The organism is Microbacterium sp. LWO12-1.2 (assembly GCF_040675875.1).
Taxonomy (GTDB): domain Bacteria; phylum Actinomycetota; class Actinomycetes; order Actinomycetales; family Microbacteriaceae; genus Microbacterium.
In genome coordinates, this window is sequence record NZ_JBEGII010000001.1 from 452072 (window position 1) to 567148 (window position 115077).

At 69.0% G+C, this 115077-nt stretch carries 100 protein-coding genes and 1 riboswitch (2 of these 101 only partly in view); of the genes, 45 read left to right on the forward strand and 55 right to left on the reverse strand.

Features of this window, described 5'->3' with window-relative positions:
- On the reverse strand, positions 1–637 hold the 5' end (the start) of the coding sequence (locus MRBLWO12_RS02130; protein WP_363552232.1) for an ATP-dependent DNA ligase. Its footprint begins 887 nt before the window's first position; 637 of the gene's 1524 nt are visible here — the first part of the coding sequence; the start codon lies at positions 635–637; its stop codon lies beyond the left edge, outside the window.
- A 98-nt stretch (positions 638–735) separates the two neighbouring features.
- Between MRBLWO12_RS02130 and MRBLWO12_RS02135 the strand changes: the two genes are divergently transcribed.
- The 3 genes from MRBLWO12_RS02135 (at position 736) to MRBLWO12_RS02145 (ending at position 6652) form a co-directional block, all read left to right on the forward strand.
- The gene (locus MRBLWO12_RS02135; protein ID WP_363552234.1) at positions 736–1392 is read left to right on the forward strand and encodes a uridine kinase; all 657 of its coding nucleotides are present in this window, start codon (positions 736–738) and stop codon (positions 1390–1392) included.
- Between the two features lie 77 nt (positions 1393–1469).
- Positions 1470–1874, forward strand: coding sequence for a hypothetical protein (locus MRBLWO12_RS02140; protein ID WP_363552236.1), 405 nt, complete (start codon positions 1470–1472; stop codon positions 1872–1874).
- A gap of 2 nt (positions 1875–1876) precedes the next feature.
- Positions 1877–6652 (forward strand): DUF5724 domain-containing protein, encoded by a 4776-nt coding sequence (locus tag MRBLWO12_RS02145; protein WP_363552238.1) that lies wholly within the window; start codon positions 1877–1879, stop codon positions 6650–6652.
- Between the two features lie 9 nt (positions 6653–6661).
- Here the strand turns inward: MRBLWO12_RS02145 and MRBLWO12_RS02150 are convergent, their stop codons facing one another.
- From MRBLWO12_RS02150 to MRBLWO12_RS02180, 7 genes are all read right to left on the reverse strand, one after another.
- A complete protein-coding gene (locus tag MRBLWO12_RS02150; protein WP_363552240.1) occupies positions 6662–7432 on the reverse strand; it encodes an enoyl-CoA hydratase/isomerase family protein in 771 nt (256 codons plus the stop codon).
- Positions 7433–7482: 50 nt separating this feature from the next.
- Positions 7483–8646: a 1,2-phenylacetyl-CoA epoxidase subunit PaaE gene (paaE, locus tag MRBLWO12_RS02155; RefSeq protein WP_363552242.1), complete on the reverse strand. Its 1164-nt coding sequence runs from the start codon at positions 8644–8646 to the stop codon at positions 7483–7485.
- Between the two features lies 1 nt (position 8647).
- Positions 8648–9169, reverse strand: coding sequence for a 1,2-phenylacetyl-CoA epoxidase subunit PaaD (gene paaD / locus MRBLWO12_RS02160; RefSeq protein WP_363552244.1), 522 nt, complete (start codon positions 9167–9169; stop codon positions 8648–8650).
- A 5-nt stretch (positions 9170–9174) separates the two neighbouring features.
- Complete coding sequence (gene paaC, locus MRBLWO12_RS02165; RefSeq protein WP_363552245.1) at positions 9175–10026, reverse strand: 1,2-phenylacetyl-CoA epoxidase subunit PaaC; 852 nt, start codon at positions 10024–10026, stop codon at positions 9175–9177.
- Entirely contained in the window at positions 10023–10328 is a 306-nt protein-coding gene (gene paaB, locus MRBLWO12_RS02170; RefSeq protein WP_363558493.1) for a 1,2-phenylacetyl-CoA epoxidase subunit PaaB, read from the reverse strand. Before paaB ends, paaC begins: the two co-directional genes overlap by 4 nt.
- Complete coding sequence (paaA, locus tag MRBLWO12_RS02175) at positions 10328–11347, reverse strand: 1,2-phenylacetyl-CoA epoxidase subunit PaaA (protein WP_363552246.1); 1020 nt, start codon at positions 11345–11347, stop codon at positions 10328–10330. Before paaA ends, paaB begins: the two co-directional genes overlap by 1 nt.
- Before the next feature lie 83 nt (positions 11348–11430).
- Entirely contained in the window at positions 11431–11850 is a 420-nt protein-coding gene (locus tag MRBLWO12_RS02180; RefSeq protein WP_363552247.1) for a pilus assembly protein CpaE, read from the reverse strand.
- A 93-nt stretch (positions 11851–11943) separates the two neighbouring features.
- Here MRBLWO12_RS02180 and MRBLWO12_RS02185 point away from each other — a divergent pair, with 93 nt between their 5' ends.
- Positions 11944–14082 (forward strand): RecQ family ATP-dependent DNA helicase, encoded by a 2139-nt coding sequence (locus MRBLWO12_RS02185; protein ID WP_363552249.1) that lies wholly within the window; start codon positions 11944–11946, stop codon positions 14080–14082.
- Between the two features lie 19 nt (positions 14083–14101).
- Here MRBLWO12_RS02185 and MRBLWO12_RS02190 read toward each other — a convergent pair whose 3' ends face one another.
- The 3 genes from MRBLWO12_RS02190 to MRBLWO12_RS02200 form a co-directional block, all read right to left on the reverse strand.
- Positions 14102–14950 carry a hypothetical protein gene (locus tag MRBLWO12_RS02190; protein ID WP_363552251.1) on the reverse strand — a complete coding sequence of 283 codons (849 nt, stop codon included), beginning with the start codon at positions 14948–14950 and terminating at the stop codon, positions 14102–14104.
- On the reverse strand, positions 14950–16056 hold the full coding sequence (locus MRBLWO12_RS02195; protein ID WP_363552253.1) for a DNA adenine methylase: 1107 nt from the start codon (positions 16054–16056) through the stop codon (positions 14950–14952). The genes MRBLWO12_RS02190 and MRBLWO12_RS02195 overlap by 1 nt, the downstream gene beginning before the upstream one ends.
- A 140-nt stretch (positions 16057–16196) precedes the next feature.
- Complete coding sequence (locus MRBLWO12_RS02200; RefSeq protein WP_363552255.1) at positions 16197–17495, reverse strand: AMP-binding protein; 1299 nt, start codon at positions 17493–17495, stop codon at positions 16197–16199.
- Between the two features lie 225 nt (positions 17496–17720).
- Here MRBLWO12_RS02200 and MRBLWO12_RS02205 point away from each other — a divergent pair, with 225 nt between their 5' ends.
- Complete coding sequence (locus tag MRBLWO12_RS02205; protein ID WP_363552257.1) at positions 17721–19130, forward strand: aldehyde dehydrogenase family protein; 1410 nt, start codon at positions 17721–17723, stop codon at positions 19128–19130.
- A gap of 73 nt (positions 19131–19203) precedes the next feature.
- On the opposite strand, the gene paaI is transcribed toward MRBLWO12_RS02205, so the two are convergent.
- From paaI to MRBLWO12_RS02230, 5 genes are read right to left on the reverse strand one after another with little or no spacing between them, the layout of a single operon-like run.
- On the reverse strand, positions 19204–19587 hold the full coding sequence (gene paaI, locus MRBLWO12_RS02210) for a hydroxyphenylacetyl-CoA thioesterase PaaI (protein WP_363552259.1): 384 nt from the start codon (positions 19585–19587) through the stop codon (positions 19204–19206).
- Between the two features lie 11 nt (positions 19588–19598).
- Positions 19599–21692, reverse strand: a complete 2094-nt coding sequence (gene paaZ, locus MRBLWO12_RS02215; RefSeq protein WP_363552261.1) for a phenylacetic acid degradation bifunctional protein PaaZ — start codon at positions 21690–21692, stop codon at positions 19599–19601.
- Positions 21689–22546, reverse strand: a complete 858-nt coding sequence (locus tag MRBLWO12_RS02220) for a 3-hydroxyacyl-CoA dehydrogenase family protein (protein ID WP_363552263.1) — start codon at positions 22544–22546, stop codon at positions 21689–21691. The genes paaZ and MRBLWO12_RS02220 overlap by 4 nt, the downstream gene beginning before the upstream one ends.
- A complete protein-coding gene (locus tag MRBLWO12_RS02225; protein ID WP_363552265.1) occupies positions 22543–23304 on the reverse strand; it encodes an enoyl-CoA hydratase/isomerase family protein in 762 nt (253 codons plus the stop codon). The genes MRBLWO12_RS02220 and MRBLWO12_RS02225 overlap by 4 nt, the downstream gene beginning before the upstream one ends.
- Positions 23297–24487, reverse strand: a complete 1191-nt coding sequence (locus MRBLWO12_RS02230; RefSeq protein WP_363552267.1) for a thiolase family protein — start codon at positions 24485–24487, stop codon at positions 23297–23299. The genes MRBLWO12_RS02225 and MRBLWO12_RS02230 overlap by 8 nt, the downstream gene beginning before the upstream one ends.
- A gap of 120 nt (positions 24488–24607) precedes the next feature.
- On the opposite strand from MRBLWO12_RS02230, the gene MRBLWO12_RS02235 reads away from it, so the two are divergent.
- The 3 genes from MRBLWO12_RS02235 to MRBLWO12_RS02245 all read left to right on the forward strand — a co-directional run bounded on the left by MRBLWO12_RS02235 (position 24608) and on the right by MRBLWO12_RS02245 (position 27964).
- Positions 24608–25219 carry a TetR/AcrR family transcriptional regulator gene (locus tag MRBLWO12_RS02235; protein WP_363552269.1) on the forward strand — a complete coding sequence of 204 codons (612 nt, stop codon included), beginning with the start codon at positions 24608–24610 and terminating at the stop codon, positions 25217–25219.
- An 84-nt stretch (positions 25220–25303) separates the two neighbouring features.
- Positions 25304–26305 (forward strand): helix-turn-helix domain-containing protein, encoded by a 1002-nt coding sequence (locus MRBLWO12_RS02240; protein ID WP_363552271.1) that lies wholly within the window; start codon positions 25304–25306, stop codon positions 26303–26305.
- Positions 26306–26431: 126 nt separating this feature from the next.
- Positions 26432–27964, forward strand: a complete 1533-nt coding sequence (locus MRBLWO12_RS02245) for a GMC family oxidoreductase (protein ID WP_363552273.1) — start codon at positions 26432–26434, stop codon at positions 27962–27964.
- A 54-nt stretch (positions 27965–28018) separates the two neighbouring features.
- Here the strand turns inward: MRBLWO12_RS02245 and MRBLWO12_RS02250 are convergent, their stop codons facing one another.
- On the reverse strand, positions 28019–28786 hold the full coding sequence (locus MRBLWO12_RS02250; RefSeq protein WP_363552275.1) for an IclR family transcriptional regulator: 768 nt from the start codon (positions 28784–28786) through the stop codon (positions 28019–28021).
- Positions 28787–28934: 148 nt separating this feature from the next.
- On the opposite strand from MRBLWO12_RS02250, the gene dhaK reads away from it, so the two are divergent.
- The 4 genes from dhaK (at position 28935) to MRBLWO12_RS02270 (ending at position 34596) form a co-directional block, all read left to right on the forward strand.
- Complete coding sequence (dhaK, locus tag MRBLWO12_RS02255) at positions 28935–29927, forward strand: dihydroxyacetone kinase subunit DhaK (RefSeq protein ID WP_363552277.1); 993 nt, start codon at positions 28935–28937, stop codon at positions 29925–29927.
- Between the two features lie 99 nt (positions 29928–30026).
- The gene (dhaL, locus tag MRBLWO12_RS02260; protein WP_363552279.1) at positions 30027–30671 is read left to right on the forward strand and encodes a dihydroxyacetone kinase subunit DhaL; all 645 of its coding nucleotides are present in this window, start codon (positions 30027–30029) and stop codon (positions 30669–30671) included.
- A complete protein-coding gene (gene ptsP, locus MRBLWO12_RS02265) occupies positions 30671–33145 on the forward strand; it encodes a phosphoenolpyruvate--protein phosphotransferase (RefSeq protein WP_363552281.1) in 2475 nt (824 codons plus the stop codon). The genes dhaL and ptsP overlap by 1 nt, the downstream gene beginning before the upstream one ends.
- A 164-nt stretch (positions 33146–33309) precedes the next feature.
- The gene (locus MRBLWO12_RS02270) at positions 33310–34596 is read left to right on the forward strand and encodes a sensor domain-containing protein (protein ID WP_363552283.1); all 1287 of its coding nucleotides are present in this window, start codon (positions 33310–33312) and stop codon (positions 34594–34596) included.
- A gap of 21 nt (positions 34597–34617) precedes the next feature.
- Here MRBLWO12_RS02270 and MRBLWO12_RS02275 read toward each other — a convergent pair whose 3' ends face one another.
- Genes MRBLWO12_RS02275 through pdhA form a run of 3 tightly spaced genes read right to left on the reverse strand, consistent with a single transcriptional unit; the run spans position 34618 to position 38158 of the window.
- Positions 34618–36009: a dihydrolipoamide acetyltransferase family protein gene (locus MRBLWO12_RS02275; RefSeq protein WP_363552285.1), complete on the reverse strand. Its 1392-nt coding sequence runs from the start codon at positions 36007–36009 to the stop codon at positions 34618–34620.
- A complete protein-coding gene (locus tag MRBLWO12_RS02280; protein ID WP_363552287.1) occupies positions 36006–37037 on the reverse strand; it encodes an alpha-ketoacid dehydrogenase subunit beta in 1032 nt (343 codons plus the stop codon). The genes MRBLWO12_RS02275 and MRBLWO12_RS02280 overlap by 4 nt, the downstream gene beginning before the upstream one ends.
- Complete coding sequence (gene pdhA / locus MRBLWO12_RS02285) at positions 37034–38158, reverse strand: pyruvate dehydrogenase (acetyl-transferring) E1 component subunit alpha (RefSeq protein ID WP_363552289.1); 1125 nt, start codon at positions 38156–38158, stop codon at positions 37034–37036. Before pdhA ends, MRBLWO12_RS02280 begins: the two co-directional genes overlap by 4 nt.
- Before the next feature lie 152 nt (positions 38159–38310).
- Here pdhA and MRBLWO12_RS02290 point away from each other — a divergent pair, with 152 nt between their 5' ends.
- The 4 genes from MRBLWO12_RS02290 (at position 38311) to MRBLWO12_RS02305 (ending at position 43901) form a co-directional block, all read left to right on the forward strand.
- Positions 38311–38748, forward strand: coding sequence for an Lrp/AsnC family transcriptional regulator (locus tag MRBLWO12_RS02290; protein ID WP_363552291.1), 438 nt, complete (start codon positions 38311–38313; stop codon positions 38746–38748).
- A 439-nt stretch (positions 38749–39187) separates the two neighbouring features.
- The gene (locus MRBLWO12_RS02295; RefSeq protein WP_363552293.1) at positions 39188–40768 is read left to right on the forward strand and encodes an HNH endonuclease signature motif containing protein; all 1581 of its coding nucleotides are present in this window, start codon (positions 39188–39190) and stop codon (positions 40766–40768) included.
- A 226-nt stretch (positions 40769–40994) separates the two neighbouring features.
- Positions 40995–42434 carry an aldehyde dehydrogenase family protein gene (locus MRBLWO12_RS02300; RefSeq protein ID WP_363552295.1) on the forward strand — a complete coding sequence of 480 codons (1440 nt, stop codon included), beginning with the start codon at positions 40995–40997 and terminating at the stop codon, positions 42432–42434.
- Positions 42435–42437: 3 nt separating this feature from the next.
- Positions 42438–43901: a GMC family oxidoreductase gene (locus tag MRBLWO12_RS02305; RefSeq protein ID WP_363552297.1), complete on the forward strand. Its 1464-nt coding sequence runs from the start codon at positions 42438–42440 to the stop codon at positions 43899–43901.
- Between the two features lie 66 nt (positions 43902–43967).
- Here the strand turns inward: MRBLWO12_RS02305 and MRBLWO12_RS02310 are convergent, their stop codons facing one another.
- The 3 genes from MRBLWO12_RS02310 to MRBLWO12_RS02320 are packed head-to-tail and all read right to left on the reverse strand — an operon-like array spanning position 43968 to position 47945.
- Positions 43968–45611, reverse strand: coding sequence for an amidohydrolase (locus MRBLWO12_RS02310; protein WP_363552299.1), 1644 nt, complete (start codon positions 45609–45611; stop codon positions 43968–43970).
- A 1-nt stretch (position 45612) separates the two neighbouring features.
- Positions 45613–46452: a molybdenum cofactor biosynthesis F family protein gene (locus MRBLWO12_RS02315; protein ID WP_363552301.1), complete on the reverse strand. Its 840-nt coding sequence runs from the start codon at positions 46450–46452 to the stop codon at positions 45613–45615.
- Positions 46453–46490: 38 nt separating this feature from the next.
- Positions 46491–47945, reverse strand: a complete 1455-nt coding sequence (locus tag MRBLWO12_RS02320; RefSeq protein ID WP_363552303.1) for an APC family permease — start codon at positions 47943–47945, stop codon at positions 46491–46493.
- Between the two features lie 177 nt (positions 47946–48122).
- Between MRBLWO12_RS02320 and MRBLWO12_RS02325 the strand changes: the two genes are divergently transcribed.
- Together MRBLWO12_RS02325 and MRBLWO12_RS02330 are read left to right on the forward strand one after the other, a co-directional pair.
- Positions 48123–48953, forward strand: a complete 831-nt coding sequence (locus MRBLWO12_RS02325; protein ID WP_363552305.1) for an SDR family NAD(P)-dependent oxidoreductase — start codon at positions 48123–48125, stop codon at positions 48951–48953.
- Between the two features lie 60 nt (positions 48954–49013).
- Positions 49014–49829, forward strand: coding sequence for an SDR family NAD(P)-dependent oxidoreductase (locus tag MRBLWO12_RS02330; protein WP_363552307.1), 816 nt, complete (start codon positions 49014–49016; stop codon positions 49827–49829).
- A 109-nt stretch (positions 49830–49938) separates the two neighbouring features.
- On the opposite strand, the gene MRBLWO12_RS02335 is transcribed toward MRBLWO12_RS02330, so the two are convergent.
- The 8 genes from MRBLWO12_RS02335 to MRBLWO12_RS02370 all read right to left on the reverse strand — a co-directional run bounded on the left by MRBLWO12_RS02335 (position 49939) and on the right by MRBLWO12_RS02370 (position 58332).
- Positions 49939–50589, reverse strand: coding sequence for an HAD-IA family hydrolase (locus tag MRBLWO12_RS02335; RefSeq protein WP_363552309.1), 651 nt, complete (start codon positions 50587–50589; stop codon positions 49939–49941).
- A 355-nt stretch (positions 50590–50944) separates the two neighbouring features.
- A complete protein-coding gene (locus tag MRBLWO12_RS02340; RefSeq protein ID WP_363552311.1) occupies positions 50945–51637 on the reverse strand; it encodes an ABC transporter ATP-binding protein in 693 nt (230 codons plus the stop codon).
- A complete protein-coding gene (locus tag MRBLWO12_RS02345; RefSeq protein WP_363552313.1) occupies positions 51634–53424 on the reverse strand; it encodes an ABC transporter permease subunit in 1791 nt (596 codons plus the stop codon). Before MRBLWO12_RS02345 ends, MRBLWO12_RS02340 begins: the two co-directional genes overlap by 4 nt.
- Complete coding sequence (locus MRBLWO12_RS02350) at positions 53411–54271, reverse strand: branched-chain amino acid ABC transporter permease (RefSeq protein WP_363552315.1); 861 nt, start codon at positions 54269–54271, stop codon at positions 53411–53413. Before MRBLWO12_RS02350 ends, MRBLWO12_RS02345 begins: the two co-directional genes overlap by 14 nt.
- A 174-nt stretch (positions 54272–54445) precedes the next feature.
- Positions 54446–55615, reverse strand: coding sequence for an ABC transporter substrate-binding protein (locus tag MRBLWO12_RS02355; protein ID WP_363552317.1), 1170 nt, complete (start codon positions 55613–55615; stop codon positions 54446–54448).
- A 50-nt stretch (positions 55616–55665) separates the two neighbouring features.
- On the reverse strand, positions 55666–56127 hold the full coding sequence (locus MRBLWO12_RS02360; RefSeq protein WP_363552319.1) for a nuclear transport factor 2 family protein: 462 nt from the start codon (positions 56125–56127) through the stop codon (positions 55666–55668).
- 23 nt (positions 56128–56150) lie between these two features.
- Positions 56151–56939, reverse strand: coding sequence for a MoaF C-terminal domain-containing protein (locus MRBLWO12_RS02365; RefSeq protein WP_363552321.1), 789 nt, complete (start codon positions 56937–56939; stop codon positions 56151–56153).
- Between the two features lie 436 nt (positions 56940–57375).
- The gene (locus MRBLWO12_RS02370; RefSeq protein WP_141872725.1) at positions 57376–58332 is read right to left on the reverse strand and encodes a helix-turn-helix domain-containing protein; all 957 of its coding nucleotides are present in this window, start codon (positions 58330–58332) and stop codon (positions 57376–57378) included.
- A gap of 116 nt (positions 58333–58448) precedes the next feature.
- Here MRBLWO12_RS02370 and MRBLWO12_RS02375 point away from each other — a divergent pair, with 116 nt between their 5' ends.
- Complete coding sequence (locus tag MRBLWO12_RS02375) at positions 58449–59564, forward strand: DUF998 domain-containing protein (protein ID WP_363552323.1); 1116 nt, start codon at positions 58449–58451, stop codon at positions 59562–59564.
- Between the two features lie 28 nt (positions 59565–59592).
- On the opposite strand, the gene MRBLWO12_RS02380 is transcribed toward MRBLWO12_RS02375, so the two are convergent.
- A complete protein-coding gene (locus MRBLWO12_RS02380) occupies positions 59593–60453 on the reverse strand; it encodes a MurR/RpiR family transcriptional regulator (RefSeq protein WP_363552325.1) in 861 nt (286 codons plus the stop codon).
- Between the two features lie 130 nt (positions 60454–60583).
- Between MRBLWO12_RS02380 and MRBLWO12_RS02385 the strand changes: the two genes are divergently transcribed.
- Positions 60584–61474, forward strand: coding sequence for an N-acetylglucosamine kinase (locus MRBLWO12_RS02385; RefSeq protein WP_363552327.1), 891 nt, complete (start codon positions 60584–60586; stop codon positions 61472–61474).
- Positions 61464–62429, forward strand: a complete 966-nt coding sequence (gene murQ, locus MRBLWO12_RS02390; RefSeq protein WP_363552329.1) for an N-acetylmuramic acid 6-phosphate etherase — start codon at positions 61464–61466, stop codon at positions 62427–62429. Before MRBLWO12_RS02385 ends, murQ begins: the two co-directional genes overlap by 11 nt.
- Positions 62430–62500: 71 nt before the next feature.
- Here murQ and MRBLWO12_RS02395 read toward each other — a convergent pair whose 3' ends face one another.
- Together MRBLWO12_RS02395 and MRBLWO12_RS02400 are read right to left on the reverse strand one after the other, a co-directional pair.
- Positions 62501–64486 (reverse strand): primary-amine oxidase, encoded by a 1986-nt coding sequence (locus MRBLWO12_RS02395; RefSeq protein WP_363552331.1) that lies wholly within the window; start codon positions 64484–64486, stop codon positions 62501–62503.
- 102 nt (positions 64487–64588) lie between these two features.
- Positions 64589–65173, reverse strand: a complete 585-nt coding sequence (locus MRBLWO12_RS02400; protein ID WP_363552332.1) for a TetR/AcrR family transcriptional regulator — start codon at positions 65171–65173, stop codon at positions 64589–64591.
- Between the two features lie 89 nt (positions 65174–65262).
- Between MRBLWO12_RS02400 and MRBLWO12_RS02405 the strand changes: the two genes are divergently transcribed.
- Both MRBLWO12_RS02405 and MRBLWO12_RS02410 read left to right on the forward strand, forming a co-directional pair.
- Complete coding sequence (locus tag MRBLWO12_RS02405; RefSeq protein ID WP_363552334.1) at positions 65263–65787, forward strand: hypothetical protein; 525 nt, start codon at positions 65263–65265, stop codon at positions 65785–65787.
- Between the two features lie 43 nt (positions 65788–65830).
- The gene (locus tag MRBLWO12_RS02410) at positions 65831–66496 is read left to right on the forward strand and encodes an SDR family oxidoreductase (protein WP_363552336.1); all 666 of its coding nucleotides are present in this window, start codon (positions 65831–65833) and stop codon (positions 66494–66496) included.
- A 13-nt stretch (positions 66497–66509) separates the two neighbouring features.
- On the opposite strand, the gene MRBLWO12_RS02415 is transcribed toward MRBLWO12_RS02410, so the two are convergent.
- Positions 66510–66833, reverse strand: coding sequence for a DMT family transporter (locus MRBLWO12_RS02415; RefSeq protein WP_363552338.1), 324 nt, complete (start codon positions 66831–66833; stop codon positions 66510–66512).
- A complete protein-coding gene (locus MRBLWO12_RS02420; RefSeq protein ID WP_363552340.1) occupies positions 66830–67213 on the reverse strand; it encodes a DMT family transporter in 384 nt (127 codons plus the stop codon). The genes MRBLWO12_RS02415 and MRBLWO12_RS02420 overlap by 4 nt, the downstream gene beginning before the upstream one ends.
- 179 nt (positions 67214–67392) lie before the next feature.
- On the opposite strand from MRBLWO12_RS02420, the gene MRBLWO12_RS02425 reads away from it, so the two are divergent.
- The 4 genes from MRBLWO12_RS02425 to MRBLWO12_RS02440 all read left to right on the forward strand — a co-directional run bounded on the left by MRBLWO12_RS02425 (position 67393) and on the right by MRBLWO12_RS02440 (position 70778).
- On the forward strand, positions 67393–67599 hold the full coding sequence (locus tag MRBLWO12_RS02425) for a hypothetical protein (protein ID WP_363552342.1): 207 nt from the start codon (positions 67393–67395) through the stop codon (positions 67597–67599).
- 110 nt (positions 67600–67709) lie between these two features.
- Complete coding sequence (locus MRBLWO12_RS02430; protein ID WP_363552344.1) at positions 67710–67964, forward strand: HNH endonuclease; 255 nt, start codon at positions 67710–67712, stop codon at positions 67962–67964.
- A gap of 186 nt (positions 67965–68150) precedes the next feature.
- The gene (locus tag MRBLWO12_RS02435; RefSeq protein ID WP_363552346.1) at positions 68151–69599 is read left to right on the forward strand and encodes a glyceraldehyde-3-phosphate dehydrogenase; all 1449 of its coding nucleotides are present in this window, start codon (positions 68151–68153) and stop codon (positions 69597–69599) included.
- 132 nt (positions 69600–69731) lie between these two features.
- Positions 69732–70778: a winged helix DNA-binding domain-containing protein gene (locus MRBLWO12_RS02440; protein WP_363552348.1), complete on the forward strand. Its 1047-nt coding sequence runs from the start codon at positions 69732–69734 to the stop codon at positions 70776–70778.
- A 9-nt stretch (positions 70779–70787) separates the two neighbouring features.
- Here the strand turns inward: MRBLWO12_RS02440 and MRBLWO12_RS02445 are convergent, their stop codons facing one another.
- Positions 70788–72230: a helix-turn-helix domain-containing protein gene (locus MRBLWO12_RS02445; RefSeq protein WP_363552350.1), complete on the reverse strand. Its 1443-nt coding sequence runs from the start codon at positions 72228–72230 to the stop codon at positions 70788–70790.
- Positions 72231–72339: 109 nt separating this feature from the next.
- Here MRBLWO12_RS02445 and MRBLWO12_RS02450 point away from each other — a divergent pair, with 109 nt between their 5' ends.
- Positions 72340–74202 carry a phosphoenolpyruvate carboxykinase (GTP) gene (locus MRBLWO12_RS02450; RefSeq protein ID WP_363552352.1) on the forward strand — a complete coding sequence of 621 codons (1863 nt, stop codon included), beginning with the start codon at positions 72340–72342 and terminating at the stop codon, positions 74200–74202.
- A 149-nt stretch (positions 74203–74351) separates the two neighbouring features.
- The gene (locus MRBLWO12_RS02455) at positions 74352–75536 is read left to right on the forward strand and encodes a DUF4232 domain-containing protein (protein ID WP_363552354.1); all 1185 of its coding nucleotides are present in this window, start codon (positions 74352–74354) and stop codon (positions 75534–75536) included.
- 17 nt (positions 75537–75553) lie between these two features.
- On the opposite strand, the gene MRBLWO12_RS02460 is transcribed toward MRBLWO12_RS02455, so the two are convergent.
- The 4 genes from MRBLWO12_RS02460 to MRBLWO12_RS02475 all read right to left on the reverse strand — a co-directional run bounded on the left by MRBLWO12_RS02460 (position 75554) and on the right by MRBLWO12_RS02475 (position 79110).
- Positions 75554–77443 carry an ABC transporter ATP-binding protein gene (locus MRBLWO12_RS02460; RefSeq protein ID WP_363552356.1) on the reverse strand — a complete coding sequence of 630 codons (1890 nt, stop codon included), beginning with the start codon at positions 77441–77443 and terminating at the stop codon, positions 75554–75556.
- 129 nt (positions 77444–77572) lie between these two features.
- Entirely contained in the window at positions 77573–77779 is a 207-nt protein-coding gene (locus MRBLWO12_RS02465; RefSeq protein WP_363552358.1) for an AsnC family protein, read from the reverse strand.
- 108 nt (positions 77780–77887) lie between these two features.
- The gene (locus MRBLWO12_RS02470; protein ID WP_363552360.1) at positions 77888–78580 is read right to left on the reverse strand and encodes a hypothetical protein; all 693 of its coding nucleotides are present in this window, start codon (positions 78578–78580) and stop codon (positions 77888–77890) included.
- Between the two features lie 23 nt (positions 78581–78603).
- Complete coding sequence (locus MRBLWO12_RS02475) at positions 78604–79110, reverse strand: hypothetical protein (protein ID WP_363552362.1); 507 nt, start codon at positions 79108–79110, stop codon at positions 78604–78606.
- Positions 79111–79416: 306 nt separating this feature from the next.
- On the opposite strand from MRBLWO12_RS02475, the gene MRBLWO12_RS02480 reads away from it, so the two are divergent.
- Complete coding sequence (locus MRBLWO12_RS02480) at positions 79417–80448, forward strand: S66 family peptidase (RefSeq protein ID WP_363552364.1); 1032 nt, start codon at positions 79417–79419, stop codon at positions 80446–80448.
- Between the two features lie 21 nt (positions 80449–80469).
- Here MRBLWO12_RS02480 and MRBLWO12_RS02485 read toward each other — a convergent pair whose 3' ends face one another.
- The 4 genes from MRBLWO12_RS02485 to MRBLWO12_RS02500 all read right to left on the reverse strand — a co-directional run bounded on the left by MRBLWO12_RS02485 (position 80470) and on the right by MRBLWO12_RS02500 (position 85524).
- Positions 80470–82209 carry a glycoside hydrolase family 35 protein gene (locus tag MRBLWO12_RS02485; protein WP_363552366.1) on the reverse strand — a complete coding sequence of 580 codons (1740 nt, stop codon included), beginning with the start codon at positions 82207–82209 and terminating at the stop codon, positions 80470–80472.
- Between the two features lie 83 nt (positions 82210–82292).
- Positions 82293–83654 (reverse strand): ABC transporter substrate-binding protein, encoded by a 1362-nt coding sequence (locus tag MRBLWO12_RS02490; protein WP_363552368.1) that lies wholly within the window; start codon positions 83652–83654, stop codon positions 82293–82295.
- 60 nt (positions 83655–83714) lie between these two features.
- Entirely contained in the window at positions 83715–84560 is an 846-nt protein-coding gene (locus tag MRBLWO12_RS02495; RefSeq protein ID WP_141873240.1) for a carbohydrate ABC transporter permease, read from the reverse strand.
- 46 nt (positions 84561–84606) lie between these two features.
- A complete protein-coding gene (locus tag MRBLWO12_RS02500; protein ID WP_363552370.1) occupies positions 84607–85524 on the reverse strand; it encodes a carbohydrate ABC transporter permease in 918 nt (305 codons plus the stop codon).
- A 159-nt stretch (positions 85525–85683) separates the two neighbouring features.
- On the opposite strand from MRBLWO12_RS02500, the gene MRBLWO12_RS02505 reads away from it, so the two are divergent.
- Positions 85684–86670: a LacI family DNA-binding transcriptional regulator gene (locus tag MRBLWO12_RS02505; RefSeq protein WP_363558496.1), complete on the forward strand. Its 987-nt coding sequence runs from the start codon at positions 85684–85686 to the stop codon at positions 86668–86670.
- 96 nt (positions 86671–86766) lie between these two features.
- Here the strand turns inward: MRBLWO12_RS02505 and MRBLWO12_RS02510 are convergent, their stop codons facing one another.
- Complete coding sequence (locus tag MRBLWO12_RS02510) at positions 86767–87627, reverse strand: IclR family transcriptional regulator (protein WP_363552372.1); 861 nt, start codon at positions 87625–87627, stop codon at positions 86767–86769.
- Between the two features lie 115 nt (positions 87628–87742).
- Here MRBLWO12_RS02510 and MRBLWO12_RS02515 point away from each other — a divergent pair, with 115 nt between their 5' ends.
- Genes MRBLWO12_RS02515 through MRBLWO12_RS02560 form a run of 10 tightly spaced genes read left to right on the forward strand, consistent with a single transcriptional unit; the run spans position 87743 to position 97879 of the window.
- Positions 87743–88408 (forward strand): ABC transporter permease, encoded by a 666-nt coding sequence (locus tag MRBLWO12_RS02515; protein WP_363552374.1) that lies wholly within the window; start codon positions 87743–87745, stop codon positions 88406–88408.
- Positions 88401–89432 (forward strand): ABC transporter ATP-binding protein, encoded by a 1032-nt coding sequence (locus MRBLWO12_RS02520; RefSeq protein WP_363552376.1) that lies wholly within the window; start codon positions 88401–88403, stop codon positions 89430–89432. The genes MRBLWO12_RS02515 and MRBLWO12_RS02520 overlap by 8 nt, the downstream gene beginning before the upstream one ends.
- A gap of 2 nt (positions 89433–89434) precedes the next feature.
- Positions 89435–90226: an ABC transporter permease gene (locus MRBLWO12_RS02525; RefSeq protein ID WP_363558498.1), complete on the forward strand. Its 792-nt coding sequence runs from the start codon at positions 89435–89437 to the stop codon at positions 90224–90226.
- 39 nt (positions 90227–90265) lie between these two features.
- Entirely contained in the window at positions 90266–91207 is a 942-nt protein-coding gene (locus MRBLWO12_RS02530; RefSeq protein WP_363552378.1) for a glycine betaine ABC transporter substrate-binding protein, read from the forward strand.
- Positions 91207–91731, forward strand: a complete 525-nt coding sequence (gene fae / locus MRBLWO12_RS02535) for a formaldehyde-activating enzyme (protein WP_363552380.1) — start codon at positions 91207–91209, stop codon at positions 91729–91731. The genes MRBLWO12_RS02530 and fae overlap by 1 nt, the downstream gene beginning before the upstream one ends.
- Positions 91732–91736: 5 nt before the next feature.
- Complete coding sequence (locus MRBLWO12_RS02540; RefSeq protein WP_363552382.1) at positions 91737–92678, forward strand: NAD(P)-dependent oxidoreductase; 942 nt, start codon at positions 91737–91739, stop codon at positions 92676–92678.
- Positions 92675–94147 (forward strand): NAD-dependent succinate-semialdehyde dehydrogenase, encoded by a 1473-nt coding sequence (locus tag MRBLWO12_RS02545; protein WP_363552384.1) that lies wholly within the window; start codon positions 92675–92677, stop codon positions 94145–94147. Before MRBLWO12_RS02540 ends, MRBLWO12_RS02545 begins: the two co-directional genes overlap by 4 nt.
- A gap of 27 nt (positions 94148–94174) precedes the next feature.
- Positions 94175–94951: an SDR family oxidoreductase gene (locus tag MRBLWO12_RS02550; protein WP_363552386.1), complete on the forward strand. Its 777-nt coding sequence runs from the start codon at positions 94175–94177 to the stop codon at positions 94949–94951.
- Between the two features lie 43 nt (positions 94952–94994).
- The gene (locus MRBLWO12_RS02555) at positions 94995–96479 is read left to right on the forward strand and encodes an FAD-binding oxidoreductase (protein ID WP_363552388.1); all 1485 of its coding nucleotides are present in this window, start codon (positions 94995–94997) and stop codon (positions 96477–96479) included.
- Positions 96476–97879 carry an FGGY-family carbohydrate kinase gene (locus MRBLWO12_RS02560; RefSeq protein WP_363552390.1) on the forward strand — a complete coding sequence of 468 codons (1404 nt, stop codon included), beginning with the start codon at positions 96476–96478 and terminating at the stop codon, positions 97877–97879. The genes MRBLWO12_RS02555 and MRBLWO12_RS02560 overlap by 4 nt, the downstream gene beginning before the upstream one ends.
- Positions 97880–98000: 121 nt before the next feature.
- On the opposite strand, the gene MRBLWO12_RS02565 is transcribed toward MRBLWO12_RS02560, so the two are convergent.
- The 7 genes from MRBLWO12_RS02565 to MRBLWO12_RS02595 all read right to left on the reverse strand — a co-directional run bounded on the left by MRBLWO12_RS02565 (position 98001) and on the right by MRBLWO12_RS02595 (position 103630).
- Entirely contained in the window at positions 98001–98354 is a 354-nt protein-coding gene (locus MRBLWO12_RS02565) for a Fe-S protein (RefSeq protein WP_363552392.1), read from the reverse strand.
- Positions 98355–98425: 71 nt separating this feature from the next.
- Positions 98426–98899, reverse strand: a complete 474-nt coding sequence (ribH, locus tag MRBLWO12_RS02570) for a 6,7-dimethyl-8-ribityllumazine synthase (protein ID WP_363552394.1) — start codon at positions 98897–98899, stop codon at positions 98426–98428.
- On the reverse strand, positions 98896–100161 hold the full coding sequence (gene ribA / locus MRBLWO12_RS02575) for a GTP cyclohydrolase II (protein WP_363552396.1): 1266 nt from the start codon (positions 100159–100161) through the stop codon (positions 98896–98898). The genes ribH and ribA overlap by 4 nt, the downstream gene beginning before the upstream one ends.
- Positions 100158–100826 carry a riboflavin synthase gene (locus MRBLWO12_RS02580; RefSeq protein ID WP_363552398.1) on the reverse strand — a complete coding sequence of 223 codons (669 nt, stop codon included), beginning with the start codon at positions 100824–100826 and terminating at the stop codon, positions 100158–100160. The genes ribA and MRBLWO12_RS02580 overlap by 4 nt, the downstream gene beginning before the upstream one ends.
- Positions 100826–101857 (reverse strand): bifunctional diaminohydroxyphosphoribosylaminopyrimidine deaminase/5-amino-6-(5-phosphoribosylamino)uracil reductase RibD, encoded by a 1032-nt coding sequence (ribD, locus tag MRBLWO12_RS02585; protein ID WP_363552400.1) that lies wholly within the window; start codon positions 101855–101857, stop codon positions 100826–100828. Before ribD ends, MRBLWO12_RS02580 begins: the two co-directional genes overlap by 1 nt.
- Before the next feature lie 53 nt (positions 101858–101910).
- Positions 101911–102055: riboswitch (FMN riboswitch) on the reverse strand.
- A 90-nt stretch (positions 102056–102145) separates the two neighbouring features.
- Positions 102146–103009 (reverse strand): Fpg/Nei family DNA glycosylase, encoded by an 864-nt coding sequence (locus tag MRBLWO12_RS02590; RefSeq protein ID WP_363552402.1) that lies wholly within the window; start codon positions 103007–103009, stop codon positions 102146–102148.
- Positions 103010–103066: 57 nt separating this feature from the next.
- Entirely contained in the window at positions 103067–103630 is a 564-nt protein-coding gene (locus MRBLWO12_RS02595) for a GNAT family N-acetyltransferase (protein ID WP_363552404.1), read from the reverse strand.
- A gap of 74 nt (positions 103631–103704) precedes the next feature.
- On the opposite strand from MRBLWO12_RS02595, the gene mfd reads away from it, so the two are divergent.
- The 4 genes from mfd (at position 103705) to MRBLWO12_RS02615 (ending at position 112525) form a co-directional block, all read left to right on the forward strand.
- Complete coding sequence (gene mfd / locus MRBLWO12_RS02600; protein ID WP_363552406.1) at positions 103705–107280, forward strand: transcription-repair coupling factor; 3576 nt, start codon at positions 103705–103707, stop codon at positions 107278–107280.
- A gap of 68 nt (positions 107281–107348) precedes the next feature.
- Complete coding sequence (locus tag MRBLWO12_RS02605; protein WP_363552408.1) at positions 107349–107966, forward strand: gamma carbonic anhydrase family protein; 618 nt, start codon at positions 107349–107351, stop codon at positions 107964–107966.
- Positions 107947–110937: an aminotransferase gene (locus MRBLWO12_RS02610; protein ID WP_363552410.1), complete on the forward strand. Its 2991-nt coding sequence runs from the start codon at positions 107947–107949 to the stop codon at positions 110935–110937. Before MRBLWO12_RS02605 ends, MRBLWO12_RS02610 begins: the two co-directional genes overlap by 20 nt.
- Positions 110938–111097: 160 nt before the next feature.
- Positions 111098–112525, forward strand: a complete 1428-nt coding sequence (locus tag MRBLWO12_RS02615) for an APC family permease (RefSeq protein ID WP_363552412.1) — start codon at positions 111098–111100, stop codon at positions 112523–112525.
- Between the two features lie 73 nt (positions 112526–112598).
- Here MRBLWO12_RS02615 and gdhA read toward each other — a convergent pair whose 3' ends face one another.
- Entirely contained in the window at positions 112599–113966 is a 1368-nt protein-coding gene (gdhA, locus tag MRBLWO12_RS02620) for an NADP-specific glutamate dehydrogenase (RefSeq protein ID WP_363552414.1), read from the reverse strand.
- Between the two features lie 125 nt (positions 113967–114091).
- A protein-coding gene (locus tag MRBLWO12_RS02625; RefSeq protein ID WP_363552416.1) for a phosphoenolpyruvate carboxylase crosses the window boundary here: on the reverse strand, positions 114092–115077 show its end. The gene runs 1750 nt beyond the window's last position; only the last 986 of its 2736 coding nucleotides appear in the window; its start codon lies beyond the right edge, outside the window; its stop codon occupies positions 114092–114094.

The following is a 115077-nucleotide window of genomic DNA, read 5'->3' on the forward strand; positions in this document are numbered from 1 at the left end:
CGAGCTTGAACTCGACCGATGACTCGCCCGCGAGCTCCAGAGCGGCGGTCGGGGTCGCAGCGGTACCGGCGAGCATCGGCAGCACCGGACGCCCGACCTGCAGACCGACGGCCTCGAGTTCCGCGGCGGTGCCGGTGAGGGCGAGGTGCGCGGTCGTGCCGAGATCTCCCGAGAGCATGGCCGCGCGACGGACGACGGCCGGCGTGCGACCGGAGGCTCGTGCGATCGCGTCGAGCAGCACGCCGCCGAGCGCGCCGGTGCGCAGTTCGCCCAGGATCGCCCTGGTCAGGAAGTCCCATTCGCCGGCCGTGGTGCGTGCGGCCAGAGCGCCGAGGATGCTGCTCCGCGCGGCGTTCGCCCCGGTGCCGGATGCCGCGGCCAGCGCGTCGAGCGCGTGATCGACGTCGGCGATGCGCAGCGTCGATGCCTCGGCATGGTGCACGTCGAGGGCGGCGATCCCTCGCCAGCCGACCCCGAGGCGCCCCTGCCGCGGTGCCGCGAGCAGCAGGCCGACGAGCGGCGCGATCTCGGACGGTTCCGCGCGCGCGAGCAACCGGGCCAGCGCGTCGATCTTCGCGAGGCGTGATGAGGTCGCAGCGACCTCTTCTGTCGTGGTGACGAGCTCCGAGAGCATCATCCCCGCATTCTGCCACCGGGGTCGGACACCGGGGTCCTCGCAGGCAGCTGCCGTCCCATATGACAGGATCTGTCATCGACGACAGGAACGAGGCAGAGGTGGACGACGTACGGAGCGAGTTCTTCTCGGCGCTGACCGGAGCCCTCACGATGCCGGCCGCCGACGGGCCGAATCTCATCGTCGGGATCGATGGCGTCGATGGCGCGGGCAAGACCCGCCTCGCCGACGACTGGGCGTCGTTCCTACGCGAGCGCTGCCCTGTCGTGAGGGTCTCGATCGACGGGTTCCATCACGTGCGTGCGCATCGATACCAGCGGGGTCGGACGTCGCCTGACGGTTTCTGGCTCGACTCGTACGACTACCAGGCGTTCCGCCGCGAGGTGATCGCCCCCTTCCGGCAGGGGAGCGGGACGTACCTGCCCAGACACCATGACGTGCAGACCGACGAAATCGTGGTCGGTCCTCGTCTGCCCGTTCCCCGAGGAGCTGTGCTCCTGGTCGACGGGATCTTCCTGCACCGGCCCGAGCTCGATGGCGTGTGGGATCACACCGTCTTCCTCGGCGTGCCGTTCGAAGAATCCATGCGACGAATGGCGTTGCGCGACGGTTCCTCGTCGGATCCGGAGGCGGCGGAGAACGTGCGGTACGTGGATGGTCAGCGTCGCTATCTTGCGGAGTGCCGACCGGAGGAGCGTGCCTCCGTGCTCGTCGACTATCGCGATCTCGCGCACCCTGTCATCCTCCGGGGCGCATAGACGCTGTTCCCCGGCCAACGTGGCCGGCAGGAACGACATCCGGATGCGCTGTCTGCGGGTCATGCCAGACTGGCTGCATGATCGTGGAGACGGCCCAACTCGGTGCCCGCGCAGGGGATGTTCGGACCGAGATTCCCGATATCGAGGGGGAGTTCCGGCTGCGGGACCTTCTGTGCATCCTGATCGAACGTGAGGTCGCGGCGTACTCGGCGCATCGTGCCGCGTCGGAGATGCTGCGCGTTCTGACGCCCTCCGACATCGCGATCGGCTTCGACACCGGGAGCTTCGCTCGTGAGACGCGGTCGATTCCTGCGGCTCCGACGGTCGCGCGGGCGCACGCGCGCGCCGAGGAGGCTTTCGGCGACGGGCTGTTCTTCGCGTTCGTCGACGACGTCCGGATCGAAGATCTCGATCAGATCGTGGCGCTCGGCCCGCTGTCCCGTATCCGTCTCGTGCGCCTTGTCGCACTGACGGGGCGTTGAGCGTGCTCGACCGGGAACAGGCGCACGCGCGGCTCAGCACCTTCAGTACCGTCCACGAGTGGACGCGACCGACGATCAAGGCCAGGGGACTGATGGCCCCGCAGCTCGCGCAGCGCATCGCCCGTGCGATCAGCGCTCGTCAGAAACACGAGCATCTCGACTCAGCGGAGATCGAGTCGATCATCGGCGAGCTCGACGAGATGCCGACGAGAACCCGCACCAAGGTATTCAAGGGCCTGGCCGCGCCGATCAGCGAAGAGCTCTCACAGTGGTGGGCCTGGGCGATCTCCATGCCCTATCAACGCGGATGGACACGTCGCGCCTACCGCACGAGCGATCCCCGCCCTACGCGCACGTCTCGGTGGAATGATCTGTGCGCGTTGATCGAGCACGCGGCACGGTATCCGCAGCCCATCGAGTGGCATGCGACCTGGCTGGCCTATGTCTCGGAGAATGTGCCTCTGGGCCCACTGCTCGCCTCATCGGTCGATGCGGGTGACGCCGAGGTCCGACGGATACTCTGCGAGAGCGTGGAAGGGACACACCCGGTCGGGGCGCCGTCACGGGAGGGGTATATCGCCCTACTGGCGTGTGCAGATCCTTCGGCGTGGAACCTCGTCGTGCAGATGCTTCTCGAGGCGGAGCGCGAGGAAGGCCGGCGCCAGACGATCCTCGATGCGGCCGATGTCGGGCACGTGGGTGCTCTCGCGTTCGTGCTCCAGGCTATCGTCGACCACGGGCTCATCCGATTCTCGAGCACGGTGCGCGCCTTCGGCGTCTGGGTGGGCGAGCCGACGATGATGTCGCACGCCGAAGATGCCGAGATCGCCATCAGGATGCTCGCAAGGTTCCTGGCGCAGCCGCCGACCGTGAGCCAGCTGCAGAGCGCAGACGCCGTCGAGGTGTTCCTCGGCCTGTGGGCTCTCGCGGTGCGGGATGTCGGCACGGCGATAGATGCGGCCGAGGCGCTTCTCGGTGATGCTGATGAGAAGCGCCGCCTGGCAGCGGTGCGCATCCTGGTCGACCTGGCGATCGACGATACCCACGGCGCTCTCGCCGTCGCTGTCGACGACCCGAGTCTTCCGGTGCTCGCCGCCGCACTCGCCGAGTGGCCGACCGGTCACGCCGGCAAGCTGAGAGACGTCGATCTCCCCGAGGCCGTCAGGGCGCGGCTGCGCCGTCGGGTGACGGACCTCGGGCCGCAGCGGACCGTCGACATCGGAATCCTTGTCCCCATGAACAGGGAGGTCGGGATCGCCACGGTCGCCGACATCCTCTTGGCGTACTCGCTCGACGAGCTGGATCCTGAGCTGCTCCTGAGTTCGACACCGCACGGGCGGTGGCTGGCCGCGCGACACCTCGCGCGGGACGCTGCGCGTCACCGGGCGCCGTTGTTCACTCTGCTGCTGGACTCGTCGTCATCGGTGCGACGTGAGGCCCGCGCCATCATGGACGTCATCGACACGCCGACGCCGGAAGAGACGGCGGCGCTGGAGACCGCGCTGACCCGCAAGCCGGCGGACGTGCGCAAGACCGCACTCCGACTGCTGGGGCGGCAGGCTCCTCCGCATATCTCGGAGTCGGTCGGCCGGTTGCGTGCGGGCACGGCCGAGCAGCGCCGCGCGGCAGACGAGCTCGCAGACCTCGCGGGGCCGGCGGAGCCGACCGCTGACGAGCTGCTCCCCGTGCTGCGATACGCCCCCGATGCGCGCACGTCGGCGACGCGGCCGACGCCATCCGCCTCGGTCGATTGGACGCAGTACCACGCCGGCGCCCGGCACATCTGGCGGTCGTTGGGTGCGTGGCTGGATGAGCATGCCGACACGGAGGTGCAGCGATCCAGCGGCGTGTCTCTCCTGGCCAACGTGGAGTGGCTCCCCGAGATCACGCCCGATGGGTCGATGCCGCTCGCCGAGATCATCGATCCATGGTGGGAGCGGATCCGGCACGGTCTTGTCGACGGCGGGGTCGAGGTCGCACTGCTCGCGCTCCGGAGCAGCAGCCAGGAACGGTGGGCTTCGCGAGTCGACGCTGCCGTCCTGGGGCAGTTCGCAGACGAGAAGCGAAGGCGCACCCATACCGAGAACCTGCGTGACACGATCCTCCGGCATCTCGCGCAACGCGAATGGCGTGCTTCCTGGACGGCGCCCGTGATCGACATGCTCGAGCTGGCGGCGGCTGCCGTGCCCGTCAAGGAGCTGACCGGTCCGAGGAGACTGCCGCACGGGCCCGATGGTACGCAGGTGCGGTGGGATCCGCGCGAGCTCTTCGAGCAGTTGTTCTCCGGCGCTCCGCGCTACCTCGATCCCGGAGTGCTCGACGACGGGCAGCTGGCAAGACTCTGGAACGCGGTCAGGTTCCTGGATGAGCCGGAGGGAGCGGTCGACCGCTGGAACGGCGAGATGATCGACTTCGACGACGGGCGCTACCGCAAGACGACGCACCGCGTGCCCGACCAGCCGTTCCGGTTCCCACCGATGACGCGCGTCGTGGTGGAGGCGTTCGAACGTGGACGGGCGACCGAGGCCGACCTCATCGACCACCTCTTCCTCGGACCGTCGGCGCGTGGGCTGCCGCAGCGCCGTGAAGGTGTGCCGCTCGGCATCCTCTCGAGACCGGCGCCGGCGGAGTGGGCATCGCGATCCGCCACGCAGCGAGTGGTCGAGCGGGTCCGCCGAGACGTGATCACTGTCGAGATGGCCCGTGGTGAGATGGCGACGCCGTACTCGGAGATGGTCAGGTCGCTGGCGAGCGTGCGCGGCGCGAAGGGACTGGTGACTGTGCTCAGCGCGATCGGACGACGCCCGTTCGTGCGCAGCCAGATGTGGGATGAGACACGGGAAAGCGCGTTCTCCTACCTGGTGCAGATCCATTACCCCGCTCCCGATGACACGGCGGAGACGCTCCGTCGCCTGTTCGCGGAGGCGAAGATCCCGGAGAGTCGTATCGCGGAGACGGCGATGTACGCCCCGCAATGGGCGCCGCTGATCGAAGAGGTGCTCGGCTGGCCGGGGCTGGAGTCCGCGGTGTGGTGGTTCCACGCCCACACCAAGGAAGACGGCTGGTCGAATGACCGGTCATATCGCGATGTCTGGGCGACGGAGATCAGTCGGCGCACGCCGCTCGACAGCGTGGACCTGGAACGCGGAGCGGTCGACGTCGAGTGGTTCCGACATGTGCGAGACGAACTGGGAGATGAGCGGCTCGACAGTGTCGTCAAGGCCGCCAGATTCTCTTCCCAGGCAGGGGGTCATAAGCGCGCGGAGTTGTTCTCCGATGCGCTGCGTGGCCGGATCGACGAAGAGGCGCTGATCGCGCGGGCCGTCGAGAAGCGCCAGCAGGATCCGGTGCGGGCGATCGGTCTGCTCGCGCTCCCGGAGGGCGAGGAGCAGCTTCTCGCCAGGTACACGTTCCTCCGCGGGTACGTCGCCGGGGGGAAGTCGTCGGGGTCGGCGAGGCGAGCCTCCGAGACGGCGGCTGTGCACATCGCCCTGGAGAACCTGGCGCGCACGGCGGGCTATCGCGACCCGCAGCGCTTGACCTGGGCCATGGAGGCGCGCTCCGCCGCGGACCTCGCCGACGGAGCGGTCACGGCGACGGATGGCGACCTCGAGGTCAGCCTGACGATCGATGAGGAGGGGCAACCGCGCATCGAGGCCACCCGAGCGGGTGAGCGCCTGTCCGCCGTGCCGGCGAAGAGCCGCAAGCTCCCGCAGATCGCCGCGCTCGTCGAGCGGTCCAAGGAGTTGCGGAAGCAGGTGTCGCGCATGCGCAAGTCGCTCGAGGAGGCGTGCGTCCTGGGAGACGTGTTCGAGTCCGACGAGCTGGAGACGCTGCGCACCCACCCGATGCTCGGCCGGATGCTCGCGGAGCTCATCCTGGTCGATGCGGAGGGGCGGGTCGGGTTCCTGAGAGAGGCCGGCTCGGAGCTGATCGCTGCCGATGGCGTCCCGTTCGCGCTCATCAACGGAGTGCGTATCGCGCATCCCCACGATCTCCTCGCCAGTGGAGACTGGCCGGAACTTCAACACGAGGTCATGCTCCGTGGGCGGGCGCAACCGTTCAAGCAGGCGTTCCGTGAGCTGTACATCCTCAACCAGAATGAGCAGGGCGAGAAGGGCATGTTCTCGCGGAGGTACGCGGGTCATCAGCTCAACGAGCATCGAGCGTCCGGACTGTTCTCCGCCAGAGGGTGGGTCGTTGACGTCGGGAACGGGTACACACGCACCTTCCACCACGAGAAGATCACCGCATTCTGCGATGTGATGAACGGGTGGGGGACGGCGGCCGCCGTCGAGAGCGCGGCGATCGAGGATGTCACTTTCTACCGCTCGGGGACCTGGAGTCCGCTTCCGCTGGCGGATGTTCCCGCACGGGTCTTCTCGGAGACGATGCGAGACCTCGACCTCGTCGTCTCCGTCGCGCATGCGAGTGGCGTCGACCCGGAGGCGTCGGAGTCCTCTGTCGAGGTGCGCAGGCGCATCGTCGATGAGACCGCCCAGCTCCTGGATCTGAACAACGTCGAGGTCGGCGGGCATCATGTGCGGATCAAGGGATCGCTCGGCACCTACTCCGTGCACCTCGGATCCGGGGTGGTGCACCTGATCCCCGGGAACGCGCTGTTCGTCATCCCGGTCGGAGCGCAGCACCGCGGCCGCATCTTCCTGCCGTTCGTGGATGACGATCCTCGAACGGCCGAGATCGTATCGAAGGTGGTGCTGCTCGCCCGCGATCAGCAGATCAAGGATCCGACGATCCTGAGTCAGCTGGTGCGCTGACCGGCTCGCTCAGCGTCCCCGGAAGACCGGCTTCCGCTTCTCCTGGAACGCCGCGAAGCCCTCGCGGTAGTCGTCGGTGTCGCACAGCGCGGCCTGAGCGGCGTTCTCGATCCCGACGGCATCCCAGAGCGCGAGACGCTCGTCGCGGATACGGGCGATGAGCTGCTTGCTCGCGAGGAAGGCGGCGGTGGCGCCCCGGGCTGCGGTGGTCGCGGCATCCGTCGTCGCCTCGACGACCTGGTCGTCGGGGAACACCCGTGAGAACAGGCCAGAGGTCACCGCCTCCTCTCCGGTCATCAGCCGTCCCGTGTAGATCAGATCGAGGGTCTTGTGCGCGCCCAGCCGGTCGAGGAACAGTGCATGCCCGCCCGAGTCGAGCGTCGCCCCGAGCGCGGCGAACGGAGAGCCGATCTTCGCGGACTCGGCGACGTACACGACGTCGGTGGCGATCAACAGGCCGAGCCCGACACCCAGGCACGCGCCGTGCGCGACGGCGAATGTCGGAGCCGGAAAGCGCGACATGCGCTGCAGCAGCGGAGTCACGAGGCCGCCGAGGTAGCCGATCACGTCGTCGTCGCGCGGGTCGACGCCGGAGATGTCGCGACCGGCGCAGAACGCGCGCCCCTCGCCGCGGAGCACCAGGGCGCGGACTCCGGCCTGCTCTGCCTCGTCGTAGGCCGCGCCGAGATCTCGGAGCGCCTGTTCGTCGAGGGAGTTCAGCTTCGCCGGGGCGTTCAGGGTGATGTGCGCGACGTCGTCGGCGATGGTCAGGTCGATCATGCGTGTGTCCTTCCGGCGGGCCCTTCGGCGGGCTCAGATACCCAGGCTGTTCAGACGTCGTAGTCGACGACCACGCGGTCGCTGGTCGGGTGGGACTGGCAGGTGAGCACGAAGCCGCGCTCGAGCTCGTCGGGTTCCAGGGCGTAGTTCTCGGTCATGGTCACGCTGCCCTCAACGACCCGCGCCCGACAGGTGCCGCACACACCGCCCGCGCAGGCGAACGGGGCATCGGGCCGCACGCGCAGCGCGGCGTTCAACACCGACTCGTGCGCGTCGACCGGGCTCTCCACCGTCGACGACACGCCGTCGAGCGTGACCTCGATGCGCACGGTCTTCTGCCCTGCGCGCACCTCCACCGGCCTGGCAGCACGAGCGGGCTCGTCGCCGGTCGTGAACAGCTCGAAGCGGATGTGCGAGCGATCGACGCCGAGATCGGCGAGCACCTCGCGGCACAGGTCGACCAGGGCCAACGGCCCGCACAGGAACCACTCGTCGACGGTCGACGGCAGGATCAGCGTGCCGAGGATCGTCCGCAGCTTCTCCTCGTCGATCCGACCGGACAGCACGGGGGCCGTGCGCTGCTCGCGCGAGAGCACGTGGTGCAGCACGAGTCGCGTGGGGTAGCGGTCCTTGAGATCGGCGAGGTCCTCGAGGAACATCACGTCGAGCGTCGCCCTGTTCGTGTAGAGCAGCGTGAACCGCGAGGTCTCGGACCGCGTCAGCACCGTGTGCGCCAGCGCCATCAGCGGTGTGATGCCGGAGCCTGCCGCGATGCCGACGATGTGCCGGTGGTCGAGGTCGTCGAGTGCCGAGGTGAACGTGCCCTGGGGGCTCATCACGTCGATCTCGAATCCGGCGTGCAGCCCGGTCTGCGCCCACGTGGAGAACAGCCCGCCTTCGTCGCGCTTCACGGCCACGCTCAGGCGCGTGTCACTGCCGTCGACGCGGTGCTCGGGCGCGCGGCATAGCGAGTACGAGCGCCGCACCTCGACGCCGTCGAGCGTGGTGCGCAGGGCGACGTACTGACCGGGAAGGTGGTCGTACTCGTCGGCCAGTGCGGCCGGCACCGTGAACGTGACCTCGACGGCGTCGTCGGTGAGGGGTCGCACGTCCTCGACGGTGAGGGTATGGAAGCGGGCACGTTTTCGCGGCGCGGCATCGCGGGGCGTGGTCGCGCGAGCGACGGCGGCCGGCGCAGAGGAGAAGAGCGACATGTCAGTGCACCTTGAAGTGATCGAAGGGCTCGAGGCACGCGCGGCACTCGAACAGAGCCTTGCAGGAGGTCGAGCCGAATCGCGAGACCTCGTGGGTATCGAGGGATCCGCAGCGCGGGCAGCGCACGCTCAGCGCCACGCGGATGGGTCCGGCGCCCCTCGACGAGCTCAGAGACCCCACGGCAGCACGACCCGAGGGTGGTGCGATGCCGTACTCGGCGAGTTTGGTCTTGCCGGCATCCGTCATCCAGTCCGTCGTCCAGGCGGGGGAGAGCACGAGGCGCACGTCGACCTCGTCGTATCCGGCAGCGGTGAGCGCGAGGATGACGTCGTCGCGGATCGTGTCCATCGCGGGGCATCCGCTGTAGGTCGGGGTGATGTCGACCTGCACGCGCGAGCCGTCGACCGTGACAGCCCGCAGCACGCCGAGGTCCTCGATCGTGAGCACGGGCACTTCGGGGTCGGGCACGGCAGCGGCGATGCGCCAGGCATCCTGTGTCGGCGTCGTGTCGGGGGTGCGCATCGAGGTCACCATGTCGCCCCCGGATGCCGTCGGGCGAGCACCTGCATCTCGGCGAGGATGTGGCCGAGCGGGGTGGCGTGTGCGCCGTGACGGCCACCGGCGGACGAAGCGGCGACCGCGGGCACCGTCAGCTCGGCTTCGCCGAAGACCGTGTCGACGACCGCGTCGAAGCCCGGGCGCAGACTCGACGGTCGCACCGCGGCGCCGCCGAGGCGTTCGATCAGTTCGTCGTCGCGGAACAGCTCATCCACGTACGGCCAGACGTCGGTGTTCGCGCGGATGATCCGGGCCCGTGACTCCGCGGTGCCTCCGGCCAGGCGCAGCATCCACTGCACGGCGTGGTCGCGGTGGTAGTCGACCTCTTTGAGCGACTTCTCGGCGATCGCCGCGAAGGTCTCGTCACTGCTCGTCCGCAACGCGGAGTACAGCTCGAACATGTAGGTCGCGACCACGAACTGCCGCGCGATGGTCTGGGCGAAGTCGCCGTTCGGCTGCTGCACGATCCACGCGCAGCGGAACTCCGGCTCATCGCGGAAGAAGGCCAGATCGTCTTCGCTACGGCCATCGAACGAGCCGGCGTAGTGCAGGAACGAGCGGGCATGACCGAGAAGGTCGAGGGCGATGTTGCCCAGCGCGACGTCCTCCTCCAGCTCGGGCGCCCGCGAGATCCATTCGCCCAGCTGCTGCGACAGGATCAGCGCATCGTCGCCGAGGCGCAGCGCGTACTCGGCGATGTCGGCGGATGCGGCGACGGCGCCGGTACCGGACAGCTCCTGAGACAGCTGGAGCTCATCGACCGAGACATCGCCGTGCACGTCGGCATCCGGGATGGGTCCCTGAGCTTGTCGAAGGGTCACAGGTGCGGCACCCCCTCGGACGCCGTGTAGTACACGGCGTGACGGTAGTTCTTGCCGGCGGGGCTCTCGAAGTACGCGCCCTTGGCATCGGGGTCGCTCGTGGTGATGGCATCCGCGGGGGCGACCCAGATCGAGACGCCCTCACCGCGACGCGTGTAGAGGTCGCGCGCGTTGCGGATCGCCATCTCGGCGTCCGGCGCGTGCAGCGACCCGACGTGCACATGGCTCAGACCACGGTTCGCGCGCACGAAGACCTCCCACAGCGGCCACGGTTCGCGCTGGTCGGCGCCCGGGGTCGCCATCACGCCACCGCCCCTTCGACAGGCCCTTCGACAGGCTCAGGACAGGCCCCAGGGGCCCAGGGGCGGGCCTGCTTGCGGGCATACTCGGCCGCGGCCTCGCGCACCCACGCGCCCTCCTCGTGCGCCGTGCGGCGGCGCTCCAGGCGCTCGGCGTTGCAGGGGCCGTTGCCGCGCAGCACCTCGAAGAACTCGTCCCAGTCGATCTCGCCGATCACGTACTGACCGGTCTCGTCGTCGAACCGCAGATCGGGATCGGGCAGCGTGACCCCGAGGATCTCGGCCTGCGGCACCAGCATCCCGACGAAACGCTGGCGCAGGTCGTCGTTCGAGAAGCGCTTGATCTTCCACTTCATCGACTGCGCGGAGTTCGGCGACTGCTCATCCGGCGGTCCGAACATCGCCAGGCTCGGCCAGTACCAGCGGTTCACGGCATCCTGTGCCATCTGCCGCTGCTCCTCGGAGCCCTGCATGAGGCTGAGCAGGATCTCGAACCCCTGGCGCTGGTGGAACGACTCCTCCTTGCACACCCGCACCATCGCGCGGCCGTACGGCCCGTACGACGCCCGGCACAGCGGCACCTGGTTGACGATCGCGGCGCCGTCGACGAGCCAGCCGATCGCACCCATGTCGGCCCAGGTCGGGGTGGGGTAGTTGAAGATCGAGGAGTACTTGGCCTTGCCGCTGATGAGCTGGTCCATCATCTCGTCGCGGGTGATGCCAAGGGTCTGTGCGGCGGAGTAGAGGTAGAGCCCGTGGCCGGCCTCGTCCTGCACCTTCGCCATCAGGATCGCCTTGCGCTTGAGGCTGGGTGCGCGCGTGATCCAGTTGCCTTCCGGCTGCATCCCGATGATCTCGGAGTGCGCGTGCTGGGAGATCTGGCGGATCAGAGTCTTGCGGTACGCGTCGGGCATCCAGTCGCGGGGCTCGATGCGCTGTTCATTCGCGATGAGCTCGTCGAACATGCGCTCCTCGTCGGAGATCTCGCCCGACACGAGGCTGAGGTCTGCGGGGCTGGTCATCATCGACTCCTCGTCTCCGATCTTTACTGACCGGTCGTTGGGTAATTCTGACATGACGATGCGCGACATGCAAGGCGGGTCGGTCAACGCGAGCGGGAGACCAGCTCGAGCAGGGCCCTACCGTAGGCCTCGGACGGATCTGGATGCTCGAACCGGAGCGTCTCGCCGGCGAGCTCGATCTCCACCAGGAACGTGTCGGTCAACCGGGACAGGCGGCGGAAGGTCCCGCGCAGGAGATCGCGAAGCTGATCCTCCCGCGGCAGCCAGACGGCATCGGCGAGTGTGACCGCGTCGAGCGCCCACTCGGTGGTTCCGTTGAACGCCAGGTCGGTCCCGCTCGGCGTCTGCCGTGCCTCGATGGTCATCGCGCTGACCGTGAATACGTCGGCCTCGGCGTCGAGTTCGATCTCCTCCGGCAGGTCGAGCTGGAACCGATCGCCGTCGGCCGGATGCCACACGAGACCCGCATCACGCAGGGCGACGGCGAGTTCTCGGGTGATCACAGCTCCACGCTAGACGACCACGTGTGCGCGAGGGCCCCGTCAGGCATGTCGGTGGAGTGATGCATGTCGGTAGGGGTGAGGCAGAGTGTGGGCATGGCCTCCACTGCTCCGTCCGACACCCGCGAGGGCGACACCCGAGGAGCCGCACTCGCCGCGCTGCGCGAACTCGTCGGTCGTCCCGATGCCGATTTCCATGACGGGCAGTACGAGGCGATCGAGGCGCTGGTCGCCGGGAGGCGCCGGGCGCTCGTGGTGCAGCGCACCGGATGGGGCAAGTCGGCGGTGTACTTCGTCGCCACCCTGCTGCTGCGGCGCCAGGGGGCTGGGCCTACCGTGCTGGTCTCGCCGCTGCTGGCGCTCATGCGCGACCAGATCTCGGCGGCCGAACGCGCCGGCGTACGCGCGGTCGCGATCAACTCCACGAACGCCCATGACTGGAGCGATGTGCTGGCGCGCCTCGATCGCGACGAGGTCGACGTGCTGCTGGTCTCTCCCGAGCGCCTGAACAACCCGTCCTTCCGTGAGGAACAGCTGCCGGCGCTCGTCCGCCGCATCGGCATGCTGGTCGTCGACGAGGCGCACTGCATCAGCGACTGGGGCCACGACTTCCGTCCCGACTACCGGCGGCTGCGCGACCTGATCGCGCAGATGCCGGCCGATGTGCCGGTGCTCGCGACGACGGCGACCGCGAACAGCCGCGTCGTGGCCGATGTCGCGGAGCAACTGGACAGCCTGCACGGTGGCGGCGGGGCAGGAGCGGCCGAGGTGCTCACGATCCGCGGCCCGCTCGCCCGTACCTCGCTGCGTCTGGGTGTGCTGCGGCTGCGCGACTCGGCGAGTCGGCTCGCCTGGTTGCTCAGTCATCTCGACGACCTGCCCGGCTCCGGCATCATCTACACGCTGACCGTCGCTGCCGCCGTCGACACCGCGAGGTTGCTCCGCGAGCACGGCCACGATGTCCGTGCCTACACGGGGCAGACCGACACCGACGAGCGCGCCGAGTCCGAGGGGATGCTGAAGCGCAACGAGGTCAAGGCGCTCGTCGCGACCAGCGCCCTCGGCATGGGGTTCGACAAGCCCGATCTCGGGTTCGTGCTGCACCTGGGCGCACCGTCGTCTCCCGTCGCCTACTACCAGCAGGTCGGACGCGCCGGCCGTGCCAGCGAGAGCGCCGACGTGCTGCTCCTCCCCGGCGTGGAGGATCGCGACATCTGGCACTACTTCGCGACCGCGTCGATGCCAGACCGGGAGCGTGCCGAGCGAGTCATCGCCGCGCTCGGCGACGCCCCGATCTCGACACCGGCGCTCGAAGCCATGGTCGACATCCGGCGCACACCGCTCGAGTTGCTGCTGAAGGTGCTCGACGTCGACGGCGCCGTGCGAAGGGTGCAGGGCGGGTGGGTCGCCACGGGCGAGCCCTGGGTCTACGACGCCGAGCGCTACGAGCGCATCGCGGCCGAGCGCGTCGCCGAGCAGCAGCACATGCTCGACTACGAGCAGACCGAGGGGTGCCGGATGGAGTTCCTGCAACGCTCACTCGACGACGAGACCGCGGCGCCGTGCGGTCGCTGCGACAACTGCGCCGGCGGATGGTTCCCCCGCGAGATCGGTGCGGCGGCGACCACCCAGGCGTCGGAGTCGCTCGACCGGGTCGGTGTGCCGATCGAGCCGCGTCGGGCCTGGCCGACCGGTGCCGATCGCCTCGACGTGCCGGTGCGTGGTCGTATCGCGCCCGACGAGCAGGCGGGCGAGGGCAGAGCGCTCGCCCGCCTCACGGACCTCGGTTGGGGAGGCGCGCTGCGCGAGATCTTCGCGGCGGGCACTCCGGATGCCCCGGTGTCGCCGCAACTGCTCGCCGCCTGCGTCCGCGTGCTCGCCGGGTGGAAGTGGGAACAGCGCCCTGTGGCCGTGATCGCGATGCCGTCGCGATCGCATCCGCAGCTCGTGGACTCGCTCGCCCGCGGTCTCGCCGAGGTAGGGCGGCTGCCGTACCTCGGCGCGCTCGAACCCACGGGTGGCGGCCCGAGCGGTCAGCCCGGCGGCAACAGCGTGTTCCGACTCGCGGGCCTCTGGGATCGACTGAGTGCAGAGCACCTCGACGTTCCTCCGGGACCCGTGCTGCTCATCGACGACCTGGTCGACAGCCGGTGGACCGTGACGGTCGCGGCACGCACGCTCCGTCGGGCGGGCGCGACCGAGGTGCTGCCCTTCACCCTCGCTCTGCGCGGCTGAAGGGCAGCACCGCCGCAGGTCAGAGCAGACCGCGCAGCTGCGCAGCTTCCTTCATATTGCTACGGAACGAGCCGAGCGTCGCCAAGGTATACATGCCATCGATCTCGTCGGCGGCCCAGAGATCGTGGATGCGACGAAGGTCGGCGATTCGTGACTTCCATCCGATTCCATCGATCACGGCCATGACGAATTGGTTCGGCTTTCGGATCGCGGCCATCTCCTGAATCTCGCGCACTGCGTCGGTCAACTTCGAGCCGGTCGAGTCGAAGCCTTTTGCTGCCACAACAATCTTGGCGTCGGTCGTGTCCGGGACGACGAGATCGCACGGCGCGGTCGAGCCGTTTCGACCCGTGAACCGGGTTCGCGTTTGGTACGGCAACCCTAGACTCTCGGCGATCGCCTCAATCTCGTCTTCAACCTTCCGCCCGGACACGCCCGCCCGGGTAGCAGTAGCGCGTGTGCCCGCGCGAGCGATAAGGATGTCCCCGAAGTCGTAGGTCTTCAACCGCTGAGTCTCTAGGGCCGCAATCAGGTCGAACTCCGTGTCGAACCAGTCGACGAGCTCAGGGCCACGGGTGCGTGCGAGAGTTGTCCAACCGCTGGAGTCGAAGCGGTTGCGTAGAACGTTCTTCAGTCGCTCCCTGCTGAGCCCTACCGTCAGGCCAAGAACGGGCACCCACGTCGGGTGCGCCTCAATCCATGCGGTGATTGCTTCGGCACTCAGCTCATCGGCTGGAATCTCGCTCAAGGAGCGTGAAGCAAGCTTTATGGCCGCAGACTCGGCGGTTACCGCCGTTGGATCTACGTGCGGCGTCAACTGGCCGAGAGAAAGCACGTACTCCTCGAACGACGGGACGGGGGCCGGCATCAGTCACGTCCGACGAAGATGTACTCGGACGCTGACCGCCTGGTAGCAGCAGCGTGCGTGCCGAAGGAATACTTGTGATCGATTGCTTGCACCTCGACATGCGGCTTGACCTCGCGCAGGAGTTCGGTGATGCGCTCAGGTCCGGGCAGCGCGTTGGAACCGTAGCTCATGACTATTGCACCCGCGTCGGAGAATTTCTCGAAGGTGCGCATGAGCGCATCCTCGACGGTTCTCTTGTAGGCGAATGGGGTAAACCTCTTTGCGATCTTCTGCGTCTTGGTGTGGGCCATGATCTCCACTCCACGCCAATAGACGCTGAGTCCTTCGAGGAAGTGGTATCGCTTCATGTAGTCCGTGTCGTCACGCGGCGGGGCGTATGGCGGATCGAGGTACGCGATGTCCGGAGTTTGGACATCGAGCTCGAACACGTCTCCGGTCACTGCGCGGTTCGAGGTACCCATGTCGAAGACCGTGGCGTTGTACTCGGCGACTCGTTCGCGAAAGTGCTCGGCCATTGAGAGCTGAAGATCGCGCCGTCCATCCACATAGCGAGTGCCGACGTATGAGAAAACCCCTCTGGGCTGCTTGCGCGCCGCGGAGAGAATCAGCGCGGAGATCGCGATATCCCTTTGGTACCCATCGAGCAGATCGATGTGTGACCAGGCCGAGTCGAGGAAATTCAGGTCCTCGCGATTGAAGAAGATGCCCGAAAAGGTTCGCTGAATGAAGTCTCGATCATCCGCTGCGGGGCCACAGATCTTGTCGACGAGGTCGAGGCCGAGTCGCTGCTGTGAGTTCTCCGTCGTCGCACGCGCCACCGTCGAAGAAAACGCCATGAAGTCGTTGGAAGTAGTGCTGAAGCCCTGTGCCTTAAGGAGATAGCTCACAACACCGGACCCGGAGAAAGCATCGACCGCGGTTGCGCCACCCACTGCGGCAAACGTTCTCTCGAGATGGGGCAGCAAAGCCCACTTCGATCCCATGTATCGCATGCGTGGGTACTGCTGGGCGCGAGCAAGAACGTCTGCCGTCGTCGCGTTTCGCCTGGTCGGCCGCCGGCCTGAGTCCGTCAGAGCAAAGGCGGTGGAGACTGTACGGGTCGGCATGGGTACAGTTTGCCAGCCCCCTCGGACACTCGAGTGGCGGCGCGCTCGTCATCGAACCACATCGGCTTTCCGGTGTCGCACGGTTCCCTCACCGCCTGCGTCCGCACGATCGCTCTGCGCGGCTGAGGTACTCCGGGACCTCAGCGCAGGTCGTAGACGCGCTTGTACTTGCCCTCGCTGCGCGGCAGGGCTCCCGGTTCCTCCAGGTGCACGTCGACGGTCGTGCCGATGTGCACCTTGATGCGCTGCTGCAGCACGGCGGCCGCAGCCTCGCACACGGAGCGGTCGAGCTGCGGATGCCGTTCGATGCGCACGGTCATCGAGTCCATCCGGCCCTCGCGGCGCAGCTCCAGCACGAAGTGAGGCGTCAGCGTCTCGATCCCCATCACGAGCTCCTCGATCTGCGTCGGGAACAGGTTCACTCCGCGGAGGATGATCATGTCATCGTTGCGCCCCGTGATCTTCTCGATCCGCCGCGCGGCCGGGAAGGTCGTACCGGGGAGAAGGCGGGTGAGGTCGCGTGTGCGGTAGCGGATCACGGGGAACGCCTCCTTCGTGAGCGAGGTGAAGACGAGCTCCCCGAGTTCGCCGTCGCCCACGGGATCACCCGAGTCGGCGTCGATCGTCTCCGGGAGGAAGTGGTCCTCCCACACGTGCGGGCCGTCCGTGGTGAGCACGCTCTCGCTCGCCACACCCGGCCCCATCACCTCGCTGAGCCCGTAGATGTCGACCGCGTCGAGGTCCATCCGTCGCTCGATCTCGCGGCGCATCTCGTTCGTCCAGGGTTCTGCGCCGAGCACCGCGATGCGCAGCGAGGTCGAGCGCGGGTCCACGCCCGCCTCCTCCAGGGCATCGGCGATCGTCAGCAGATAGCTCGGGGTGCACAGGATCGCATCCGGCTCGAAGTCGCAGATCATCTGCACCTGGCGCGCGGTCTGTCCGCCCGACATCGGGATCACGGTCGCGCCGAGCCGTTCGATCCCCGCGTGCGCGCCGAGACCTCCCGTGAACAGGCCGTAGCCGTAGGCGTTGTGCACGCGCATGCCCGGACGGATGCCGGCGGCGTGGAGCGAACGGGCGACGAGGTCGGCCCAGCGGTCGAGGTCCCCCTGCGTGTAGGCCACGACGGTCGGTCGTCCGGTGGTGCCCGATGACGCGTGCACGCGCCGCACATCCTCCATCGGAACCGCGACCATGCCGAACGGATACGTCTCGCGCAGATCCGCCTTGGTCGTGAAGGGCAACAGGCGGATATCGTTGAGCGTGCGGATGTCGTCGGGGGTGACGCCGTGCTCCGTGAAGCGACGGTGGTAGTGCGGCACGTTCTCGTACGCGTGGCGCACGGTCCACTGCAGGCGGCGGAGCTGGAGCTCTTCGAGTTCCGGACGCGAGTGCAGCACGGATTCGCCGGCACCGGTCAGCAGTTCGATCGTCGTCATCGTGACTCCTTCATCACTTCTCCCGGCCCGCGGCGGTGCGGGCACAGGACCGTTCATCGTCATCTCATCAATCCCTCAGCGGCCCCGGTCCGCGGCGTGCGTACGAGCCTGTGCGCCACGCGCACGATGGCCTGATTCCGACGCCGGCGCTCTGTACGCATCGCCGACGGCGCTCCTAGGCTCCGAACAACCGGACAGAGCGGTCCGCGGAATGAGGAGGATGCTGTGACCACGACAACGACGATCCTGGAAGCCGTCGGCGTGCCCGAGAGCGTGGGCCGCGCGATCCCGGATGCCGCCACGAGAGAGACCATCGGCTACGCGCCGGTCCACACGGTCGCCGACCTGGACGACGCGGTCGCGGCTGCGCGTGCGGCGCAGCCGGCCTGGGCGGCGCTCGGTCATGCGGAGCGCAGCCGCATCCTGAACGCGATCGCGGACGACATCGAGGCGAACAGCGAGGAACTCGCGGTGCTGCTGTCGCGGGAGCAGGGGAAGCCGCTGAACGGACCCAACGCCCGCTTCGAGGTGGGCGCGTGCGCACTCTGGACCCGCACGGCCGCCGACACCCCGATCGAACCGGAGGTCGTGTTCGAGGCGGGGGAGTCCCGTGCCGAGGTGCACTACGACCCTCTGGGCGTGGTCGGCGCGATCGGGCCCTGGAACTGGCCCATGATGATCACCGTCTGGCAGATCGCCCCCTCGCTGCGGATGGGCAACACCGTGGTGGTGAAGCCCAGCGAGTACACGCCGCTGTCGGTGCTCGCGCTCGCCGAGATCTACAACCGGCACCTGCCGGAGGGTGTGCTCGCCGTGATATCGGGCGATCGCGAGGTCGGAGCGGCCATCGCGGCGCATCCCGATCTCGACAAGATCATGTTCACCGGCTCGACGGCCACCGGCCGCCGCATCGTCGAGGCCTCGGCCGGGAGCCTCGCGCGGCTCACGCTCGAACTCGGTGGCAACGACGCGGGGATCATCCTGCCCGGCACCGACATCGACGCCATCGCCGAGAACCTGTTCTGGGGCATCTTCATCAACACCGGCCAGACCTGTGCCGCGCTCAAGCGCCTCTACGTGCACGAGTCGCAGTACGAGCAGGTCGTCGACACGCTCGCCCGGCTGGCGCGCACCATGCCGCTCGGCAACGGCCTCGACGAGGGCAATGTGCTGGGACCGCTGCAGAACGAGAAGCAGTTCGACATCGTCAGCGCACTCGTCGACGACGCCAGGGCGAACGGCGCACGCATCGTCGCGGGTGGCGCCGCGGCCCCCGAGCACGGTCCGCTGTTCTATCAGACCACGGTGGTCGCCGACATCTCCGACGGTGCGCGCCTGGTCGACGAGGAGCAGTTCGGCCCGGTCATCCCGGTCATCCGCTACTCGGACGTCGACGATGCCGTGCGTCGGGCCAACGCCTCCACGCAGGGGCTCGGCGGATCGGTGTGGTCCCAGGACGTCGACACCGCGACCGAGGTCGCCCGGCGGGTGCAGGCCGGCACCGTGTGGATCAACCAGCACGGCGCGATCAACCCGCACGTGCCGTTCGGCGGCATCAAGGCGTCGGGCTACGGGCAGGAGTTCGGAGTCGCAGGGCTGAAGGCGGTGTCGGCGCCGAAGGTCATCCAGCGCTGAGGAGCGGAGGCGCGAGAGGGCGGAGGGATCACTCCCTCCACCCTCTCGCTGCACCCGCGCGATCCGCACAGGATCACTCCGCGGGGCGACGGTCCGTCGTGAGCGAGCGGCCGCGCACCTCGGCGACCACGTCGCCCGCGTCATCCGTGACCGTGATGTCGTAGACCCCGGTGCGGCCGACGACCGTGCGGCGGCGGGCGTGCGCGGTCAGGCGCTGTCCCGCGGTCGTCGACTTCACGAACACGATGTCGGCGCCGGCGGCGACCGTGACCCGTTCGTCTTCGTTGCAGGCGATCGCGAAGGCCGTGTCGGCGAGCGTGAACACCAAGCCGCCGTGCGTGATGGCGTGGCCGTTGAGCATGTCGTCGCGCACCTCCATCGAGACGACGGCCTCGCCGGGCTCGTCCTTCTCGACGGTCATGCCGAGCAGCGCAGAGGCGCGGTCCCGCTGCATCATCGGGCGCATGGTCAGGCCGCCGCGTCGGTCGACAGCGGGGCATCCGCGGATGCGAGCTCCTTGGCGACGAGGGTGAGCACGTCGTACTCGGCCACCACCTCATCGCGCTCGTTGCGGATCACGGCATCCCACCGCACCTCGCCGTACTCGTCGGTCTCGCGCGGCGTGATCTGCTTCGCCGTCAGCGCCACCCGGATGCGGTCGCCCGGCGACACCGGGGTGATGAAGCGCAGGTTCTCGAGGCCGGAGTTGGCGAGCACGGGGCCGGGAGCCGGATCGACGAAGAGCCCTGCCGCCCATGACACCAGCAGGTAGCCGTGTGCCACCCGACCGGGGAAGAGCGGGTTGGCGGCCGCTGCGGCCTCGTCCATGTGGGCGTAGAACGTGTCGCCGGTGAAGTGCGCGAAGGTCTCGATGTCGTCGAGGGTGACCTCGCGCTCGGCGGAGTCGACGCGGTCGCCGATCCGCAGCTCCGCGAGCGACTTGCGGAACGGGTGCGTGCCCGTTGCATCCGCAGCTGCTCCCGCGTGCCACACCCCGGTGATCGCGGTCAGCATGCGCGGGGAGCCCTGCACAGCGGTGCGCTGCATGTAGTGCAGCACGGCCCGGATTCCGCCCAGCTCCTCGCCGCCGCCCGCGCGGCCGGGGCCGCCGTGCACCAGGTGCGGCACCGGGGCGCCATGGCCGGTCGAGCTGCGGGCGTCGTCGCGGTCGAGGAACAGCACGCGGCCGTTGAACGCGCCGATGCGGGTGATCAGCTCGGCGGCGGTCTGGGGATCGTGCGTCGCGACACTGGTCACGAGCGACCCGCCGCCGCGTCCGACCAGCTCGGCCGCTTCGGCGAGCGAGGAGTACGTGAGCACGCTCGTGACCGGTCCGAACGCCTCCACCTCATGCGCCGCATCGGGGGCGACGCCGTCGAAGCCGATCACGAGAGGAGAGAGGAAGGCGCCGTCGTCTGCGGTGCCCACGGTGCCGTCGGCCCGCGTGACCTCGGGGCGCTCCGTCGAACCGATCAGCAGGGTGCCGCCGGCATCCTGCAGCACGCCGACCTGGTGCAGCACCTCATCGCGCTGAGCGACCGAGACCAGCGGCCCGAGCGTGACGCCTTCGGCGCGAGGGTCGCCGATCACGACGCGCGAGGCGATGCTCGCCCGCAGCGCGGAGACCAGGTCGTCGCGGGACCCCGCCGGCACGATCGCGCGACGGATCGCCGTGCACTTCTGGCCGGCCTTGGTCGTGAGCTCGACCATCAGCTGACGCACGTAGGCGTCGAACTCGGGGGTGCCGGCGACGGCATCAGGCGCGAGCACCGAGGCGTTGATCGAGTCGGTCTCGCTCGTGAACCGCACAGCAGGGTCGACCTGGCCGCGCAGCCGCGCGGCCGTGGTCGCGCTGCCGGTGAAGCCGACCGTGTCGCCGAGGCCGAGCCGGCCCAGCAGATCGTGCACACCGCCGCTGATCAGCTGCAGAGAACCGGCGGGCAGCAGTCCGGAGTCGACCAGGATGCGCACCCAGGCCTCGGCCACGTACGCCGTGGGCGTCGCGGGCTTCACGATCGACGGCACACCGGCGAGGAAGGCCGGAGCGAACTTCTCCAGCGCCCCCCACATCGGGAAGTTGAACGCGTTGATCTGCACCGCGGCGCCGGGCAGACGCGTGTAGATGTGGCGGCCGAGGAACGAGCCGTCCTTCGACAGCGGCTCGATCGCGCCGTCGAGGTACACCTGGGAGTTCGGCATCTCCCGCCGGCCCTTCGAGGAGTAGGTGAACAGCACCCCGATGCCGCCGTCGATGTCGTTGAGCGAGTCGCGTCTGGTCGATCCGGAGCGCGCCGACAGCTCGTACAGCTCTTCCTTGTGCGACGTGAGCTCGATCGCGAACTGCTTGAGCAGCACGGCGCGCTGGTGGAACGTCAGCGCGCCGAGGCTCTGCTGTCCGACCGTGCGCGCGTGCTGCAGCACCGCCTCGACATCGAGACCACGGGTGCTGACGGCGGCTACAGCCTCGCCGGTCGACGCATCGCGGACGACCGCGGCATCCGGGTCTGTCTCGGGCGCCCACCAGGCATCGCCGACATAGCTGGGCAGGATCGCAGCAGTCATCTCTCGTCACTCCAGTCGTAGAAACCTCGGCCGCTCTTGCGGCCCAGCTGTCCGTCGTCCACCATGCGGCGCAGCAGTGCGGGCGGAGCGAAGCGCTCGCCGAAGGCGCGCTCCAACTCCTCCGCGATGCCGAGCCGTACGTCGAGCCCGACGATGTCGGTGGTGCGCAGCGGGCCGGTCGGATGCCGGTACCCGAGCTCCATGGCCGCGTCGATGTCTGCGGCCGAGGCGACGCCTTCCTCGAGCATCCGGATCGCCTCCAGCGCGAGCATCACGCCGAGGCGGCTGGAGGCGAAGCCGGGGGAGTCGCGCACGACGACCGCGGTCTTGCCGAGCTCGGCCACCCAGCCGCGCAGCGTGTCGACGAGGGAGGACAGGGTCTGCGCGCCGATCACGACCTCGATCAGCGTCGATGAGGGCACCGGGTTGAAGAAATGCATGCCGAGGAAGCGCTCGGGGAAGGCGAGGCCGCCGGCGAGATCGGTGATCGAGATCGAGGAGGTGTTCGTGGCGAGCACGGCGTCGCCCGCGACGACCGCCTCGATGCGTGACAACGCCTCCGCCTTGAGTTCGCGATCCTCCGGCACGGCCTCGACCACCAGGCCCGCCTGGGCGAAGTCGCCCACCGAGGTCCCGACCGTGAGCGCGGAGGCGAGTTCGTCGAGCGAGAGGGCTTCAGCGCCGCGGGCGACTGAACGTTCGAGGCTCGCCTCGATGCGCTGGCGCGCGGCATCCGCCGAATCCTCATCGCGCTCCACGACGTGCACCCGCGCGCCGGCGAGCAGGAACGCGTGAGCGATCCCGGCGCCCATACGACCCCCGCCCAGCACTCCGACGTTCTGCGGAAGGCTCATCGGTTCTTCTTCCTCTCCAGGAACGCGGTCATCCTCTCGTGCTTCTCTGCGCTGTCGAACAGCTCAGCCTGCACGTCGCCCACGATCCCGAGATGTTCGTCGGGCGGCGTGAGCAGCATGTGTTTGGTGAGCTCCGTGGCGCGGGCTCCATTCGCCGCGATGCGGTCGGCCAGGGCGTGCGCGGCGGGGAGCAGATCGTCGGCGCCGTGTACGGAGGAGATCAGTCCCCAGCGCTGCGCCTCTGCGGCGTCGATCACCCGACCGGTCAGCAGCAGCTCGCTCGCGCGGGCATGGCCGACGATCTCAGGCAGACGCCAGGTCGCACCGGCCGCCGCGATGATGCCCAGCCCCGTCTCCGGATTGCCGAAGCGCACGCGGTCGGAGCCGATGCGGATGTCGGCGGCGTATGCCAGTTCGGCGCCCCCACCCAGGGCGTATCCGTCGACCGCGGCGATCACCGGCATCGGAAGGCGTCGGACGCGATCGAACACGGTCGCGTTGATGCTCTTGCGGGCATCGGCGGCGGTACGGTCGCGCAGCTGCGCGATATCGGCGCCCGAGGCGAACACGCCCCCGGCTCCGGTGAGGATCAGGATGCGCGGGGACTGTTCGAGCATCTCGCACAGCGCGTGCAGCTCGTCCACCATCGCCTGGTCGATCGCGTTGCGCACCTCGGGGCGGTCGAGCGTCGCGATCACGCGGTCGTACTGTTCCTCGACGCGCACGGCCTGTTTCTCGATTCCCCGGGCGTCAGGCATCGAGCCGCTCCACGATCATCGCCGTACCCTGGCCGACGCCGACGCACATGGTCGCGAGGCCGTAGCGCGCGTTCTCGCGGGCGAGGCGTCCGAGCAGCGTCACGATCAGGCGCGAGCCGCTCGAGCCGAGCGGGTGGCCGAGCGCGATCGCCCCGCCGTCGGCGTTCACGATGGCGGGATCCAGGCCGAGGCGGCGGATGCTGGCCAGCGACTGCGACGCGAATGCCTCGTTCAGCTCGACCGCGCCGATGTCGCCGATCGTCAGCCCGCTCTTGGCGAGGGCCTTCTCGGATGCAGGTACAGGGCCCAGCCCCATGATCTCGGGGGCGAGGGCGGCGGTCGCGGCCGAGACGATCCGGGCGAGGGGGCGAAGCCCGTGGCGCTCGACGGCCTCCGCGCTGGCGACGACGACCGCCGATGCGCCGTCGTTGAGGGAACTGGAGTTCCCCGCGGTCACCACCTGGCCGCCGGCGACCACGGGACGCAGGCCCGCGAGCGCGTCGAGAGAGGTCTCGCGCCGCGGTCCCTCGTCGGTGTCGACCCGGCCACGAGCCGTCTCCACCGCCACGATCTCCTCCGCGAAACGTCCGGCATCGATCGCGGAGAGTGCTCGGCGGTGGCTCTCCAGCGCGAAGGCGTCGGCATCCTCGCGGGTGATCCCGTCGAGACGGGCGACCTCCTCCGCGGTCTCCGGCATCGAGAAGGTGGCCTTGTCGCGGGCGGTCAGTCGCGGGTTCGCGAAGCGCCACCCGATCGAGGTGTCGAACGTGGCCCCGGGCTTGGCCCAGGCGCGCTCCGGTTTCGCCTGCACCCAGGGCGCCCTGGTCATCGACTCGACGCCGCCGGCGACGAGCAGATCTGCGTCGCCCGCGCGCACCGCGGTGGCGGCCAGCGCGATCGCCGACATCCCGGAGGCACAGAGGCGGTTGACGGTGAGGCCGGGCACGGAGTCGGGGAGACCGGCGAGCAGCAAGGCCATGCGGGCGACGTTGCGGTTGTCCTCGCCGGCCTGGTTGGCGGCACCGAGGATCACCTCGTCCACCGCGTCACCGGGGATTCCCGCTCTGGCGACGGCGTCGGCCACGACGAGCGCGGCGAGATCATCGGGCCGGACACCGGCCAGTGCGCCGCCGTAGCGCCCCACCGGGGTGCGTGTGCCGGCGACGAGGTAAGCCTCGGACATCGTCATCCTCTCGTCCGCCCACATCGGCGGGTCTTTGCAGACCGATCGTTCAGGAATGATCGCAGATCGCGCCGCGCTTGGCAACCCGGCCCGGTACGCGCCCGATGCCAGACTGGGGGCATGGCTGCATACGACGACCCGCCCACGCCCGCACGACGCGGGCGGCCGGGGTACGACCGCGATCAGGTGCTCACGGTCGCCGTCACGGTGTTCAACGAGCAGGGGTACGACGCCACATCGATCGCGGATCTCGCCGCGAAGCTCGGGCTGACCAAGTCCGCGCTCTATCACCACTTCGAGTCCAAGTCGGCGATCCTCGCCCTTGCGCTGGATGACGCGCTCGACGCGCTGGAGGCCGTGGTCGACGAGGCCGAGGCTGCGCACAGCGAGGCATCGGAACGGGTGCGGTCGATCGTGCGAGGCGCGGTGCGTGTGCTGACGGCGAAGCTCCCCTCGGTCACGCTGCTGCTGCGAGTGCGCGGCAACAGTGACGTCGAGCTGGCCGCGTTGGCCCGCCGTCGTGTGTTCGACCAGCGGGTGACCGCGATCGTGCGCGAGGCGCAGCGCGAGGGGCTCATCCGCGACGACATCTCGGCCGCTGTCGCCACCAGGCTCCTGTTCGGAATGATCAACTCGGTCGTCGAGTGGTACCGCCCCGGTGGTGCGGTGGACCCGGCGGAGCTCGGCGAAGACATCCTGCGCGTCACACTCGACGGGCTGCAGTCGCGGTGACGCTGCGCGAGACGTGACCCGGTCGTTCTGACCCCCACAAGTGGGGCGTATGCTGTCCGTCACGCGATGAGGCGAGGAGGACGCATGCACGACACGACGGGTTCAGCCCTGGCCGATCGCGTCGTCATCGACACCAGCGCCGTCGCGTCGACCGAGCGGTTCGAGATGTGGACGGATGCCGTCAACCGCAGTTTCGTGCCGCTGCGCGCCTGGTCGGCCGACCCCGAGACGAGGGCCCTGTTCGACGGCCGCCTGATCGCCCAGACCCTCGGGCCGATGTCGGTCAGCAGCGTCGCCGGATCGGCCGTGCGCGTGAGCAGGACCCGCTCGGAGATCGCCCGCGACGACCCCGGACACATCAAGCTCGGCGTGCAGCTGCGCGGGCACAGCACGATCATCCAGGACGGGCGGGATGCGGTGCTCGCGCCAGGGGACTTCGCGCTGTACGACACCACGCGCCCGTACTCGCTCGATTTCGACTCGTCCTTCCGCATGCTCGTCGTGATGTTCCCGATCGAGGCGTTGCGCATCGATCGCGGCAGGCTCCGGGGTCTGACGGCCTCCCGATTCTCCGGGCAGAGCGGCTCTGGCGCGATCGCGTCGGCGCTGCTCCGCGCATTCGACGGCGCGCTCGCTGACGGCACCCTGCAGAACCGGCTGCCGCTTTCAGACGCCGTGTTCGACATGGTCGCCGCCGCGTTGGGCGAGCGACTCGACAGTGAGGGCGGTGTCGGCGAGGAGGCGCGGCGGCGTTCCCTGCTCGCCCGGGTCGAGCTCTACATCGCGGATCACCTCGGAGATGCCGAGCTCAGCGTCTCGGGGGTCGCTGCCGCGCACCATGTCTCGGTGCGCTACCTGCAGAAGCTGTTCGAGGAGAACAGCGACACCGTCAGCGGCTGGATCCGCGCGCGTCGTCTGGACGCCGCACGTCGTGACCTCGGCAACGTCACCCAGAACGAGCAGCAGATCTCCGCGATCGGTGCGCGCTGGGGCTTCACAGACGCCGCGTCCTTCGCCCGTGCGTTCCGCCAGCAGTTCGGCGTCTCGCCGAGCGAGTTCCGCGCCCATTCCGCCCCGGAGCACTGACCGCCGGCATCCGTGCACGTGCGGCACACCGCCGTGCGCGCTGGAGCGGCCCCGTGCGCCTTACTCCGCGGGATGCTGGCCTCGTCAGCGGGCGAATCCGACGCCTGCCGTTCGAGGAGGAACGAGATGACTGAGCTCACAGAGGTCGCCGACTACGTGGTCGTCGGCGCAGGTTCGGCCGGCAGCGCGATCGCGCGCCGGCTGGTGGATGCGGGCCGCACGGTCCACGTGATCGAGGCGGGCGCGCCGGATGTCGACCCGAACATCCACTCGCCGCAGGGATGGCCCGCGCTGCTGATGTCCGGCGACGACTGGGCGGTGATGACCACCCCGCAGCAGCATCTGGGAGGGCGGGTGCTGTACTGGCCCCGCGGCAAGACGCTGGGCGGATCGAGCTCGCTCAACGGCATGATCTACATGCGGGGCGACCGCACCGACTACGACGGCTGGGTCGAGGCCGGCGCCGAGGGCTGGTCGTGGGACGAGGTGCAGCCGTACTTCCGCAAGTCAGAGGATCATGCCGACGGCGCCGATGAGCACCACGGCGCTGGTGGACCGCTGCACGTCGAGCGCATCCCCGAGGATCACCGCAACCCGGTCGCCGCAGCGTTCGTGGAGGCCGCGATCGCGAGCGGCATCCCCGCCACCGACGACTTCAATCGTGACACCCTCGACGGTGCCGGGTTCAACCACACCACCACCAAGGACGGCAAGCGCGCCTCCGCCTGGCAGGCGTTCGTGGCCCCGATCCTCGGGAACCCCGCGCTCGCCGTCACCACCGGCGCCCTCGTGCATCGCGTGCTCGTCGAGGACGGCGTCGCCGTCGGGGTGGAGTACTCGCTGGACGGCGTCGTGCATGTGGCCAGGGCGAACGCCGAGATCGTGCTGAGCGCGGGTGCGATCGGCTCCCCGGCCGTGCTGCTGCGCTCGGGCATCGGACCGCGGGCGCATCTCGACGAGCTCGGTATCGCTGTCGTCGCCGACCTGCCAGGGGTGGGGGAGAACCTGCACGACCATCTGCTGGTGAGCGTGATGTACGAGTCGATCGACCCGGTGCCGGCCGGCCGCTGGAACCTGCTGGAGAGCCAGCTCTACGCGCGCTCCTCGCAGGTCGAGGGGTCGGCGCCCGACCTGCAGCCGCTCTTCATCCACGTGCCGTACCCCACGGACGGCGGTGCCGCTCCGGCGCAGGGTTACACGATCGCCGCGGGGATCGTGCGTCCGTACTCGCGCGGCACGATCCGTCTCGCCTCGCCGGACGCCGCTGTGCCGCCGTTGACCGATCCGAACGTGTTCGCCGATGAGCGCGACCTCGAGGCCATGGTCGATGCGATCGAGCTGGTGCGCGGGGTGGGCGCGCAGGAGGCGTTCGCGCCGTTCCGCAAGGCGGAGTTCGCGCCGGGTTCCGCGGTGACGACGCGTGATGAGCTGCGCGACTTCGCGCGGCGCACGGTCGGCACCTATCACCACCAGGTCGGCACATGCCGGATGGGTGTCGACGAGCAGGCGGTGGTCGATCCGCAGCTGCGCGTGCGCGAGGTGCGCGGACTCCGTGTCGCCGATGCGTCGGTGATGCCGTTCGTGCCGAGCGCCAACACGAACGCGCCGTCGATCATGATCGGCGAGCGAGCGGCGGATTTCCTGCTCGCCGCGGTCTGATCCAGCGCGGTCCGCTCCGGGCCTGCTGACCGGCCCGCGCCCGTCGGGGACGATTCAGTCCTCGGCGGGCGCCACGCGTGGCGGCCACGATGTCGCCCCGAGTTCGCGGGAGATGTTGCGCGCCGTCTCGCGCAGCGCGTTGAGCACAGCATCCGACGCGGGGGCGTGCGACGTCGGCATCACCACGGCGACCGCGGCGACGATGTCGTTCGAGGCATCCGCGACGGGAGCGGCGACCGAGGACTCGCCCAGCACGGCCTCGTCCATCTCGCTCGCGCTGCCGCGTTCGGCGATCGCCGGCAGTTCCAGGATGAGTCGTGCGACGTCGGTGATGGTGTCGCCGGTGAGGCTGCGCAGCGGCTGTTCGAACACGCTCCGCTGGAAGTCCTGGTCGTAGGCGAGCAGCACCTTGCCCATCGCCGAGGCGTGTGCGGGGATCGCGACGCCGGTCTCCAGCATCTGCTGGCTGTCGTCGGGGCGCAGGTCGTGATGGATCACGAGCACCTCGTGGAAGTGCGGTGCGCCGAGTCGTACCGGCAGGCTGGTGCGTCGCGCGAGCTCCTGCGTCCAGCGCATCGCCCTCGCGCGCACGTCGAGCGTGTCTAGGTAGACGTTGCTGAGCCGCAGCAGCGTGGGGCCGAGCATGTACCGCTGCCCACCGCGCTCCTTGGCGACGAGCCCGTGCGCGCGGAGCGACTTGACGATGCCGTGCACGGTCGACGGCGGAAGGCTCAGCGCGGCCGCGAGATCGGTGATGCCGAGGTGGCGGGCGCCCTGCAGCAGTTCGAGCACCTTCGCGGCGCGGTCGATGGCCTGGATCACTCGGCCGTCCTCTCTTCCGGTTCCTCGTCGAGCCGGCGTCTGCGTCGGGCTTCCGGATTGATCTTGACAAGCCGACTGGCTCCGAGCATATTCGACATTAACGAATTGCTTTCCGATTTTCGCGAAAGAGATCAAAGGAGATCGCACGATGAAGAAGCTCATCAACGCCCCGGAAGACGTGCTGGTCGAATCGCTGAAAGGCACAGCGCTCGCCCATCCCGAACTCTCGGTGGATCTCGAGACCCACGTGATCACCCGCGCCGTGCCCAAGGCGCAGGGCAAGGTCGCCGTGGTCTCCGGCGGAGGATCAGGCCACGAGCCGCTGCACGGCGGATTCGTCGGCCCCGGCATGCTGGACGCCGCCGTCGCCGGTGAAGTGTTCACCTCGCCGACCCCCGACCGTGTGCAGGCCGCCACCAAGGCTGTCGACCGCGGGGCCGGCGTGCTGCACATCGTCAAGAACTACACCGGAGACGTGCTCAACTTCGAGATGGCCGCCGAGCTCGCCCAGATGGAGGGCATCGAGGTGGGCACTGTCGTGGTCGATGACGACGTCGCCGTGCAGGACTCGCTCTACACGGCCGGTCGTCGCGGTGTCGGTCTCACCGTGCTGCTCGAGAAGCTCGTCGGTGCGGCCGCCGAAGAAGGACAGGATCTCGCCTCCGTCGTCGCCCTCGCGCAGCGGATCAACGGCCAGGGGCGGTCGATGGGTATGGCGCTCACCAGCTGCACAGTGCCGGCGGCGGGCAAGCCCACGTTCGACCTGCCGGATGACCAGATGGAGATCGGCATCGGCATCCACGGCGAGCCGGGGCGTCACCGCGAGCCACTTGCACCGGCATCCGAGATCGCCCGCCAGCTCGTCGAGCCGATCCTGGGCGACCTGGACTTCACGGGACCCGCGATCGTGATGGTCAACGGCATGGGCGCGACCCCGCAGATCGAGCTGTACCTCATGTACGGCGAGGTCGCAGCTCTTCTCGAGCAGGCCGGTGTGCAGATCGTGCGCAACCTGGTCGGCAACTACATCACCTCGCTCGACATGGCCGGATGCTCGGTGACGGTGCTGAAGGCGGATGACGAACTCCTGCGTCTGTGGGACGCGCCCGTGAACACCCCCGGACTTCGCTGGGGCGCCTGAGCAGACCTCGTTGAGCAGCTCCGGTCGCGGGAAGGCACCGGTTCGGCTTCATGAGCATCATCTTCCGCGCCCCGGAACCGACAGAAGGATAGAACCTGCATGACTGACACCATCGGAACCACCACCCTGCTCGACTGGATCACTCGCTTCCGTGACGCGGTGGTCGAGAAGCGGGACTGGCTCACCGAGCTCGACTCCGCGATCGGCGACGCGGACCACGGCTCGAACATGGCGCGCGGCATGACCGCCGTCGTCGAGAAGCTGGATGCGGGTGCGCCCGCCACCGCGGACGAACTGCTCAAAGGCGTCGGCATGACGCTAGTCAGCTCGGTCGGCGGCGCGAGCGGTCCGCTCTACGGCACGCTCTTCCTGCGGATGGGGATGACGGCGGGCGCGGTGAGTGAACTGGATGCGGCGGGCCTCGCCGGCGCGCTGCGGGCGGGGCTCGAGGGCATCGTCGCGCGCGGCAAGGCGGAAGCCGGGGACAAGACGATGTTCGACGCGATGTCTCCCGCGGTCGATGCCTTCGACGCTGCGATCGCCGGGGGAGCGGATCTCGCATCCGCTTCTCGCAGCGCTGCCGACGCCGCGGCGGCAGGGCGCGATGCGACCCTCCCGCTGGTCGCCCGCAAGGGCCGCGCCAGCTACTTGGGTGAGCGGAGCGCCGGCCACCTCGACCCGGGGGCGGCATCGACCGCGATCCTGTTCGACACGCTCGCCGCCGCGATCGCCGGCAGTTCCTGATGATCGGCATCGTCGCCGTCTCCCACAGCGCACGGCTCGGGGAGGCGGCTCTCGAGCTTGCCCTCCAGATGGTGCAGGGCGCAGGGGTGCGCGTGCAGGTGGCTGCCGGGGCGGGGACGGATGCCGATGGCACGCCGATCCTCGGAACGGATGCCGTCGCGGTCGCTGCCGCGATCGATGAGCTGGCCGGAGACTGCGACGGGGTGCTGGTGCTGATGGACCTCGGCTCCGCGGTGCTCAGCGCAGAGCTCGCACTGGAGCTGCGCATGAGCGACGTGCCCGTGCGCCTGGCGCCGGCGCCGTTCGTCGAGGGACTGCTCGCCGCCGTGGTGTCGGCCGCAGCGGGAGGTTCCCTCGATGCGGTCGCCGCCGAGGCCTCAGCGGCACTCGGGGCGAAGACGGGGCAGCTCGGGGAAGAGGCCCCGGTGCCCACCTCCGCGGATACGCGGCCCGCCTCGGGCGAGGCGCAGACGCTCCGCGTGCGGGTGCGCAATCCGCTCGGCATCCATGCACGGCCCGCGGCACTGATCGCCGAGGCGTCCGCCGGTGCGGATGTGCGGCTGCGTCGTCTGCCCGACGGTCCTGAGGCTTCGGCGGCGAGCCTGTCGCGCCTGCTCGTGCTGGGCGCGCGGCAGGGTGACGAACTCGAGCTCTCGGCGCACGGCCCCGCAGCGGCGGCTGCCCTCGAGCGACTCGCGACCCTGTTCGACGACGGATTCGGTGAGGGGACGGCGGTCGCGTCTGCTCCTGCCGGGGCGGTGTCGGTCTCGGAGCCAGTGGTGGCGCCGGTGCCGCACGAGCCGATCGCTTCCGGAACGGTGCTCCGAGGGCGCGGAGTGAGCCCTGGCAGCGTCGCCGCGCCGGTGCGGCATCTCGCTCCCGCGCTTCCGGAACCCGATGCCGCCGTGACCATCCCGGCGGATGAGCGCGAGACCGAGGCCTCGGCGATCGAATGGGCCGCCGTGGCCGTCGCCGATCAGCTGCGATCTCGCACTGCGCAGGCGACTGGCGAGACGAGGGCGATCCTCGACGCGTCCCGCCTGCTGGCCTCGGACCCCGAGCTGGTGTCGGAGGCGACCGCGCTCGTGCGCGGCAAGGGCCGGAGCGCTGCCAGAGCCGTCTGGGAGACGGCCGGTGCGCACGAGAAGAGCATCGCTGCACTCGGCGGACGGATGGCGGAGCGCGTCGCCGACATCCGCGACGTCCGCGACCGGATCATCGCCGAGATCCTCGAGGTCGACATGCCCGGAGTGCCCGAGAGCGATGAGCCCTTCGTGCTCGTGGCAGCAGATCTCGCTCCCGCCGACACCGCCGCCCTGGAGGGCGGCCAGTGCGTGGCGCTCGTCACCGAACAGGGCGGTCCGACGTCGCACACCGCGATCATCGCCCGATCGCTCGGGTTGCCCGCCATCGTCGGCGTCTCCGGCGCGACAGTGATCCTCGACGCGGCCGTGGTGCTGGTGGACGGCGATCGAGGCACGGTCGAGGTGGACCCGGCGGAGTCGAGTATCGCGGCGGCCATGGCCGCCGCGACCGTCGTGCCTTTCGACGGTGAGGGAGCACTCGCAGACGGACGCCGTGTGGCGCTGCTCGCGAACGTCGGTGGCGCGACGGATGCCGTGAACGCCGCAGCGGCGAACGCCGAGGGCGTCGGCCTGTTCCGCACCGAGTTCTGCTTTCTCGACCGTGTGGATGCCCCGACCGTCGATGAGCAGGTCGCTGCCTACCGCGGCGTGCTCGCCGCGTTCCCCGGCCGTAAGGTCGTCGTCCGCACTCTCGACGCCGGCAGCGACAAGCCCCTCCCGTTCGCGAACGCAGATCATGAGGACAACCCGGCGCTCGGCGTGCGTGGCCTGCGCATCGCGCGACGCACCCCCGCCCTGCTCGACGATCAGCTCCGCGCGCTCGCGCAGGCGGCCGAAGCGGAATCCGCGCTGGTCGAGGTGATGGCCCCCATGGTCGCGACTGTGGATGAGGCGAGAGAGTTCGCCGACCGTGCGCGCGCGGTCGGCCTCACCCGCGTCGGCATCATGATCGAGACGCCCTCCGCCGCTCTGCTGGCCGCCGAGCTGTTCGAGGTCGTCGACTTCGTCAGTCTGGGCACCAACGACCTGGCGCAGTACACGCTCGCGGCGGATCGGCTGCTCAGCGACCTCGGTGATCTGAACGATCCGTGGCAGCCGGCCGTGCTCCGTCTGATCGGCATGGTCGGGGAGGCGGGGCGTGCGGCCGGGAAGCCGGTCGGTGTCTGCGGAGAGGCAGGGGGAGACCCCGCACTGGCGGCGGTGCTCATCGGGCTCGGCGTCACGTCCCTGTCGATGACTCCGCGCTCGCTCGGACGCGTGGCCGCAGCGCTCGCCGCAGTGACCGAAGACGTCTGCCGGACGGCCGCAGAGGCGGTGTTGGAGGCGGCTACAGCGGATGATGCCAGGGCTGCGACGTCCGCCGTTCTCGCCGGCTCAGACCGCCCCTGACGGCATCACACCGACCGCTCGCGGCACTATATACGTCGCGCGGCATGGGATCCGTATCGTTGTGATCGCGACACTCCTGAAAGCATGCGCTTCGCCGTGCGCGACCCCTAAGCTCGGAGCCATACGCGCCCAGGAGCGCGACTCGAGAAGCCGGGGGGCTCCGCATGACACGGTCCACATCCATCCGCACGATCGGGGTCATCGGAGCCGTTCTGGCTGCCGCGGCTCTGGGGCTCGCGGCTTGCGCCCCGGAACCCGTGCCCGCGACCTCGCCGTCTCCTTCCGCGTCCACGAGTCCGGAACCGTACAACGGGCCAGCGGTCTTCGTCGGGGACGAGCTCGACCTGCTGCTGCTCACGCCTGAGGAGATCGCGCGGGTGCTGCCAGGGGCCACCGAGATCAGCGACCCGTCATCGACTCTGGAACAGATCTCGGATGGAGGAGGACCGGAACCGGCACCCGCGATCTGCTTCGCGTTGTTCGCCGAGCAGTCGCTGCGGAGCGTCGGTTCGCGCACGGTGTCGTGGGACGTCCCCGCAGACCCGGAGGTGGGCATCGGGCGACTGCACGTCCTCCAGTTCGCGGACGAGGCCCAAGCACAGGCCCGGATGGACCAGCTCGTGGCCGCGGCGGAGCAATGCGCGAGGTTCGACTACAACGGGCCGGCGATCTTCGACTCCGTCACAGCTGAACCCGGTGACAACGCTCGCGCCTTCGCAGGCACTCTCAGCATCGACGAGATCGAGGGCGGAGGGAGCATGTTCCATGCCTTCGCTGCCGTCGGCAACGTGATCGTGCAGCTGTGGCACCCCACACTTCCAGAGAGCCCGGCCGATGCGCAGGCGACCGCCGACCTTCTCCGCGACCGCGCGGAGGAAGCGCGCGCGGCGCTCTTCGAAGATCTGACGGCGAACCCGCCCACGCCCGAGCAGCCGCCCACGACAGACGCCGCGGCGCCGTGGGGCGAATGGCCCATCACAGCGGACGGCGTGGGACCGATCCTCCTCTCGGACACCGTCGACGTAGCACTCGCCGCTGTCGAAGGCGCTCAGGTCCAGGAGCCGACGTATGACGGCGGCCCGTGGACGCTCACCAACGCCGACGGATCCGCGTCGATGCAGATCGACGTGCAGGAGGAGGACGACACCAAGATCTCCTCGATCACTGTCGGCAACTCGCGCACGCACGACGAGGCCGTCCAGGACGGAACCGTGCTCCCGTCGCGCGGCGATGTGCGGGTCGGAGCTCTCGTCGCCGACGCCGTCGCCGCCTATCCCGGCGGCACTTCGGTGAGCGTCGTGTCGTCCGGCGACGAATGGTATGACGCGTCCACACGGGACGGGCATGTGTTCCGCTTCCGCACCGATCGGGCTGCATCGGATCCTGCTGCTGTCATCGTCGGGATCACGGTCGCGGATGCGACAATGTGGCCGACGCCCGACTTCAGGTGACCCTGCGGCGTCGGCTTCGCCTCAGATCCGCCCGAACACGCGGAGCGGATGCTCGATGAGGTCTGTCACGCGGCGGAGGAACCCCGCCGCGTAACCGCCGTCACAGACCCGGTGGTCGAACACCAGTGAGAGCTGGGCGATGCGTCGGGCGACGATCGCACCGTCGACCACCCACGGGCGTTCGATGATGCGACCGATCCCGAGGATCGCGACGTCGGGATGATTGATGATCGCTGCCGAGCCGTCGACTCCGAGCCCACCGTAGTTGTTGAGCGTGAAGGTCGATCCGCGCAGTCGATCGGGCGGCATCGACCCCGAGCGCGCTGTCGCGGCGAGCTCGCGCAGACTCACGTCGAGCTGCTCGATCGTGAGGGTGTGCGCGCTCGGGATCACCGGCACCATGAGTCCGCGCTCTGTGTCGGCGGCGACCCCGAGATTGACACCGTCGAACGAGATGAGCTCTTCGCCGTCGTCGCTGAGGCGCGAGGCGAGAACCGGGTACTCCTCGAGGGCGAGCAGCACGAAGCGGGCGATCAGTGCCGTGACTGACGGGGCTTTTCCGTCGACCGGCGCCATCTGCGCGCGCAGGGTCCACAGCTCGGTGGCATCCACATCGACCCAGACCGTGGCCTCGGGGATCTCGCTCCGGCTGCGGCTGAGCTTCGCGCTCACTGCCCGCCGCAGTGGCGACATCCGCTCTCGTGCGTGCACGGTGAGCCCATCGAGTGTGTCGCCGGGGGGTGGCAGAGTGCGCGCCGCGGCGTCGCGCTGATGCGCGGCGGCGCCGTCCACGGCATTGTCGACCGCGGCCCGCAGCACGTCGGCGCGAGTGATGGCGCCGTCGGCACCGGTGGCGGCGATCAGGTGCACGTCGAGGCCGAGATCGCGCGCCAGGCGCCGGACGAGAGGAGAGCGCACGGCCACGGGGCGTCGATCCGCTGCGAGAGTTCGATCAGCTGCAGGTTCCGTCGGAGCGGCCGGGACCGGCGCCGACGGGGTCGCGCCGGAGCGGATACCCGCGGCAGCCGGTCGACGACGACGTCCCTTCGACCGGCTCTCCGTGGTGCCGTAGCCGATCAGGACGTTGCCGGACCCGGCGCGCTCCTCTTCGCGATAGGCCTCATGCTCCACCTCGTTCTGCGCCGTGGAGGTCGGTGCGGCATCCGCCACCTCGAGCACAGGCGCACCGACATCGATCGTGTCACCGGCCTCTCCGTGCAGCGCCGTCACGATGCCAGCAAAGGGGGAGGGGAGCTCGACGACGCTCTTGGCGGTCTCGACCTCGGCGATCGGCTGGTCGGTCGCGATGGTGTCGCCGACCGCCACGAGCCATTGCACGAGTCCGGCCTCGGTCAGTCCCTCTCCGAGGTCGGGCAGGCGGAAGACATGGGTGGTGGTGCTCGGCGCGCTCATGCGTCCTCATCCCAGTGCAGAGTGTCGATCGCGTCGAGAACGCGGTCGACATCGGGCAGATACCAGTGCTCGAGCTTCGGGGGCGCATAGGGCACATCGAAACCGGTGACCTTTCGGACCGGCGCGGCGAGGAACTCGAAACAGCGCTCGAAGACGCGCGCCTGGATCTCGGAGGCGACCGAGGCGTACCCCGGGGCTTCGGCGATCACGACGGCCCTTCCCGTGGATCTCACGGCCGCCGTCACGGTCGCGTCGTCGAAGGGCGAGAGCGAGCGCACGTCGACCACCTGCACGCTGCGCCCCTCTGCGGCGGCAGCATCCGCGACTTCCAGTGCCAAGGCGACGGACGCGCCATAGGCGAGCAGCGTGACATCGGTGCCATCGCGGGCGATGCGGGCGGAGCCGAGCGCGGCCGTGACCGTGGTGTCGACCTCGCCCTTGGTCCAGTAGAGCTTCTTCGGCTCCAGGAAGATCACGGGGTCTGGCGAGGCGATCGCCGCTCGGAGCAGCGAGTACGCATCCTGCGGAGTGGACGGGCTGACCACCGTGAGCCCTGGCGTGTGCGCGTAGTACGCCTCGGAGGAGTCGCAGTGGTGCTCGACCCCGCCGATGCCTCCGCCGAACGGGATGCGGATCACCATCGGCATCCGCATCCCGCCCCGCGTGCGGTTGCCGAGCTTGGCGACATGACTGACGACCTGCTCGAAGGCGGGGAGCGCGAACGCATCGAACTGCAGTTCGACCACGGGGCGCATGCCGTTCATTGCCATCCCTACGGCGGTGCCGACGATGCCGGACTCCGCGAGGGGAGTGTCGAAGCAGCGGTCTTCACCGAAGCGCGCGGTGAGTCCGTCGGTGATGCGGAACACCCCGCCGAGTGCGCCGACGTCCTCGCCGAAAACCACCACGTCGGGGTCGTGCTCGATCGCGTCGGCCAGGGCCAGGTTCAGGGCCGCCGCCATGCTGAGGGTGGCCACTTCGCGCTCCGATCGGTCGGTGAGGCGGATGTCGTCGTGTGCGATGGTCATCGGTGGCCTCCGGTCGCTATCGGTGCAGTCTGTGTGGCATCGAGCTGTCCGCGCTCGATCTCTCCGCGCAGCAGGGTCCATTGCTCCTCGAGCTGCGGTGAGCGCGTCTCGGTGACGAAGCGGAACAGGTCCTCAGGGTCGAGGTCGGTGTCGGTGTTCAGCGCTGCGCGCATCGCGGCGGCGATGGTCTCGGCGCCGGCAGCGAACTGCGCGTCAACCTCGTCATCGAGTGCGCCGATGCCGGTGAGGTGGGCGCGCAGACGCACCAGCGGATCCCGCGCCACCCATGCCTGCACCTCTTCGCGCTCGCGGTAGCGGGTGTCGTCGTCGGCGTTGGTGTGCGCCTGCATCCGGTAGGTGTGCGCTTCGACGAGCGAGGGACCTCCGCCGCTGCGGGCACGGTCGACGGCCGCGCCGAGCACGGCCAGCACGGCGGCGACGTCGTTGCCGTCGACCCGCTGGCCTGGCATCCCGTAGCCGATCGCCTTGTGTGCCAGCGACGGCGCCGCCGTCTGCCGGGACAGGGGCACCGAGATCGCGAACTCGTTGTTCTGCACGAAGAAGACGACCGGCACGTGGAACACTGCCGCGAAGTTCATGGCCTCGTGGAAGTCGCCCTCGCTCGTCGCGCCGTCGCCGCAGAGCGCGAGCACGACCGTGTCCTCTCCACGATGCTTCGCGGCCTGGGCGAACCCGACCGCATGCAGCAGCTGGGTCGCGAGGGGGGTGGTCTGCGGAGCGACGCGGTGCGCGCGGACGTCGTAGCCGGAGTGCCAGTCGCCCTTGAGGAGCACCAGCGCATCGGCTGGCTCGACGCCGCGGGCGATCACGGCGACCGAATCGCGGTAGGTCGGGAACAGCCAGTCCGCGTCACCGATCGCCATCGACGCTCCCACCTGGCAGGCCTCCTGGCCGTGCGATGAGGGGTAGACCGCGAGGCGACCCTGGCGCACGAGAGCGCCGGCCTGATCGTTGATGCGGCGGCCCTCGACCAGGCCGCGGTAGGCACGCACCAGGGTGTCGGTGTCGGGTAGTGCGTAGTGCGCATCCGCGACGACGGTGCCGTTCTCGTCGATCAGACGCACCGTGGTGTCTCGCGGGAGCAGGTCAGCGTGCAGCATCCGTTCGCCCTCCTTGCCGAACTCGATGGGGCAAGCTTGCCTCTTTCGCGACAGTCGTCCAAGACAAGGCTCGGAATACTGGATGAACGACCGGTAATTGCCGTTTCCCGTGCCGAAGTGTCAGAATTCGGTGACAGAACGAGGGGGTTCCCATGGCCGTGCTGGACGAGGTCGACCACGCGATCCTCGAGGAGTTGCGCCGCGACGCACGCGCCTCGATGACGGCGATCGCGGATGCCGTGCACATCTCGCGTGCCGGCGCACACGCGCGCATCAAACGGCTCACGGATGCTGGAGTGATCACCGGGTACTCGGTGCGCACGGATCCGGTGCTGCTCGGGCACCACGCCAGCGCCTACGTGACCCTCGCGATCGAGCAGGCGACGTGGCAGGACGTGAGCGCCCGGCTGCGCGCGATCCCCGAGATCGAGCACATGGCACTGGTCGGCGGAGACTACGACGTCATCCTGCTGGTACGCGCCAGCGACGCCCGTGACCTGCGCCGCATCGTGCTGGAGGACATCCAGGCGATCCCGTCGATCCGCTCGACCCGCACGATCCTGATCTTCGAGGACTTCACCCGGGTGTGAGGGTGGGGTTCTGTGGTCACTCGTCGCCCGTAGGTTGTGGCCTGTCGCCGGGTAGGCGGGCTGTTCGCGAGTGGACGGGGTGTTCGCGAGTGCACGGGGTGTTCGCGAGTGTACGGGGTGTTCGCGAGTGTACGGGGTGTTCGCGAGTGGACGGGGTGTTCGCGAGTGGACGGGCTGTTCGCGAGTGGACGGGGTGTTCGCGAGTGCACGGGAAGCCTGCGCGAAGAGGTCGTGCACTCGACGGGATGCCGTGCAGTCGGCGACTGCCGCTGGATCGAGTGCGCGGGTGTCCGGGCGAAGACTGTGGAGAGGTCGCTTTTCGGGGTCGCTGTGCAGGGTGAGTGGGTCGGCATCGTGTTCCGGAATACTAGCCTGACCTGGGCTGTTTTCGGGTGAATCTGGGGTGGGAATGTCGGTGGTCTCGGGTTGACTTGGGGGTATGAACCACCCCGTGGATGTGCTCGACCAGGTCGTCAGCGACCTCGACGGGGTGGTGCGTGCGGGGTCGGTGGCGGGGTCGTCGGATGCCGAGAAGTTCGCGGTGCTGCGCGCGGCGGGTGAGGTGGTGCGGCGGGCGGAAGCGTTGATCGTGGAGACGGTGGCCTCGGTACCGGCACGACCGGCGGGGTCGGGGGATGCGGCGTTCTGTGGACAGTTCGGGTGCCGCAGCATGAGCGAACTGCTGCAACGGGTGCTGCGCACGGACGCGGCGGGGGCGGGACGGGTGATCAAGGCCGCACGACTGGTGCGGCGGGACGTGGACATCAGTTCCGGAGGCTGGCTGCCGGCGTTGTGGCCGCAGTTGCGGGCGGCGCTGGTGGACGGGGCGGTCGGGATCACCGGGTTGTTGGCGGCGACCGGGCCGATCGAACAGGCGCGCGGGCGTGTCGGTGCGGTGGACCGGCTGCGGGCGGACGCGGAACTGGCGGCATGGGCGCGCGGGCGGGACATCGCCGAGGACATCGAGGCTGATGTTGATGTTGATGTTGATGTTGACGTTGATGTTGATGCGGATGCGGATGCGGATGCGGATGCGGATGTCGACGGTGGGCACGCCGGGCCGGCGGCGACGCCGGAGGATCTGCGGATCCTCGCGCAACGCATCGTGATGTTCCTCGACCCCGACGGGGCCGAGCCGGCGGAGGAGATCGCGATGCGGGGTCGCGGGGTGATCCTGGGGCGGGCGAAGAACGGACTCATCCCCATCCACGGGGACCTGTTGCCGGAGACCGCGGGACAGTTGCAGCGGATCTGGGACGCGTATCTGAACCCGAAAGTCGACGGGCCCCCGATGCCGGGTGTGCAGTTCGCACCCTCCGACGACGGTGACGCGCGGGATGCGCAGGATGCGCAGGATCGTGCGGATCGTGCCAGTGACGTGTTGCCGTCCGGGGATCCGGGCGGGCAGGTCGACCCGCGCACCCGGGCGCAGAAGCAGCACGATGCGTTGGCGGCGGTGCTGGGGATCGCCGCCCGCCATGACGAGACACCGAAACTCGGTGGGGCGGCACCGACACTGATCGTGTCCGTGACCGCGGAAGACTACGCGACCGGGCACGGGTGGGCGTCGGTGGACGGGATCGACACCCCGACCACGATCACCGCCGCCCGACACACCGCGTGTGGCGGCACCATCCAACGGGTGTTGTTCGACCCGGACGGCCGCATCGTCGGCATCGGGAGCACGGACCGCATCTTCACCACACCTCAACGCCGAGCGATCGCCCTCCGCGACACGGAATGCCTGATCCCCGGATGCCATGTCCCCGCCTCCTGGTGCGAGATCCACCACGTGCAAGAACATGCCCGCGGCGGGCCGACCCATACCGACAACGGTGTTGCGTTGTGTTGGCACCACCACCGCACCCTCGACACGTCGGGGTGGGAGATCCGCATGGACAACGGTCTCCCCACCGTTCGCGGGCCCGCCTGGTGGGACCCCACACGACGATGGCGCACACCACGACCCCCGTCGCCCCTCACGCGTGTGACCCGGCAGCGCACCGTGCTCAGACGGTAGGGGTGCAGCGAGTGGGCAAGCCTCAGACCCTGGGGGAGTGCGGCGTCCCGACCACCGCGGACCGTGAGTTGCCGCGCGCTCGAGCATCCCTTCGCACTGGAGCATCCCTTCGCACTGGGACATCTGCGGCGCGCTCCTCGACAAGTGCGGGAGAAGGGGGCGATCGAGAATGAGAAGACGACCAGTCTCTTCACGCTGGCCGCATCCCGCTCGAAGGAGAGTCCCGATGTCCGAATCCGCCGCCTCCGCAGCTGCTGCGCTGCTCGACCGCATCCAGGCGCCGCAGGGCGCAGGACGTGAAATCCCGGATGCCGCGACGCGAGAGATCATCGGTCGCGCGCCGGTGCACTCCGTCGCCGAGCTCGACGACGCGATCGCGCGCGCGAAGGCCGCGCAGCCCGCTTGGGAGGCGCTCGGGCATGAGAAGCGCATCGAACTGCTGCTCGCCGCCGCCGATGCGATCGACGCGAACGCCGAGGGGCTCGCCTACCTCCTCTCGCGCGAACAGGGCAAGCCGCTCAACGGTCCGAACGCGCGGTTCGAACTCGGCGCCTGCTCCGCCTGGCTGCGCACCAACGCCGCGACCGTGCTGGAATCGCAGGTGCTCGTCGATGACGAGACCCTGCACGCCGAGCTCGTCTACAAGGCCGCCGGCGTCGTCGGCGCGATCGGCCCGTGGAACTGGCCGCTCATGATCACCATCTGGCAGATCGGGCCGTCGCTGCGCATGGGCAACACGGTCGTTGCCAAGCCCAGCGAGTACACGCCGTTGAGCGTGCTGGCGATGCTCGCTGTGATGAACGAACACCTGCCGGCCGATGTGCTGATCGGCGTCTCGGGCGACCGCGAGGTCGGCGCCCGCTTGGCCTCGCACCCCGACATCGACAAGATCATGTTCACCGGATCGACCGCCACCGGCCGGCGCATCATCGAGAGCTCCGCAGGCAACCTCGCCCGCCTCACACTGGAGCTCGGCGGCAACGATGCCGGCATCGTGCTTCCGGATACGGATGTGGCCGGCATCGCTCAGGACCTGTTCTGGGGGGCCTTCATCAACACCGGGCAGACCTGTGCCGCGCTCAAGCGCCTCTACGTGCACGACTCCGTGTACGACGAGGTCGTCGACGCGCTCGCGGAGATCGCGGCATCCGTCCCGATCGGCAACGGGCTCGACGAGGACAACGTGCTCGGCCCGCTGCAGAACCGCGCACAGTTCGACATCGTGAGCCGCCTGGTCGACGACGCCAAGAGCCGCGGCGCGCGCATCGCGACCGGCGGCGAGGCCGCTCCCGAGCTCGGCGAGCTGTTCTACCGCCCCACGATCGTCGCCGACATCGACAATGACGCGGCCCTGGTGCAGGAGGAGCAGTTCGGTCCCGCGCTCCCCGTGATCCGCTACAGCGACGTCGATGAGGCGTTCGCGCTCGCGAACGCGGTCGATGTGGGCCTCGGAGCCTCGGTCTGGTCGAGCGATCCCGAGGCGGCACGCGCTGCGGCATCGCGCATGCAGTCCGGCACGGTGTGGATCAACTCACATGGCGGGCTGCACCCGATGGTGCCGTTCGGCGGTGTGAAGAGCTCGGGCTACGGGCTGGAGTTCGGCGTCGAGGGGCTCAAGTCCGTCGCGGTCACCCAGGTCGTCTCCGGCCCCGGTCGGAAGGCCTGACCCGTGGGGTCCGTCATCATCGTCGGCGCGGGAACCTCGGGTGCGATCGTCGCGCGGCGTCTGGTGGACGCCGGGGTCGACGTCACGCTCATCGAGGCGGGAAACTACGACACCAACCCGGCCATCCACGACCCCTCACGCGCAGGAGAGCTGTGGCACTCCGCTGACGACTGGGACTTCTTCACCGTGCCGCAGAAGCACGCGGCCGACCGCCGACTGCACTTGCCGCGCGGCAAGGTCACGGGCGGATCGCACGCGCTCAACGCCATGATCTGGGTGCGCGGCGCCGCCTCCGACTACGACGGCTGGGAGCGCGGCGGGGCCACAGGCTGGGGGTGGTCCGAGGTCGAGCCGGTGTTCACCGCGATCGAGAACGACCTGCTTCCTGTCACCGACGACTACCCGCTCTCTCCGATCCAGGCGTCCATCATCGACGCCGCGGTGCAGGAGGGCCTGCCGCGCAATCCGAACTACAACGGCGGAACGCTCGACGGCATCTCGCAGGAGCAGGTGACGATGCGCGACGGCCGCCGGGCGAACACCTGGACGACATACGCGCAACCCGTCGCCGACAGGCTGACCATCCTCACCGGCCGCGAGGTGCACTCCGTGATCGTCGAGGATGGCCGTGCGGTCGGCGTGCGACTGGGGGAGGGCGAGGCGGCGGAGGAGGTGCGTGCCGACGACGTCATCCTGTCGGCGGGCGCCATCGGCACGCCCGTGATCCTGCTGCGCTCGGGCATCGGCCCCGCAGCCGAGCTCGAGGCGCTGGGCATCCCGGTCGTGCAGGACTCGCCGGGCGTGGGCAAGAACCTCCACGACCACCTCCTGTCGCCCGTGATCTTCACCACGGAGAAGCCGGTCGGGCCGCCGCAGCCGGGCGTCTCGGTCACGCAGACGCACCTGTTCTGGCGCAGCCGCGACGACCTCGCCGAGCCCGACACGCAGCCGATCCTGTTCTCGGTACCGATGTGGGGTGAGCTCGAGCCGCGCGGCGACGACGGGTTCTCGCTGATGGCGGGGCTCGTCACGCCGCACAGCCGCGGTGCTCTGACGCTGTCGGGGCCAGGGCTCGCCGACCCGCCGCTCATCGACCTCGCCGCACTCGCGGACGACCGCGATGTGGCGTCGCTCGCCGCGTCGGTGCGCCAGTGCCGGCGGATCGGTGCGCGCCCGGCCCTCGCGGAGGAGTGGGGAGCGGTTGAGGTGTATCCGGGCCCGGACGTCGCGGATGCGGATGTCGAGGACTGGGTGCGCCGCACCGCCATCACCTACCACCACCAGGTCGGCACGTGTCGGATGGGGACCGACGCGGAGTCCGTGGTCGACCCGCAGCTGCGCGTGCACGGCATCCAGGGTCTGCGTGTGATCGACGCCTCGGTCATCCCCACGGTGCCCACCGGCAATACGAACGCCCCCGCCGCGATGATCGGCGAACGCGGCGCTCGATTCGTGCTGGAGGGCTGAGCCGAGCAGAGAAGAGCCCCCGCCTGCGAACAGACGGGGGTTCTTCTCTGCACCGGGAGCGCGTCCTCAGCGCGTGTAGACCTCACGGCCGGCGAACCATGTCGAGATGACCTCGGTGTGCACGATCTCGTCGGCAGGACCGGCGATCGCGTCGCGTGCGAGCACCACGAAGTCCGCAGACTTGCCCACAGCCAGAGAACCGGTCTCGGCGGCGAGGCCCATGGCGGTCGCCGCGTTGATCGTGAAGACCTCCAGTGCCTCCTCGGCGGTGATGGCCTGCTCGGGCCACAGCACGCCGGGCGCCCGGCCGAGCGGATCGGCCCTGGTCACCAGCCCCTGCAGACCTTCGAGGGTGTTCGGGGACTCGCTCACCGGCCAGTCCGAACCACCGGCGACGAGGGCGCCCGCGTCGATCAACGCCCGGTTCGGCTGCGAGTGCTCGGCGCGTTCGCCCAGCACATCGGCCAGCGCCTGGGGGATGACTCCGGGGTACCAGATGAAGGGCGAGATGTCGGCCGAGACGTCGAGTGCGTGCAGACGCGGGATGTCGGAGTCGGCGAGGAACTGTCCATGCGCGATCTGGATCGGCGTGGTGATCCCTTCAGCTCGCAGCGCCTCGGCGACATCGAGCACCAGCCGAGCCGAGCCGTCTCCGGTGCAGTGCACCTTGGCGCCGAGCCCGCGGGCGGCGACCGCGCGCAGCCATCCGGCGAGCTCGTCGAAGGTCATGGTCGTCTCGCCGTGGAAGTGCGCGCCGTGCGCGGCATCCGCCGGGTACGGCTCCAGGAACGAGGCGGTCCGCGCCGGCGGCACCCCGTCGAGGAAGATCTTCACGAAGTCCGGGCGGTGGTGCGCGGTGCGGAACTCCTCGCCACGGGCGATAAGTGGCTCGCCGATCGGGTCGACGCCGAAGATCTCGTCGTTGATCAGCAGCGAGGAGACGACCCACGCGTGGAGCTCGTCTGCGCGGTCCAGGTCGGCCAGTGCCTGCAGGATGTCGATCGAGACTCCGGCGTCCTGGAACGTGGTGATGCCGAACGAGTTCAGCAGCTCGACGCCACGGCGGGAGGCCGCCGCGTGCTGCGCTGGCGTGAGTCCGCCGCTGCGGTCGTAGGCCTCCTGCACCGGGATGCCGGCCGCTTCGAGCAGCACGCCGGTCGGGGTGCCGTCGTCGGGGTCGAGCATCGTCACTCCGGACGAGGGGATGCTCCCGGCGGTGATGCCCGCCAGTTCCAGCGCCCGGGTGTTCGCCCAGCGGTTGTGGCGCGAGTCCTCGACCAGCACGACGGGGCGCCCGCCTGCGGCCTCGTCCAGCCGCAGACGCGAAGACGTGTTCGCGAGGTCGGGCAGCAGCGTGGTCGGCACGGCGCCGCCGACGATCCAGGCGTCCTCCGGAAGGGTGGTCGCCTTCTCCCGCACGCGGTCGAGGATCTCGTCGAGCGTCAGCGACGGCGGCAGCGAGAGCTCGAACAGATCGGTGCGACCGGCGAGCGCGTGGTGGTTGTGCACATCGACGAACCCGGGGTACACGGCGGCGTCGCCGACCTCGAGCATCCGGGTGCGCCGCCCGCGGAAACGCTCGATGTCGGCCGGAGAGCCGACCGCGAGGATTCTGCCGTCGCGCACGGCGAACGCCTCGACCACCGGATTCGTCCGATCCGCGGTGCGGATCATGGAACCGGTGACGATGAGGTCGGCGACCTCCGTCATCTCAGGCGTCTCCGAACGTGGCGGGCTCGAGCTCTGGCGTGTGCAGGGTCGTCGACAGCAGGCGTCCGTGCGCACCGAATGTGAAGTGCGTGGGCACCTCGCCGGTCTCGTCGAGCCCGAACAGCACACCGTGCGAGCGGATCGCGTTGACGTCGCGGTGGTCGGCGATCGTCACAGAGGCGCAGGGGATGACCTTCTCACGCCACGCGAAGATGTAGATGCCGGGGCGCACCTCCCACACGCTGTTCTCATCGGTGTCGGCGAGGCCGCGCTCGGGGCCGGCCAGGCACTGCCACGAGTACCAGCGCGGAGACAGGTACACGTGCTCGTAGGCGTGCTCGGTGCTGTACACCCACTCGACGCGTCGCCCGATGAGCGTCGTGGTGGGCGCCGCCTCGGCGCCGGACACCTCGACGCCTTCGATCACGCTGGGCGCGAAGACGTGCTGCACGCGGGTGCGGCCCTTCTCGGGCGCGGGCAGGATGATCGAGATGATCGCGAGCGCGCGGCCCTGCCGCAGATCGAGCACGAGCGAGACGGCCTCGTTCGGCAGGTAGCGGTGGTGGAACTGCACGAAGTACAGGTCGTCATCGACCTCGAAGGCCTCGTAGTCGTCCGTGTCCGCGGCGGCCGCCGTCGGGTCCTCGGTGCCGGGCTGGTACTCCCAGGCGACCGTGGTGTCGGAGAAGCGGTGCACGATCCGTGTGCCTCTGGCGTCGACGACCGCGATCTCGCGACCGCTGAGCGCTGTGCTGTGCGGCGCCTTGTTCGCGTCGAAGCCGGGGGCGAGGCCCTCGAGCGGGAGCCAGGTGGACGTGTCGGCGGGGTTCAACGTGGTCATGCGTGTTCCTTCTCTCGGAGGGGCGGATGCGGGGAGCGTCAGCGGTTGCTGAACTGCTCCAGGTCGGAGGAGAGGCCTTCGTACACGGCGGGCTTCGCGCGCTTCAGGTAGACGCCGTAGACGATGCCGCCGATGACGGCCAGCACGAGGAGCAGGGGCATCAGCCGGATCGCGAGCTCTTCGGACCCGGCGACGATGTTGAAGTTCACGATCGCGAGCACCGAGATCGCGGCGATGCCGAGGAAGCCGATCCCGGGGGCGATGAAGGTGCTCCACCAGCGGGGGTCACGACCGCGGCGGAAGTACACCACGATCGAGATGGCGGCGAGGCCCTGCAGGATCAGCACGCTCAGGGTGCCGAAGCCGAGCATGGCGGGCACCAGGGTGACGATCGGGTCGGCCCCGGCGATCGCGAAGATGATCGCGACGATGCCGGCGAAGGACGCCTGCACGATGCCGGCGAGCTGCGGGGCGCCGTTCGCACGGGTGCGGGCGAGAGCCTGCGGCAGGATCCGCGCCCGTCCGAGCGAGTAGAGGTATCGGGTGGCGGAGTTGTGGAATGCCAGCATCGCGGCGAACAGGCTCACCAGGAGCAGCACCATCATCACGGTCGTGAGCGGTCCGCCCAGGTACTGCTGCGAGAGCGTGAAGATCAGGTCGCCCGTGGGCAGGTGCTCGAGCGCGGTCGCCTGCGCCTGCGCCACGCCGGTCGCGCTCACCACGGCCCAGGTCGTGACACCGAGGATGATGCCGATCGCGATGATCGAGGTGTAGGTCGCCCGCGGGATCGTGCGCAGCGGCTGCTTGGCCTCTTCGCTGAACAGCGCGGTCGCCTCGAACCCCAGGAAGCCGGTCGCCGCGAGCAGCAGGCCGATGGGGAGAGAGCCGGAGAACACGGCCTCCGGGCTGAACGCGGCCAGGTCGTAGCCGGTCTGCACCAGCACCGAGACGTCGAACACGACCAGCATGAGCACCTCGAGCACCAGACACACGCCCAGCACCTTCGAGCTGAAGTCCACCCCGATGCGTGCGAGCACGAAGCACACCACGATCGACAGCAGTCCCCAGACGAGCCAGTGCACGTCGAGACCGGTGAGGTCGCGGATGATCGTCTGCATGAAGAAGCCGCTGGTGCCGATCGTGCCCACCACGAAGAAGTTGTAGCCGATCGTGGCGATGAGCCCGGCGATCAGCCCGCCGGTGCGGCCGAGACCCTTCACGACGAAGGCGTAGAACCCTCCGGCGTTGACCAGCTGCTTCGACATCTGCGCGTAGCCGACCGCGAACAGCAGCAGGATCGCCGCGACCAGGAAGAACGACATCGGGGTGCCGCCGCCGTTGCCGAGCGCGATAGCGAGCGACGCCACGACGACGATGCCCGTCAACGGCGCGACGGCCGCCAGCACGAGGAAGACGATGCCGGCGACGCCGAGGGCGCCCGGTCGGAGGGAAGTGTGGTTCTGCGTCGTGGACGCAGATGTCGGGTCTGCCACGTCGGCTCCTTTGCTCGGTGACGGCCGTGCGTGCACGGCATCGACGACGAGGGGGATCGTCGATAGAGCGAGTCTGCTCGCGCGGCGGCGACCGCGCTTGACCCTGAGCGAAAGACGATGGTGTCAGCGTGCACAGCCCGCACCCACCCGTTCGCCCTGGCGAGAGCGAGGGCCAGGATGACGGAGAAGACACCGCCGTCCTCCTCACGCGCCACTCCGGCGCAGGCGCCGCGGTCGAAGGACACGATGGACCTCCACCTGACCGGCACGACCGCCCTCATCACGGGCGCCGCCAGCGGCATCGGCCGGGCGACCGCGCTCGCGCTCGCCGCAGAGGGGGTGCGCGTCGCACTGCTGGATCGTGACGCGACGGCGCTGGAGGCGACCGCCGCAGCCGTGCGCGCCCAGTGCCGTGCTGACGCGTTGCTGTTCGTCGCCGACCTCACCGACGAGGCGCAGGTCCAGCGCGCCGTCGATGCCGCGATCGCCGAGCTCGGGTATCTGGACGCGGTGGTGTGCTGCGCGGGGATCTCCGGACCGGTCGGTCGGGGGATCGAACAGACGTCACTCGCCGAGTGGAACGCCGTGTTCGCGGTGAACGTCACCGGGGCGTTCCTCGTGCTCCGGCAGGCGCTTCCGGCCCTGCGCGCGGCAGCTTCGGCATCCGTCGTCCTGCTCTCCAGCGACTCCGCGATCGTCGCCTCACCGGGCATGGTGCCCTACGCCGCATCGAAGGCCGCGCTGGTGCAGTTCGCCCGTGCGCTGTCCGTCGACCTCGCGGGTACCGGCATCCGGGTGAACACGGTGGCGCCGTCGATCGTCGACACCCCGATGAGCCGTGGAGACCTGGGGGCCGCCGCGTTCGACGCTCCGGAGTTCCCCGTGCAGTCGGCGGCCGAGGTCGCCGCCCACGTGGCCTACCTGGTCTCGCCACGCAGCCGGGCGGTCTCCGGCACCACCCTCCTCAGCGACTTCGGATTCAGCGCGCGTTCCGGCTTTCCCGCCTAGCGCGACATCGCCCCTCGACATCCCGCGCACACGCGCCAGAACACACAACAAGGAGCAGACATGGGACTTGCGGTCGGATCGACGGTCTCCGGACGCGTCGTCGTCATCACGGGAGGCGGCACCGGCATCGGCGCCGCCATCGCGGAGCGCTACGCGGCAGAGGGCGCGCACGTCGTGGTCGTCGGTCGTCGACCGGAGCCGTTGCAGGCCGTGGAGCGTGCCGTGGGCGCGCACCCGGTCGTGGCGGATGCCGCCGACACGGCGTCAGCGAAGGCCGCAGTCGCCGACGTGCTGGCGAAGTTCGGGCGCATCGACGTGCTCGTCGCCAACGCCGGAGGGCACGGCTTCTCACCGGTCGCCGACACCGACGACGCGGGGTGGGATGCGGCGATCCGCGCCAATCTCACCACGGCCTTCGTCATGGCCAGGGAAGCGCTGCCGGCGCTGCTCGAATCCAAGGGGCAGATCGTGATCGTGTCGTCGCTCGCCGGGCTGTTCGCCGGCCCGTCGGTCGCGGGATACACGGTCGGCAAGCACGCCCTGATCGGACTCACCCGCACACTCGCACGCGACTACGGTCGGCACGGGGTACGCGTGAACGCGGTGTGCCCCGGGTGGGTGCAGACGCCGATGGCCGACGAGGAGATGGACGAGTTCGCCTCGCACGCGGGCCTGGAGTCGCGGGAGGAGGCCTACGCCACGGTCACGGCCGACGTGCCGCTGCGGCGTCCAGCACGCCCGGCCGAGATCGCCTCGGTGGTGCGCTTCCTGGGGTCAGGGGAGTCGTCGTACATCACCGGCTCGGTCATCGTCGCGGACGGCGGATCGCACGTGGTGGACGTGCCGACCATCGCCTTCGACCACGCCGGGATGTAGCTCGCCCCTGAGTCACCCTGACCCCGCCTGAGGTGACACCTGTGGTCGGAGACGGCGGCCGATTGCGACGTGGGGTGGAAAGTCGACGGGGGCGAGGCGCCCGGGCGGCTCAGCTCAGGGTCAACGCGAAGCCGTCGGACGTGGGCACCACCGCGACCTGCGTGAGGTCGTCCACACGGTAGGTCGGGTGGTGCGCACCGGCGTGCGGTCCGACCCCGAGCACGCGCATGCCCGCGGCGAGGCCGGCCTGGATGCCGGCGCCGGAGTCCTCGAACACGATGCAGTCGGCAGGGTCGACGCCGAGCAGCTGCGCGCCGAGCAGGAACCCCTCCGGGTCGGGCTTCGACGCCGACACGTTCTCGGCAGTGACGGTGATGGCGGGGACCGTGAGGCCGGCTGCCTGCATCCGTGCAGTCATCAGTGCCACGTTCGCCGAGGTGACGATCGCGTGGGGGTACGGGAGCAGCGACTCGAGCACCGCGCCGGCGCCGGGGATCGTCACGACGCCGTCCACATCACTCGCCTCGGTGGCGAGCATGACGTCGTTCTCGTGCAGGTTGATGGCGTGATCGCGCTCAGGGAGCATGATCGCCATGCTCTGATGCCCCTGTCGTCCGTGGATCACGCTCAGCACGGTCGCCGGGTCGATCCCGTGCGGCTCCGCCCACGCCAACCAGAGCCGCTCCACGACGGCGGTCGAGTCGACGAGGGTGCCGTCCATGTCGAGCAGGACGGCGCGGGCGCTGATGGTCTGGGTCACCCCCTCAGGCTAACCGCAGCGGATACCGTCGGCCGACGTCGCCGGCCGGCCCTGCCCCGCACCTGGCCCTGTACCCGCCCCGCCCCGCACCTGTACCCGCCCCGCACCTGGCCCCGCCCCGGCGCCGTCTGAAGGACCGATCGCCGTCTGAAGGACCGATCGCCGTCTGCAGGACCGATCGCCGGGGAACGGTCCTGCAGACGGCCGTTTCTCCTGCATTCCGCGCGCCCCTACCGACGGCGCCCCGACCGACGGCGCCCCGACCGACGGCGTTCCGACCGACGGCGCCTCGACCGGATTCGGCGCCCGGACCGGATTCGGTGCCCGGACCGGATGCGCGCCCGACCGCACGCCGTCAGCCGCCCAGATACGCACGGTGCAGCAGCTCAGGGTCACCCGTGAGCGCCTCCGAAGTGCCCTGGAACGATACCTGCCCGCCGGCGACCACGACGGCGTCGCGCGCGAGACCGAGCGCGAGCTGGGTGAACTGCTCGACCAGCAGCACGCCCACCCCCGACTGGGCGATCGACTGCACGATCGGCATCAGCCGCAGGAACACCACCGGAGCGAGTCCCAACGACATCTCGTCGATCAGCAGGATGCGCGGTTTCGCGGCGAATGCGCGGGCGAGCACGACCATCTGCTGCTCGCCACCGGAGAGCAGCGCGGTGGGGGAGTCGATGCGCTTCTCCAGCTCGGGGAACTGCGCCAGCGCGGCATCCAGCTCGGCCGGTGTGCGGGCGGTCAACGAGATGTTCTCCCGCACCGTGAGGGAGGGGAAGACCGCCCGCCCCTGCTCGATGTGCACGATGCCCCGCCGCGCGCGTGCGACGCGGGACAGCTTGTCGATCGGCTCCCCGTCGAGCGTGATGGTGCCGGCGGAGTGCGGGGTCACGCCCGAGATCGATTCGATCAGGCTCGTCTTGCCGGCGCCGTTCGGGCCGACCAGTGCAAGCACCTCCCCGCCGTTCACGCGCAACGAGACGTCGGAGATCACGGGACCAGCCCCACGGCTGACCGTCACGGCGTCCAGTACGAGTTCGCTCATTTCAGCAGCTCCGTCTCTCCCATGTACGCTTTGACGACCGCGGGGTTCGCGAGCACATCGGCCTGCGGTCCGCTCGCGAGCACCCGACCGAAGTCGAGCACCGTGAGTGTGGGGCACACCGAGCGCACCAGGTCGAGGTCGTGCTCGATGATGATGAGCGCGACGCCGTAGCGCGCGGGAAGTTCACGCAACCGTGCCGCGAGGGCCAGGTGCTCCTCATGCGACAGGCCGGCGGCCGGTTCGTCGAGGATCAGCAGCCGTGGGCGGGCCACCACGTTCGCGGCCACCTCCACCAGCCGGCGCGTGCCGACGTCGACGCTCGACAGCCGTGCGCGTGAGGGCGGGCAGCCGAAGAACGCCAGCACCTCCTCGATGTCGGCGGTCGCGAGCCGTCGCCGTGCGACGAACCGCACGTAGGCGCCGATCGTGAGGGAGGGCGGCACCCGGTCCTGCTGGAACGTGCGCCGCAGTCCGAGCCGGGCGCGCCGGGTCGGCGAGAGGCGGGCGAGGTCGCGGTCGCCGAGCAGCACGCGTCCGGTGTGCTGGGGCAGGAACCCGCTGATGGCATCCACGAAGGTCGACTTCCCGGCGCCGTTCGGGCCGATCAAGCCCATGATCGACGCCGCAGGCACCTGGAACGACACATCGTCGAGGGCCTTGAGCGCGCCGAACTGCACCGTGAGGCCGTCGACGGTCAGCACCGGCGCCCCGTCGAGCACGGAATCGTCGACCGTCGCCGTGGTGGTCGTGGTGATGACCGCGGCATCCGGCTCGGCATCCACCGGCAGCGCGGTGAGCTGCGCCTGCGCCGCCCTCCGATCCGCACGGCGGTAGAAGAGGTTGCGGATGCCCTGGCCGAGGTTCGTGCCGCTGGTGAGCGCCTGCACGCCCAGCACGCCGAACACCACGAAGCCCCAGTCCTGCGGGATGCCCCAGCGCTTGAGCAGCTCTGGCACCAGCACCCAGAGGATGCCGCCGAAGATGGCCATGTCGATCAGATGTGCACCCGACATGACCGCCAGCACGTACAGCGCGAGCGACTGCAGTGGCGTGAAGCTCGAGGCGAAGGGGAGCTGCACCTGTCCGGCGAGCAGTCCGCCCGCGATGCCGCCGAGCGCGGCCGAGACGGCGAACGCCGTGAGCTTGGCGATCTGCACGCTCTGGCCCGCGGCCGCGGTGCCTCGTTCGGAGAACGCGACGGCCTTCCAGCTCGAGCCCCAGCGGCTGCGTTGCAGGAAGAACACCGCGAGCGCGCACAGGGCGAGCACGACGATCGACAGGAAGAAGAACTGCCGATCGTTGGAGAACATCGCGGGGCGCTCGATCGCGGTGCCGTCGGCCGAGCCGGGGAACTGGATCTGCACGAGCGTGACATCGGCTGCGGCGGCGAAGCCGAGAGTGACCACGGCGAGGTTCACTCCGCGCAGGCGCAGAGCGGGCAGCCCGACCAGCACGCCAACGAGACCGGCAGCGATTCCGCCCAGCACCAGCCAGACGACGAAGCCGCCCGGAGCCTGCATCACGTTCAGCAGCGACACGATCCAGGCGCCGACAGCGGCGAAGGTGAGCTGGCACAGCGCGATCATCCCGGCGGATCCGGTCACGATGCCGAGGCCGAGGATCGCGATGGAGGCGATGACAGCGCTGATCGCGAGGAAGACGAAGTACCCGGGCAGCGCCGCGCTCAGGATCGCACCGACACCGATCGCGGCGAGGGCGACCGCGAACGGCCAGGAGACCCGGAACGTCCGGCTCTCGGTGAAACGGGGGCGGTCAGCGAGCGGCATCCCACACCTCCTTGCGTTGCGTCCACAGCAGCAGGACGACGATGAACAGGAACGGGAGGAAGTTGCGCACCAGGGCGACCTCGTCGATCTGCGCGACGAGACCGCCCAGTACGCCGAGCACGACGCCGCCGACCACGGCGAGGTCGAGACGTCGGAAGCCGCCGAGCAACGCGGCTGCTGCTGCGGGGACGATCAGCATCGCCAGGCTCGTCGCGTCGTTCGACTGCGACGGAGCGACGATCATGATCGCGATCGCACTGATGACGCCCGTGACGAACCAGACGGCGATCGAGAGCGGACGGGAGCGGATGCCGAGGAGCTCGGCGGTGGTCGGTCGCTCCGAGAGCGCCCGCAGCTGCGTGCCGACGCGGGTGCGTCGCAGCACGATCCGCACCACGATCGCGGTCACGATCGCCATCGCCACGGTCGCGACCGTCACCTGGCTGATCACGACACCGCCGAACGAGAAGGCGGGACCGGCGATGATCGGGGTGAACGGCTGCGGCTTGTTGCCGAACAGGATGAACGACATCGAGATCAGCAACAGCAGTGGCCCGACCGTCATGGCGGAGCGTGTGGTGGTCGAGGCCTCCGACAGCCAGGTCGCGGCGATGAAACCGATGGCCGCGGCCAGCAGTCCGGCGACGAGAACGCCGAGCACGGATCCGAGCCAGATCGGCAGCCTGATCTCCCGGACGAACCATACGGCGGTGAACGCTCCGAACATGCCCGTCGCGGCCTGCGCGAAGTTGACCACCCGCACGAGCCGCGACATGAGCGTGAGGCATACGCCGAGGACGGCGTAGAGGCCGCCGGCAGCGAGACCGGCGATGGCGCCTTGCAGCATCAGGCGTCCTTTCTGATTGAGGGGGATGGGCCCTTCGACAGGCTCAGGGACCCAGCACCCGTGGGTCGCGGGACCCCGAAGCGGGTCGGGACCCGAAGTGGGTCGCTGGACCCGAAGCGGGTCGCGGGACCCCGAAGTGGGTCGCTGAGCCTGTCGAAGCGCAGACGGAGGCGCCTATTCGCCGATGCGGAGCCAGTCGTCTGCGACCTTCTCCCAGGCGTTGGTGCCGGACTTCAGGATGATCGGCCATCCCGCGGTGTTCTGCGTGCCGAACGCGTAGGGCGTTCCGACCATTGGGTTCTCGATCGGCTCCATGCTCTTGAGTGCCTCCGAGACGCTCTCGCGTGTGATGTCGCCATCGATGCCCTCGAGCACCTCGATGAAGTACTTCGCGGCGAGGTATCCGCCCTGGCTGAACGAGGTGAGCGGAATGTCGTTCGCCTCCATGAGCTCACGCCAGTCGGCATTGATCTCGTCGTCATCCGTGAAGGGGTAGAACTCGGCTGGCACGTAGATGCCGGCGCCGGCGTTGTCGATCGCATCGGCGAAGTTCTCGCTGTAGACGCTCGTCAGGTACAGCCAGGTCACGTCATCCCACCCCTGGGCGTTCGCGGCCTTGACCTGCCCGATCGCGTCGGGCTCCACCGGGTTGATCGCCAGTGCCTTGCAGCCCTGGTCCCGTGCCTTGACGATGTACGGCGTGTAGTCGGATGCGCCGTACGGCACGGTGTCATCGACGTACTTGGGCTCCTTGCCGGTGATCTCGGTCCACTTGTCGATCGCCGCCTGATAGGTGGGGCGGGTGGAGCCGGCGATCTCGAGCAGGATGCAGATGTCGTCCAGACCGAGCACCTCGGAGCCGTACTGCAACGTGAGGGTCATGTCGTTGAACGGGCCGACGTTCGCGGGCGAGATGTTGTCGCTCGCGAAGCACCCGGTGTCGACACCGATTCCGGGCATCGACAGGATGCCCTCCTGTTCGTAGTACTTGGCGTTGATCTCGCATTCGATCAGGCTCGCGGAGCCGACCAGTGCGACGGCGCCGTCGCTGCCGACCAGCTCGCGGGCCGAGGCGGTCGCCGTGGCGGGGTCGCCCTTGTCGTCGAGCGTCTTGTAGTCGATCGTGCGTCCGTCCAGGCCGCCGGCCTCGTTGAACGCGTCGAAGACCGCCGCCGCGGCGAGCGAGGCCTCGGGGAAGGTCGCCGGTCCGCTGATCGTGTTGACGGAGCCGACCACGATGGGGGCGCCGTCGCCTCCGGATCCCGCGTCTCCGCCGGTGCAGCCGGCGAGGGTGAGGGCTGCCACGGCGATGAGTGCCGCGGTGCCGGATGCTCGTCTGTTCATGTGCTTCCTGCCTCTCGTGTGTGCGTGTGGTGCTGTGTGTGAGTTGCTGCTCATGCCTGGGTCCCTGAGCCTGTCGTCCCCTGGGTCCCTGAGCCTGTCGTCCCCTGGGTCCCTGAGCCTGTCGAAGGGCGCAGCGCGCGGTTGACCATCTCTGTGTCGGTGAACTGCTCGAACGCGACGACCCGTCCGTCGACCAGGCGCCAGACGTGCGCGACCCTGGCCGCGAAGAAGCGGCCGGTGCGGGTGTAGGTGCCGGAGTATGTGCCGATCCCGATCACGGTGTCGCCGCCGTCCACGACCTCGTCGATCGCGACCGTGTAGTCGTCCCACTCGTCCTGGATGCGGGCGAAGACGTTCGCCGCGACGGCATCCGGTCCGACGTAGGTGCCCGCATACGGGAAGCCGGCGGCCTCCGTCCAGCGCACGTCGGGGGCGAGCGGCGCCAGCATGCCGTCGATGTCGCCGCGGTCGCTGGCGGCGTAATGCTCGCGGATGATGTCTGCGTTGCTCATGAGTCGTCTCCTCGATCCGCGGGTCAGACGGGCTGGGCGTCGGGGTAGGTCACGGAACCCAGGGGGTAGATGTGGCCGCCTCCGCGCGAGTGCTCGGCCTGGCCGTCGCCGTTCAGGCCGAGGAAGATCCCCGTGGTCATCAGCTGGTAGCCGAGGTCGTGCAGCCACACGCTCGCGACCGCGATGCGGAACTCGCGGAAGCAGAACAGGTAGAGCCCGTCGGCGAACTTCCACACGGTCGACAGGTCCATGTCGCCGTGACCCCGCTGCACGCCCTCCAGGCACTGCCAGGCGTAGCGCTGGCTCGACACGTACACGTGCTCGTACAGGTGGTGCGGGCTGTAGCGGTAGATGTTGCGCTTGCCGATCAGGTCGCGGCTCGGCCCGGGGATCTCGCCGGTCGCGGTGCCGGCGTCGGTGGTCGCGGCCCAGAAGTCCTGGCCGACCTGCGGCACGCCCTCCACCGCCTCGGCGGCGATGCGGGAGCGGATGACGGTGGCGCGATGCGTCGTGGAGGAGAACACCACCGTGAGCGCTTCACGTTCGCGGCTCTCGAGCGGGATGTTGACGAACACCACGTCGTCGCGCACCCGCACCGCGTCGTAGGGGTCGGTCCCTGATGCGTCCAGTCCGCTCCAAGTCACGGCATCCGCGTCGAAGCGGAGCGACAGGGTGGTGTCATCATCGAGCGTGAGCGTCACGGCGGTGCCGGCCAGCTGCGTGTTCGGCAGGCGGAACGTGTCGATGCCGGCGGCGAACTCGTCGTAGGTGCGCCATTCATCGAGCGCCGGGTCGGTGGAGATGTCGGTCATGGAGGTCCAGACGTCGCACGTGGCGGAGCCTCTTCGCTCCGGGCGCCGCCTCATCGCGGTGCGCTTGCCTCATGCTCGGTCCGGGCCCGTCATCCCCTCAAGGGTGCGGCTGCCATCGCGCGCCGAGAGTCAACCGGCGTGCCCTCCCGGGCAAGGATCCGGGGTCGCCGTCTCACTCCGGTGCGACCTGCAGGACCGTTCGCCGTCTGCAGGATCGTCTGCCGGGCAACGGTCCTGCAGGTGGCGGTCTCTCCTGCATTCGGCGCGCGATGCCGAGCGCACGTCGGACACCGAGGGCATGTCGGATGCCGAGGGCATGTCGGATGCCGAGCGCACGTCGGATGCCGAGCGCACGTCGGACACCGAGCGCACGTCGGACACCGAGGGCATGCCGTCGGCGACGCATCCGGCCGGCAGCGTACCCGGCGCGGCGACGTCAGCGGGCTGCGCGGTACTCGCTGGGGGAGACCCCGAACGCCGACTTGAATGCGCGGCTGAAGTGCGCGGCGTCGACGAATCCCCAGCGCGCGGCGATCGCCGCCACCGGGCGATCGGCGAGCATCGGGTCGAGCAGATCGCGGCGGCACTGCTCCAGTCGCCGCGTGCGGATCCAGGTCGACACCGTCACACCCTGCTCCTGGAAGAGGCCGTGCAGGTGCCTGGTCGAGATGAAGTGCGCGGAGGCGATCGACGCGGGACCGAGATCGGTCGACGCGAGGTTGCGGTCGATGTACGAGCGGATGCGCTGCACGAGAGCGCGATGCGGATCGGCCGAGACCTCGTCGAGCCCGAGCTCGCGGGTGAACACGGTCGTCACCAGGTCGAGCGCGCTGTGGGCGAGGCGGGCGCCGGTGGTGCCGGCGAGCTGGTCGAGGTTGCCCGCCAGCTGCGTCAGATACGGCACGACCATGCCGCCGAGGCCCTCGTGACCCGAGATGCGCACGGCGGTGAGTTGGCCGATCATGTCGGAGGGCAGGCTGATCAGGTGCTTCGGGAACATCACGACCATCGTGCGGAAGTCCTCGTCGAACACGAGGGAGTACGGGCGGTCGGTGTCGTACACGGCAAGGTCGCCGGCCTGCAGCACGGCTTCGCGGTCGTCCTGGATCAGCATCCCGGTGCCGGCGAGCATCAGGCTCACCTTGAAGTACGAGCGGTCACCACGGGCGATGAGCTCGGGTGTGCGCTCCACGACGTGCGAGGTGGCGCGCACCTCGGTGACATGGACCTCGTCGACCGATGCTCCGCGGATCACTCCACGGAAGTGGTCGGGGCCGCCGCTGGAGACCTGCAGCGGCACGAAGGACTCGGAGACGGCGGCGCGGAACTCACTGATGTTGCGCGCGACAAGAGTGGACACCGATTCGGCGGGGGCAGCGGGTGCACCGTTCATGACTGATCACCTCGGGATGGTGGAACGACGACGTTGTATACGATCCGTTCCGCGATGGTATCACCGGCGACGCCCGAGCGGGGCGACTTCTAGGATGTGGATCGGAAGGGTGCGCCATGAGAGCTTTCGGGGAGTGGGTCCGGCAGGTGCTGAGGCAGCTGCGCGGGCCGGAGACAGCGGATGCCGTGTTCGAGGCGACCGCGCTGATCGTGGGCGCCGCCTTCCTGGTTCTCGGCTTCGCGATCGGATGGCCGGTGTTCTGGGGCCACGAGCTGGCGATCAGCGGCACCGGTTCCATCGGTGCGTTCGCGGCATACGGGGGAGCGGCCACCGCCGCCATCGCGTTCGTGCTCGGACGGCTGGTCGTGCGACCGGAAGAGCGGAGTCCCGACGCCATCCGCGACGGGTTCAGTGTGCCGGGCGACAGACTGCGCTGGTACGACCTCGCGGCGATCGCCTTCGCCCACGCCGCGATCGCGTACCTCGGATGGCTCGGCATCGCCAAGCTCCTGGAGAGCAGCTTCACCGATGCGCCGGTGTACCCCTTTCCCGGTGCGCTGCTGGTCGGCGTGGCCTTCGCGCTCACGGCATACGTCTCGTTCCTCAGCAGCGTCGCGCTCACACCGATGGTGCTCTCGCTCGTGCTCGCGGTGTTCCTCGTGGTCGGTGCCTTCGCCAGCATGCTCGCCTCGAACGACCCGCACTGGTGGCGCGACAACCTGTCGGCGCTCGGCATGAGCTCGAACAGTGCGTCGCTCGCCTTCAACGCCACGCTCGTCATCGCAGGCGTGATGGTGACGACGATCGCGCGCTATGCCACGGCGGGACTTCCCGCGACAGCCCCGGACGACCGCCGAGGGCGCTTCATCGTGCGCGGCGGTCTGATCCTGATGGGCATCTTCCTCGCCTGCGTCGGCATCTTCCCCGTGGACGAGTTCTTCCTGCTGCACAACACGGTCGCCACCGGGATGACCGTGGTGTTCGCGGTGGTCGTGATCGGCCTGCCCTGGTTCGTGCGCACGATCCCTCGGGTCTTCGTGGCGTTCGGGTGGGCGTACGTGCTGGTCATCATCCTGCTCGCCGCCTTCTTCGCGGTCGGCTACTACAACCTCACCGCGGTGGAGCTGATCGCGGCGGTGCTGATCTTCAGCTGGATCATCGTGTTCCTGCGCACCGCGGGGTCGGTGACGGGGCAGCCGGTGGTGGAGCGCGAGGAGAAGGCGATCGCCTGAGCGGGAGACGGCGACACCGCGCGACGACTCAGTCGCGTCGGAGTGCCTGCGCGGCGTCGGCCGTGCGCTGGAGCGCGTGCACGGTGTGCGCATGACGCCGCTGCGCGACCCCGACGAAGAGGCAGTCGACGAGGGCGAGCTGTGCGATCCGGCTCACCATGGCGCCGGCACGGAAGCGCGATTCGCGCGCGTGGGTGAACAGCACATGGTCGGCGACCGCTGCGAGTGCGGAATCCGCGGCGCTCGTGACACCGATCGTGGTCGTGCCCGCCGCCCGCGCTGTCTGCAGGAACTGCAGGGTCTCGGTGGTCGTCCCCGAGTTCGAGAAGCCGATCGCCACCGTCTTCTTGGCGCCGAGCGCGGCGGCCGCACTGGCCTCGTGCGCGTCGGAGAGCACGATCGCGGTGCGTCCGATCCTGAGCAGCTTGTGACCCAGATCGTCGGCCACCAGCCGGCTCGCGCCGACACCGAACAGCAGGATCCGGTTCGCGTGATCGATGGCCTCGACCGCGGTGGCGAGCACGCCGTAGTCGAGGTTGGCGACGGTCTCCTCGATCGCGAGCAGCTCGAGGGCCGCGACCTTGCCGACTGCTTCCCTGAGTGAGTCGCCCACCGCGATCTCTGAACCGAACCCGGACGGCGCACTGAACTGCACGGATTCGCGACCGAGTTCGGTGGCGAGGGCCATGCGCAGCGCCGCATACCCGCGCAGGCCGATCGCGCGGCAGAAGCGCACGACCGAAGCGACCGAGGTGTCGCACCGAGCGGCCAGCTCGGAGATGGTGCTCTCGACCGCGGTCGTCGGGTTGTCACGGATCACCCGGGCGATCCGTGCGAGCGAAGGGGGGAGAGTCTCGGCTGCGTTCGCTATGGTCGTCTGAACGCTCATACCTCTCCTCGTGATCTCGTGCGGGGTGTTTTGTGTTCCGCATCTGTGCGCGCTTCCAGTGGGCGCGCGCGAGGCGCGTGCTCGATGGACAATTGTTTCATGGATGCGCGGCAATGCGTAGACTATTTTCATGAGTTCTCCGCACCGGGTCGTCGCAATCGACCTCGGCAAATCCCGCTGCCGCGTCGCCGTCGACGGTGCGCGTCACGACGGTCTCGGTGCGCCCGGCCTGGCGGCGACCGAGGGGGTCGCTGCGGCGCTCGCGGCTATCCGCCCCCTGCTCGACCGCATCGACGGTGACGTCGCACTGCTCGGTGTCGGCGCCGCCGGTGCCTGGGCGGCGCCGTCCGCGGCACAGGATCTCGCCTCGGCGCTCGCCGCGGCGACCGGTGCCCGTGTCGCCGTGGCATCCGATGTCGTGACGGCGCATGCCGGTGCGCTCGGCGGCGGCGAAGGCGTGCTGCTCATCGCCGGCACCGGAGCAGCGGCTCTCGGCATCGACGCCGACGGCGCGCGACTGGTAGACGGCTGGGGTCCGGAGCTCGGCGACTTCGGCAGCGGGTCGTGGCTCGGGCGGGAGGCGTTGCGCGCTGTGCTGCGCCACTCCGCTGGCCTGTCTTCGGATACCGCGCTCACCGCGGCCATCGCGGACCGCATCGGCACCGCAGCCGAGGTCCCCGCCTGGCTCGCGCAGTCCGACCCCCTTCCTCGCCGTCTCGCGACCCTCGCGCCGCTGGTGCTGGATGCGGCAGCCGATGGCGACCTGGTCGCCGGTGAGATCGCGGTGGAAGCCGTGCGACTGCTCACCGCCTCCGCCGTCGCCGCGTCGTCCCGCACCCTCGACGTGACGCTGCACGGCGGACTCACCGACCACGCCTGGTTCCACTCCGCCCTCGTCGCCGCACTGCACGCGGCGGGGCGACGCAGCGTGCCCGCTGCGGGTGATGCGCTGGAGGGCGCGTCACTCCTCGCGCGCCGCACCGATCTCCCCCACGAAAGGTTCGTGCACCGTGCCGAATGAAGATGCGCCGAATGAGAATGCGCTGAACGAAGACACCCGACTGACCGCCCTCCTCTCGGTGCTCGAAGGCCTCGGCACGGAGGCGTCGACCACAGAGCGCGGCGACCTCGATCTGCTCGACACCGTCGAGCTGGTGCAGCGGATGAACGCCGAAGACACGCGGGTGCCGGCGGCTGTCGCCGAGCGCACCGCCGAGATCGCGACGGCGGTCGACGGCATCACCGAGCGCTTCCGCCGGGGTGGGCGGCTGATCTACATCGGTGCCGGTACCGCGGGGCGCGTCGGCGTGCTCGACGCGAGCGAGTGCCCTCCGACTTTCGGCACGGACCCCTCGATGGTCGTCGGACTGATCGCCGGGGGCGAGACCGCCATCCGCTCGGCCGTCGAGAACGCCGAAGACGACGCGGCGGCCGCCGAGACCTCGCTGCGCGAACTCCTGCTCTCCGAGAACGACACGGTCGTGGGGATCTCGGCATCCGGCCGCACGCCCTACGTCATCGGTGGACTCGAGTACGCCCGCGGTGTCGGTGCCCTGACGGTCGCGATCGCCTCGAACGCCGACTCCGCGATCGGTGCCGCGGCCGAGATCGCGATCGAGGTCGTCACCGGCCCCGAGTTCATCTCCGGGTCGACCCGCTTGAAGTCCGGCACCGCGCAGAAGCTCGTCGTCAACATGCTGACCACGCTCTCGATGATCAAGCTCGGCAAGACGTACCGCGGTGTGATGGTCGACCTGCAGGCCACGAATGAGAAACTCCATGCCCGTTCGATCCGCACGGTCTCCCAGCTCGCTGGTGTCGGGGTCGATGAAGCCACGACCGCGCTGGCATCCGCTCAGGGGTCGGTCAAGCTCGCCGTGCTGATGCTCGCGACCGGCGCATCCGCGGACGCGTCGACATCAGCGCTCGCTGCCGCCGACGGCATCCTGCGCGACGCGATCACGGCGCTGTCCTGAGTCGTCGGCGGATGCGATGGCGACACCTGTCGTCGGTGTCTTGGCCTGATTCCGTCGCGAGGTGTCCGGGGTCAGTGGGCGCAGGCGCAGGAGCTTCCTCCGCCGCAGCATTCGTCCGGGGTCGAGGCGTGCGCCTGTGACGACTCCGGCACGTCCATCGCGGGGTTCTGGTCGAGGAAGCCGTAGGGCTTGAACCAGAAGCCGGCGTAGTCGACGGGCATGATGGGCCAGTCCTCCGGCCGGGGGAAGTGCGTCAGGCCGAACGTGTGCCACAGCACGATGTCCTCACCGTCGATCGACCGGTCGCCCGCGGTGTACTCGGGCAGGCCTGCGCCGCCCTGGTGGGCGTTGGGGTAGCGACCGGCCGGCCAGATTTGGCCCTGTTCGTGCTTCGTCGCCCAGAGGTGCTTGGTGGCGAACGCGGCGCGGGCGGCGACAGAGGAGGCGGGGTCGGCCATGAGCAGCGCGGTCGGCTCCGGCACCAGGTGATAGGCGGTCGGGCGGCCGACTCGGTTCGTGCGTGAGGCGCTCTGCACCTCCCAGACGCGGGCGACCGAGCTGTCCGCGTCGCGCTGCGCCTCCGACTCGGTCGCGAGGGTGGTCTCGGACCAGGTGAACGCGTTGCCGAAGGGGTTGTCCGGCCCCATCGGCACCCGCTGGGCGTCGACCTCGACCAGGCGGTTGTCCTCGCCGTCGATCGCCACGTCGAGACGCGCGCAGAAGAGGTGCTGGTGCACGGGGGCGAAGACGCCGGGGGCGAGTTCGGTCGCGTGCTTCTGGCGCACGCCGGGCTCTCCTGCGGCGGCGAACACGATTCCGGTCGCCTTCGCGACCACCTCGATCGATCCGTCCAGGTAGAAGTGCCAGTAGAAGCCGTAGTCGTAGTTGCCGATCGTGGAGAAGTACGACACCACGAAGCGGCGCGAGCGGCGCACGTCGGCGCGTCCGGCCAGATCGGTGTGCTTCCAGAGGATGCCGTAGTCCTCCTCGTGCATGCAGATCACGTTCGGAATGCGCACCGGGTGGCCGTGGTCGTCGGCGACGTAGCCGTCGAGGTAGCGGATGACGCCCAGGCAGTCGCAGCCGAGTTCCAGGTGGTTGGCGTTCTTGCCCAGCAGGTACTCGCCGGCGTCGAAGTAGCTGATCCAGAAGCGGCCGGGGGCGGTGTCGCCGTAGGGCACCACCATCTCGGGCACGCTCGCACGGCTCAGCACCGAGCGTCCGCCGAACGAGACGTCGTGCAGCACCAGGCCCTCGCGGGCGTTGAAGTCGACGCGCATCGACCAGCCCTCCCACTCCACGAGCGAACCGGTGACGGCGAAGCTCGGGCCTTCGGGCTGGGTGATCTCGATGGGCTTGAGAGTGGTGCGTGCCGCGCCCTGGGTCTCGGGGTAGTAGTTGCCGTGGCCCGCGGGAACCGGCACGTCGCCGTGGTCCTCGACGCGGATCACAGCGTTCGCGGTGAGGTCGATGTGCACGATCAGACCCTCGACCGGGTGCGCCCACGGGGAGTCGGCTTCGTCGTACTTCAGGAACGTGAGCGAGCGGATGACACGCCGCCCCACCTCATCGGCGCGACCCGTGTAGCCGGGGGCGAGGGGGCCGCAGAACGCGAGCGCCATGTGCTCTTCGAGTCCGCGCCGCCGCATCGCGGCCTGCCATTCGGGCGAGGCCTTCGCGATGATCTCGGCGCGCTCGTACTCCTCGAACAGGTACTGCGGCTGTCCGTACGGAGGGGCATCGTTGGGCACGCGCTCGGTGCGGACGACCTCACCGCGCGTGATCGAGACGATGACCTCGGTCGCGACGCCCGTCGCCGTGTCGAGCAGGGTCGCGTCGATGCGGCGGTCGATCGGGGAGCCCGGCTGCCATGCGGCGAGCTCGTCTTTCGTGGGCTCGTCGGGGAGCAGCATCGGCACGCGCACGGTCTCGGTGAGCAGGCCGGCGGCATCCAGCACGGCACGGGCGGCGGCGATCTCGGCGCCGGTGAGTGGGTCGAGCGGGTGCGGGACCGCGATCTTCTCGATCGAGACCGGCTGCGGGGAGTGGTGGGACATCGTCGACCTCACTATTTTCGAGCGACTGCTCAATAAACTTGGTTGGCACGATGGTACGACGGAACGAGCGGCGTCACAAGAGCCGGATCGGACGCGGGGGAGTCAGGCGCGCCAGGGAGCGAGGATGCTGTCGAGCACGGCGAGATGCGCGGCCTCGGACTGCGGCTCGGTGACCTCGACCACCTGCTGGCCGTAGGTGATCGAACGCAGCAGCGCCATCACGGCGTCCTGCGGAGTGTCGGAGCGGAGCTCGCCGTCGGCGACGGCCTCCTCGAGGGCGTCGCGGATGCTGTCCTGCCAGGTGGCGAGGGTCGGAGCGCCGGCGTCCGGCGTGGAGGCGAGGGTGGCGACGCGGCCCCAGAATCCGACCACGACGCGGGCTTCGGAGCGGGTGCGCTCATCGACGGGCAGGACTTCGCGCATGAGCGCGTGCAGGCGGGGGAGCCCACGCAGGCCGTCGGTGGCGTCGGCGATGCGGGCGTCCGTGCGGCGGGTGACCTCGGCGGCGGCGGCGCGCACCACGTCGTCGAACCCGTCGAAGTAGTGCCACAGCGAGCCGGTCGCCACGCCGAGTTCCTTGGCGACCGCACGCGACGACACGCTCTCGTGCCCGTCGCGGGCGGCGACGGTCAGCAGCGCCTCGGCGATCTGCCGGCGCCGCTCATCATGGTCGACGATGCGGGGCATCTGCCCATCTTGTCGCATCCGTTCGCTGCAGTCGGTGCTTTCGATCGATGTCTGGCTATTTTGAGCGATTGATCAATATAATCCGAGCCATGGGTGAACCCGCAGCGATGGTGCTGATGGTCGTGAGCGCGATCATCACGGTCGTGTGCTGCCTCGCGGCCGGCCGTTCGGTGCCGTGGCAGGGGCGCCAAGCGGTGCTCGTCATGGCGCTCGCGATGATCGGCATGGTCGTTGCGGCCGGTGATCCGCGCGTCTCACTGCTGGCGGGCGTCGCCCTCCTGGCCTCTGCCATGCTCGGTACGGCCGGGCTGCGCGGTGCGACCGCTGTGCGGGCGTGCTGCCACCGCGCGCTGGGGTCGCTCGTGATGGCGGTGTGCGCGTTCGCGGGGGTGGCGCACGGGGCGGTCCCTGGCGCGGATGTGATGGCCGGACACGGCGCGCATCTCGGGGTCGACGCCGTGGCCGTGGCGGCGACTGCCGGGGTGGTGCTGCTACTGGCCTGGACCGTGGCCGACCGGTTCCGCCCGCACCCGACCGGCACCGCGTCACGCCTGCTCGCCGTCGAGTCATGGGCGATGACGGCGGGTGTGGTGGTGATGTGGGCGGCGCACTGACCCGGATCCGGATCCTGATTCCCGTCTCCGGTACCGTGGCCGGATGCCCCTCGCTCTGATCACCGGCGCCGCGCGCGCCGACAGCATCGCCGCCGGCATCGTCCCCCGCCTGCGGGCGGCCGGCTGGACCGTCGTCACCAGTGACCTGCGCGACGCCGACCACCCGGCCGACCTCTCGACCCCAGACGGCCCGGAGGAGCTGATCGCCGCGGTGAACCGGGAGCACGGCACGATCTCCGCGCTCATCCTGAGTCACGCGCACGATGTGGAGTCCGGCATCCTCGACACCACGGCCGAGAGCTTCGACCTGCACGTCGCGGTGAATGCCCGCGCGAGCCTGCTGCTGATCGCGGCCTTCGCGCGTCAGGCAGGAGACGACGGCGGCGCGATCCTGGCGCTCACCAGCGACCATGTCACGGGCAACCTCCCGTACGGCGCCTCCAAGGGGGCGCTCGACCGGCTCGTGATCTCGGCGGCGCGCGAGCTCGGCCCTCGGGGCATCTCGGCGAACGTGCTCAACCCCGGTCCGATCGACACCGGCTGGATGGACGACGAGACGCGCACCAGCCTCGGCGACATGACCCCGCTCGGCCGACTCGGCCGCCCCGCCGACGTGGCCGCGGTGGTGGAGTTCCTGGTGTCCGACGAGGGCCGATGGATCTCGGGTCAGCTGCGCAAGAGCGACGGCGCGTTCTCGGCGCAGTTCTGAGGGTCGAGGGGCGTCAGTGCATGCCGCCGAACTCGATCATTGCGACACCGACTGCGATGAGGGCGACGCCGACGGCCATCATCGCCGAGAAGTGGTCCTTGAAGATCACGCGTCCCAGCACGGCGGTGACCGCGACGCCGGCGGCGGCCCAGATGCCGTAGGCGACGCCCACAGGCATCCCCATCGCCAGGATCGTGCCGAGCAGGGTGAATGCGGCGAGGTAGCCGACGACGATCACCGGGATCCAGCGCTTGCGTCGGAATCCCTTCGACGCGCGCAGGCTCAGTGTCGCGGTGACCTCGCTCGCGATCGCGAGGGCGAGCAGCAGCCAGGTCATGAGGCGACCTCCGGGCTTCCGGGCTGAGCGGTCTCGCGCGTGTGCGAACCGAGCTCGACCAGCAGTACGCCCACCACGATCACGGCGACACCGATGATCTGCACGGGTCCCAGCAACTCGCCGAAGAGCACGGTGCCCAGCACTGCTGTCAGCACGACGCCGATCGCCGACCAGATGCCGTAAGCGACGCCGACCGGCATGCCCCTGTCGAGCACGATCGAGAGCAACCAGAGCGAACCGCTGTAACCGATCGCCACGAGGATCAGCCACAGGGGATGCGTGAATCCCTCGGCGGCGCGCAGCGAGAGGGTCGCCATGACCTCCAGGCCGATGGCGATCAGGAGTGGCGGCCACGCCGAGCGTCGGGGGTGGTCTGTCATCGAGTGGCCCTTCAGAACGCGTCCGTGGAGAGAACGCGTCGGATGCTCGCAGGATTCCCTGTCCGGCGAGTGAACACGGGACGGTGGTACGCGCGGAATCGCGCCTGTTCTAGCCGGCATGCCGGCATTTGTTCGAGTTTATGTTCGATACTCGGGAGTGGCTCGAAGTAAAATCATGTATGTCGAAACTGGTCGGGTTGCACGAGGCGCGGGGGCGTCTTGAGGCGGCCTGGGCGGGGAAGGGCGATGCGCAGGATCTCTCGCGGGAGCAGTTGGTCGCCGTCAATGACGCGATCGGGGTGTTGGAGCGGTGCCGCGTCGCGGCGGGTGCGGTCAGGGTCGCCGACGCGGAGCGGCCAGACGGATGGCTGCCGGTGGTGGCGTGATCCCTTGGGTGATGGGCTCAGACAGCGAGATCCTCGACGGGGGCAGAGAGAAACGCCTCTTCACCCGGGCGCAACGGTTGGCATTAGTGGAACGTGATGGTGGGTGTGCGATGTGCGGGCTGCCGCCGGAGATGACGAGAGCGCACCACATCCGGTGGTGGCAGCGGGATGCAGGGCCGACGGACCTGTCGAACGGGGTGCTGTTGTGTGAGACGTGTCACCACCGCATCCATGACAACGACTGGGAGATCCGCATCGACGGCACCGGTCTCACCGCCCGGGTCTGGTTCACCCCACCCCGCTACGTCGACCCCGCCCGCACACCACGCCTCGGCGGCAGAACCCGCTTCGACATCGCCGCCTGAGCACCCGCCCTCATGCACGTGTGGCGCGAACTCCGCGCATGTCTGGCGATGGATCACAGGCGATGCATGACAGCCGATTCGGGGCACTCGCCCCCGGCCGCGTACGCTGGGAGGCATCCCCCGAAGCTCACCCGGCAACTTGCGCGCCGGCGATCTCGGTGCGCGCTCACACATGCAAGGACGCAGATGAACGATTCCGCCGCGTACGGCGACGACTGGATGACGAGAGAAGAGCTGGCGGAGCGGATGATCCCGCTCATCGGCTCACTCAAGCGCGAGCACGACGTGGTCACGTCGCTGCACGGCCATCGGCTGCTGGGCCTGTCGGCCACCGCCCTGGTCGAAGTGCACGAGCGGGTCGCCCAGCTCGGACACGAGGCCCTCCCGTTGGACGACACGCTCGCCGTGCTCGAAGCGATCCACGCGCTCGCGCCAGGGGCATCGTCGCTCGACGTGGCCCGTCTGGTCGAAGGTCATGCGTCGAGCGACCTCCCGCTCGACGCCTACCTCGCCGAGGCGCTCGCGCCCGCGATCGGCGCCGTGGTGGCCGCGCCCACCGATGTCGTGCTCTACGGCTTCGGTCGCATCGGCCGGCTGCTCGCACGTATCCTGATCGCCCACACGGGTGGCGGCAGCGGCCTGCGACTGCGGGCGATCGTCGTGCGCCGCGGCTCTGAGAACGACCTCGTCAAGCGCGCGTCGCTCCTGCTGCGCGACTCGGTGCACGGCCGCTTCGCCGGTTCCGTCACTGTCGATGAGGAAGCCGAGCAGATCATCGCCAACGGCACCCGCATCCAGGTGATCTACTCGGGGGACCCGGCATCCGTCGACTACACCGCCTACGGCATCCACGACGCGATCGTCGTCGACAACACCGGGCGCTGGCGCGATGAGGAGGGTCTCGGCCGGCACCTCGAGGCGAAGGGCGTCGCCCGTGTGCTGCTCACCGCCCCGGGCAAGGGTGCGCTCAAGAACATCGTGCACGGCATCAACGACGACACGATCGAGCCCGACGACCGCATCATCACGGCGGCGTCGTGCACCACGAACGCGATCACCCCTGTGCTCAAGGCGATCGACGAGGCCTACGGCATCGTGCGCGGCCACGTCGAGACGGTGCACTCGTTCACGAACGATCAGAACCTGATCGACAACTTCCACAGCGGAGACCGCCGCGGCCGATCGGCCGTGCTCAACATGGTCATCGCCGAGACCGGGGCCGCGAAGGCCGTCGCCAGGGCTCTCCCCGAACTCGCCGGCAAGCTCACCGGCTCCGCGATCCGCGTGCCCACGCCGGACGTCTCGCTCGCCGTGCTGCACCTGAGCCTGGAACGGCCGGCCGAGAAGGACCAGCTCAACGACTACCTGCGCCGGGTATCGCTGCACTCGAAGCTGCGTCAGCAGATCGACTACGTCGAGAGCCCTGAGGTCGTCTCCACCGACTTCGTCGGCTCGCATCGGGCGGGCATCGTCGACGGTCTCGCGACCATCGCGAACGATCGCGACGTCGTGCTCTACGTCTGGTACGACAACGAGTACGGCTACTCCTGCCAGGTCATCCGCGTGCTCGAGGTCATGGCCGGCTCCCACCCTGTCGTGCTCCCCGCCCGTCGCGAGGTCACGCTGGACAGCTGACGCGTCGGCTGTGCGCTGGAAAACGCAGAGCGGATGTCGTCGGCACGGCGTGCCGCGCTGCGCCGCGCCGGTGTTGGGCTGATCGGTCTCTGTTTTCGACCTCAAGAGGGATGCTCCGTGCATGATGGGGGCATGAAGAGCGCGACACTGCTGTCCGAGCGGCTCCGGTCGCACCGCCTCACGGCGCCGGCGCGCACCGTGACCGATGCGGCAGGGCACATGCTCGCCGTGCAGAGCCAGGACTTCACCGCCGGCCGGTGGGCCCTGGCCGTGCGCACGCGCGGGGAGCCGGGGCTGCGTGCGGTCGACCGCGCCTTCGACCGCGGCGACCTGGTGCGGGGCTGGACCATGCGCGGCACGTTGCACACGGTCGCGGCCCGTGACCTGGGGTGGATCCTGGAGGTCACGGCGGGCAGGCAGCGCCAGCAGGCGGCGTCGCGACACCGCGACCTCGGGATCGACGACGAGATGGTCGCGGCGACCGTGCGCGTGCTGACGCCAGCGCTCCGCGGCGGGGGTCTGACCCGATCAGAGGTGTTCACGCTGCTGGAGGGCATCGGCATCGATCCCACCGGGCAGCGGGGCATCCATCTGCTGTTCACGCTCACGATCGACGGGCTCATCTGCCAGGGGCCGGTCGTGTCACGCGATGGCGTGGCCAGGGGGCAGCGCTTCGTGCTGGTCGACGAGCACATCCGCGAGCACGCGCACCCCGACGACCCGCTCGCCGAACTCTTCGTGCGCTACGTCGCCGGCCACGGCCCCGCCGGCGTCGTGGACTTCGCCTGGTGGTCGGGGCTCACGCTCGGTGTCTCGCGTGAGGCGGCCGCGCGGGCAGCGCATCGCGTGGTCGAGATCGAGACCGGACTGTTCGTGGCCGAGACGCGCCCACGCCGAGCTGCGGACGCCCCGACGGTGCACGCCCTCGGCGCCTTCGACGAGTACTACATCTCCTATGCCGATCGCACGGCGGTATCCGCGCCGGAGCATCTGGCGACCATCGGCCCCGGCAAGAACGGCATGGTGCGTCCGATCCTCGTGGCACAGGGCCGGGTGATCGGATGCTGGACCCATGCGAGCGCATCGCTCGGTGCTCCGCCGGAGTTGTTCGATGGCGGGGTCGATGCGGAGGCCGTCTCCGTTGCGCTGGAGCGTTTCAGGAGTTTTCTCGAGACCTGAACCTCCCGGTCACTCGCTGGCATGCCGTCCGAGGAAGTTGTAGACCTCGTTGTCGTCGACCCCGGGGAACGCGCCGCGGGGGAGCGGCGAGAACATGTGCGTGTGCACGCGGGCGCTCGGCCACGCCTTGCCGCTCCAGCGGTCCGCGAGTTCTGTCGAAGGGCGTCGGCAGCACGATTCGTCGGGGCAGGTCGACACGGCGCGGTCGGCGGTCTCGCGGCCGCGCCACCAGCGGGCGTCGTCGAAGGGGACGCCGACCGTGACCGAGAACTCGCCGTCGCTGGAGGAGCCGGTCTGTGTCGAGCACCAGAACGTGCCGGAAGGGGTGTCGGTGTACTGGTGATGCTCGGTCGTGCGGTTCTGCTGAGTGAAGGCGCCGCGCGCCTGGAACTTGCGGCAGACGCGCTGGCCCTCCACGGCGCCGGTGACGTCCATCGGCAGCGGCAGGTCGTCGTTCTCGTAGACCCGGGTGATCGCGCCGGTGGCATCCACGCGCAGGAAGTGGAGCGACATGCCCAGGTGCTCGGTGAGCAGGTTGGTCATACGCATGCCCGCTGCCTCGTGCGTCACGCCGAACGCGTCGCGGAAGTCCTCGACCGCGAGGTTGCGATCCTTCTTGGCCTGCTGCAGGAACGCGACCGATGCCGCCTCCGGCATCAGGCACGAGGCGGCGAAGTAGTTGATCTCCAGGCGCTGCTGCAGGAAATCCGCGTAGTCCGTCGGGGGCGTGTGTCCGAGCAGGCGGTGCGCCATCGCCTGCAGCGCCATCGAGCGCAGGCCGTGGCCACCGGGGATCGAGGCCGGCGGCAGGTAGATGCGCCCGTTCTCCAGGTCGGTGACCGAGCGCGTCGAGTGCGGGAGATCGTTGACGTAGATGAGCTCGAAGCCGATCTTCTCGGCCATGATGCTGACGGTGCGGTGGGTGAGTGCCCCCTGCACGTGTCCGGCGGCGCGCAGATGCTTCTCGGCGAGCTTCTCGATATCGCCGAGGTAGTTGTGCTGTGCGCGCATGCGCAGCCGCAGCTCGGTGTTGGCGCGGCGCGCTTCCTCCGGTGTGGCGATCGCCTCGCGCTCGCGCCGCTGCAGCTCATGGTGCAAGCCGAGCAGCGACTCGATGGTCTCGTCGCTCATGCCCTTCGTGACGCGCACGGGGGCGACGCCGAGCTGACGGAACACCGGACTCTCCTGTGCGCGTTCCAGCTCGATCTCGAGAGCGGCGCGGCGGTTCGGCGGTTCGCCCGAGATCAGATCGGTGACCTCGGTGCTCGTCGCCTGGGCGATCGCCTGCAGCAGGGACAGCTTCGGCTCGCGCTTGCCGTTCTCGATCAGGCTCAGTTGCGAGCCGGCGACCCCCACGAGTGCGCCGAGCTCATCGAGCGTGTAGCCATTCGCGAGCCGGTGGTGCCGGATGCGGTGGCCGAGGGTCGTGAGGTGGATGCCGGAGGTCGCCATTCCTTGATCATATCGAAAGAATCATGTTTCTTATCGTCCAATTTGGCCGAAAGAGTGCCGTAAGCCGGAAGAAGATGGATGCAACGCCCCACTCATCAAAGGAGCTGTCATGGCCATCGCTGAAGTCTTCGCCCCTCGCACATCCCCCGTCGCCGCTGCGCGTACGTTCGGTGCTGCGCCGAGCTACGACACCCCCGCGATGGCTGAGCTGGCCGCCTGGGTCGAGGAGATCCGTGCGCTCACCCAGCCGGACTCCGTGCACTGGGTCGACGGTTCGCGTGCCGAGAACGACTGGCTGCTGCGCGGCCTGGTCGACGAGGGCAAGCTCATCAAGCTCAACCCGGAATGGCGCCCCGGCTCCTACCTCGCCCGTTCGCATCCCAGCGATGTCGCTCGCACCGAGGGCCGTACCTACATCTCCTCCGAGCGCGAAGAGGACGCCGGCCCCACGAACAACTGGGCGGCCCCGGCAGAGATGCGCGCCAAGATGACCGAGATCTTCGAAGGCTCGATGCGCGGTCGCACGATGTACGTCGTGCCGTTCTCGATGGGTCCGGTCGGCGGACCCCTCTCGCACATCGGCGTCCAGGTCACCGACAGCGCCTACGCGGTCGCCTCCATCGGCATCATGACCCGCGTCGGCGATGCCGTCACGCGCCGCATCGCGGAGGGCGCTCCGTGGGTCAAGACGGTCCACAGCGTCGGCGCTCCGCTCGCGGAGGGCGAGCAGGACGTCGAATGGCCCTGCAACGACGAGAAGTACATCGTGCACTTCCCCGAGACTCTCGAGGTCTACTCCTTCGGTTCCGGATACGGCGGCAACGCGATCCTCGCCAAGAAGTGCTTCGCGCTGCGCATCGCCTCGGTGATCGCCCGCGATGAGGGATGGCTCGCCGAGCACATGCTCCTCATCCGCGTGATCGACCCGCAGGGCAAGGCGTACCACGTGGCCGCCGCGTTCCCGTCTGCGTGCGGCAAGACGAACCTCGCGATGCTCCGCCCGACGATCCCCGGGTGGAAGGTCGAGACGCTCGGCGACGACATCGCCTGGATCCGTCCGGGCGAGGACGGCCGCATGTGGGCGATCAACCCCGAGGCCGGTTTCTTCGGTGTCGCCCCCGGCACCGGTGAGTCCACCAACGTCACCGCGGTCGAGACTCTGTGGGGCAACACGATCTTCACGAACGTCGCGCTCCGCCCCGACGGCGATGTGTGGTGGGAAGGCCTGACCGACGAGGCGCCCGCGCACCTGATCGACTGGGAGGGCAACGACTGGACGCCCGACTCCGGGCGTCCGGCCGCGCACCCGAACTCGCGCTTCACGGTGGCGGCGGCACAGTGCCCGCAGATCTCCGAGGACTGGGAGCAGGCGGTTCCGCTCGACGTCATCCTCTTCGGGGGGCGTCGAGCCAGCAACGTGCCGCTCGTGGTCGAAGCGACCGACTGGACCCACGGGGTCTTCCTGGGCTCGAACATCTCGTCCGAGCGCACGGCGGCCGCTGAGGGCACGCTCGGCGAGCTGCGTCGCGATCCCTTCGCCATGCTTCCGTTCTGCGGCTACAACATGGCGGACTACTTCGGGCACTGGCTCAAGGTCGGTCGGGGACTGCGCTTCGATCGTGCCCCCCGTATCTTCCAGGTGAACTGGTTCCGCCGCGGTGCCGACGGCCGGTTCCTGTGGCCCGGCTTCGGCGACAACTCGCGCGTCGTCGACTGGGTCATCCGCCGCATTGCGGGCGACGTGTCCGCGGTCGACAGCCCGATCGGCCGCCTGCCGCGTCCGGAGGACCTCAACCTCGACGGACTCGACATCCCCGCCGCCGACCTCGAGGAGCTCTTCTCCGTCGATGCGGAGGCGTGGAAGACCGAGGCCGATCTGACCGAGGAGTTCTACGACACCTTCGGCGACAAGGTCCCGGCCGCTCTGCGCGCCGAGCTCGCGTCGCTGCGCTACCGCCTCGAGAAGGCGTAGCCCCAGACTGGCACCGGCTCGGGGGAGCCGGTGCCTCATACCCGCGAAGGCGGGATGTCAGAGACGAACCCATGGCTGAGTGGTCTCCGGCATCCCGCCTTCGCGTTGCCTCGATCCGCAGACCGCGGTGCTCGCCCCGATAGGGTCGGATGATCCGCGCGTCCGCGGTGCTGTCCGGGGAGAACGTGATGCGTCGCGGTGCGTTGAAGTCAGGTCTGATCGGCGGAGCGGTGCTCGCCCTGCTCTGGTTCCTCTGCGGCTGGGTGCCGTATCTCCTGTCCCAGGCAGGCGGGAGTCTGGCGACGCTGGCGCGGCTCGTGCCCTCGCCCCTGACCCGTGGCGTCTTCGGAACCGCGGTGCTGTGGGCGGTCCTCGTGCAATTGCTGATGGCGGTCGTGCTCGTGGCCGGGTTCGCTGCGCTCGCCGCTCGATTCTCTCCGAGGAGAGCCGGGTTCCCTGCCGGCTGGCTGGCCTCGATTCTGGTCGCCTTCGCGATCGGCGCCGCACTGGATCTCGGGAACTTCGTCACCGGGATCGGCGACTTCGGTATCGGCGGCGCCGTTGGCACCATGGGGGCCGCATCCCAGACGACCTGGTGGGCCGTGGTGGTGGGGTGGATCCCGGCACTCGTGAGCGCCCGCTCAGGGCGAACGCGTGACGAGGGCACGACACCAGCGCGACAGCCCGGTGCGACGGCGTCGGGTCGCGTCGTGGCGCTGATCGCGGCGGTCGCGCTGATACTCATCCCGGTCGCGGCGCAGGCCGGTGACGATGCGATGCAGGACCAGCTGCGCGAGGAGCAGGCGACGACAGAGGGGGAAGCTGATCCGAGCGGAGCAGCGGCTCCCGATCCCTCCGCCGAGGGGGAGCCGGTGCCGACGGCAGGGCCCTCCGACGAAGCGACGGCCGACGGCGCGTGCACCGCGGAGAACACGACGATCATGACGCCGCCGCCGGATGGCGCGACCGGACATCGAGGTCAACTGCTGCAGCTCGTGAACGTGGCGGAGGAGCCGTGCATCCTGCGTGGATATCCGGACGTGGCGTACGGCGACCAGAACGGGCATCTGCTCGACGTGAGCGTCGAGCATGGCCGCTCCTTCATGGCGGAGGACCCGGGTCCTTCGTCGATCACGCTCCAGCCGGGGGATTCGGCCACGGCCGTGGTCGGCTGGGATGCGAACTCGGTGCAGGGACAGCTCGCTGCGCGCAGCATCTGGGTCGCTGTGGCGCCGGGGGAGGAACGGCTCTCCTGGGAGATGCCGCTGGACCTGATCCCCGGCGCGACCGTGCACGTGACGGCATGGCAGCCCGCGGTGCCGCCCGCCGCGTGACGGCTCAGGCTGACGGCTCAGGCCAGGAGCTGATGGCGGGCGAGGTCCCGGTACAGCGGCGTCGACTCCACGAGCTCCGCGTGGGTTCCCTGCCCGACCACCGCGCCGTCCTGCAGCACGACGATCAGGTCGCTGTCGACGACGGTCGACAGTCGGTGCGCGATCACCACGAGCGTGCGGTCGGTGGAGACCGCATCGATCGCCTCGCGCATGCGCTGCTCGTTCACGCCGTCGAGCGAGGAGGTCGACTCGTCCAGCAGCAGGATCGGTGCGTCAGTGAGCAGTGCGCGGGCGATCGCGAGGCGCTGGCGCTCGCCGCCTGAGAGCATCACGCCGTCCTCCCCGACCGGAGCCTCGAGTCCGAGCGGGCTGCGCTCGAGCACGTCACCCAGGTTCACGGCGCGCAGCACCTGCTCGCACTCGGCGTCAGAGGCGTCGGGAGCGGCGAGGCGCAGGTTGTCGGCGAGGGTACCGGCGAGAGTGGGAGCATCCTGCTCCACATAGCCGAACTGGGCCCGCAGTTCTTCACGCGTGTAGGTGCGGGAGTCATGGCCGTACAGGCGGATCGAGCCGCCGGTGGGGTCGTAGAAGCGCTCCACGAGCGAGAGGATCGTGCTCTTGCCGGCCCCGCTCGGACCGACCAGGGCGACGCGGGCACCGCGCGGCACCGCGAACGACACTCCGCGCAGCACTTCGCGCGAGGTGACGGGCGCGGTGACATCGGTCTCTGCACGTTCCAGGTGCGCGTCGGCGAGGACCTCCTGAGCCTCCTTCGCCGCCGCGCGTCGAGCGACCACGACGTTCTCCGGGTAGCGGAAGTGCACGTCGCGGAACTCGAGCGCGGGGGACTGCGGGTCCGGCTCGTCGCGGGTCACCGCGGCGGCGATCTTCTCGTCGTCCTGCGTCTCGGTGGGCAGGTCCAGGACTTCCTGGATGCGACCCAGGGCACCGAGCGCCTGGTTCACCGACGTGATGGCTCCGAACGTGGAGGCCAGCGGCATCACGAGCAGGAACAGGAACATGATGAACGCGATCAGCGAGGCGATCGTGATCGTGCCTGCCGCGACGCGGAAGCCGCCGACGCCCAGCACGACGAGCAGCGAGAGCTGCAGCGCGATGCCGGCGATCGGCACGACGAGCGAGGAGATCTTCGCGATGCGCACACCGATGCCGTAGGCGTCGGACGCGAGCTGGGAGACCGCGACGGTCTCGCGTTCGGTCGCACCGGATGCACGGATCGTGCGGATCGAGCCCACGGCACGCTCGACGCCGGAGGCGAGTTCGCCGACCTTCTCCTGCTGCTCCGTCGATGCGGTGCGGATGCGCCCGCTCAACGCCACGACCACCACGACCGAGACGCCGATCACGACGACGATCAGCAGCAGCAGAATCGGGTCGATCACCAGCATGGCGATGAGCGCGCCGAGGAACAGCACGACGTTGCCCACGGCATCCGCGAGACCCTGCGTGAGCACGGCGTAGAGGAGCGTGGTGTCGGTGCCGACGCGCGAGACCAGGTCGCCGGTGCGACGGGCATCGAACTCCGAGGTGGGCAGGTGCAGGATGCGGGCGATGAGCTTGCGGCGGCTGGAGTACACGACGGCCGTGCCGGTGCGCTGTAGCAGGTAGTGCTGGAAGCCGGAGATGATCGACGACGCGATCACGAAGCCCACGAGGAGCCAGACCAGGATCCCGATGGTCTTCTCCGATTGCACGGCCTCGATGACCTGCCCCACCAACAGCGGTTGCACGAGGGAGGTCCCCGCTCCCACGATGCTGAGCACGGCCACCACGACCAGCGTGCGCTTGTGCTCGAAGAGGAACGGGAGGAGCTGGCGGAACGTGGCGCGCGGACCTTCGTGCTGCGCGCCGCGTCCGCGTCGGCGGGGAGTCGCCGTGCGGGACATGGGAGACCTCGATCTGGAGAAGGGCGTACTACGACCGTACTTCCTGCGGCGGTGCCGGATGCCCATCCGCCAGACTGCTCACTCGCGAGATGGCGTGCAGTGACGGGCTCCCCTCGGCCGGACGAGCCCTCAGTGGCGGCCGAATCTGCGGTGCGCAGCCTGCTTCGACACGCCGAGAGCGCTGGCGATCGCCTGCCACGAGTACCCGGCGTTGCGGGCGCGTCTGACCTGCACCTCTTCGGCGCGGGCGATGTCGACCCGGACTCCGGCGAGCCGGCTCAGCTCGGCGATCGGCTCGCCCTCCGGATCGACGGCTGATGCGGTGCGCATGTTCATGATGACCTCCGTACGTCAACATACATTGACGCGCGCTCGGCGTCAACTGATGTTGACGACGAGTGGCGGCGACCGGAACCAGGCGGGCGGCTTCAGGGTTCGGTGCCGCTATTCCTCGCCGGGAAGTGTGTTGCCGAGTGCCTCACCGCCGGGCATCGCCGCGGCGAGCTCGTCATCTCTGGCCACGTCTGTCAGCGGCCAGTACAACGACCCGTCAGACAGCTCGACGGCGAACCCCTGAACCGCCGGTACATACAGGGCAGCGCCCTTCGGGCGACCCTTCGTTGAATCGATCGTGTCGAGCCCGTTGCTGCCGCGAGGCGCTGCAGTGGACTCGGTTGCATAGACGATGACGTTGGTGCCGCTGGGCAGTGCTGCGCTCCAGCGCGCAGCGTTCACGTCGACCGGCGCGTAGAGCACGACGTACGCACTTTCACCGACCTTCAGGCTTCCTTTGACGACCTCGGACGTGCGGACTTCGACGACGACGCTACGTATCTCCGTCAGGCCGTCACCGGCCTTGCCGAACTGCGGCCCGTCAGCGACTCCGAGGACGCTTCCTGCGAAGACGGCATCCGAAAGATCGGCGAGTTCGTCGTTCGACTGGACATCGTTGTAGTCGAAGGAGATATCGCGGACGAGGGCGCGGAGCTCGTCCGCCGAGGCGCTTGCGGCTGTCGCTGGGGTCGGCGCCGCCTTGTCGGCGGGGTCCGTTGCGGTGCACCCGGAGAGGCCGATCGAGCCTACGAGGAACAGGGCGGCGAGGCTCGCTCCCGTCCATGTCTTGCTGCGTGCGTGCATTTTCACTCTCCCGAGACGAGTCGTCAGTATGCGGCGTTGATATGGGCGACGTGATGCGACGAATAGGTGATGTTGGTCGAGGATCCGCTCACCATGCAGCCGCCATAAGTCGACGTGTGCGTGAGTCCTGCGGCGTGTCCGATCTCGTGACACATGGTTTTCCGTCGCTGGGCGTAGTTCGGCAACAACGACGTATTGATGACCATCGATCCCTGATCACAGGTCGTCGGTTTCCCCGCGACTTTCTTCGTGCATATCCAGACCCCGCGCGTCGTCGAACCGAGACCGTCCGGACGCTCCGGAGAGGTGTTCAAGTACCCGCCGATGTCCGTCTGGGGTCCACACGGATTCGCATAGGTGCGATACATATCTGTCTGTGCATCGAGATTGGCCATCGCATCACCGAACGGGGTTCCCCAGTCTGCGACCGGCCATGGATACGGGGTGCAGTAGTCCATGTTGGCATCGTCGGCACGACACCCGGTGGTTGAGCTGCACGTGCCGAAATCGTCGGCTTTTGCATCTGGCACTGATACGAGAGTGAATCCTGCTGCGATGGCCGCGATAAGGATTATTTGGGAGAACCTCACCAAGGAGTTCTTCGATGCCGCGGCAGATCTCGGAATAGTCATTGTTCGCCTATCGAGTATGCACCCCGGGCGGGGTCGCTTGCGGTCCATCATGCCCGACGGTGTCAATTGTCGATGTAGGCCTTTCGGGGGACAGAAGACCGTGGAGGTCACGTATATCGGGGATGGAATCGTGGCCCTTATCGATGGAGAGAGGTCCAGCGGTGACCTGTCGATCCGCATCGACCACTGCGGCAGACTGGATGGATGCTGTCCGCACCCAAACTCCGTGCCGGCGACCGCGTCGCCGTGCTGTCACCCGCGTTCGCCGCGCCCGCCGTCGCGCCCGAGATCCACGCGCAGGCGCTGCGGAGGCTCACCGAGCTCACCGGACTCGTGCCGGTGGAGTACCCGACCACTCGTCTGCTCGATGCGAGCCCCGAGGCGCGGGCGGCCGATGTCAACGCGGCATTCGCGGATCCGAGCATCCGCGCGATCCTCGCCACGATCGGGGGCGACGATCAGATCCTCGTGGTGCCGCATCTCGATCCGGCGCTCGCGCTCGCCGACCCGAAGCCCTTCCTCGGGTACAGCGACAACACGCACATGCTCAACTGGCTCTGGAGCCTCGGGATCACCGGCTTCTACGGCGGCTCGACCGCGGTGCATCTCGGCCCTGGACCCGGCGTCGACGACATCCATCTGCGCTCCCTGCGGGCTGCGCTGCTCGACGGCGGCGCGCTCGAGATCACCGAGCCAGGGGAGTCGGAGGACATCGGGCGGCGGTGGACCGACCCGCGGGCTCTGACCGAGAACGGTGACCGCACGCCCACGGAGCCCTGGACCTGGGCGGGTCCGGCGCGACGGGTCGCCGGGCGTACCTGGGGCGGCTGCCTGGAGGTGGTCGACAGCCTCGCGCTGGCCGACCTTCTGCCCACGGTGGCAGAGCTCGAAGGCGCCATCCTGCTGCTGGAGACCAGCGAGGAGCGCCCGTCGGCGAGTTGGGTGCGGCGCTGGCTGCGAGGTCTGGGGGAGCGCGGCATGCTCGGAGCGGTTGCCGGAGTGGTGATGGCGCGCCCGCCGGTCAGCGACTTCGAGTTCCTGCCGTCCGACGACGAGGCGACGGCTCTGCGTGCCGCCCAGCGGGATGCGGTGGTCGAGGTCGTCGCCCACTACAACCCGGATGCGGTGGTCTGCGTAGGCGTGCCGTTCGGGCACACGCGCCCGCAGTGGATCCTGCCCTACGGCGGCGACATGGTGCTCGACGGCGCGACGAGCACCATCACGGCGGACTACTGATTCGAACAGTCGAGGTTCGGTCTACTCCTCGGTGTCGCCGAGCAGCAGACCGGCCACGAGTTCCGCGTGCGGGGCGAGCAGGTTCTCGAGCTCGAGAACCACGAGGCGGTTGTCCCCGGCGCGCGTTGCGGGAGCCGGCACGAACAGCGTGCGCTGCGGTCCGTTGCGCCAGTAGCGCCCCAGGAAGAAGCCGTTCACGAACGCATAGCCCTTGCTCCACGCGGCGGTGTCGAGGAGCAGGTCGGTCGGTGCGTCGAGCGGGATCTCGGCGACCCAGGCGCCGGGGCGGGTACCGGCATCCGCGGCGACCGTGCGCGCGGCGACCGAGCGGGCGATCTCCGCGACGTCGAGCGGGGTCGAGCGCCAACCCGTGAGCGGGACGCCGTCCAGCGTGGGGGTGCCGAGCAGACCCTTCTCCTCGCCGAGTCGGTGGTCGTAGTTCACGCGGCCCTGATCTTCGACCAGGATGCTGAGGGTGCGACCGGCGGGGATGCGCAGCGTGCGGTCGTGGCGCGTGCGCGAGAGCGTGCCGATCGGCTGCCCGTCGACGCGCACCCAGGCGAGATCGCGCACCTCCTCCAGCGACAGCAGTCCGGGGCCGTCAGCTGGCGGCAGCTCGACGTCGTAGCGCACGAGCGCGCTGAGGTGGCCGAGTGCGTCGAAGGTCGCAGGGGCCTCGGTCACAGCATCCGCGGCGGGGGCATCCGTCCATGCACCCACCGGGGTCAGCGGCACGGTCATGGTCGGCGACGGGGGCGCCACTGCCGGGAGCTCCTCGGGGACCGGGGCGTACTTCGCGATCACGTCGCGGAAGGCGAAGAACTTCTCCGTGGGGTTGCCCGCCTCGTCCAGCGGGGCGTCGTAGTCGTAGGAGGTGACGATCGGGAGGTAGCGACCCTTGTGATTGGCGCCGTTCGTGAGCCCGAAGTTCGTGCCGCCGTGGAACATGTAGATGTTCACCGAGGCGCCCGCCGACAGCAGCGCGTCGAGGTCGGCAGCCGCGGCATCCACCTCGGTGGTGTGGTGCACACCGCCCCACCAGTCGAACCAGCCGTCCCAGAACTCCGAGCACATGAGCGGACCGGTGGGCTGGTGAGCGCGCAGGGTCGCCAGCCGTTCCGCGGTGCGGGAGCCGAAGGATCCGGTCTTGTGCAGTTCAGGCAGACTGCCGTCGGCGAGCATCCGGTCGACGGGCTGGTCCACCGTGGTCAGCGGAACCGTGATCCCGGCATCCTTCGTCAGCGCCACCAGCGCTTCGAGGTAGGCCTTGTCGGAGCCGTAGGCTCCGTACTCGTTCTCGATCTGTACGAGCACGACGGGTCCGCCGCGATCGACCTGCCGCGGCGCCACGATCTCGTACACGCGGCGCAGGTAGGCGCTGATGTCGACCAGGAACTCCGGGTCGGAGGAGCGCAGCGAGCGCTCACCCGCCGTGAGCCAGTTCGGCAGCCCGCCGTTGTGCCACTCGGCGCAGATGTAGGGGCCGGGGCGCACGATCGCGTCCAGCCCTTCGGCGTGCACCAGATCGAGGAAGCGGCCGAGGTCGTTCCATCCGGTCGCGTCCCATTCGCCGCGGCGCGGCTCGTGCGCGTTCCAGGCGACGTAGGTCTCGATCGTGTTCAGCCCCATCAGGCGCGCCTTGCGGATGCGGTCCTGCCACTGGTCCGGGTGCACACGGAAGTAGTGAAGGGCGCCGGAGATCACCTGGTGCGGCTGTCCGTCGCGGAGGAAGTCGGTGTCGCCGATGGAGAACGAGGTCACAGTCGAAGTGCTTTCCGTGAAGAGAGTTGTCGTGCCGGACGTGCAGGGCCGGACGGGATCGCACCCGCCCGGCCCTGACGTGATTACTTGTTGACGGCGAAGCCCTGGGCGTTGCCGTACTCGACCAGCGCGTCCTGCCAGGCCGTGAGGCCCTCGTTCAGGTCGGTGCCGTTCTGGTACGACTGGCCCACGGTGTCGCCGAAGATGCTGTTGCCGTAGACCTGGTAGGGCAGGTAGCTCCAGCCTTCGACGACGTCGCCGGCTGCCGCCGCGAGGACCTCGTTGATCTTCTGGCCACCGAAGTACTCGGGGGCGTCGGCGAGGAACTCGTCGCTCGCGAGCTCGGCGGTGGTCGACGGGAATCCGCCGCTCTCCAGGAACAGCGAGATGCTGTCCTCGGAGTTGTTCAGCCACCACAGGAATCCGGCCGAGAGCTCCGGGTTCTTGCTCTGCGTGGTCACGGCCTGGCCGCCGCCGCCGTTCTCGGCGCTCGCGGGGGAGCCGTCGTAGGTCGGCATCGGCGCGACGCGCCAGTCACCGGCGCCGTCGGGCGCGCCGGAGATCAGGTTGCCGGGCATCCAGGCGCCGATCACGAGGGTCGCGATGCTGCCGTCGCCGAGGGCGCGGAACCACTCGTCGCTCCAGCTGCTGACCGGTGCGACCAGGTCCTCCTCGACGAGGCGGTTCCAGTTCTCGGTCCACTTCTTCGAGCCCTCGTCCTGCAGGTCGATCGTGACATCGGTGCCCGAGGTGCTGAACGGCTTGCCGCCGGCCTGCCAGATCATCGACGTCGCGAATCCGGCGTCACCGGTGTCGTTGGTGATGTAGGCGGAGGGGTTCGCAGCGTGGATGGCCTTGGCGGCCTCGTAGTACTCGTCCCACGTGGTCGGCACGTCGAGGCCCGCGGCGTCGAAGACGGCCTTGTTGTAGAACAGCGCCATGGGGCCCGAGTCCTGGGGGAGGCCGTAGATCGCGTCGCCGTCGGTGACGGAGTTCCACGTCGATGCCGTGTAGTCGTCTTCGAAGTCCGAGAAGCCGTACTGGGAGAGGTCGACGAATGCGTCGGTGAGCGCGAACTGCGGGAAGGCGTAGTACTCGATCTGCACGACGTCGGGGGCACCGGAGCCGGCCTTGATCGCGTTCTGCAGCTTGGTGTACTCGTCGTTGTTGGTACCGGCGTTGACGACGTTGACCTTGACGTTCGGGTATTCCTTCATGAACGCCTCGGCCTGTGCCTCGGCGGAGGGGGTCCACGACCAGTACGTGATCTCGCCGCCCTTCTCGAGCGCGGCCTCGACCGAGTCGAACGACCCGTTGCCGGCACCGGCGCTGCCACCGTCATCGGTGGTTCCGGTGCTGCAGCCGGCCAGCGCGAGCGCGGCGACGGTTCCGGCTGCGAGCACCGTGAGGGTGCGGCGCGCAGCGGGGTGAGGAAGGTGCTTCATTGCTGTGTCCTTTCGGGGGTGCGGTCCAGCATCGGACCGACGGGGGTGGAACGGGGGCGACTACTGCTTGACGCTTCCCGCGGTGAGACCTGACTGCCAGAACCGCTGGAGCAGCAGGAAGGCGATGACGATCGGGATGATCGTGAGCAGCGAGCCCATGATCACGAGGTTGTAGATCGGCTGCGAACCCGCGCCGATGGCCTGGGAACTCCACTGGTTCAGGCCGACGGTCAGCGGGTACCACGCCGGGTCGGAGAGCATGATCAGCGGAAGGAAGTAGTTGTTCCAGGTGGCGACCACCGTGAACAGCGCGACCGTCACGATGCCCGGCGCGAGCAGGCGCATCGAGATGGTGAAGAACGTGCGGAACTCTCCGGCACCGTCGATGCGCGCGGCCTCCAGCAGCTCGGTGGGCACCGATTCGGTGGCGAACACCCAGATCAGGTACAGACCGAACGGGCTGATCAGCGACGGGATGATCACCGCCCACGGAGTGTTCGTGAGCCCGAGTTCGCTGAACAGCAGGAACGTGGGGACCGCGAGGGCTGTTCCTGGCACGGCGACCGCGCCGAGCACGATCGCGAACACCGCGGGACGACCGGGGAAGCGGTACTTCGCCAGGCCGTAGCCGGCCATGGTCGCCAGCAGCGTCGCGCCTCCGGCACCGACCACCACGTACAGCAGCGTGTTGCCCAGCCAGCGCAGGAAGATGCCGTCCCGGTAGGCGAAGGTCGCGGCGAGGTTGTCGAAGAACGCGAAGTCGTCGGCGAACCACAGGCCGAAAGAGCTGAAGAGCCCTGACTGCGTCTTGGTCGAGCTGAACAGCAGCCAGACGAGCGGCACCAGCGTGTACAGCGCATAGACGACCATGACGATCAGCAGCGTCTTGGACGACCGTGGGTTCATCGGGTCGTTGCGGCGGCGTGAGGGGCGGGCAAGGGGGAGTGCCATCTCAGCGCACCTCCGACTTCGAGCCGCGCAGTTGCACGACGTAGGCGATCACGGCCGTGATGACGCCCATGATGATGGCGATCGTCGCGGCGTAGTTGAACTGTTGTCCCGCGAACGAGAGGTTGTAGGCGTACATGTTGGGGGTGAAGTACGTCGTGATCACGTTGGGGGCGAGCGGACGCAGGATGTTGGGCTCGTTGAAGAGCTGGAAGCTGCCGATGATCGAGAAGATCGTCGCGATCACGAGGGCACCGCGCACCGACGGGATCTTGATCGAGAAGATCGTGCGCCACGCGCCAGCGCCGTCGAGCGAAGCGGCCTCATACATGTCGGTGGGGATCGTCTTGAGCGAGGAGTAGAAGATCAGCATGTTGTAGCCGACGAACTGCCAGGTCACGATGTTTCCGATCGACACCAGGATCCACTCCCTGGCGAACGGCGTGATGAGGTCGCTGCCGAGGAAGTCGTTGATGTTCGAGGTCAACCCGAACTGGTCGCCGTAGATGTATCCCCACATCAGCACGGCCACGACGGCGGGCACGGCGTAAGGCAGGAAGATCAGGATGCGGAAGAACGAGGCTCCGCGCAGGCGAGCGCTGTCGAGGGCGAGTGCAGCGCCGAGCGCGAGGGCGAGCATGATCGGGACCTGCACGACCAAGAACAGGATCACGCGGCCGAACGCCTCCCAGAACTGCGGGTCGCCGAGCGCGCGGACGTAGTTGTCGAAGCCGACGAACGAGGTGCCGCCGATGAGCTTCTCCTGGAAGAAGCTCAGATACAGCGCGTAGGCGAGCGGTGTCAGGAACACCAAGGCGAACACGATCATGAACGGACCGACGAAGGCCCATCCTCTCCAGTCGCGCTTCTCGCGGCGGCGGATGCCGGCAGCGCCGGGGGCCGCAATGATTTCAGTCGTCATCGACGAGACCTTCTCCAAGTTCAGGCGCTCACTGCGCCGTGTGTCTACGTCAACATATTCGATGCACTGCTAGTGTGTCAACGTCAACACATGAATGGATGATGACCCGTGACCTTGGAACCTTCGACAGAGCAGTCGCAGCGCCGCAGAGAGCCCTCGATGGAGGATGTCGCCCGCGAGGCCGGGGTGTCCGGCCAGACCGTGTCGCGCGTCGTGAACGCCCGCGGCTACGTCGGCGCCGCCACCAGGGAGCGGGTCGAAGAGGCCATGCACCGCCTCGGCTACCGCCCCAACAGTGCGGCCAGGGCGCTGCGATCGGGCCGATTCCGCACCTTCGGTGTCGTGATGTTCTCGTTCAGCTCCTACGGCAACCAGCGCACGCTCGACGCGATCGCCGTGCGGGCGGCGCAACTCGGATACGCCCTCACCCTCATCCCGGTGGAATCCAGCGCGAAGGACACCGTGGTGGGCGCGTTCCGCAGACTCGAAGAGCATGCGGTCGACGGCATCATCATCGTGATCGAGGCGCATCAGCTAGACGAGGCCGACATCGAGATCCCCAGCGGCCTCCCGGTCGTGTTCGTCGACTCGAACCGGACGGCCGAGCATCCCTTCGTCGACACCGACCAGGCGCAGGGTGCACGTCTGGCGACCGAGCACCTGCTCGACCTCGGACACGAGACCGTGTGGCATGTGACGGGCCCCGCGCAGTCGTACTCGGCCGAGCGTCGACGAGAGGCCTGGCAGTCGACGCTGGAGGCTGCGGGACGCCGAGTGCCGGAACCTCTGCCGGGCGACTGGAGCGCCGCTTCCGGATATCAGGCCGGCGTGACGCTCCGCGAGATCGACGGGGTGACCGCCGTCTTCGTCGCGAACGACCAGATGGCGATCGGCGTGCTGCGCGCATTCCGCGAGGCCGGTATCGCCGTGCCGGATGATGTCAGCATCGTCGGCTTCGACGGCCTGCCCGATGCGGCGCAGCTCTGGCCGCCCCTGACCACAGTGCAGCAGCACCCGGAGCGTGTGGGTGCCTTCGCCGTGGACGCGCTCGTCGCCGAGCTCGACGAGGGGGAGCGGCTGCAGACCCCGCTCGTCGGTACCGAGCTCATCGTGCGCGCGAGCACCGCACCGCCGCGGCAGCGCTGAGCCGGCGCGCTCGGCCCTCGGCTGCGGAGGAGAACTCCCCGAGGGGAGGGGAATCAGGCGCGAATGCTCCTCCCGAGACGCGGAACTCCTCGCGAGCTAGACGCCGGTGGCGCCGAGCCGTGACGAGAGCTCGCGCGCGGCGCGCGACACGAACACGCCGAGGGCGTCGAGGCGGTGTCCGATGCGCGCCTTGGGGGCGCTGACGTTCACCGCCGCGACGATGCGCCCCGTGAAGTCCGTGATCGGCGCAGACGCGGCGACGACGCCGAACTCGAGCTCCTCGTCGGAGAGCGCGTAGCCCTGTTCGCGGATGCGGGAGAGCTCGGTGAGGAGACTGTCGAGGTCGGTGACAGGGGCGTTGCCTGGGGGTGGAGCATCGAGGACGGGGAACACTGAGGGATCCGCCTGGTCGAATCGGCCGACCAGTGGCTGGTCCTGTCCGTGATCCTCGTACCACCGGGCGAGAGACTCCTCGTCCCAGTCGCTCAGCAACGCTCGTCCCGAGGGGGTGCGCCACGCGGCGGTGGTGGTTCCGGCCCAGCCCGTCGTCCGCACATCGTGGGGGCTGAGCTCGCTCAACAGGGTGAGCACGTTGCCGCCGCGCAGCACGCACAGATGGCTGGTCTCCCTCGTCGACTGCACCAGTCGGCGCAGGATGCTGCGCGATGCATGTACCAGGGTGGTGCTGGCGGTGTGGGCGGCGAGTGCGTACAGCCGCGGGCCCAGCAGATAGCGCAGCGTGTCGTCGTCACGTTCGACCAGGCCGCTCTCGGCGAGCGTCGCCAGGGTGCGTGACACCACCGCCTTGTCGCGCCCGGTGGATTGTGCGACCTGAGAGACGCCGAGACCTCCGGATCTCAGCGCCTCGTCGGTGCCGAGCAGTTCGAGGATCTCGATGTCGCGCCCCAGGCCGGAGGAGTTCCGGCGGGGAGCGGAGGGTGTCGTGGTCGTGTTCACGGGGTGAGTCTAACCCGGTTCGTTGCCATAGTCACAACAGCCTTTGACGAAATGGTTACACCGGCTACGGTGATGACATCCCGGTACCGGCCTCAACGACGAGACAGGAGCCCTCTTGACCGGATTCAACTGGGAAGACCTCATGGTCTTCCTCACACGTCGCGCAGACGACATCCTCGAGCTGACCCGCGATCACCTCGTCGTCGTGCTCATCTCCGTCGCGCTGGCCGCGGCCATCGGGATCGGGCTGGGCATCCTCGTCCGCAACCGGCGCATCGCCCGGACGACGGTGCTGACCGCCGCCGCCGTCGCGATCACCATCCCGTCGCTCGCGCTCCTCGCCCTGCTCAGCCCGGTCCTCGGCCTCGGCTGGCTGCCGACCGTGGTCGCGCTCGTCTTCTACTCGCTGCTCCCTGTCGTGCGCAACACGGTCGTCGGGCTCCGCGAGGTACCGGTCTCGGTGCTGGAATCCGCACGGGGAATGGGGCTCAGCCCGGCGCGGGTGCTGTTCACCGTGCAGCTGCCGATCGCCTGGCCGGTGATCATGACCGGCATCCGCGTGGCCGCGCAGCTCACGGTCGGCATCGCGGCCATCGCGGCCTACGTCGCAGGCCCCGGTCTCGGCGAGTACATCTTCAAAGGCCTCTCCTCCCTGGGCTCCAAGAACGCCCTCAACTACGCGCTCACCGGCACCGTCGCCGTGATCATCCTCGCGCTCGTCCTCGACGGCATCCTCGTGCTCATCGCCCGCCTCACCACCTCAAGGGGTCTCCGTGCCTGACATCACCACGAACACCGGCGTTCTCACCTCCCTCGCTTCGCAGCAGGGCGGCGTCGACATCGTCCTCGATCACATCACCAAGCAGTACCCGGGGCAGTCGACTCCTGCCGTCGAGGACTTCTCGATGCGCATCGAGCCCGGCGAGCTGGTCATGTTCGTCGGTCCCAGCGGCTGCGGCAAGACCACCACGATGAAGATGATCAACCGCATCATCGAGCCGTCGTCCGGATCCATCCGCATCAACGGCGACGACGTCCTGTCGCTCGACGGCAATGAGCTGCGCCGCCACATCGGCTACGTGATCCAGCAGATCGGCCTGTTCCCGCACTTCACGATCGCCGAGAACATCGCCGTGGTCCCCAAACTGCTGGGCTGGTCGAAGGCGCGCACCGCGGCACGTGTCGATGAACTGCTGAACACGGTGCAGCTCGACCCCGGCATCTTCGCCGACCGCTACCCCCGGCAGCTCTCCGGCGGCCAGCAGCAGCGGGTCGGCGTCGCCAGAGCTCTCGCCGCCGACCCGCCGGTGATGCTCATGGACGAGCCGTTCGGAGCGACCGACCCGATCACGCGCGAGAAGCTGCAGGCGGAGTTCCTTCGGCTGCAGGCCGACATCGGCAAGACGATCATCTTCGTCACGCACGACTTCGAAGAGGCGATCCGGATGGGCGATCGGATCGCGGTGCTGAGCGAGCGCAGCCGGATCGAGCAGTTCGACACCCCGGCACGCATCCTCGCGAACCCCGCCAACGAGTATGTGCGATCGTTCATCGGCGAGGGAGCGGCGCTGAAGCGGCTCGCCCTCATCCCCGTCAGCGGCGCGACCGTCGGCTCACCCGACTCCGACGCGCCCGAGGCCACGATCGGCGAGGAGACCTCACTGCGCGAAGCGCTCGACCTTCTGATCCTCACCGGCGCGCCGCGCATCAACGTCACGCGCGGAGGAGTCGTCGTCGGATCGATCGATCAGGCGGCGATCTCCGCAGCACTCGGAGCACCCGCGCGTCGCACGGAGGGCGAGTGACCATGCAGGCGCCCGATCTCGTGCCCTCTGCGACGACGGTCCTGCAGACGCAGCCGGCGGAGCGACGCGGCATGCCCGTGCTGCTGCGGCGCATGATGCCGCTGATCGTCGTGGCGTCGGTACTGCTGATCACCTTCCTCTGGATCTCGACACTCGAGCTCGACTCGATCGAGCAGCGCACGCTCAACGTCGACTACATCACGGCACGTATCGGCGAGCATCTGATCCTGTCGATCACGGCATCGATCCTGGTGGCGGTGCTGGCCATCCCGGCCGGCATCGCGGTCAGCCGCTCCTCGTCACGTGTGTTCCGCGGAATCGTGATCGGCATCGCGAACATCGGGCAGGCGACACCGGCCATCGGCGTCGTGATCCTGCTCGCGATCGTCTGGCAGACCGGCTTCACGACAGCTCTCGTCGCGCTCGTCATCTACTCCTTCCTCCCGGTGCTCCAGAACACGATCGCGGGTCTCGCCCAGGTCGACCCGAACATCCGGGAATCGGCGCGGGGCATGGGGATGACGTCCGGCCAGGTGCTGCGCCGGGTCGAGCTGCCGCTCGCCTCGCCCGTGATCCTCGCCGGACTCCGCACCGCACTCGTCTTCGCCGTGGGCGTGGCGACCGTGGCGACCTTCATCAACGCCGGCGGCCTCGGCGACATGATCATCAACGGTCTGAAGCTGCAGCGCTATCCGGTTCTCATCGTCGGTGCGGTCCTCGTCGCCGCGATCGCGGTGCTCATCGACTGGGCGGCCAGCGTCGTGGAAGACATCGTCCGCCCCAAAGGCCTCTGAATCATCGACCCTCGCATTCCCTCCCGAAAGGAACCTGCAATGACATCGCGCACCATCGCAACAGCAACACTCGCGGCACTCGCCGCCGGAGCACTCCTCCTCACCGGCTGCACCTCCGGCGGTGCCGGCGGCTCCGGGGCGAAGGGCGACGAGCTCGAAGGCCTCACCGGCGAGATCGGTTCGAAGGACTTCTCCGAGCAGTACATCCTCGCCTACATGACCGCCGAGCTGCTGAACGCCCATGGCGCCGACGTCGAGGCGAACACCAAGCTCGTCGGTTCAGCGAACGTGCGGCAGGCGCTGGAGAACGACCAGTTCCTGGGCTATTGGGAGTACACCGGCACGTCCTGGATCACGTACAACGGCAACACCACCCCGGTGCAGGGGGCCGAGGCGCAGTTCGAGGCGGTGAAGGAGGCCGACGCCGAGAACGGCATCGCGTGGCTCGACCCGGCGCCGTTCAACAACACCTACGCGTTCGCCATCCGTCAGAGCGAAGCCGATGAGCTCGGAGTGAAGACGCTCAGCGACGTCGCGAAGCTCCCCAGCGCCGACCAGACGTTCTGCATCGAGAGCGAGTTCTCGACACGCGACGACGGATGGCCGGGACTGTCCGCGGCATACGGGTTCGACGCCCCCGCGGCCAACGTGACCATGCTCGACACGGGGGTGATCTACACTGCGACCCAGAAGGGCGACGACTGCAACTTCGGCGAGGTGTTCCAGACCGACGGCCGCATCCCTGCGCTCGATCTGGTCGTGATGGAGGACGACAAGGAGTTCTTCCCGAGCTATCAGGGCGGATTCACGCTCAAGCAGAGCACGCTCGACGAGAACCCCGCGATCGCCGACGTGCTGGCCGAGCTCAGCCCGCTGCTCACGACCGAGGTCATGCAGACCCTCAACGCGAAGGTCGACGTCGACGGTGAAGACCCCGAAGACGTCGCGATCGAGTGGCTCGAGGACCAGGGGCTCATCTGATGACCGCCGCTGTGCAACTCGGCGAGAGCTTCGTCGGCGACGGTGTCAACGCCGCGCACATCAACACCGTGCTCGGCCACCGCGACGGGCCGGCGGGGACGGCGTGGGCCACCGCCCTCGCGACCCCCAGCCAGGGTCATGTGCCGTTCGTCGCGGTGCTGCGCCCATCGCTGCCGGTCAAGCCGATGACGCTGTTCGTCACCAAGGCCGCGCCCGCCGGTGACGAACACGGACTCCTCATCTGGGGGCCCGCGCAGGCCGGGGTCGCCGCCGGCGTCGCGGATGCCGTCGCCGACGGGGTCATCCCGCGCGAAGCCGCCGACACGCACGCGGTGATCGCCGCGGTGTGGGTCAATCCGGCCGCTGATGATGCCGAGACGGTCTACCGCAACAACCGTGAGGCGACGCGTACGGCGCTCGCAAACGGCGCGGCTTCGCTACCCGCTCTGGACGAGGTGCTCGCCGCGCGCGATCGCCCCACCAATCCCTTCTTCACCCCCCTCTCCACCACGAAGGACACGTAAGACCCATGAGTTCCCCCACGCCTCCGCTCGCCGAGGCCCTCCCCACCGTCGGGTTCATCGGACTCGGCAACATGGGATCCGGCATGACGAGGAACCTGCAGGCCGCAGGCTTCCCCCTCGTCGTCACGGATCTCCGCCGCGAGTCGGCAGAAGAGCTCATCGCCGGCGGTGCCAGGTGGGGGGAGACGCCACGGGAGGTCGCTGCCATGAGCGACCTCGTCATCACCATGCTGCCGACGCCGAAGCACGTGGCCGCGGTTGCGGCCGGCGCGGAGGGACTCATCGCGGGGCTGCCGGACGGCGGCACCTGGGTCGACATGTCGACGTCGGTTCCTGATGTGCTCGAGGCCGTGCGCATCGAGCAGGCGGGTCGTGGACTGCACCTGCTCGATGCTCCCGTCAGCGGGATGTCGGTCGGGGCAGCCGCCGGCATGCTGCAGATCTTCATCGGGGGAGACGCCACCGATGTGGCCCGTCTGCGCCCGGTGTTCGAGGCGATGGGCGACCCGGAGCGCATCCTCCACGTCGGGGGGCACGGCGCAGGATACGCCGTGAAGCTCATGATCAATCAGCTGTGGTTCTCGCACCTCGTGGCCACCGCGGAGGTGCTCTCGGTCGGGGTCGCCGCAGGGGTGGACCTGGGGGTGCTGCGCGACGCGCTCATCGCCAGTCCGGCGAACAGCACATTCGTCTCCCGCGACGTGCTCTCGATCCTCGACAACGGTGACTACGACGAGGGATTCGCGATCGCGCTGGCGTGCAAGGACCTGGGTCTCTCCGTCGACCTGGCCCGCTCGGTCGGGATGCCGGTCGAGCTCTCCTCGCTCGTCGAGCAGATCTTCCGCCGGGCACGGGCGCAGTACGGCGATCATGCGGGCGAGATGACTCCCGTGCGCCTGTACGAAGAGCTCCTCGGGCGCGACCTTCGTCGGGAGGTGGCCGCATGACCGCCGCCCGTGAGGCCGAACTGCTCGCCTCCCTCCCGACCGGCCTCTTCATCGCCGGGCAGTGGCGCGACGCGCATCCCGGGGCCACATTCCCGGTGCTCGACCCCGCCACCGGAGAGGTACTGGCGCACGTCGCAGACGCGTCGCCGGAAGACGGCGCCGCCGCCCTCGACGCGGCCGCGGCCGCGCAATCCGCGTGGGCGGCCACCGCTCCGCGTGAGCGCGGCGAGATCCTGCGCTGCGCCTTCGAACTGGTCACCGCGCGGGCAGAGGACTTCGCGCTCGTCATGACGCTGGAGATGGGCAAGCCGCTGGCCGAGTCGCGTGCGGAGGTGGCCTACGGCGCCGAGTTCCTCCGCTGGTTCTCCGAGGAAGCGCCGCGCATCTCGGGGCGCTATGCCACCGCCCCTGACGGCCGCAACCGCCTACTCGTCGCCAAGCGACCGGTCGGTCCGAGCCTGCTCATCACGCCGTGGAACTTCCCGCTGGCGATGGCGACGCGCAAGATCGCGCCGGCGCTCGCCGCGGGCTGCACCTCGGTGCTGAAGCCCGCAGCCCTCACCCCGCTCACCGCGCTCCTGTTCGCGGAGGTGCTGCGTGAGGCCGGGGTTCCGGACGGCGTCGTCAACGTCATCCCCACCACCCGCGCCGGAGCGGTGACGGGTCCTCTCATCACCGACCCCCGGCTGCGCAAGCTGTCCTTCACCGGCTCCACCGAGGTCGGCCGTCGACTCATCGCCGATGCCGCGCATCAGGTGCTCCGCGTATCTATGGAGCTCGGCGGAAATGCGCCGTTCCTGGTCTTCGAAGACGCCGATCTCGATGCGGCCGTGGAAGGTGCCCTGCTCGCCAAGCTCCGCAACGGCGGGGAGGCCTGTGTCGCGGCGAACCGCTTCCACGTGCACGAGAGCGTCGCCGAGGAGTTCACCGCGCGTCTGATCGAGCGCATGGCGGGCTACGTCACCGACCGGGGAACCGAGACCGCCTCCACGCTCGGCCCGCTCGTCGACGAGTCCACGCGCGAGAAGGTCGCCGAGCTCGTCGCCGGCGCCGTCGAAGACGGAGCGCGTGTCGCCCTCGGAGGCGTCGTGCCGTCCGGCCGTGGCTACTTCTATCCGGCCACGGTGCTGGTGGACGTGCCGCAGGACGCGCGCATCCTCCGCGAGGAGATCTTCGGGCCGGTCGCCCCCATCACGACGTTCCGCGATGAGGATGAGGCGGTACGGCTGGCGAACGCCAGCGAGTACGGACTCGTCTGCTTCGCCTACACCCGTGATCTCAACCGCGCGCTGCGTCTCGCGGAACGACTGGAGACGGGGATGCTCGGCCTGAACACCGGACTCGTCTCCAACCCGGCCGCGCCGTTCGGTGGCGTGAAGCAGTCCGGGATCGGTCGGGAGGGCGGATTCGAGGGGATCGACGAATACCTCGAGACGACCTACATCGGCATCTCCGATCCTTTCGCCTGAACCCCGCACGTTCTGAAGGAGCCTGCATTGCACATCACTGATTTCTCCCTCGACCTCTTCTCCCTGCGCGGGAGAAGAGCGATCGTCACGGGTGGGAACACCGGACTGGGGCAGGCGTTCACGCTCGCCCTCGCCAAGGCGGGAGCGGACGTCTTCGTGCCGACGCTCTTCGACGACGCCGGCGAGACCGCCGAACTCGTGCGAGCGGAAGGTGGCCGCTACGAGGAGCAGATGATCGACATCACTGCATCCGGAGCGCCCGCCCTGGCGGTCGACGCGTGCGTGGCGGCCCTGGGCGGAGTGGACATCCTCGTCAACTCCGCGGGCATCAGCCGCATCGCCGGAGTCACGGAGTTCGGCCGAGCGGAGTGGGACCCGATGGTCGCGGTCAACCTCACCGCGGCGTTCGACATGGCACACGAGGTGGCGAAGCGGATGATCCCGCAGGGCACGGGCAAGATCATCAACATCGCCTCGCTGTTCTCCTTCCTCGGCGGCCTCGGGTCACCTGCCTACGCCGCGACCAAGCACGGCATCGTCGGACTGACGCGTGCCTACGCGGATGAGCTGGGGGGGACCGGCATCCAGGTCAATGCGATCGCGCCGGGCTACTTCAAGACCCGCATCACCGAGGAATCCCGCTCCGACCCGGCGGTCAACGGCCGCATCATCGCGCACACCCCCGCTGGGCGGTGGGGCGACGTCGCCGACCTCATGGGCGCCACCGTGTTCCTCGCCAGCCCCGCATCCGACTTCGTCAACGGTCACGTGCTGACCGTCGACGGCGGCTATCTCGTGCGCTGACCCGCAGCGCTTCCCATCCACGAACGAACAGGACATCTCTCCCATGGTTGCTTCACGATCCGCCCTCACCCGCGCGGAGATCGTCGACCGACTCCGCGATCTGATCGGCGACGATCAGGTCGAGACCGACGCTCGCGAACTGCGCGAGGCGAGCGTCGACCGCTTCAAGAAGTACACGTCGGTGCACGGGATCTTCGACGGACCGATCCCTGCGGCGATCGCCTACGCCCGCTCCACGGACGATGTCTCCGCGATCCTCGCCTTCGCCGAGGAGAACCTGATCAACGTCGTGCCCCGCACGGGCAGGACCGCGACCGAGGGAGGTCTGGAGACCATCGTCGACGACACCATCGTGCTCGATGGCTCGCGCATGGACGCGATCCTCGAGATCGACCCGATCGACATGATGGTCACCGCACAGTGCGGGGTCCCTCTTCAGGTGCTTGAAGATACCCTGCGTGCGCAGGGTCTGACGACAGGCCATTCCCCGCAGTCCAAGCCGCTCGCACAGATGGGCGGGCTGGTCGCGACGCGGTCCATCGGCCAGTTCTCCACGCTCTACGGCGGCATCGAGGACATGGTCGTCGGCCTCGAGGCGGTGCTCCCCGGCGGACGCGTCACCCGGATCAAGAATGTCCCCCGTCGTGCCGCAGGTCCCGACATCCGGCACATCGTGATCGGCAACGAGGGTGCCCTCTGCGTGATCACCGAGGTGACGGTCAAGGTGTTCCGGTACCAGCCGGAGAACAACCGCTTCCTCGGATACCTCGTCGAATCGCTGCCCGCGGGCGTCGCTGGACTGCGGGAGATCATCGTCGCGGGGTATCACCCGTCGGTCGCCAGGGCGTACTCCGAAGAGGATGCCGCGCAGCACTTCTCGCACTTCGCAGATGGCAAGGCCGTCGTCGTGGTCGTGGCGGAGGGGCCTCAGGGGATCGCCGACGCGACAGCCGACGGTGTGGAGGCGATCTTCGCCGGGATCCCGCATGAGAAGGTCGACCCTGCGCTGATCGAGCACTGGTTCGACAACCTCAACTGGGGTCAGGAGAAGATCGACGCCGAGAAGCGGGAGATGCGGGAGAAATCGCATCTGGGGTACACCACCGAGGTCTCGATCGACTGGTCCGGTGTCGCCGAGCTCTTCGAATCCGTGATGCGCCGGGCGCGGAACGAGTTCCCGCACGCGGCCGATCTCACGATGCTCGGCGCGCACTCGTCGCACAGCTATCAGACGGGGACCAACCTGTACTTCGTGTACGACTACGACATCTCGTGCGAGCCGCGCGAAGAGATCACCGAGTACCACGAGCCGCTCAACGCGATCGTGGTCGAGGAGGCGCTGCGGCTCGGCGGGTCGATGGTCCACCACCACGGCATCGGGAAGTACCGCACGCCCTGGACCCTCGAGGAGCACGGCAGCGCCTTCGAGCTGCTACGGGTGCTGAAGGACGGCATCGACCCCCACGGCATCATGAACCGCGGCACGATCTACCCGCTGGACATAGCGGAGACGGCGTCACCGGCGTGACAGCGACGGCGGGCGGCTACGTCGTCGCCATCGACAACGGATCTCAGAGCACGAAGGTGCTGATCGTAGACGGTGACGGGGTCGTGCACGCCGATGCGCGGGTCCCGCTCCGTCCGTATGCGTCTCCTTCGCCCGGCCGCTGGGAGCACCCGGAAGACGATCTTTGGGACTCTGTGGTCGACGCGGTCCGTGAGGCCCTCGGCCGCTTCGAGGGAGATCTGTCGGAGATCCGCGGGGTCGGTCTGTGCACGATCCGCTTCTGCCGCGCGGTGCTGCGTCGGGATGGGTCTCTTGCGCAACCGGTGATGAGCTGGATGGACGAGCGGCTCCCGCGCGCGTACGAGCGAGAAGTCGACGACGCGGCGTACGTCACGACGTCCTCCGGATACATCGGACATCGGCTCACCGGAGAACGTCGTGACGCGGCCGGGAACTACCAGGGCATGTGGCCGATCGACACCCAACGGTGGGCGTGGAGCGAGGATGCCACGGAGTATGCCCGCACCGGCATGGATCCGGGGATGCTGTTCGAGCTCGTCGCACCGGGGCAGCCACTGGGCCGGGTGACCGCGGCGGCCGCGGAGGTGACCGGGCTGCCCGCGGGCATCCCAGTGATCGCCACCTCGAACGACAAGGCCGTGGAGGCGCTCGGGGCAGGGCTCCGGGATCAGGGTGACGTGCTGCTGTCCTTGGGCACCTACGTGGCCACCATGACCCCGGGCGCCGGACCGTTCGCGCCCCACTCCGATGTGTGGACGAATTTCGCCGCCGAACCGGGTTCCTATCTGTACGAGAGTGCGGGCGTCAGACGGGGGATGTGGACGGTGAGCTGGTTCCGTGATCTCCTCTCCGCCTCAGGTCCGGTGTCGGAGGAGCAGTTGAATCTCGGCGCCGAAGGGGTCCCGCCCGGTGCGGGGGGACTGATCGTCGCCCTCGACTGGCTCGCTCCGGCAGACGAACCTTGGCGTCGCGGTGCGATCATCGGCTTCGACGGCACTCAGGGACGCTTCCACATCTACCGGGCGATCCTCGAAGCTCTCGCGATCGAGACCGAAGCCGCGGATTCACGTGCGCGCCGCGCACTCGGGGTGGAACGCGAGGCGTTGATCGTCACCGGAGGCGGAAGTGCTTCGGGGCCGATGCTCGAGATCCTCGCCGCGGTGTACGGTGTGCCCGTGCGCACCCCCCTGGTGCGAGACGCGGCGGGCATGGGAGCCGCGATCTGTGCCGCAGTCGGCATCGGAATGCACGCGGGGTTCGACGAGGCCGTGACCGCCATGGTCGGCGTCGGCGCGCGTGTGGACGTGCCGAATGACCTCCAGGCGGCGTACCGGGATGTTGTCACGACGTACGCGGGCGTCGTTCCCGGCATCCGTGCACTGTTCGCTCCTCCCGGCTGAGGGGCCGTCGCCGTCCCCTCGCACACACTTGCACGACGGAGTCACGTCTGCACGGAGCATCCGCCCATTCCGTCGTGCAGGTGTGCGGGTGTCGTGCAACTGTGGCCCGAGGGCAGCGCGCTCAGCGCCAGATGGCGGCGATCGCGGCGTTGGCCGCGGTCAGGATGCCGACGAGCCAGAACATGACGGGCGGGATGGCGGCTCCGCGCTTCTGCCGCGCGGTGCCGATGCCGAGCAGCGCCCCGATGATCAGCAGCAGCACGAGCTTCACGCCGATCTTCACGTAGTTCAGTTCGTAGGACATGCCCCACGGAGCGGCAAGGGCCAGCCCGGCGACAGCAGCGATGGCCATGCCGACGCTCATCAGACGGGTGAACTCCCGCTTGCCGCCGAAGGCCTGCACCGCCCAGGCCCCGAAGAGCACGGCGAAGCCGATCAGGTGGGCGAACAGCACGATGTGGCGCAGGGTCTCCATGCCCTCACGCTACGATTCCTGCCGATATTCCGCCAGCAAGGACAGGCTGACCTCAGCCCACGCAGCTGACCTCAGCCGCGCAGCTCCCGCACGAGCAGTGCGGTGCGGAGGGCCGCGTCGGCAGCCTCTGCGCCCTTGTCCTCCTTGGACCCCTCGAGTCCGGCGCGGTCGAGTCCCTGCTTCTCATCGTCGAGGGTGAGTACGCCGAACCCGACGGGCTTGCCGGCGTCCAGGGCGACACGGGTGAGGCCGTCGGTGGTGGCGGCCGACACGTACTCGAAGTGCGGAGTCCCTCCGCGGATGATCACGCCCAGCGCGACGACCGCGTCGGCTCCGCCGGCGAAGGCCGCCTGCGCGGCGAGAGCGAGCTCGAACGACCCGGGCACCCTCACCAGCCGGTGCGTGGCCTGCGCCTCGGTCAGCACGCGCTCCGCGCCCGCGATGAGACCGTCGGTGATGACGTCGTGCCAGGTGCCGGCGACGATGACGACATGCAGTCCCCGCCCGTCGATGTTGCCGGTTGCGGGTGCTCCTGCGCCGCTCATGCGTGGTCCTTTCCTTCTGCGAGAGCCTCTGCGAGCTCGTCCGCACCGATGATGTGACCCATGCGGTCACGCTTGGTCTCGAGGTACTGATGATTGTTGGGTCCGACGCCGACGATCAGCGGGACCTGCTCGACGACGTCCAGACCGAGTTCGCGCAGCTGCTTCACCTTGTCGGTGTTGTTCGTGAGCAGACGCACCTTCGATACGCCGAGGTCGGTGAGGATCCCTGCCGCTGCCGCATACTCCCGCGCGTCTGCCGGGAGTCCGAGTGCGAGGTTCGCGTCGACCGTGTCGAGACCCTCCTCCTGCAGGCTGTACGCGCGCAGCTTGTTGATCAGACCGATGCCGCGCCCCTCGTGGCCGCGCATGTAGATGACGATCCCGCCGTCCTTCTCGATCGCGTCCAGTGCGGCGTCGAGCTGAGGCCCGCACTCGCACTTGAGCGAACCGAAGGCCTCTCCGGTGAGGCACTCTGAGTGCACGCGCACGAGTGCCGTCTCGCCGAGCTCGCCGGAGACGACCGCGATGTGGTCGGTGCCGGTCACCCGGTCCTTGTATGCCAGGAAGCGGAAGGTCCCGTGCGTCGTCGGCACCGTCGCGTCGGCGTGCAGGCTGACCCGTCGGTGCACCCGCGGTCCGGACTCGTCCTGGGGATCGATCTCGTTGAGGTGCGCGATGAGCTGCTCGATCGTGATGACCGGCACCCCGTCGCGCGCGCCGAGCTCGATCAGCCCAGGCAGGCGCATCATGCTGCCGTCCTCTGCGACGACCTCGGCGATCGCGCCGACCGGCTGCAGCCCGGCGAGACGCATCAGGTCGACGGCGGCCTCGGTGTGACCGCTGCGCTCGCGCACGCCGCCGTCGACGGCGCGGAGCGGCAGCACATGGCCGGGGCGGATGATGCTGAGCGCCGTGGACTGCGGGTTCGCCAGCACGTTGAGCGTGTGGGCGCGGTCGTGGGCGCTGATGCCGGTCGTGACGCCTTCCGCGGCGTCGACGCTCACGGTGTACGCGGTGGAGCGGGCATCCTCGCTGGCGGCGACCATGGGCGGAAGGTTCAGGTTGTCGGCGAGGTCGGTCGGCATCGGTGCGCAGATGAATCCGGACGACCAGCGCACGGTCCAGGCGACCCACTCCGGCGTCGCGAGCTCGGCCGACAGGATGACGTCGCCCTCGTTCTCCCGGTTCTCGTCGTCGGCGACCAGCACGGGGCGGCCGGCGCGCAGCGCTTCCAGCGCCTCGGGGATCGTGGAAAGGCTCATCGCGAGCCTCCTTCCGGTGCGGCGCGGAACGCGAGCAGGCGCTCGACGTGCCGGGCGAGGATGTCTGTCTCGAGGTTGACGCGGTCGCCGACAGCGCGCGAGCCGAGCGTGGTGGCGGCGAGTGTCTCCGGGATCAGCGACACTTCGAACCAGTGCGCGAGGGACCCCGCACCTTCGTTCTGGGTCCCTGAGCTTGTCGAAGGGCTCACGGCGCTCACGGCGCTCACGGTGAGCGAGGTGCCGTCGACGGAGATCGAGCCCTTGTCGACCACGAGTGGCGCGAGGTCTGCGGGGAGGCTGATCCGCAGCACACTCCACTGCGCGCCGGGGCGCACCTCGAGCACGTCGCCGGTGCCGTCGACGTGACCCTGCACGATGTGTCCGCCCAGGCGGGCGCCGACCGGCATGGCCTTCTCGATGTTCACGCGCGTTCCGACGGTGGCGCTGCCGAGCGCCGCCACGTCGAGCGTCTGCTTCATCACGTCGGCGTCGAAGGTGTCCGGCGTGGAGCCGACCACAGTCAGACACACGCCCGAGACCGCGATGGACTCGCCGTGAACCGCATCCGCGGCCGCACGGGGTGCACGCACGGTGAGTCGCCACCCGTCACCGGCGGATGCGATGGCGGTGATCTCGCCGATCTCCTCGATGATTCCCGTGAACATCAGACGGCTCCTTCGTTCTCGACCGCCGGATGGGCGATCGCCAGCAGATCGGCGCCCAGAGGCACCCATTCGTCGACCGTGAGGCGGTGCGCCTCTCCGATCGTCGAGACCCCGACATCGGTCAGCGCGACGCGGCGTCCGCCCAGCAGCACGGGCGCGACATAGGTCAGCACGCGGTCGAACAGCCCTGCCGCGATGAAGGCGCTGGCCAGCGTCGGCCCGCCCTCGATGAAGACGCGCTGCATGCCTCGGCTGTGCAGATCGGCCAGCACCGTGCGCAGGTCGGCGGTCTCGTAGAAGAGGGGCTCGTGAGGGTGGCGCCGTAGCGCCGCATCCTCGGGCGTCCGGCGCGTGCCGATCACGACGGGCACGGGCTGGTGCGGCAGCAGCGTGTCACCGTCGCGTGCGGTCAACGCGGGGTCGTCGGCGAGCACGGTGCCCGTGCCGACCACGATGGCATCGGAGGCGGCGCGGCGGCGATGCACATCCGCCCTCGCCTCGGGGCCGGTGATCCACTGGCTCGTCCCGTCGTCGGCCGCGGCGCGACCGTCGAGGCTCTGCGCCCATTTCACGGTCACGTGCGGTCGTCCCAGACGCTGCGCGGTCAGCCAGCCTTCGATCAGAAGATGCGCGGCATCGGCCTGCTCACCGGCCTCCACGTCGACCCCTGCGTTGCGCAGCCGGTCAGCTCCGCCGCCGGAAGCCGCCCCGGGGTCGTCGAGTGCGTAGACCACCCGGGCGATGCCGGCTTCCTGCAGCGCGACAGCGCAGGGGCCGGTGCGGCCGGTGTGGTTGCACGGCTCCAACGTCACGACGGCGGTCGCACCGCGCGCTGCGCCCGGGGCGAGCTTCGAGAGCGCGTCGACCTCGGCGTGCGGAGTACCGGCACCGTGGTGCCAGCCTTCGGCGAGCACCTCACCGGTGGGGGAGAGGATGACGGCTCCGACCTGCGGGTTCACGCCGCGGGGCCCGAGCGCAGCGAGCTGCAGGGCACGAGTCATGGCCCGGCGCTCGGTCTCGTTCACTGCCATCCGTCGTCCTCCTGTGAGGCTCCGGGGGATGCAGAACGCGCGCACGGCGGCGCCTCGTGCTGCCTCCCTTCCGGACTAGCGAGGTTTCCCTCGCATCACCGTCGGTCCCGGATTTCCACCGGATCGGCACCGAGGTCTCCCTCAGCGCTCGCGGACTGTCACCGCCGGTTCGGATTCACACCGACCCCGGAGCACGTTGATGCTCTGAGTGTACTCAACACATCCGTGGGGGATTCATTCCGCGTCATATACCCGTCACTTCAGCGAGCGAGCGGTCCGGCAACGCGCTCACTTCAACAGACGGGAGAGCCGACGGTCTGCGAGAGGCTTGCCGCCGGTCTGGCAGGTGGGGCAGTACTCGAGCGAACGGTCGGCGAAGAACACGCTGCGCACCGTATCGCCGCAGACCGGACAGGTCTCGCCACGCCGTGCGTGCACCTGCATGCCGCGGCGCTTGGCATCCTTCAGGTCGGCAGGGGGCTTGCCTGATGCTTCGGTGACAGCTTCCGTCAGCGTCTGCTGCATCGCCGCGAACAGGCGATCGATGTCGTCGGGGGTGAGCGTCGCGGCGATCGCATACGGGGACATGCGCGCGGCATGCAGGATCTCGTCGGAGTATGCGTTGCCGATGCCGGCGATGACGGACTGGTCGCGCAGCAGCCCCTTGATCTGCGTTCGCCGCCCTTCGAGCAGCGCGGCGAAGGCATCGCGGCTGAACTCGTCAGCGAGAGGATCCGGCCCGAGACGGGCGATCCCAGGCACCTCCTGCGGGTCGCGCACGACGTACACCGCGAGCGACTTCTTGGTGCCGGCCTCGGTCAGATCGAATCCGCTGCCGTCGTCGAGCGCCACACGCAGCGCGATCGGCGTCTTGCCCTGCTTGATGAGCGTGGCAGGCAGCGCCTCGTACCAGCGCAGCCAGCCCGCCTTCGCGAGATGGAACACGAGGTGCAGTTCCTCTCCGCACGAGAGCACGACGAACTTGCCGAGCCTGGCCGCCGCCGTGATCTCGGCGCCGTGCAGCGCGGTGATCGGCGGGTCGTACGTCTTCAGCGCGGCGATCGCAGCGACACTCGTGCGGGTGATCGTGCGGCCGACGGCGCGCTCGCCGAGGAACACTGCGAGTCCATGTACCTCTGGCATCTCCGGCATGAGGTCATCCTGCCACCGGCATCCGACATCGTCACCCCTCCATCCGGGGGAGGACGCTCAGAGCACCGGCCACTCCACAGGCGTGCGGTCGTCGTCGCGCAGCAGCCCGCCGAACCACCCGTCATCGCGACCGCGCGGGCTCGTCAGCGCCTGACGCTGCACCCCCTCGTATCGGAAGCCGAGTGCTCGCGCCGTGCGGGCTGAGGGTACGTTGCCGGCGACGGCCCGCCAGCTGATGCGGACGAGGCCGAGCTCGCGGAAGCCCCAGTCGATCACGGCACGCGCAGCTTCGACGACGTAACCGTGACCTCGCCCCTCCGCGGTCACCCAGAACCCGATCTCCGCCTGGTCGCCGGTGTGGTGGGTCGTGATGTCGTGCAGCCCGATCATCCCGACCAGGTCGTCACCGACTCGTATCGCCCAGACGGCCTCGGCTCGATCGGCCCACCACTCGTCGACGCGACGCACGAAGTCCTCCCCGTCCGCCCGGCTGTACGGGCTCGGCACCGTCGTCCATCGGGTGATCTCGGGGTCCTGGCATGCCGCGGTGATCGCGTCGACATCGTCGTCCGTCGGTGCGGACAGCACGAGTCGCGCGGTCTCGAGTGTCACTTTCTCCATCCGCACACGGTACCGGCGCGATGGGAGGGATGCGGCAGCGCCTCGATGTCGGATGCCGCGACTAGGCTTGTCCGGTGACTGTTCCGGGGATTCTGCGCGCCTTGGACGAGGCGACTCTGTACCGCGATGCCCTCAGCTGGGCGCAGACCGATGCGGATCTCGGCCTCGTCGACGGCCTCGACGCGCCCGTGCTCGCGGGCCTGCTCGAGAAGCGCGCGACATCGGGGCATCCGGCGTCGCTGCTCATCGTCGTGCCCACAGGGCGCAGGGCCGAGAGCGTCGCCCAGGCGATCGGCTCGTACCTGCCGAGCGCCGACGTGCACACGTTCCCCGCGTGGGAGACGCTTCCGCACGAGCGGCTCAGCCCGAGCCCTGACACGGTGGGTCAGCGCCTCCAGACGCTGCGACGCATCGCGGACTGGTCGGGCGACCACCCGCTGGTCGTCGTCGCCTCGGTGCGTGCGGCACTGCAGCCGATCGCCGGCAATCTCGGCGAGATCGCGCCGCTGGAGCTGGCGATCGGAAGTCGGGGCAACGATCTCGACGAGGTCGTCGAACAGCTCGTCGAGCGTGCGTACTCCCGTGTCGACATGGTGTCCCGCCGCGGTGAGTTCGCGGTGCGCGGCGGCATCCTCGACGTGTTCCCTCCCACCTCCGAGCACCCGTACCGCGTGGAGTTCTTCGGCGACGAGATCGATCAGATCCGCGCCTTCTCGGTCGCCGATCAGCGCTCGCTCCCCGGCGATGTTCCCGGTGTCGATCTGCCCCCGAGCCGCGAGCTCCTGCTCACCGCAGACGTCCGCGATCGCGCCCGCGCATTGATCAGCGGCTTCCCGGCGATCTCGGGCATGCTCGAGAAGATGGCCGAGGGCATCCCGGTCGAGGGCATGGAGTCGCTCCTGCCTGCGGTGTCCGGACCCCTCAAGTCGCTCGCTGACTACATGCCGGCCGGCAGCGCCACCGCGGTCGTCGACCCCGAGCGGTCCACGGCCCGCGCCATCACGCTCGGCGAGACGAACCGCGAGTTCCTCGACGCCGCCTGGAGCGCGGCCACCTCCGGCGCCTCGGCCCCGATCGATCTCGGTGCCGGAGACTTCCTCACGATCGGGCAGCTGCGCGAAGCCGTGCGCGACCGCGGCGGCGTGTGGTGGCGGCTGAGCCCGTTCGGTGCGGGTCTGGGCGAGGGCGACGTCGAGGCCACGAACCTCGATGCTGCCGTGATCCCCTCGTTCCATGGCAACGTCGACGGCGCGATCTCCTTCGTCGAGGCCAAGGTCGCAGACGGCTGGCGGGTCGTCGTGATCGCCACCGGCAACGGCCTCGTCGACCGTGCGCGCGATGTGCTCGCCGACCGCGGCATCGCCGCACGGATCGTCGAGTCGCTGCTCGAGGCGCCGGAAGGCGGCGTCGCGACGCTGATCGCCGGTGGAGTCGAGGCGGGTTTCCAGCTCGCCGAGGCCAAGCTCGCGGTCCTCACCGACAACGAGTTCTACGGCCGCACGATCGGCGGTGACCAGCGCGTCGTCAAGAAGCTGGCGTCGCGGCGCAAGAACGTCGTCGACCCGCTGCAGCTCAAGAACGGCGACTTCGTGGTGCACTCGACCCACGGCATCGGGCGCTTCGTCGAGATGACGCAGCGCGAGGTGTCGACGGGAGGCCGCAACGCCACCAAGTCCGTGCGCGACTACCTGGTGCTGGAGTACGCGCCCTCCAAGCGCGGCTACCCCGGCGACAAGCTCTACGTGCCGACGGATCAGCTCGACCTGCTCTCGAAGTACGTCGGCGGCGAGGCCCCGACCCTGTCGAAGATGGGCGGGAGCGACTGGTCGCAGGCGAAGGGCAAGGCGCGCAGGGCCGTTCGCGACATCGCGGTCGAGCTGGTGAAGCTGTACTCCGCGCGGATGAGCGCGAAGGGTCATGCGTTCGGTCCTGACACACCGTGGCAGCGTGAGCTGGAGGAGGCGTTCCCGTTCGCCGAGACCCCCGATCAGCTGCAGACGATCGACGAGATCAAGGCCGACATGGAGCGGCCGATCCCGATGGACCGACTGTTGAGCGGCGACGTGGGCTTCGGCAAGACCGAGGTCGCGGTGCGTGCGGCCTTCAAGGCGATCCAGGACGGCAAGCAGGTCGCCATGCTGGTGCCGACGACCCTGCTGGTCAAGCAGCACCTCGAGACCTTCACGGAGCGCTTCGCCGGATTCCCGGTCAAGGTGCGTCCGCTGTCGCGGTTCCAGACCGACAAGGAGGCCAGACTCACTCTGCAGGGTCTGCTCGAGGGGTCGGTCGACATGGTGATCGGCACCCACCGCATCCTCACCGATCAGGTGATGTTCAAGGACCTCGGTCTCATGATCATCGACGAGGAGCAGCGGTTCGGCGTCGAGCACAAGGACGCGCTGAAGAAGATGAAGACGAACGTCGACATCCTCGCCATGAGCGCGACCCCGATCCCGCGCACGCTGGAGATGGCGGTCACCGGCATCCGCGAGATGTCGACGCTCGCCACCCCGCCGGAGGACCGGCATCCGATCCTGTCGTTCGTCGGGCCCCGCAGCGACAAGCAGATGGGTGCGGCGATCCGTCGCGAGATCCTCCGCGAGGGGCAGATCTTCTTCGTGCACAACCGTGTGTCGTCGATCCAGCGCGTCGCGAGCGAGCTCGCCGAGCTCGTCCCGGAGGCGCGGATCGCCGTGGCGCACGGGCAGATGGGCGAGCATCAGCTCGAACAGGTGGTCGACGACTTCTGGGAGCGCAAGTTCGATGTGCTGGTGTCGACCACGATCATCGAGACCGGCCTGGACATCTCGAACGCCAACACGATCATCATCGACCGCGCTGATCGCTACGGTCTGTCGCAGCTGCACCAGCTGCGAGGACGAGTGGGCCGAGGGCGCGAACGGGCATACGCCTACTTCCTCTACGACGAGATGAAGCCCCTGAGCGAGACCGCCGCCGACCGCCTGCAGACCATCGCGGTCAACAACGAGCTCGGCTCCGGCATGCAGGTCGCCCTGAAGGACCTCGAGCTGCGCGGCGCGGGCAACCTGCTCGGCGCCGAGCAGGCGGGCCACATCGCGGGTGTCGGTTTCGACCTGTACCTGCGCATGATCGGCGAGGCCGTCGCCACGTTCCGGGGTGAGGAGGTCGAGACCGGGCAGGAGCTGCGGCTCGAACTGCCGCTCGACGCGCGCATCCCCGAGGATTACATCGACAGTGAGCGCCTGCGTCTCGAGGCGTACCAGAAGCTGTCGGCGGCATCGGCCGCGACCGCGAAGGACGACGCGATCGACCTCGTGATCGAGGAGCTCACCGACCGCTACGGCACCCCGCCACCCGAGGTCGAGGGGCTCCTCGCGATCGCACGGCTGCGTCGTCGTGCCGCGCGCATCGGGCTCACGGATGTCGTCGTGATGGGGTCGAACCTGCGCATCGCGCCCGCCCACCTGGAGGACTCGATCAAGGTGCGCCTCCAACGCCTGTATCCGAAGGCCAAGCTCGTGGCCGGTGGCGATGCGCTGGTCGTGCCGATGCCGACGGTGCCGGCCGCCGTGGGCGTGGGGCTCGATCCGCTTCCGGATGCAGAGCTGCTGCAGTGGGTCGGCCAGCTCTTCACCGCGATCTTCCCGGAGCCCGCCAAGCCCGAGTAGTGGGGGTTTCGGTGTCGGCCGTGCGACGACACGATGCTGAGACCGGACGACACCACTATCCTGGCGTCATGTTGTACGAGCACCTCGGGGCTCGGCCCCGGATCCATGACACCGCCGTCGTCGCTCCCACCGCCGTGATCTCCGGCGACGTCGAGATCGGCGCGGGCTGCCAGATCCTGCACGGCGCCGTGATCACCGCAGAGGGCGGGCCGATCACGCTCGGCGAGCACGTGATCGTGATGGAGAACGCCCTGATCCGCGCGACCGCCGCGAACGCGGTGCACATCGGGGCACACACCCTGATCGGGACTCTCACGAGCATCGCGGGGGCGACCGTCGGGGAAGAGGTCTTCTTCGCCTCGGGTGCCCGCATCTTCAACGGCGCTCTGGTGGGGGCGCGGTGCGAGGTGCGTGTGAACGCCATCGTCCATCGTCGCGCGGTGCTGCCGGAGGGCACGGTCGTGCCGATCGGCTGGGTCGCGGTCGGTGATCCTGTGCAGCTGCTGTCGCCGGATCGCGAGGCCGAGATCGCCGCCGCACAGCCAGATCTCGACTTCCCCGGCCACGTGTTCGGCGTCGATCGCGACACCCCTGATCTGATGGTGCAGCTCACGGAGCGCTACGGCAGCTCGCTCGCGCGTCACGCCGGCGACGTGCGCATCGACGATGCCCGCGAAGGTCGGTGAGGGTCGCGTGGCGGAGGGTGAGGGCCTCGTGCGTCCGGATGTGGATGAGGCCGGTGCCGAGACCATCGCGCGCGAGTGCTACGGCCTGGTCGCGACGGCGACCGAGCTCGGCAGCAATCAGGATCGGAACTTCCTGCTGACGGCGTCGGACGGCACGCGCAGTGTGCTCCGGATCGACAACCCGGTGTTCGGCGACGACGCCCGCGACGCGCAGCACGCCGCTCTCGACGCCTATCGCGCCGCGGGCCTGGCCGTTCCTGCGGTGCTGCCTGGTCTCGACGGGGAACTCACCCAGCGTTGGGGCGGCTTCGCGGCACGACGCAGCGAGTTCGCCGAGGGAGAGCCGCTGGTGGACGCGGGCTACCTCGCCCCGGTGGTGCTGGCGGAGTTCGGCGCGCTCGCGGCGGCATCCGTCAACGCCCTCGCGGAGCTCAGGCACCCCGGCCTGGACCGGGACCAGATGTGGGACATGCGTGTCGCGTACGAGCAGACGGTGGCGCTGGCCCCGGCGATCGCCGACGACCCGTTGCGCACGCGCGTGCTCGCGGCGGCGGAGGAGGCGCGCGGGGCGCTGGCGGCGGTGGCGACGGAGCTTCCCGTGCAGCCGATCCACGGCGATCTCACCGACGACAACGTGATGGGACGCCGGGGCGCTGACTCGAGACTGCACCCGCACGCCGTGCTGGATCTCGGGGACCTGGGTCTCGGGTGGCGCGTCGCCGAGCTCGCCGTCTGCGTCTCGTCGATGCTGCACCACGAAGCGGATCGGCCGCTGCGGGTGCTCGAGACGATCGCCGCTTTCCATGCGGAGGCGCCGTTGAGTACGGCCGAAGCCCGCGCGGTGTGGCCGCTGGTCGTGCTGCGGGCGTCGCTGCTGGTCGCCAGCGGGTGGCGGCAGCTCGAGATCGACGGGGCGAACGACTACGCCAGGGAGCGGATCGCGGGGGAGCAGGCCATCTTCGACGCGGCCACGCTGCTGCCGCTGGCCGAGATGACCGAGCATGTGCTCGCCCGGATCGGGATCGATGCTCCCGAGTTCATCGTCCCGGAGCTCTTCTCACCCCTCGCTCCGGGGCGGCACGAAGCCACCTCTGTGGCGCCGTTGCTCCCTGATCTCGGTGGGGAGGTCCTGATCGTGGACCTCGACGTCGAGTCCGGCGCACTCGATGCCGGACGTTGGCTGGACCCTGACGCCGAGACCGCGCTTATCGCGTCGCTTCTCGGACGCGGCACCGTCGTCGTCCCCTACGGATTCTTCCGTCTGACGCGCGCGGCGATCGATCGCGCGGATTCGACCGAGACCTGGCCGATCGATGCGGAGATCCACGTCGCGCCCGGTCGGCAGCTGCGCGTCACCGCGCCGGTGGGTGGACAGCTCGAGCGCGAGGACGGTGTGGTCAGCATCCTTCTCGACAGCCTCTGGGTGCTCGAGGTCCGCGGGCTCCAGGAAGAGGCGCAGAGGGCGACGGCCGTTCGAGCGGGTGACACGATCGGCATGCTCGGTGTGTCCGACCAGCCGCGCGTGCTCACGCTGTGTCTCCGCCGCATCGATGCTCCGTCGCTGGACAGAGCCGGCGTCGGAGCCGCGCTCGTGACCCCGGAACGTGTTCCCGCCTGGATCCGTTTCACCGCCGACCCGGCACCCCTGCTCGGCCTTCCGTCGCTCGTGGAGCAGGACGAGTCCGCGGAAGAGCTCGAGCGTCGCAATGACATCTTCGCGGCCGCGCAGGAGCGCTACTACGAGCGACCTCCGCAGATCCAGCGCGGCTGGCGGCACCACCTGGTCGACACGACGGCCCGCTCGTACATCGACATGGTCAACAACGTCGCGGGCCTCGGACACGGTCATCCGAAGATCGCGGACGTGGCGAATCGTCAGTTGCGCACGCTCGCCACGAACTCTCGGTTCCTGTATCGCGAACTCGCCGAGTACAGCGAGGCGCTGCTCGCCCTCATGCCCGACGACAGCGATCTCGACACCGTGCTGCTGGTGAACAGCGGTTCGGAGGCGGTCGATCTCGCGATCCGTCTCGCACAGGCCGCCACCGGCCGCCGCACGGTCGTCGCGCTGCGCGAGGCGTACCACGGCTGGACGATGGCGAGCGATGCCGTCACCACGAGCGCGTATGACAATCCCTTCGCCCTGGCCACGCGTCCTGACTGGGTGCACGTCGCCGATGTGCCCAATCGCTTCCGTGGCACCTACCGCGGAGCCGACACCACTGATCGCTATCTCGCGGATCTGGCGGATGACCTCGAGGACCTGCAGCGGGATGACCGGCAGGTCGCCGCATTCCTGTGCGAGTCGATCCTCGGCAACGCCGGGGGAGTCCTGCTGCCGGACGGCTATCTCGCCGGTGCGTATGCGCAGGTCAGAGCGGCCGGCGGCCTCTGCATCGCCGATGAGGTGCAGGTCGGGTTCGGACGCATGGGGTCCTCGTTCTGGGGCTTCGAGCAGTCCGGCGTGATCCCCGATATCGTGACGATCGCGAAGCCCATGGGCAACGGATTCCCGATCGGCGGGGTCATCACCTCGAAACGCATCGCGGATGCGCTCTCGACCCAGGGGCAGTTCTTCTCCTCGGCGGGAGGCAGCACACTCAGCTGCGCGGTCGGCCTGGCCGTGCTCGACGCGATGGTCGAGGACGGTCTGCAGCGCAACGCGCTCGACGTCGGGGCCCGGCTGGCCGAGGGGCTGCGAGGCTTGGCGACACGGCATCCGCTCATCGGCGTCGTGCACGGCGAGGGGTTGTATCTCGGCGTCGAGCTCGTGCGCGACCGGGAGTCGATGGAACCGGCGGCGTCTGAGGCGGCGGCGATCTGCGAGCGTCTGCGCGAGCTCGGAGTGATTGTGCTGACCACTTCCGAGCGATCCAACGTGCTCAAGATCAAGCCGCCGCTGTGCCTGACGGCGCAGAGCGCGGATCAAGTCGTCGCGATGCTCGATCGGGTGCTCTCGGAAGGCTGGTAGTCAGCGGGGTCAGCTTCGAATTCCGCACCCTTTCGCAATGTTAAATGCGTATTTCGTACCCGTTTTGGGGATTGCGCTGAGGAATACCGGGGGTACATAGTGATGCTCAGCGTCAGACGACCCGATGTCCGACCCATGCGCTGTTCCCCGAGGAGTACACATGGCCACGAAGACCAAGCCGCTCGCCCAAGGAGGCGGGACGCTCAAGCGTAATCTCGGATTGTGGGCCATCGTCGGCCTCGGTCTGGGGTACATGACCCCGACTGTCGTCTTCGACACGTTCGGCATGGTCGCCCGCGACACCGACAACGTGGTGCCCGCGGCGTACCTCGTCGCCCTCGTGGTCATGGTGTTCACGGCGATCAGCTACGGCAAGATCTCCAGCGCGATCCCGAGCGCCGGATCCGCCTACACCTACGTGCGGGAGTCGATCCACCCGAACCTCGGCTTCATGGTCGGCTGGACCTCTCTGATCGATTACGTGCTGCTCCCGATGGTGAACTGCCTCATCATCCGCAGCTACCTGGAGGCGCTGTTCCCCGACATCCCCGGCTGGATCTGGGTGGTGCTGTACTGCATCCTCGTCACGAGCATCATCTACATGACGATGCGCGGCACCTCGAACCTCAACATGATCCTGCTGGTCTTCTCGATCGTGGTGATGGTCGTCTTCGTGGTCCTGGTGATCGCGCAGCTGATGCGCGGCGAAGGCGCCGCGACAATCGCCTCGATGGCTCCGTTCTTCCACGATGGCGCGACGATGAGCGCCGTGCTCATGGGCGCGACGATCGTGTGCTTCTCGTTCATCGGCTTCGACGCGGTCACGATGTACGCGGAGGAGGCGAAGGATCCGAAGATCATGCCGAAGGCGATCCTGCTGACGGTCCTCCTGGGCGGCGCGATCTTCCTGGTCGCCGGTTACCTGTCGCAGTTGCGCTTCCCCGACTGGAACGAGTTCGCACCGGGCGGAGACATGCAGTTCGTCGAGGACTCCACGCTCCCGATCATCGGCAACCTGGTCGGAGGGCCGGTGCTGATGGCCGTCCTGACAGCGGCCGGCTTCTGCGCCACGCTCGCCTCTGGCCTGGCGTCGCACGCCTCGGTGTCGCGCATGCTGCTGGTGATGGGCCGCAACAACGTGCTGCCGCAGAAGGCGTTCGGCTACATCAACCCCCGCACGCACACCCCGACGTTCAACATCGTGCTGGTCGGGGCGATCTCGCTCCTCGCGATCCCGTTCACGCTCGAGCTGATCGCGGCGTGGATCAACTTCGGCGCGCTGATCGCCTTCACCTTCGTCAACATCTCGGTGATCGCGTGGTTCGCGATCCGCAAGGGACGCCGCAAGACCCCTGCCGACATCTTCAACTTCATCGTGATGCCGGGAATCGGTATGGTCCTCACCGGGCTCCTGTGGGCGAACCTGCACGAGGATGCTCTGCGCGGCGGTCTGGTCTGGACCGCGATCGGCCTCGTCTACCTCGCCATCATCACGAAGGGCTTCCGCAAGAAGGTCGTCGCCTTCGACGAGAACCAGGCCGTCACGGGCTTCAACAAGGTGGTCAAGGTGCCTGTCGACGAGAGCTGACGCGATATCCCGAGACGAGAAGAGCCGCCTGCCCGAGAAGGGAGGCGGCTCTTCCGTGTGAATCGATCGCTGATCAGATGACGCCCTGGGCGAGCATCGCCGCAGCGACGCGCTCGAAGCCGGCGATGTTCGCGCCCGCCACGTAGTCGCCCGCGACATCGTGGCGCTCGGCCGCGTCGAAGGCGGCGCTGTGGATGTCTGCCATGATCTCGCGCAGCTTGTTCTCGCTGTCGCCGAAGGTCCAGCGCTGGCGGGACGCGTTCTGGCTCATCTCCAGTGCAGAGGTCGCGACACCACCGGCGTTGGCTGCCTTACCGGGAGCGAAGAGCACCCCGGCCTTCTGGAACGCCTCGACGGCTTCGGGAACACAGGGCATGTTGGCACCCTCGGAGACGGCCCGGACGCCGCCGGCGATCAGAGCCTCCGCATCGGCGAGGCTGACCTCGTTCTGCGTGGCGGACGGCACGGCGATGTCGACCGGTACCTCCCAGACGCTGCCGCCTTCGACGAAGCGTGCGCTCGGACGACGGTTCGCGTATTCGACGATGCGGGCGCGCTCGACCTCCTTGAGCTGCCGGAGCAGGTCGAGGTCGATGCCGGCGTCGTCGACGACATAGCCGGAGGAATCCGATGCCGTGACGGCGGTCGCGCCGAGCTGGGTCGCCTTCTGGATCGCGTAGATCGCGACGTTGCCGGAGCCCGAGACGCCGACGCGCTTGCCGGCGAGCGAGTCGCCGTGGACGCCGAGCATCTCCTGCGCGAAGAACACGGCGCCGTAGCCGGTGGCCTCGGTGCGCACCTCGGCGCCACCCCAACCGGTGCCCTTGCCGGTGAACATGCCGGACTCGTGCCGGTTGGTGACCTTGCGGTACTGGCCGAAGAGGTAGCCGATCTCACGGCCGCCGACACCGATGTCGCCCGCGGGGACGTCGGTGTGCTCGCCGAGGTGACGGTAGAGCTCGTTCATGAACGACTGGCAGAAGCGCATGACCTCGGCGTCGGACTTGCCGTGCGGGTCGAAGTCCGATCCGCCCTTGCCGCCGCCGATGCCCTGACCGGTGAGCGCGTTCTTGAAGATCTGCTCGAAGCCCAGGAACTTGATGATCGAGAGGTTCACCGACGGGTGGAACCGGAGTCCGCCCTTGTACGGGCCGAGCACCGAGGAGAACTGGATGCGGTAGCCGCGGTTGACCTGCAGGCGACCCGCGTCATCGACCCACGGCACGCGGAACATGATCTGACGTTCCGGCTCGACCAGACGCTCGAGGATGCCACCGTCGACATACTCCGGGTGGCGATCGAGCACCGGTGCGATGGAGTGCAGCACTTCGTGCACGGCCTGGTGGAACTCCGGCTCGTGCGGGCTGCGCGACAGCACGGTGTCGAACACGGTCTGCACGGACGGGGCGAGCGGATGGAAGGCAGGAGTCGTTACGGTCACGCGGATGATGCTTTCTGATGGGGGATGGTGGTGCAGGCGATCGTGTCGCGTGATGCGGCGCCGGATCGGGCGCGAGATTTCACTCTAGCGGGCACCCCGGAACCGTCGGCTCGGACGGTCGAGTGTCACCCGGTATTCTGCAGGCCCGCTGCGACACCGCTCACGGAGAGCAGCAGAAGCCGCTGCTGCTCGGCATCGGCACCGGAACCGGTGGCTTCGGTGTCGCCGGCCGAGCGCAGCGCGCGCAGTGCCCGCAGCTGCAGGAGCGACAGGGCATCCACATACGGACTGCGCAGTTGCACGGCCCGCTGCAGGATCGGCTTGCCCTCCAACAGGCCCTCGCCGCCGGTGAGGCGGATGACCCATTCCCTGGTGAGCGCGAGCTCGTCGAGCACCAGTGCGGCGAGGTCGTCGCGGTCGCCGAGAGCGAGGTACTGGCGAGCGATGCGCTCGTCTGTCTTCGCGAGACTCATCGCCACGTTGTCGATCATGGTGCGCAGCAGCGGCCATTCCCGGTACGCCTCGACGAGCAGGTCCTCGTCGCCGACGGCCTGGAGCGCGGTGCCCAGCCCGAACCAGCCGGCGAGGTTGATGCGCGCCTGGGTCCATGCGAACACCCACGGGATCGCCCGTAGATCCTCGAGCGATTCCACCGAGAGGCCGCGGCGCGCCGGACGCGAGCCGAGCGCCAGCAGCCCGATCTCCTCGAGGGGGGTGACGGTGGCGAACCACGGGGCGAAGCCCTCGGCCTTCACGAGCGAGAAGAAGCGTTCGCGTGAGGCCGCATCCATGGTGGCCGCGACCTCGGCGTACCGGGCGGCCGCGCCGCTGGTGCGCTTCTCGACGCTCGGCGACGAGGCCAGCAGCGTGGCTGCGGCGACCTGGTCGATGTGGCGCATCGCGATGGCTGGCTCGCCGTACCGGGCGAAGATGACCTCGCCCTGCTCGGTGAGCTTGAAGCGACCATCGACCGAGTGCGGGGGCTGCGCGAGGATCGCGGAGTTCGCCGGCCCGCCGCCGCGGCCCAACGCACCGCCGCGGCCATGGAACAGGGTCAGCTCGATGTCGGACTCCTGCGCCCACAGTGCGATCTTCTCCTGCGCCTCGTAGA

Coding starts and splice junctions, on each gene's coding strand:
- MRBLWO12_RS02140 (WP_363552236.1), top strand. CDS start 1,470: ATGATCGTGGAGACGGCCCAACTCGGTGCCCGCGCAGGGGATGTTCGG.
- MRBLWO12_RS02150 (WP_363552240.1), bottom strand. CDS start 7,432: ATGATCGACCTGACCATCGCCGACGACGTCGCGCACATCACCCTGAAC.
- paaE (WP_363552242.1), bottom strand. CDS start 8,646: ATGTCGCTCTTCTCCTCTGCGCCGGCCGCCGTCGCTCGCGCGACCACG.
- paaD (WP_363552244.1), bottom strand. CDS start 9,169: ATGCGCACCCCCGACACGACGCCGACACAGGATGCCTGGCGCATCGCC.
- paaB (WP_363558493.1), bottom strand. CDS start 10,328: ATGGCGACCCCGGGCGCCGACCAGCGCGAACCGTGGCCGCTGTGGGAG.
- paaA (WP_363552246.1), bottom strand. CDS start 11,347: ATGACCAGCCCCGCAGACCTCAGCCTCGTGTCGGGCGAGATCTCCGAC.
- MRBLWO12_RS02185 (WP_363552249.1), top strand. CDS start 11,944: ATGGCCTCCACTGCTCCGTCCGACACCCGCGAGGGCGACACCCGAGGA.
- MRBLWO12_RS02190 (WP_363552251.1), bottom strand. CDS start 14,950: ATGCCGGCCCCCGTCCCGTCGTTCGAGGAGTACGTGCTTTCTCTCGGC.
- MRBLWO12_RS02195 (WP_363552253.1), bottom strand. CDS start 16,056: ATGCCGACCCGTACAGTCTCCACCGCCTTTGCTCTGACGGACTCAGGC.
- MRBLWO12_RS02200 (WP_363552255.1), bottom strand. CDS start 17,495: ATGACGACGATCGAACTGCTGACCGGTGCCGGCGAATCCGTGCTGCAC.
- paaI (WP_363552259.1), bottom strand. CDS start 19,587: ATGATGCAGCGGGACCGCGCCTCTGCGCTGCTCGGCATGACCGTCGAG.
- paaZ (WP_363552261.1), bottom strand. CDS start 21,692: ATGACTGCTGCGATCCTGCCCAGCTATGTCGGCGATGCCTGGTGGGCG.
- MRBLWO12_RS02220 (WP_363552263.1), bottom strand. CDS start 22,546: ATGAGCCTTCCGCAGAACGTCGGAGTGCTGGGCGGGGGTCGTATGGGC.
- MRBLWO12_RS02225 (WP_363552265.1), bottom strand. CDS start 23,304: ATGCCTGACGCCCGGGGAATCGAGAAACAGGCCGTGCGCGTCGAGGAA.
- MRBLWO12_RS02230 (WP_363552267.1), bottom strand. CDS start 24,487: ATGTCCGAGGCTTACCTCGTCGCCGGCACACGCACCCCGGTGGGGCGC.
- MRBLWO12_RS02235 (WP_363552269.1), top strand. CDS start 24,608: ATGGCTGCATACGACGACCCGCCCACGCCCGCACGACGCGGGCGGCCG.
- MRBLWO12_RS02240 (WP_363552271.1), top strand. CDS start 25,304: ATGCACGACACGACGGGTTCAGCCCTGGCCGATCGCGTCGTCATCGAC.
- MRBLWO12_RS02245 (WP_363552273.1), top strand. CDS start 26,432: ATGACTGAGCTCACAGAGGTCGCCGACTACGTGGTCGTCGGCGCAGGT.
- dhaK (WP_363552277.1), top strand. CDS start 28,935: ATGAAGAAGCTCATCAACGCCCCGGAAGACGTGCTGGTCGAATCGCTG.
- dhaL (WP_363552279.1), top strand. CDS start 30,027: ATGACTGACACCATCGGAACCACCACCCTGCTCGACTGGATCACTCGC.
- ptsP (WP_363552281.1), top strand. CDS start 30,671: ATGATCGGCATCGTCGCCGTCTCCCACAGCGCACGGCTCGGGGAGGCG.
- MRBLWO12_RS02270 (WP_363552283.1), top strand. CDS start 33,310: ATGACACGGTCCACATCCATCCGCACGATCGGGGTCATCGGAGCCGTT.
- MRBLWO12_RS02275 (WP_363552285.1), bottom strand. CDS start 36,009: ATGAGCGCGCCGAGCACCACCACCCATGTCTTCCGCCTGCCCGACCTC.
- MRBLWO12_RS02280 (WP_363552287.1), bottom strand. CDS start 37,037: ATGACCATCGCACACGACGACATCCGCCTCACCGACCGATCGGAGCGC.
- pdhA (WP_363552289.1), bottom strand. CDS start 38,158: ATGCTGCACGCTGACCTGCTCCCGCGAGACACCACGGTGCGTCTGATC.
- MRBLWO12_RS02290 (WP_363552291.1), top strand. CDS start 38,311: ATGGCCGTGCTGGACGAGGTCGACCACGCGATCCTCGAGGAGTTGCGC.
- MRBLWO12_RS02295 (WP_363552293.1), top strand. CDS start 39,188: ATGAACCACCCCGTGGATGTGCTCGACCAGGTCGTCAGCGACCTCGAC.
- MRBLWO12_RS02300 (WP_363552295.1), top strand. CDS start 40,995: ATGTCCGAATCCGCCGCCTCCGCAGCTGCTGCGCTGCTCGACCGCATC.
- MRBLWO12_RS02310 (WP_363552299.1), bottom strand. CDS start 45,611: ATGACGGAGGTCGCCGACCTCATCGTCACCGGTTCCATGATCCGCACC.
- MRBLWO12_RS02315 (WP_363552301.1), bottom strand. CDS start 46,452: ATGACCACGTTGAACCCCGCCGACACGTCCACCTGGCTCCCGCTCGAG.
- MRBLWO12_RS02325 (WP_363552305.1), top strand. CDS start 48,123: ATGACGGAGAAGACACCGCCGTCCTCCTCACGCGCCACTCCGGCGCAG.
- MRBLWO12_RS02330 (WP_363552307.1), top strand. CDS start 49,014: ATGGGACTTGCGGTCGGATCGACGGTCTCCGGACGCGTCGTCGTCATC.
- MRBLWO12_RS02340 (WP_363552311.1), bottom strand. CDS start 51,637: ATGAGCGAACTCGTACTGGACGCCGTGACGGTCAGCCGTGGGGCTGGT.
- MRBLWO12_RS02345 (WP_363552313.1), bottom strand. CDS start 53,424: ATGCCGCTCGCTGACCGCCCCCGTTTCACCGAGAGCCGGACGTTCCGG.
- MRBLWO12_RS02350 (WP_363552315.1), bottom strand. CDS start 54,271: ATGCTGCAAGGCGCCATCGCCGGTCTCGCTGCCGGCGGCCTCTACGCC.
- MRBLWO12_RS02355 (WP_363552317.1), bottom strand. CDS start 55,615: ATGAACAGACGAGCATCCGGCACCGCGGCACTCATCGCCGTGGCAGCC.
- MRBLWO12_RS02360 (WP_363552319.1), bottom strand. CDS start 56,127: ATGAGCAACGCAGACATCATCCGCGAGCATTACGCCGCCAGCGACCGC.
- MRBLWO12_RS02365 (WP_363552321.1), bottom strand. CDS start 56,939: ATGACCGACATCTCCACCGACCCGGCGCTCGATGAATGGCGCACCTAC.
- MRBLWO12_RS02370 (WP_141872725.1), bottom strand. CDS start 58,332: ATGAACGGTGCACCCGCTGCCCCCGCCGAATCGGTGTCCACTCTTGTC.
- MRBLWO12_RS02375 (WP_363552323.1), top strand. CDS start 58,449: ATGAGAGCTTTCGGGGAGTGGGTCCGGCAGGTGCTGAGGCAGCTGCGC.
- MRBLWO12_RS02380 (WP_363552325.1), bottom strand. CDS start 60,453: ATGAGCGTTCAGACGACCATAGCGAACGCAGCCGAGACTCTCCCCCCT.
- MRBLWO12_RS02385 (WP_363552327.1), top strand. CDS start 60,584: ATGAGTTCTCCGCACCGGGTCGTCGCAATCGACCTCGGCAAATCCCGC.
- MRBLWO12_RS02395 (WP_363552331.1), bottom strand. CDS start 64,486: ATGTCCCACCACTCCCCGCAGCCGGTCTCGATCGAGAAGATCGCGGTC.
- MRBLWO12_RS02400 (WP_363552332.1), bottom strand. CDS start 65,173: ATGCCCCGCATCGTCGACCATGATGAGCGGCGCCGGCAGATCGCCGAG.
- MRBLWO12_RS02405 (WP_363552334.1), top strand. CDS start 65,263: ATGGGTGAACCCGCAGCGATGGTGCTGATGGTCGTGAGCGCGATCATC.
- MRBLWO12_RS02410 (WP_363552336.1), top strand. CDS start 65,831: ATGCCCCTCGCTCTGATCACCGGCGCCGCGCGCGCCGACAGCATCGCC.
- MRBLWO12_RS02415 (WP_363552338.1), bottom strand. CDS start 66,833: ATGACCTGGCTGCTGCTCGCCCTCGCGATCGCGAGCGAGGTCACCGCG.
- MRBLWO12_RS02420 (WP_363552340.1), bottom strand. CDS start 67,213: ATGACAGACCACCCCCGACGCTCGGCGTGGCCGCCACTCCTGATCGCC.
- MRBLWO12_RS02425 (WP_363552342.1), top strand. CDS start 67,393: ATGTCGAAACTGGTCGGGTTGCACGAGGCGCGGGGGCGTCTTGAGGCG.
- MRBLWO12_RS02430 (WP_363552344.1), top strand. CDS start 67,710: ATGTGCGGGCTGCCGCCGGAGATGACGAGAGCGCACCACATCCGGTGG.
- MRBLWO12_RS02435 (WP_363552346.1), top strand. CDS start 68,151: ATGAACGATTCCGCCGCGTACGGCGACGACTGGATGACGAGAGAAGAG.
- MRBLWO12_RS02440 (WP_363552348.1), top strand. CDS start 69,732: ATGAAGAGCGCGACACTGCTGTCCGAGCGGCTCCGGTCGCACCGCCTC.
- MRBLWO12_RS02445 (WP_363552350.1), bottom strand. CDS start 72,230: ATGGCGACCTCCGGCATCCACCTCACGACCCTCGGCCACCGCATCCGG.
- MRBLWO12_RS02450 (WP_363552352.1), top strand. CDS start 72,340: ATGGCCATCGCTGAAGTCTTCGCCCCTCGCACATCCCCCGTCGCCGCT.
- MRBLWO12_RS02455 (WP_363552354.1), top strand. CDS start 74,352: ATGATCCGCGCGTCCGCGGTGCTGTCCGGGGAGAACGTGATGCGTCGC.
- MRBLWO12_RS02460 (WP_363552356.1), bottom strand. CDS start 77,443: ATGTCCCGCACGGCGACTCCCCGCCGACGCGGACGCGGCGCGCAGCAC.
- MRBLWO12_RS02465 (WP_363552358.1), bottom strand. CDS start 77,779: ATGAACATGCGCACCGCATCAGCCGTCGATCCGGAGGGCGAGCCGATC.
- MRBLWO12_RS02470 (WP_363552360.1), bottom strand. CDS start 78,580: ATGCACGCACGCAGCAAGACATGGACGGGAGCGAGCCTCGCCGCCCTG.
- MRBLWO12_RS02480 (WP_363552364.1), top strand. CDS start 79,417: ATGCTGTCCGCACCCAAACTCCGTGCCGGCGACCGCGTCGCCGTGCTG.
- MRBLWO12_RS02490 (WP_363552368.1), bottom strand. CDS start 83,654: ATGAAGCACCTTCCTCACCCCGCTGCGCGCCGCACCCTCACGGTGCTC.
- MRBLWO12_RS02495 (WP_141873240.1), bottom strand. CDS start 84,560: ATGAACCCACGGTCGTCCAAGACGCTGCTGATCGTCATGGTCGTCTAT.
- MRBLWO12_RS02500 (WP_363552370.1), bottom strand. CDS start 85,524: ATGACGACTGAAATCATTGCGGCCCCCGGCGCTGCCGGCATCCGCCGC.
- MRBLWO12_RS02505 (WP_363558496.1), top strand. CDS start 85,684: ATGGAGGATGTCGCCCGCGAGGCCGGGGTGTCCGGCCAGACCGTGTCG.
- MRBLWO12_RS02525 (WP_363558498.1), top strand. CDS start 89,435: ATGCAGGCGCCCGATCTCGTGCCCTCTGCGACGACGGTCCTGCAGACG.
- MRBLWO12_RS02530 (WP_363552378.1), top strand. CDS start 90,266: ATGACATCGCGCACCATCGCAACAGCAACACTCGCGGCACTCGCCGCC.
- fae (WP_363552380.1), top strand. CDS start 91,207: ATGACCGCCGCTGTGCAACTCGGCGAGAGCTTCGTCGGCGACGGTGTC.
- MRBLWO12_RS02540 (WP_363552382.1), top strand. CDS start 91,737: ATGAGTTCCCCCACGCCTCCGCTCGCCGAGGCCCTCCCCACCGTCGGG.
- MRBLWO12_RS02545 (WP_363552384.1), top strand. CDS start 92,675: ATGACCGCCGCCCGTGAGGCCGAACTGCTCGCCTCCCTCCCGACCGGC.
- MRBLWO12_RS02555 (WP_363552388.1), top strand. CDS start 94,995: ATGGTTGCTTCACGATCCGCCCTCACCCGCGCGGAGATCGTCGACCGA.
- MRBLWO12_RS02565 (WP_363552392.1), bottom strand. CDS start 98,354: ATGGAGACCCTGCGCCACATCGTGCTGTTCGCCCACCTGATCGGCTTC.
- ribH (WP_363552394.1), bottom strand. CDS start 98,899: ATGAGCGGCGCAGGAGCACCCGCAACCGGCAACATCGACGGGCGGGGA.
- ribA (WP_363552396.1), bottom strand. CDS start 100,161: ATGAGCCTTTCCACGATCCCCGAGGCGCTGGAAGCGCTGCGCGCCGGC.
- MRBLWO12_RS02580 (WP_363552398.1), bottom strand. CDS start 100,826: ATGTTCACGGGAATCATCGAGGAGATCGGCGAGATCACCGCCATCGCA.
- ribD (WP_363552400.1), bottom strand. CDS start 101,857: ATGGCAGTGAACGAGACCGAGCGCCGGGCCATGACTCGTGCCCTGCAG.
- MRBLWO12_RS02590 (WP_363552402.1), bottom strand. CDS start 103,009: ATGCCGGAGATGCCAGAGGTACATGGACTCGCAGTGTTCCTCGGCGAG.
- MRBLWO12_RS02595 (WP_363552404.1), bottom strand. CDS start 103,630: ATGGAGAAAGTGACACTCGAGACCGCGCGACTCGTGCTGTCCGCACCG.
- MRBLWO12_RS02605 (WP_363552408.1), top strand. CDS start 107,349: ATGTTGTACGAGCACCTCGGGGCTCGGCCCCGGATCCATGACACCGCC.
- MRBLWO12_RS02610 (WP_363552410.1), top strand. CDS start 107,947: ATGCCCGCGAAGGTCGGTGAGGGTCGCGTGGCGGAGGGTGAGGGCCTC.
- MRBLWO12_RS02615 (WP_363552412.1), top strand. CDS start 111,098: ATGGCCACGAAGACCAAGCCGCTCGCCCAAGGAGGCGGGACGCTCAAG.